Below are 93,765 nucleotides of genomic sequence, written 5' to 3'. Positions count from 1 at the left end.
ATTTAGTTGTAGTAAACCAAATTTCTCATTTTTGATGCTTACTTTTTTATTCTTTAACTAGCAACTTGAATTAATTACTTTTTTATCATTGTGAAAAATATGAAGGTAATAGGTTCCATTAGGGATATCGAGCGTATTAATCACGATTTTACTGTTGTCTTTTCTATTTTCCATATCCCTTAATACCATACCCCTATCATTGAGGAGTTGAACATGGTAACTTTTTGCCATAGCGGCTAGCTGGGTTTGTTTTAATGAGCTTTTCTGGATATTCTTCTCTGTTTCGTACGAAACAGTAAGCTCTGAACTTACCGGGTTGGGAAATATATTATAGGAATATATCCCATCTAAGCTGCCAGGCCCTACAGCTTCGAAATAAGTTTCTTGAGGCTCAGATTCGCCACATTCCGTTACTGCTTTAACACTTACCCTGTACACGCCCGGAACATACATTTCTATTGTAACACTACTTGAACTTCCGGTTATATTACCCGAGGGAACGGGCAACCCGTTTTGGATATAATAATCCTCGTCTGGATAAGGAAACATTTCCCAGTGATAACTAATCGCATGAGGATATAGGGGATTTATAGTTACAATAACCGGGTCTCCGGTCGCAATAAAATAATTAGACGGACCAGTAGAACTGGCTAAAACCACGGAATTAAAATATGGAATCCCCACCGTAATTTCTTTAGTTCTTATAACAGTGCCGCAAGGTGTATTGATAGTGGCGGTAAGGGTAACAAAACCATCATTAATTTTTGTTAAAGTAGCAATATTGTTAGTCTGGGATAAAGTAGTGGCATTACCCGTTATACTCCAGTTTACAATTACACCAGCTGGTAAATCTGCAATTTCATAATTTCCTGAAACTTCACAAATTGAGGAGACACCGGATATGGGTTGGTTAATTTTATAATATTCAGATAAACCCAAAGCTGTATAAGCAAATTTCACGTCCTGTGGAGCACATGGATACCATGCATTGATTGTTTGCCCAAGCGTATTACTTTGTATATAATAAACCCATGTAGTTAAATCAACCGACGTAGATGTTTCATTATTTTGATAAATATAATTTTCCTGATTATTTGGGTTTGCACCAGACCATCCTTTAGAAGCACCCTCTATTCTGGGCCATAAATAATTTTCTCCACTACAAAATGGTTTTTGTATGGTTGTTTTAACCTGATAATGCTTGCCCGTATAATAACCCTCAGCCAGTTCACTCCCAGAAGTTAAAAAGATACCCATAGTTCCCGAAATACTTTCGATTGCACCACCAGTTACAGTATTTTGCATCAATTGATAAGGTGCTTTTAAATAGGCCATGGCGTTAGCAGCATTTACTTTACCAAAACCCATTTCTTCATTATAACCGTTTGTATAAGTGTAAGTACCTACTTTTACTGCTGATAATTTAATCAATTGTTCTATATCATCCCGGTGTAAAGCCATATTCTGCGATTTTAACAATGCGGCAACCCCGGCAGCTACCGGTGCGGCTGCAGAAGTTCCATTAAAACTACCCTCGCTTCCGCTTGCTACACGTTTGGTGGTATAAACTAAATCAGAAGTTCCGGGTGCCACCACATCAATGTTGTTTCCGAAATTCGAAAAAGAAGCTCTTTGATCGGATCCGTTAGATGCGCCAACAGATAAAACCCAATTATCTTTAATATCCGAAGGGTAATGCAAGGCATTGGTATTTTCATTCCCTTTAGCTGCTACAAACAACAAATTATGTCTGGCCGCATAACGCATAGCATCATAAGCGGGATTGCCCGGAAGAAACATGTTAATAAATGAACCGCCTGAAGATGCAGGAGAGCCTCCACTATAATTGGCTATCTGACAGCCATAGCCTCCTTCGCTTTCCGGCTTTGCAGCATCTATCAATGCCGCCGCCATTGCTGATGACGAGCCTGTCGGTCTGCTGGTACCATCTGAACCGCTAAAAACTTTAAGCGCATATAAGGAAACACCTGCATTCCCTGTTGTCGCATCTCCGCCAGCTATCCCCGCTACTCGGTTATTGTTATTTCTGTAAGCACCGATAATACCGCCAACCGCTGTACCGTGGCTTGATGTGATGTCATTATCTAGGGGATTACTGTTTCCATCATAATAGTTATAACCGGCTCTTACTTTAGCACCGGCAACATTCCAGGTCCCGTTGCCTAAATCGTCGTTATTATAATCTATACCTGTATCTAAAATAGCTACTCTAACATTTGGACTTCCTGTATTGGTCAACCATGCATCTTCCACGTCAATGTCTATATCATTTGCCTGGTCTAGTCCTGCCTGTAAGTAATAGGCATTATCATTAGGTGGAGTGTCTAAATACAATTTGTAATCTGGGGAGACATATTCAAAAAGACCTGTTTTTAATAACTTTTTGGCCAAGGCTTCTTCATTTCCCTCTTTACAATCTATTACCACTATATTATATACGTGATCATCCTCGTTCTTTAAAGAGTCTTTCTCAATTGCCTCTTTTTGAACAATTTTCTGAGGTATTTTTGTTAGGGGTCTATAACTAACAATATCCTGAAATACTGATGTTAAACTGTTGGGCAAAGCTTTTGTATCCTCGCCAACCATTTTAATAGCTTCTTTGCGGAATTGAACGTCGTTTAAAACTGCAAAATTTAAGACGTTTGGTTTAAACTTAACCACCAGCCTTCCTTTCACATAGTCCAAGTTTTTAAAATCAATGCCATCTATGGCAATCGGCATTTTTCGTTCAGGATCCGATAGGCCCTGTTCATTGGTTTTAACGATTTTCAAGCTATCTTTCAACTGTGCAAAAGAATAAATGCTTGCAAAAAACAAGAACAATAAAAGTGAGATTTTTTTCATAATGATGAATTTTTAAGGTTTATTAATCTGTAATGCTTTTTCTATATCCAGTTTGTATAAAGTCGAATACCCTTCTCCGTAAACATTCCCAAATCCTATCGAGGATGTAGTAAATTCTATGATTTGGTAAATCAGGTGTTTGCCGTCGGGATGCCAGGAAATGTCATTGACCAGTTTATCCCCTGATTTATATGGAGTGCCGGGTTTTCGGGTTACGGAATTGTATAATACCTGCTGTAGGTTTGTCCCGTCGGTGTTGATGATATATATCCCGTTAGCTGCCTGAAATGCTATTTTTTTACCGTCTCTTGAAATAGAAGGAAGGGCAAATACGTTTTTTTTAATCAAAGTCAACCAATTAACACTAAGTAAAACTTGCCCTGTAGTTAAGTTTAATATTCTATAACCATAGTTACTTTGACTTGTTAAAATAGAGTCTGTATTGCTAATCCATCCTGCACTGCCACCTATATCGGTAGCGCTGATACTTTGGGTAATATCCGCCGTTTCAATATCAACAACATCAATAGTATAAGTTCCGGATATATTACCATCAAAAACAATTTTCTTTTTTGTTGGATGCCAGTTTGGCCTCAAACAACTTCTGTCGAAAGTTAACTGTTCTGTATCATCTCCGTTAATATCACTTATCATTAAGTTACCGTTGAATATATAGCAGAAATGTCGGCTGTCCGGACTCCACGATGGGGAAGAATAAGTGGCGTCCTTTTTCAGTAATTTTTTATCGCCTGTCTGTAAATTTATCAGCCAGAGACCTTTTCTGGCTATGCTAACAGTTGAGGGTACAATGTAAATTAGATACCTACCGTCTGGGCTTACGGCAGGGCTAGTGGTAAAATCAAAAAGTTCTTGGTCAGGAAAGAATTCTCTGCTTTCTGAAATTGGTTCTCCGTAATACTGCGCAGAGGGTTGTTTATCCTTTTTGCAGGAAGCCAAAAAGATGAAGCCTAGGTATGTTAAGAGTAAGATTTTTTTCATGACGTTGAATTTTAAGGTTTATTAATCTGTAAAGCTTTTTCTATATCGAGTTGGTATAAGGTACTGAAGCCTTCTCCGTAGATGTTTCCAAACCCGCCCTGTTTTTAAATTAACCATCCTAAAATTAGTTTAATTAAAATATGAATAACTTTCTTAATACATTAGCAGTGGTAAAAAATATTTATTAAAGATTATCGAAATAGTTGAGACACCATTTCAAATGAATAAGATACATTTGTTCAAAACATTGAAAAATGTATGATTAAACTACTCCAAAGGAAAATACTTCCTTTGGAATAGCATGAAAATTAAAAAGTACCTGTTGGGTCTTTTGTGAATTTAATATCATCGTAATAGATGTAAGTATCGGTACCTGTTTTCCATGAATCCTCCTTACCTCCTCTAAAGGTCTGAAACAGCAGTTCCCTTATCCATTTTTTACCGCTTTTCCATGCAAAATTCATGTTGTTTCGTGAAAGAAAAGTATGGCCATCAACACTCATCATTAATTCGCCATTATTATGAGAACTAATATTATCAGCATTGGTATTACTCCTTACCCGAATTTTTATGGTATAATAGGTGTTTGTATTTAAACCTTGGTCATTTGGAGAGTAGCCATAATCCAAACCTAAATCATCACCATAACTATCCGGCATATTAGTATGATAGATATATGGTTTAAATACCGCTTTCCCGTTACTTAGTTTTATCCACATTAGTCTAACACTTCCGCCGTTTCCATCCGATTTATCACCTCCGGTATTTCCATCGCCAATTCCAAAGCCAAAACCTAACTTACCTCCCTTATCATTGCCACCCCAAATAAAGCCCGAAGGAAATTTCACCCGGTAAGTTACTTCATAAGATGGACCATCTGGAATATCAAAGTTTCCTATAACGCCACCATCACCAGTTAGTTTATGAGCTAGCATTGTTACTTTTAACTCGTGATTGATGATTTGCGCCCTTCCGGTGTCAAAACCGCTATTTTTAACGATCGGACCGAAATTACCTGCTGCCAGTGCAGATGTGTATTCTTTGTTGCCAGAGGTGGTAAAGTTAATCCAGTCTCCGCTACCTAATGCTTTTAATACTTTGTCAGAACCATTGGGCTGTTGTTCAATTGAAGGTTCTTTGACTTCTTTTTTACAAGAAGAAACCACACCTAGCATTCCCAGCAAACAAATTGCTGTCATTGATTTAATGTTAAATCGGATCATAAAATTTTGATTAATAAAGGTTAAAAAATAAATAGTTGTACACAGTGGCAATTTTTGGATTATTGCTGCAGTGATAATTGGTTGTACCGTTTAAAGTCTTTTAAAGTATTGTTAAACGATGAGCTAATGTAGGGAGAGCAGGAATTATTAATAGCCTATACAAGTATCAAAAAGCAACTACATAAGTAAAAAAATAGCCTCATAATCAACCAATTAAGTTAAAAAACTTATAATCAGAATTCTAATTAACAAAAAAGACAGCTGGGAGCTGTCAATTTTTTCTTATCCGCATTTATTCTATTTTTTTAAGCTCCAGATTATCCAGATAGATATACCCTGTGTTATTGGTTTTCCAATCGTCCCCACTTCCTCCTCTAAAGGTATCATTAGAAAGCTTATTGATAAATCTTTTGGCGTTATTGGCTGTCCATCTAATGGGCTGGTCCAGTACTGAGTTTCCATCAATAAAAACCTGAATTCTACCGTCTTTTTTATCGTAATTATTACTTTTTACATAAATTCTGATTTTATACCACTTTCCCTTTTCTATACTTCCTTCTTTAGGGTAAAAAGCGTCCGAAACCATATTATCGCCACAATTTTCGGGCATATCATAATAATACATATAGGGTTTAAATTTAGTTGTTCCGCCGCTGGTGTACCACATTAGCCTTGCACTACCGCCGTTGCCATCATTTGCTTTGTCGCAACCGGTATTGCCATCTCCTACTCTTAAACCAAAACCCACTTTACCGCCTTTACCAAAATCAAAATCTTTATCAAATTTCACTTCATATTTAAGCTCGTAGGCTGTTCCTTCTTCAATCCAGCTTTTGGCAACTAAGCCTCCGTAGCCAGACAGTAAATTAGGCAAAAGTGTAACTCTAAAAGTGTTATCCACAATGTCGGCCCGTGTTGGCGCCCAGTCTATTAATGAGCCGAAATCTTTTTCTGCTTGTTGTTTGGTATATGGGCCAGACTTAGACTTATTCCAGTTTAGTTTTATGTTAGCTTTTAATAAACTATCCAAGTTTTTATCTTTTACTTTAGCAGAATTTGAATTGCTAAAAGAAAAGCAAACTAATGCAATAGGTAAGATGCTTAGTTTTAATAATGTTTTTTTTACTGTTCTCATTAAATTTATTTTAAGTCAAAAAATTTTATCCTATTTCGCTGTCATCGGTTTTTGCAAATTCGGTTGGTGTATAGCCAAACTCTTCTTTAAAACACTTTCTAAAATAAGTCACGTTTTGGAAACCTACCATATAAGACACTTCATTGATGTACATTTTATGCTGTTTGAGCAATTGGGTGGCTCTCTTTAATCTTATATATCTAATAAACTCTACTGGGCTTTTACCTGTTAAAGCTTTTAATTTTCTATAAAGATTTCCTCTACTCATACCTATATGTTGGCTTAAATCTTCCACATTTAATGTTTCCTCGGCAATATTATCTTCAATATACTTCATGATATTTTCTAAGAACTTATCATCAAAAGTGGAAATAGTGGTATTGGTAGGTTGCAGCGTGATTTCCTTTTGGTAACGTGATTTCATTTTCTGCCTGTTTTCTAACAGATTCCAAACTTTAACATCCAACAAATCGAAATTAAAAGGTTTTGTTACGTAATCATCAGCTCCATTTTCTAATCCTTCTAGCTTAAATATGAGCGGGCTTCTTGCGGTAAGCAATATCACGGGAATATGGCTTGTAACCATGTTTGATTTTAATTTACTGCATAATTCTATCCCATCCATTATAGGCATCATTACATCGCTTATAATGATATCGGGCATGGTTCGTAAAGCTTCGGCCAAACCTGCTGCTCCATCAAAACATTTTATAACATTAAAATTATCTACAAAAATTTCTGCCAAGAAGTTAATAACATCTGGATTATCCTCCACTAAAAGCATGGTAAATTTCTCGTTATCGTTTGCTTGCTGAATCAGCCCTTTTCTTTCTTGGAAGTTGGTTTGTTGCTTTAAACTGTAAGATTTGTAATTATTAATATCTTCGGAAATCAGATATTCTTTATCTACTTCTTTATCAGCAAGGTAATTTTTACCCAGAGGTATTTTTATGGAAAACTTGGTATATCCACGGTTATCTTTACTTGCCTCCTTACTATCCACTTGTATTAAGCCATGGTGCAAATCAATTAGTTCTTTGGCAAAAGCCAAGCCTACACCAGTTCCTTTTATGTTATTATTGCTAACATCCAATGGCTTAAATGGCAAGAAAATATCCGGCAATCTTTCTTTAGAAATACCTACCCCATTATCAATTACATTTATAATGGCGTATTGATGTTCTTTATCTTCATTTACAGCAATTTCAATTTTACCATAATCTGGTGTGTATTTTATAGCGTTAGAAATGATATTGTATAAAATTTTCTCCAGTTTATCTCTATCAAACCATAATTCCAGCCTTTCTTCATCAGATGAAAATGTTAAGTCTAAATTTTTTGACTTTGCTAAACTGCCAAACACCACTACAATCTCTTTTGTAAATCTAATTAGGTTACCTTTTGCGGCCTTTAACATCACATCATTATCATCAAATTTTCTTAGATCGAGCAGCTGATCAATTAAATTGAGTAATCTTTGACCGCTCTTATTCATCAATTCTAAATAATTTGATGTGGTTGTATTTCCTTCATGAATGGTTAACAGCTTTTGCAGCGGAGCCATAATCATGGTAATTGGCGTTTTAATCTCATGAGAAATATTAATAAAAAAACTCAATTTCTTTTGAGAAAGTTCTTGCTCTTTATGGTATAAATCGGTTTCGTATTGAATAGTATTTTTTAAACGCTCGGTGTATTTGGTATAATAATTAAATAGATAAAGTAAGCCCAGCACAACCAGTACATATAGTAAGTAAGCCAAATTAGTTCTCCACCATGGTGGTAGTACAACGATTTTAAGCTGGCGTGGAGTATTATTCCAAATACCACTATTGTTTGATGCTTTAACCAAAAAAGTATAAGTGCCCGGTTCCAAGCCTGTATAAGTGGCTTCTTTTTGATTGCCCACGTAATGCCAGGTATCTTTTGTTAAACCTTCTAGTTTATATGCATAATTATTTCTTTCTGGAAAAACATAGTTGAGCGCAGCATATTTTATGGTAAAATAACTTTCATCATAATCTAGAGTAATTTCTTTAAGGTAATCAACGGGTTTTGAGGATAAGCTATCCTCTTGATTTTTTTCCTTATTGAGGATCGTAAAATCGGTTAATATGATATTTGGGATTTCTTTATTATAAACAATCTTATCAGGGAAAAAACTGTTTAACCCGTATATGCCTCCAAAAAATATTTCTCCGTTTTTATTTTTGAATGATGAACCTTTAATAAATTGGTTGCTTTGAAGGCCATCTAAAACGGTATAGTTGGTAGTTTCTACTGATTTAGGACTTAGTGGAAAATCATTAGATTTTAATACAACCTTAAAAACACCTTTATTGGTACTTACCCAAAGCGCACCCTGATTGTCTTCTTCTATCGCGTGAATATTATTATTTGCTAACCCATATTGAGAATTAATCACATAAAATTTATTGTTATGCTCATCAAAATAATTTAAACCTCCGCCATTGGTTCCTATCCATAATCTTTTTTTTGAATCTATAAACAAACAGGAAATAGAATTATTACTGAGGCTGTAAATGTCATTTTTATCAAAAGCATAAGAATCGATTTTTCCGGTTTTCAGGTTTATCTTACTTAATCCCGAGAGTAGATAACCAGTCCATAAATTCTCTCCTTCTAATAAAAGGCATGAGACGTTATTAGAAATTAATTTACCATTAGGCAGGGTATAAGATTTTATTATTTTATTATCTTTTATAAGGTGTAAACCATTATAGTTGGTTCCTACCCATAACCCATACGGCGAATTTAAGAAACAATAATCATGGTTAAATTCTACATTAGCACCTTTCTGGATATCTCTAAACTCTGTGAATTTTTTAGTGGCAATGTCAAATATTAAAATACCGGCAGAACTGCCCAGCCAAAGCTGCTTTTTATTGTCGTCATTATAAGCCACATCTTTGATAAAATTGTATAAAACGTTATCCGTATCGTATTTATACACATCCACCTTGCCAGTGGTTTTATTCCAATAATTTAAACCACCACCATCTGTGGCTATCCAAAATTTATTGTCATCATTACCTAAAATGGCATTTACTTCTTTATTTGAAAGCGGGTTTTGGTCTCCCTGCCTGATTCCCTTGTAGGAGAAAATTTTTGAAAAGTTATAAACCAGATTGATACCTCCGGCATAAGTTCCCATCCAAATATTGCCGGATTTATCTTTAAAAATACATTTTACAGATGGATGGCTTAAAGAGTTTTCTGTGCTTAATTCTGGTGAGTAAATATAGTTTATTATTTTACCAGAGCTTAGATTTAGGATACTTAGCCCCATTTTTGTAGCCATCCAAAGGTGCCCATTATCGTGAAAAAACAGGTCTCTTACTGTATTACTAAGTATTCCGTTTTCTTTATTGTAATTAACAACCTTATTATTTTGTTTTTTATAAACAAAGACTCCTTCGTTTTCTGTAGCAAACCAAAAATCTTTATTTTTTGATTGTTTGATGGATTGTACCCAAGAATTACTTAAACTTTCTTCAAGTTCTTTAGGGCCTTCTGAAGATTTATTTTTGCGTGGGTCATAAATTTTGAATCCTTTTGCGAGGCCTATCCACAAAAAACCAAGATCATCTTCATATATACTTTGAACCCTTTTATTATAATTCGATATATTTAGGTCAACATCTACTAATCTGTTTTTTTTGTTATCTAAAAATTTTAAACCTTGTTGTGTGCCTACCCAAAGTTTGCCGGTTTTATCCTGCTTAATGCTATACACAAAATATCGTGAATTATTGGCATTCTTAATAACCGTAAAATGATTGTTATATGGATTATATAGGTTTAAGCCATCATCTGTACCTACCCATAAATTTCCCGCCTTATCAATAAAAATAACATTTACCCTATCATGGCTGATACTATTACTATCTCTTTCATTATGTGTAAAAACGGTAAAATCATAGCCGTTAAATTTATTTAAGCCCCCCAAAGTAGCTACCCAAATGATCCCCTTATTATCTTGAGCAATTGAATTAACGGTATTCTGAGATAATCCATTATCAATGGATATATGCTTAAATTCTAAATTTTGAGCATACGTAGTTTGGATAACAAGAGAGCCTAAAATAAAACAGAGGATGAATCTGGTCATTTAAATTGGTTTATTTAATAAGGTTCAACAAAATAACAAAAAAGCAAAGGCATAAATAATTTAAAAATTATTTATGCCTTTAAATGCTAAAATTGTTTATCTCAAACTAATTTTTTGAGATACGTTACCTTTAGCTGTAGATAACTTTACTACATAAACACCTGGTTGTAGTTGAGCAGGAATGTTAAAAGAGTTTTTACCTTTTTGTAATTTTACATTAAGCGTAGTTGTTTGTTGCCCAGTTATTGAAAATACGCTAATCTTACCCTCTATCATAGAAGATGAATTAACAGTTATTCCTAAGCCAGAATTATCTTGTAATGGGTTTAAAGACATTATCACATCATCGGCGAAGCCAAAATTTACAGCAATAGTTTCTGAAGTGCTAAATTTACCATTAAAATCTACTTGCTTTAATTGGTAATAATTAGTTCCAAAATCTGGGCTCTTATCTGTGAAAGAATAATTTGTTTTAGCATTAGAATTACCGTTACCAGCAACTTTACCTATACTTGAAAAATCATTGCCGTTCTCAGAACGTAACACATCAAAATAAGAATTATTCTTTTCACTTAAGGTAGTCCAATCTAGTTGGATGCCATTTGTAGCTTTTTTACCTTTAAAATCAACCAAACTAACAGGTAAAGTTGCTGTACCAACTGAGCTACTACCGGTTGGAACAAAAGTTACACTTTTAAAAAGTGTATTTGCTGGAGCTGTAGCTAAAAGCGTAGTTGTAGTTGCAAGCTCAACCTGGCTAACATCGGTTGGATTGGTTGTTAAATAACTATCGGTAAATGTTATGAGCTTAGAGGTTTCTGTGCCAGTTCCATCATCTCCCCAAGTGGTTGCATAAACATCAACAACCGTTTTTGTCCCCACTCTTCCCCGCACACTGGCAGAAATACTTTTTATTTTGGTTGTATTGACATCAGAAAGTGCCGCAAAAGGACCTATTGCTGCACCAGAATAATTTAAATAATATCTTCTTATTGTATTTGCATTATCATCAACAACATAAATAATGGTTCTGTTTTCTACCGTAACCACAAGAACCTGGTTAGCGGTTATAGCTGCGTTAAAGGGCGCAGAAGTAGTAAAAGTGGTTGAAGTTGTAGGTAGCGGAGTTGCATAGGGCAATTCTGTACTTGCTGCCGCCGTTGCAGAGTATAACCGGGCTGCTCCTAAAACACCGCTCGACCATGTTTTAGCAATTGACAAACTTTTAGAACCGTCTTGAGCTGTAGAAATACGAGTGCTGGCAGTACCGCCCAATGTGGTGTATTGAATTCCATTTTGAGAACCATTTGCCCAAATATTGGTACCATCAATCACAGCTGAACGAGGGCTTCCTAATCCTGTTGTAGGATCGTTAGAAAGTGTAGTAGTACTGTTATAACTGCCATCTCCCGCTATCACACCAACAACCAATCCGTTTGATGTAGTTGGAACTGCACCACCAACAGTTTGGTTATATCCAAAAATGGTTAAATATTTGCCGTCTTGTGATAAGGTTGATATTCCTTCATCTACATATTTACCTGTTGCATCTCTTCCTAATCCTGTAAGTTTAAAATTTGCGGCATTATCAGCCACAGGAATTGCCCTGCTTTTAACCAATACACCAGCAGTTGTATATTCATCTATAAAAACCGGGACAGTCACATTGTTCCCTAAAGCAGCCGTTCCATTTCCGTACCGATAAACTGCCAAGTTGCCTGGAGTAAATGATTGGGCAGATGCATATAATGCCCCTAAAATAAAACCAAATGTTGTGAGTAATTTTCTTTTCATAATAATTTAAGATTAATTGAACGGTATATTAATTTGGATTGTTTTACCCTTATTTAAGTTCTGAGGTAGTGGGGTAGATTCTGATTTACCACCAATTTGCCAATTTGCATTCTCTAATTTCTGTGTTGGATCAGATATGGAAACCAGCCATCCTGCTTTGCTTTTTTCGAGGATATATAACCCACAAGTCATAAACTTTAAGACTGGAAATGATTTTGCTTTGATACTGGTTGGTTCGTAAATAGCCAACATCAATGTTGATCCATTTCTTGTTGCAATCACTTGGGCTTTTTTATTGTTTTGGATGATTTCAAAATCTGGACTAAAGGTTTTAAATTTTTCAAAATCTTCTCCTGGAACCAATTCATAAGCATAACTGCCCGTTTGGGCTAAAAAATCATGGTAAATATCTAAAGTGAAAACAGGTTTAGTAATTGGCTTTTCTTTATCATAAACAAAAGCTATATCGCCCCAACTACCTGTTTGATTTTTTGCTGAAATTGAAATATTGGCAGGTTGAAGATTGTAATAGCCGATTTTATTATGGTAAACCCATTTTATTGATTTGGAGCTATAAACCGTATCTTTTAATTCCCTTGTTTTATTATCATAAAAATAAACCGGGCCTTTTAACTTTGTTTGATTTATAGTGGTAAAAACAGGTTTTTGTATATCGCTATGAATATTTGAGCCTAAACACACCATTTTATCGTTTAGCCAAAACGTGGCTTTATTTCCACTCAAGGAATCTCGATTTAAACTAAAAGCAGAAATACCATTTTTTCCGCTCACCACGCCTCCGGTAAAATCTCCTTTATTTCTATAACCAGAAAAGCCTAAAACTTTTAGCGGTGCTGATGTTTGAAAATTAGTAACCCCGGGAAGTTTTTTCCAATTTAGATATGGAAAAATCCCTTCATACTCGTCTCCATCCACAGTTACAAAATAATTGCCATCGCCCAAAAAGTATCCTTTTAAATTTTCTCTGTTTAAAGCTTCTGTAGCTTGCACCCTGTTTGATGACATTTTTAAAGTTGCGAACCAATTGGGCGATCTATGAACGGTCATATCCGATGTCCAAAAATGCTTAGTTCCATTAAGTTGAGGTAAATATTTTGGACTATAATTCCTGGATATAAACTCCATATATTGATTTGCATTTTCTGGATCAACAAATGTCATATCTAACATAGAATATGCTATGGCCAGTGCCTTGCTCCTATCCACTCCTTTAAAAAATTGTCTTCCAAAAGAGTTGATGTCTAAATATCCTTTCCAGGTAATCCAGCTATATCCGTTTAGCATTAAATCTTTTAATATTGCCAAATGCTCTTTATCGGCTTTTAAAGAAGTTCCAGAAAATACCCTAGACCAAAAACTAAGCGTATTTACAAAAGACAGCCCATAGTTCCCGAATTGCTGTTGCGGACCATGTTGATGAAAGCTAAAATCTTGTTGAATTCCTTCATTTCCGGAAATTCTAAGTTCAGAAAAAATGGTATCCCTAGCTGTTTTAGCCAAGGCTTCATCTTTAATCAAAATCGCTTTAAACAAAACATTACCAGCTAACCAAACTTTATTTTGACCCGTCATTTTAATTTTTGAGTGGTTTAAAACAATAACCGCTTTGTTAACTTCATCAGCAGAGAGCTCATTCCTTAGCATAATAAAAACGGGACCTAACGTTTTAGGAATTCCTATCTCATTATACCACCAATTTTTACAAATCAAATTAGCATCAAACCAAAATTTAAGTGCCTGATGTAAAACAGGTTTTATTTCTGCTTTTAAATAATATTTTGATTGAGGATTAGTATAAAGTGTGGTCAACAGAAGAATTCTTTCGGCATGGATTTTTGGATCCCAACCAGACTCTCTTTTGTCATTGTAATTAATATCATCCCACTTACCGGTAGTTAGATCAAAACCAGATAATATTTTTTTTACTTCGCTATCAACAGGTGTTTTTTTCTCGTAAACTTCTTTTGTAACCATATCTACAGCATCTGGATCTTGATGCAGATTGTTGATGATACTATCTAAAGAATTATAACCAGAATCGTTTTTATGGTAGTATTGCGCTATGTTCTTTTCTAAAGTGCCAAAAAACTCTTGAGCTTGACACTGAACTGAAAAAACAAGTAGGAATATAAAAAATGATAATTTCATTTATATAATATTTAATCTTATGAATCAATTTTAAAATAACTTTTTTGACTCCTTAAAAGAGCTTCTATATAATAATAATCTGCATATATGATGGGCACATCAACTTCACTATTATAAGGTTTATGGCCTGTGCTATGCTCTAGTATAAAACCCATATCCCCATTTTTTGGAGATTTATAATGCTCACTTAAGCTTTCTAAAATCTTTTGAGCCTTTTCTTCATAATAAGTGCTTTTAGTTTGAGATGCCAGTTCAAACAATGCAGATGAGGTTATTGCAGCAGCGGAAGCATCTCGAGGTGCGTTAGGTATTGCAGGATCATCATAATCCCAATAAGGAATCATATCTTTAGGTATTTTTGGGCTGGTTAAAATGTAATTTGCAATATGCTCAGCCTGTTTTAGATAAGTACTATCTCCGGTTTCTCTAAAACACATGGTAAAACCATATAATCCCCAAGCTTGCCCCCTAGACCAAGATGATTCATTTGAATATCCTTGATGCGTAGTTTTTTTTATTACCGTACCGTTTTTTGGATTATAATCTACTACATGATAACTGCTGTAATCTTTCCTGAAATGATTTTTTAGCGTGTTGTTTGCGTGTTGTACCGCAATATTATAAAAAGAAGAATCTCCACTCAGTTTTGTAGCTTCAAAAAGCAGTTCTAAGTTCATCATATTATCAATAATAACTGGGTAAGTCCATAAATCTTCCCTGTGATCCCAAGATTTGATTACTCCAGCCTTAGGGTTAAACCTAGTAGAAAGAGACTTCGCTGCATTTATGATTACCTGTTTATAATTATTATCGTTGGTAAGCCTGTAACCATTACCAAAACTAGTGTACAACATCAACCCTAAATCATGAGTCCCTTTATTATACTCTTGGTTCTTAAGATTTGCAGTAAATTTTTCAGCTTCAGAACTCCATTTTTTATCTCCCGTATATTCATATAAATACCATAATATCCCAGGGAAAAATCCGCTAGTCCAATCACCAGAATCGCTCAATTTTAATTTTCCGTTTTCCAGGGTACGAGGAGAAACTTCATTAGAAACAGGTGATTGATTTTTAATTTCATGCAGCATTAGTTTTACCTGATTCTCGGCAAAGCGAAATTCATGTTTGACATTTGTTTTTTGGGCATAAGTACTTAAACAGACTATCATCAATATGATGAAGCTTAGGGATTTTCGCATTTTAAAGAAAGGATATTAAGGTTTATCAATTTATCTGATGGTAATATTTCAGACAATAAATTATTATGCTAAACTAGTTACAAACACTATAGAAAATAGATTGTATATGTACCAGTATTGAGGGGTAATTGAGCAAAAAGTGAGGTTTAACGATATTAAAAAAGCTAGTTTAAAATTATTTCTTTAAGAAGAAATAAAAATAAATTTTGTTGTAAATGATTAAGAAAAAATATAATCCTAAGAATTTTTGATTATGCAAAAAACAAAAAATCGTTAAATTTTATCAAAATAAGTTCTATTTAATATTAGATGTACTTTCACTCAACTTTAAACGAATAAGTACTGTACCCAAGCCTTCCATTATCACTTAAACCTTGTAATACAATTATGTAGCTGCCTTTTAAATCTGAAGTATAAAAATCAATATTTTTAGTCCCGGTTAAGGAAGTCTTTACATCTCCAGACCAATAGAGAAGCGTTCTGAAATCTGGTAAACGTGATGCTTTTTCTTTTGGATTTGCATATACTGGAGTATAAAATTTGCGCTGTACTTGCAAGCCTTCATAATCTACCAAGACTACGTTAGGATCTAGATTAAAGTCTTTAAAATCTCCCTTAATTGAAGAAAAATTTAAAATACCTCCAAAAATTAAAGGTCCCAAATAATACTTTTTGGCTACAATATCTAATTCATTTATTTTTAATGGGTCGTAGGCCATCAATCTGTTCATATCTTTAACCAGAATGCCGTCTAACAAAACCAGCGGTGCGCTGTCTAAGTATATTTTATCTTGCACATTATAAGTTGTAAGTGAGAATTTCTTATCTCTTTTTTCTACTACTACTTCTGGGACATACTCTCTGAAAATTTCTTCTAAAGTTGGGAAACGCACATATTGATTAAGGATGTAATTTTTATCTGAAGCGTTTCCATAAAACGATACTTCTTTTGATGACTTTGTTATAAACGTTTTCAATTTATCAGCATTGTAAACATTTTGCACCTGCATGTATATGCTTCTGTCTAAAACGCTTTTGCTGAAATATTTTGATAATTGTAACTGAGGAAGTTGCTCATCAGAATTTTGTTTTAAAAATGGATCATCCAACTCTAATTTATAAAGGCTATCTTCTAAATTATAGGTTTGCAAAGCCAATTGTACTGGCCCAAAAATATTTTTTGTGTTAAAAGCTAGGTATCCATCGCGATCACTTTTAGCACCATATAGATGCTCTGTACTACCAACAACAGAAAGTGAGGTAAGAATATCTGGGGCGGGTTTATCACTATTCTTATAAAAAACTCTTCCGTTTATGATATTTTGCTGATACTCGGGTTTAAATTTTAAAAACGGCTTTTCTACTTTTAAAGCCTCTTTACCTTTAAATTTTCGCCATCCCTGGGTTAATAACAAGTTATCAAGAGCTAGGTTAGTCTCTTTATCATCATTCTCAAAGTAATAATTAACGTTTTCTATTTTACCTTTAATTTCAGATTTTAACCACAGATAACTAAAAATATTTGCCTCATTCATCTTTTGTAGCGAATCTGTTAAAAATATAGAAAGAGATAGATTTGACGCTAAATTATTTGCTTTTTCATCTCTTGATTGGATTTGAAGAGATACTTTTTCTCTGGAAAGATATTTTTGTTGATTTGTTTTTACGCTGAGTTCTAGTTTTTTTGTTGGTCGTTTAAAATACAAACGCTCACAAACTGGTTGGATATCGCTATCAAAAATTGTAAAAGAAGAAATCCCTTCGCCCAATTTTTGTTTATCAATATAAACCTGAGCCGTACCGCTTTTCATTTTAACCTCTTGTAATGCTGTAGTTTTATCTTGCTGATGCACTAATAGATAAATTGACGAATCATTATCGGCTCTATGAGTTATTGTAATCTTTACGGAATCTGAACCAATTTCATTAAGCTGCATTGCATAAGCATTGCTTTCTGCAGGCATCAAATCTTTTACTAACTTTTGGTTATTGTAATTGATTACTGCTTTGTATTGGACGTCCTTTTCTGGCTTGAAATGAAAATTGCCAATACCAAATTTTAATGGTTCAAAAACAGCAACTTCTTGATTTAAATTATTTAAAAGTTTCCCAGTAAAATTTACGCCTTTACCATATCCATCAACAGCTTTAAAAGCTACCTTACAGTCAACCCCTTCCAATAAATTACCTCCCTCTGGAAAAAACTGAATATCAAAATCTTTTGACTTAACAGTATCTTTTATTTCAGATGCCTTTAGAGAGTTGAAAATAGTAATGGTCTTTTCAAAGTTATCATCTGGAGCGAAGTTTTTCATCCAATTGGTATAAGCCCTCAATTTGAAATTCCCCGATGGTAAAGAAACAGGTAAAAAAATAGAGCCATTTCCAACACCATTTTCAATGGCTACTTTAAGCTGCAAAACAGGTTTTTGATCTACATCTAAAATTTCTACATAGGCAACACTGCTTAAATCTGTAAGTATATGTGTGCTAGCATCACTCAAGTAAACCTTAAACCAAATAATTTCTCCTGCTAAATAAAAATCCTGATCTGTATGTACAAATAGTTTTTCACGAAAGGTATCAGTTGTTTGTTTTCCAAATTTTGTATTAAAAACGCTTAAATCATTTTGCGCTATAACCTGCCCCAATGAAAAAAACAGTAAACCAAACCAGACTATTATATTTTTTAACATCATGATTTTAAATATTAATTAGGCCAAAAAGAAGGTCTTTTATTGTCGCCCCTAGTTGCACAGTCAGCGCATCCGCTATTAATTACTTGATAACCTATAAGTACTGGCCCTGCAAAGACATAATCAATTGGTTGATAACTTGCTACATATTTTGCAAGTGTGTCCTGATTTAATGAAATTTTTAAAACTTCATAATTGCAGAGAAATTTATAATTCCAATCTGGAAGGGGTTGGATGAAGATTCTTTTTTCTTCTACTGTTGCTACACCCACATAGCCAATAACCTGTTCTTGTGGGTCGGTTAGACAAACAATATTTCCAGTAGTTTCTGATGGCTGATGGTCAAAAATAGACCCATTTGTTTCTGTATTATTTTTTAAATTAAGATAGAAGTTATATCCATCTAAATCTAGCGCTGTCTGTTTTACATTGATGCTGTATAAAATTGCTAATCGTACGTTGTCATTAGGTATAAAATTAATGGGAGATGAGATGATATCCTTACTCAACTTCGCACTAGAGCCTAATAATATTTCGCTAGAAGAATTGTTTTGCCAGCAATAATAAATCTTTTTTTGTTCATCTAAGGTTCTGTTTACAACACTAATAGAGTCGGTATTAATGCTAGGATTAATCTGATTAATAAACTTATAGATTACTGGAACGTTTGCATGTATTTCCCAAACCTCATCATAAGTCCACTTATAATATTTCGTTTTATTTTGGTCATCATGGCTGTTTACTTTAATTCCCACGCCAGCTTGTTCCCTTTCCCAGCTTAAACTATCTATTGGTGGTGTTGGTTTCCCTTCTATCAATTTGCTCTCATATTCTTTTCCATCAGCAGTTTTTATTTTTAGATGATATTTTTGAGCAGGAAGGTCTAAAATATCTGATTCATATAGTCCATTGGTCTTTTCTTTCACTTCATATGTATTGGAGTTTTCTCCTATTATCTGCACATTAGCTTTTAACTCGGGTTTATATACCACTTGTTCTTCCAGCTTTTTTGTTCTGCTTAATTCAATGGCAGTAACACCTTTTACGTTAATAAAACCTTCTACCACCAAATATCCGGTTTGGGGAGAATTCAAGGTTGGCTCAAACGGTTTTCTGCAAGAAAACTGGGTTAGCATTGCGCAAACAAATAGTATAAAAATTAATAAGTTTTTATCTCGTATAATATTTATGTATCGATTAAAATTCATTGTTTTAAAACTAAAATCACTTTGCCCCCTAACATGCTTTAAAAAAAAATTGACAAATCCTAGACTGCAATATTTTTTAACATCATTTCTCAAATATTAATTAGGCCAAAAAGGTGGCCTTTTATTGTCGCCCCAAAACGTACAGTCTGCACATCTGCTATCCACTATTATATAACTTTGGAGTGAAGGCGAATCATAATCAATTGGTTGATAATTAGGTGCATATTTTGCAAGTGTATCTTGATTTGAAAAGATTTTTAGAATGTCAGTATTACAGGGAAATTTGTAATTCGAATTAAACATCGGTTCTATAAAAATTCTTTTCTCTTGTATTGTAGCAACTCCTACATAACCTATAGCCTGTTCTCCTGTATCGCTTACACAAACAATATTTCCAGTAGTTTCTGATGGTTGATGGTCAAAGATAGATCCATTTGTTTCTGTATTGTTTTTTAAGTTGAGATAGAAGTTATACCCAGCTAAATCTAGCGCTGTCTGTTTTACATTGATGCTATATAAAACAGCTAATCGTACGTTGTCATTAGGTATAAAATTAATAGGAGATGATATAATGTCTTTACTCAGCTTTGCGCTAGAACCTAATAATATTTGATTAGAAGAACCATATTGCCAACAGTTATAAACTTGTTTTATTTCTTCCGGAGTTCTTCTTGCCACACCAATATATGTGATATTGGTGCCGGGAATATTGCTTTTAACATATTTAAGATTTGCCAATACATTAGCATGTATTTCCCAAACCTCATCATAAGTCCATTTATAATATTTCGTTTTGTTTTGGTCATCATGGCTGTTTACTTTAATTTCTACGCCATTTTGTTCTCTTTTCCAACTTACACTATCTATTAATGGTGTTGGTTTCCCTTCTATCAATTTGCTCTCATATTCTTTTCCATCAGCAGTTTTTATTTTTAGATGATATTTTTGAGCAGGAAGGTCTAGAGTTTCTGATTCATATAGTCCATCGGTCTTTTCTTTTACTTCATATATAGTGGAGTTTTCTCCCACTATCTGCACCTTAGCTTTTAACTCGGGTTTATATACCACTTGTTCTTCTAGCTTTTTTGTTCTGTTTAATTTAATGGAGGTGACACCTTTTAAATTAATAAAACCTTCTACCACCAAATATCCGGTTTGGGGAGAATTCAAGGTTGGCTCAAACGGTTTTCTGCAAGAAAACTGGGTTAGCATTGCGCAAACAAGTAGTATAAAAATTGGTAAGCTCCTATCTCTTGTAAAATTTATATATCGTTTCAAATTCATCTTATTAAAACTAAAATCTAAGATTATAATTTATAAATGGAACTGCAGAGCCGAAAATAGATAACTGATAGCCATTTAACCTTCCCTGTTGTGATGTAAAAAATGTGGAATATGGGTTGTCTCTGCCGGTTAGGTTGTAAACCCCAATGGTCCAACTATTGTGCGCAAACTGATTTATCTTGTGATTTCCATCAATATTTATAGATAAATCTGTTCTAAAATAATTAGGTATCCTATAACTATTTCTGTCTCCATATAAGGCTCTTTGCGATCCAGCATAATAAAAACTTCCTATTGGGATTGTAATTGGTCTTCCTGTGCTATAAGTGATGTTTGTAGAAACACTAAACCGAAGTGAAAATTTATAATTCGCACTAAGTGTGGCTTCGTTTGGTTTATCAAAACTAGCTGGGTAATAATTCCCTTTATTAATTAACTCGCCTGCATTTATATTATCCATCTTAAATAAAGTTCTTGAATAGGTGTAACTAAACCATCCGTTTAATTTCCCTGAAGGCTTTTTAAGAAAAAATTCAATCCCGTAAGCTTTTCCATTTACATTAATTACATCTGTTTCTATATGTTCATTCAGAATTAATTCTGCACCGCTTTTATAATCAAGATAATTTTTAATACGCTTATAATAAATTTCTATTGATGTTTCTAAAGTGTTCTTTTTTAGGTTCTTGTAAATACCAAGAGAAACTTGATCTCCAAATTGTGGTTTTATATTTTTATCGCTCAGTTTCCAAATATCAGTTGGGGAGATAGCAGTTGTATTGGTTAAAAGATGAATGTATTGCCTCATCGAATTATAACCTGCTTTTATAGTTAAACTATTTGTTATCGCAAATCTTGTAGAGAATCTAATTTCTGGGCCTTTGTAAGTTTGGGTAACTTCTCCTTTTCTATAACTAGTGCTATCTACTAAGTTGTTTTTTTCTATTGGCAAGCCAGTTGCATAATTGTAAACAAGTTTGGGACCCAGATTAGTAAAATGAGAATACCGCAAACCTAAATCAAAAGATATATCTGGCGTTAAGGTAAAATCATCACTTAAAAACAATGCGTTTTCAACCGCCTGTTCATTCTCTAAAATTTTTGGTATAATTAAAGAAGATTTATCTAAAGGTATAAATGATCCTGGCTGAAGCTGATAATATATCGTATTTGTACCGAAATTTAAGGTATGTTTAGGATGGATGTAGTAAGTAAAGCCGGTTTTAAAAAAAGTCTGTTGGATATTAAACGCAAGCTTATAAGAATTAACACTATCTTTTTCTGCCTTGTTGCTATATTCATAATCATCAAATCCGCCGGCAAAAGAGCTATTTAATTTTTGACTGAATATATGAGACCACTTTAAAGAAGCATTTTTATTTGAATATTGAAATACCGTATCAGTTGCTAGATTAGAAGCATCGCTACTTAAATAACCCGTAAAATTTACTTTATTTTTATCATTTAATTTATAATCTACTAGCAGGTTTAAATCATAAAAAGAAGCTTTGGCATTTTTATAGCCCGCACTATTAGGTAATAGCCCAAAAATAAAATTTGAGTACGTAGATCTACCTCCAAGAATAAAAGAGCCCTTATCTTTTACTATTGGCCCTTCTAAATTTAAACGACTAGTAAGTAGGCCTATCCCAGCTGTACCACCAAATTTTCTTTCATTTCCTTCTCTGGTATCCACCTTGAGTACAGATGATAAACGACCACCATATTTTGCCGGTATACTACTTTTATATAGTTCTACGTCTTTAATAAGATCTGGATTAAAAGCAGAGAAGAAACCAAAGAAATGAGAGGGATTATAAATGGTGGATTCATTAAAAAGAATAAGGTTTTGATCTGTTGCACCACCTCTTACATTAAATCCACCAGCGGCTTCACCCACGGTTTTAACACCCGGCAAGGTTAAAAGCACTTTAATGATATCTGGTTCGCCAAAAACAGTAGGAACTTGTTTTATTGATTGAATAGTAATTTTTTCAATTCCTAACTGTGTTCTTTGTAAGTTTTTAGGCGATTGTACAACAACAACTTCTTTTAAGGATATTGCATCACTTTTAATATCAATATTCAGTTTTCCATTACTATAAAGTTTAATTCTTCTAAATGTTTCTTTCTGACCAACAGAGCTTATAATCAGCTTATTATCGCCAGTGGCCAGTTCTATAGAATAAAATCCCGCTTCATTTGTTGTGGTACTATTTTTATCATTTTGTGAACGTAAGTAAACACCAATTAAAGCCTGACCGGTTTCGGCATCTTTAACATAACCAGATATGGTGGCTTTTCCTAGCTTTGAACCATAGGATTTTAAACCGATTTCATAAATTTTATTTTCTAAGCTAGCATCCTGTGGGCTATTTATTTTACTGGCCTTGTAGTTAAGATCTGTTAAAACCTGATACGCGTTTTTATCACTTTCTGGGTTAGTTTTATTGTTTGGTCTAACAGTGAAATTAGTGCTTATTACTACATTTTTTGTTAAAAAAACATTACCATAGCTATCAATTGAATAGAGGTATTTAGTCCCGGTAAAAACCTTTTCTAGAATATCATTTATATTTTTGTTTTCTACTGCAACACTAACTCTTAAACTATCGAAAATTAAACTATCGAAAAAAATTTTGTAGCGCCCAGTTTTTTCTAATTCTTTTGAAAATTCTGATGCCGTAGCATTTTTTAAATTAATAGTTATTTTTTCTGGCGAAACATCTTGGCAATAGGCCCTAACAGAAAAATCACAAATAAATCTACAGCCGCAGATAGCGATTAATATTGCTTTTAATACTAAGCGATATATTCTATTATTGTAACTGATCATAATAATTAACGATAGCAATCATGGCTTCTTCAGGTTCTTTTTTAAACTTCTTCTTGTTGATTTTAATGTATGAGGAAAGCTCTTTTTTTCTTTCTTTGAGGATATTTACCAAGGATGAAATAGAATTGAATCGCTGAAACATCCCATCCTTATAAATATAATATTTGTTAATTATTTCAATGTTCCTTTTAACTCCCGCCGTAGAAACACCTTCTGTAATTACCTTATTTCTTTTAGATAATAATACTAGCTTATTGCTGTATAGCTCCTCATAGAAGCCGGCTGAGATTGTAATGGTACTACCTAATTTATCTAGATAGATAAATTTATGCCCATTTAAACTAAAGTCTTGTACTTTACTCTTGATCAAATTAATAGCAGATTCTTTATTAAAATACTGAACAATTAATTCATCTTTTAACAAATCATATTTAAGAGGTACCTGATAATATTTGTTGTTTTCGTAAGTAACATCTCCGCTTATCCAGCTATCTTCTAAAAAAAAGGGTTGACCACTCTCAAAGTAATTAGGTGTATAACCGTAAAAGTAAAATCCATTATATAGCAAAGACTGGCCGCTAGCTAATTGGCTTGTAATCGTTTCTTTTTCGATAACTAAAGATGATGGATTATTATCGATCTGACTGTATCCCTCAATAGATAAACTTAGGAAAGCTAAAGTGCTTATAATCAGCTTTAACATTTTTGATGTGATTATATCAATATATTTTAAATAGTTAGGTGATATGGTTTATTAATCCGTCTTAATAAATAGATAAGATCAAAATAAACATATTGCTAAAGTAATTACAGCTAATTAAAAATTAGATGATAAATGTATCAGCATTAGGATACGTTTGAACAAATAATAGTAATAAGACAACTAGAAAAATTATCCTTATTATTAGAATAAACACTTAATTACCAAGTTTATAACCTATTAAAAAATCAATATTTTTAAAATAATTTTGCTTACTTTCTCAGTTTATTAAAGTAAAGTTTTCTTTTAATCTTATATCATCAGATGCGCTACCGATCATCACTTCAAAATCTCCTGGTTGTGCTATCCATTTTAAATCATCGTTATAAAAAGACAATTTTTCTTTTTCGATATAAAAAGTAATTTGTTTTGTTTCACCAACATTTAGCCTAATCTTTTGAAAATCTTTCAATTCCATAATTGGCCTTACGGGTTGCGCCACTTTATCTTTGATGTATAATTGAACAACCTCTTCTCCGGCATATTTACCTGTATTGGTTACGTTTAAGATCATTTTTATGGTATCGTTTAAAGCAATATTAGTTTTATCAAGCTTCAAATCACTGTATTTAAAATTGGTGTAACTTAAACCGTGACCAAAAGCATATTGTGGAGAGTTACTCATATCCAAATAAGTTGATCTATAATTGGGGCTTTTACCTTCTTCAAACGGACGACCAGTATTGGTTTGTGCATAATAAATTGGAATTTGGCCCATGCTCCTCGGAAAGGTGATAGGCAGTTTGCCGGATGGGTTGTAATCTCCAAATAGCACATCCGCCATCGCATCTCCAGCTTGGCTGCCCAACCACCACGTAAACAATATAGATTTTACATTTTCTGCAGTATAGTTAAAAATTAGCGGTCTTCCGCCCATCACCAACACTACCAAAGGTTTCCCTGTTTTCACTATTGCTTTAACAAGTTCCTCTTGCATTCCTGGGATATGAATATCAGCCTTACTTTTTGCTTCCCCAGTCATATCGAAAGTTTCTCCAACTGCCATTACTACAACATCGGCTTTTTCGGCGGTCTCAATGGCCTCATTAAAACCTGTGGTTAGGCTATCATTAATGTTGCAACCTTTTGCGTAGAGTAGATTGGTTTTATTCCCCAACTTATTTTTTACTCCATCATATAAAGAAACTGGAATATCATCTTTGCCCCATGAGAGTGCCCAAAAACCTCTCATATCTTGATTTGCTTTAACCAACGGACCAATTAGGGCAATGGTTTTTGTAGATTTAGAAAGTGGCAAAATACTAGTCGCATTTTTTAATAATACGATGCTTTTTTTGGCAACCTCTCGAGATGCTGCTTTATTTATTGAAGAGTTAAGTTCTAATTTTTCTCTTTTCTCATCACTAAATCTATAAGGGTTTTTAAATAACCCTAGTTCAAATTTTTTGTTTAAAATTCGTTTTACCGCTTCGTTAATATCATCAATATTTACTTTCCCTTCTTTCACTAATCCTAACAAATAAGTATCATAAGCCTTACTTTCCATATCCATATCGTTTCCGGCAGTAATGGCCATTTGGGCAGCTTGCTTTAAATCTTTAGCATAACCATGTGCCACCATTTCTTTTATTGAACCCCAATCGCTCACAACAAAACCTTTAAACCCCCAGGCCCCTTTTAAAATATCTCTTTGCAAATAACTGTTACCAGTAGCGGGTATCCCATTTAAGGTGTTAAAAGAATTCATAAAAGTTGCAGCGCCAGCATCTAATGCAGCTTTAAAGGGTGGCAAATAAACTTCCCAAAGTTGTCTTTTGCTCATATCAACGCCATTGTAATCTCTACCCGCTATTGCTGCACCGTAAGCTGCAAAATGTTTAGCACAGGCCATAACCGCATCTAAACTCCCAATTTGTTTGCCTTGAAACCCTAAAACTCTGGCTTTGGCAATTGCCGAACCCAAGTACGGGTCTTCCCCAGCACCCTCCATTACTCGCCCCCAACGTGGGTCTCTTGCAATATCAACCATAGGTGCGAAAGTCCATTGGATACCTGATGATGAAGCTTCTCTGGCGGCTGTTCTTGCAGACAGTTTTATGGCATCCATATCCCAAGATGCTGCTTCTGCTAATGGGATTGGAAAAATTACCCGATAACCGTGTATGACATCCTGACCGAAAATCAAAGGTATTTTTAACCTTGATTTCATGGCTTCTTGCTGAAGCTCTTTTGTGATTTTTGCTCCTCTTACATTTAACAATGACCCGATTTTGCCATTACGTATTTCTTGAAGAATATCCACATTTTTTTCATCTGCAGGCCCCGTTAAATCTCCTGCATTTAACTGATTAAGTTGTCCAACCTTTTCCTTCAAAGTCATCAGGTTTAAAACCGAATCAACTTTTTGCTCAATTTTTGTTTCTTGGGCACTAGCCGATGCGTAAATCAATAAAAGAGATAGGGTAAGTACTTTGTGGTTTTTAACTAATTTTATAATATGCATAGAATATTTTTGTGTTTATTTTATAGTACTGTTGAATATAAATTTATCTGACGATTAATTTTTCGGTTCTTTTATTACCCTCTGTATTAACTTCTAGGATATAAATACCTGCCTTCAAGATCTGATTATTGATGTTAAAATCATTTCCTTCTTTTACATCTTTAAAGCTTTTTTCAATCAACATTTGAGCAGAAGAGCTATATAATTTAAATATTAATGATTTAGCGTCTTGATTTATTTTCAAATGAAATAAAGGGTTTTCATCAGTTATTGGGTTTGGGTAAACTTCCCAATCATGAACATTATTTAACAGTTTGACTGAAACCACATTAGAATATGTAAAATCACCATTATTATCTAACTGCTTTATGCGGTAATAATTAATCCCGCTAGATGGATTTTTATCAATAAAATTATAAAGCTGGTTTCCAGCTCCATCAACTGATGGTTTAGTTCCTATTTTAATAAAGTTGTTACCTACCAACTTTTCTATTTCAAAAGATTGTGTATTTACTAAATTATTAACCAACCAGTTTAATAAAACACTTCCATTACTTTGTTTCTGCGCAGAAAAATTTATCCAATTTAGAGGTAACGTATAATTGGTTTGTACCGGAGCTACTTGGTTTGTGGCTTGTGTTATGCCATAAACTATTTTTTTAAGCAAGTCCCCTGTTTTGTTAAAAACCAATACTATGGTAGTTTGGGCATCAATATTATCTTTATAAAGTACATTTATATCTGCCAGTAAATTAATTTTCAAAGTAGCTGGGTCTGTAACCGGTTGTTCTGATAATTGCAAAGCATAACTGTAATTGGTTACGTCGCTTTTGTTAACTAACATTACCGATACAGTATCATTTCTAATGGCACCCATAGTAGTGACCAAACTTTGGTTATTGCTGGATTGTATATAATTCCCGTTAATATTTTCAGCAATCATTTTCTCATGATAGTAACTTGATCTAGGTTTTAGAGTTGCACCTGACCCATCCATATAACCTAAATCTCCTGTTCCTCTTGCTCCGCCACCCTCTTGAACCGACCAAGGAGTTATTGTAAGGGCACCTCTTGTCATACCAACATTAAAAGCATCTGCCCAAAATTGTCCGTTTAAAAACGAATGTACACCTACCCCTGCCACAGTATTAGAAGATGGATTAATATAATCAACATTAAATTCTGTAATTGCCCATTTTAGCTGATTGCTACCTGTTCTGTTATTCAAAATATTGGCATTATTCATCAGGCCTATTAAATTATCTACATTATTGCCTAAATTTTGACCGTTAGCAACCACTTGAGCCCTAGTTTGAGTCCCACCAAATGGATAGGTATGAAACGAGACCACATCAATATAATAATTGCCGTTAGCGTCTTTGCCAGTAATATCATTGGCACCACCAATTAATGATGGGTAATAGTTACTGTTGTAATAAGCACATTCTGGCCCTACTATCAAAATATTCGGGTCTTTTGCTTTCATGGCAGAAGAAAAAGATTTGATGTATGTTGCAACTGTTGATACGTTTGCCGTTGTTGAGCCAATATCAGGTTCATTACCTATTATCCAATATTTTACATTTCTGCCGCTTGTAGTATTAACATACTCTACCAAATTTGCGGCTTGGGTTGCAGATATATTACCTCTGTTGGTTGCTACTTGTACCATTGGTTCTGCTCCTATTTTTCTAATAGAATCTATTAAATCAACTACCTTATCTCCGGGCAACATGGCTCCTTCTGCCCAAGATCCACCTATTCTAATCATTTTAACACCAGAGGCTTTGATGGTTGGCCACAATACATTTAGCTGCCCATTATAGGTTGTTCCGCCAAAAGTACCTTTTGGCAACCAAGCATTTTGTCCCATTAAATAGTTAGAAATAGCTGGGCGACTAACAAAATTTACGTTTAAATCGTCTATTCGCCAGTTGTTTGTTTGTCCTACAGCACCCGTTCCGTTATCGCCATAGATCCTGATAGTTATTGGTGTATTAGTAGCTCCAATTAATGGTAAAGAAAATTGGTTATTATAGAGTGTCCAAGCGCTATTTGAGTTTATGTTTACCAATGCAACATTAGCATTATAATTATCTAAACTGGTACGGATAATATAAGAAGTTGGCCCTCCGCTAGAACCTATAGATTTTGATCCAAAACTGATACTCGATATTTTCACTCTTTCTGTTGATGATGGCGTAATGGTAAATTCAAAATAAGATAAACCAGAAATATCTGTCGCAGAATTACCACCCTTTGCAGCAGTTGTAATATTTCCGTTTCCACTAGCTCCATTATACCCACTAGAGGCAGAAACTGTAGTGAAAAAATCTGATGTTTTTGCAGTATTATTGGCGGTTACATCACTTGCCGAAAACCCAGTTGGCACACCTGAAGTGGGACTCCCATTTGCTGCATTAAAATTATAAATCAATTGTGCTTTTGAAGAAAAGTAAAACACAGAAAGAAATGAAAGGAGTAATATTTTTTTCATTAGATTTTTGTTAAGTTTTATTAGTTGGCTTTTTTGAACGTGAAAAAAATTTATATTTATTTTTTCTAGTTCTTGTTCTTTAATTAATTGGTTACCAATAAATTTATTATTGACTTTACAAATATCTTTTAATTAAGAATTGAGAGGGTGTGCATTTATGCTTAAAATAGGTCTTAAATGTACAATATGAGAGTTAAAAGTTTGATTTGTAAATTAAATAGGAAGGATTGAATAATATTTAACTCTAATCTTTTTAAACAGTTTATTTTACATTCTCTTTAAAGCCTAAAAGCCGTTAAATAATATTAAACTTCTTCTTTATTAGCTTTTATAAACTCTGAGGGAGACATATTATATTGCTTTTTAAACTCTTTACTAAAATGCTTTCTATGATTAAAACCCGCCATGTAGGTAATTTCTGTAACGTTATAAGAAGTTGTTTTAAACAAATGAGCTGCTCTTTTTAACCGCATTTGTTTGATTAAATCTGCAACTGAGAAACCAGTGAGCGTATGTACCTTTTTGTAAAGAACAGCCCTACTCATCCCAATTTCTTTAACCAGTTCATTTACATCAAAATAAGAATCTTCTATCTTCTCATCAATAATTTTCATCAGTTTATTAATAAACTTTTCTTCTGAAGTGGTAACTGGTAAATTGGTTGGCTCTAAAACAATCCTTTGGCTAAATTTTTCTCTTAAAACTTCTTGGGCTTTTAGAAGGTTTCTTATGTTCAGCTTTAAAACTTGGAGGCTAAAAGGTTTTGAGATATAAATATCTGCCCCAATGTTTAAACCAGATATCTGATTTTTTTCCGATCCTTTTGCCGTTAGCAAAATAAAAGGGATGTGGTTACTATCTTCTTTTGATTTTACTTTTAAACAGAGTTCAAGTCCATCAACTTCAGGCATCATTACATCACTTACAATTAGATCTGGAAGTTCTTTTTCTAAACAATTAAGGGCTATCTGACCATTTTCACATTCTACAATATGGTAGTTTTCTTTCAAACTATCAGCAAGAAGGCCTCGCACCTCATCATTATCCTCTACAATCATTATTTTGAAGGTCTTTTGGGTTACCTCAGCATTGGTATTGTCAATATCTTCTTGTTTAATGGATTCTATATTTTGATCAACGTCATCAATTTTTCTTATCAACTCTTCTTCAAAAATATCCGATTCTTTAAGATGTGACTTGCCCAACCTTAATAAAATAATGAAAGAGGTTTCTTTTTTTGGATCTTCTGAGCTAAATACTTTTATTTCTCCTTTATGGAGTTCCATAATACTTTTTGCTAGTGCAAGTCCAATACCGCTTCCAATATTCTCTGTTCCTCTATCATCTATTTGAAAAAAACTGTCAAATAATTTCTCTTCAAAATCTTTAGCTATTCCTTTTCCATTATCAATCACGGTTATTTGCACCATGTCTGTGTTTGCTTCATTCAAACCAACTTTTAATGTTATTCTTCCTCCATCATTTGTAAACTTAAAAGCATTAGATAATAGGTTGAAAACAACTTTTTCTAGCTGACCGCTATCGAAATAAACATAAATAGGTTTAGAAGGTGCTTCAAATTGATAGTTGATATTTTTAAAAGCAGCTAATGCCTCAAATGATTTATAAACATCATCGCAAAAAACTATAATGTCTTTATAGCTCCAGTATAGTTTCATGTGGCCTTCCTCAACTTTTCTAAAATCTAACAATTCGGTAACTAAATTCATTAATCTGTTCGCATTAGATTTTACTAGGTTTAATGATTTTAAAGAGGCCGGATTTTCATTTTCATGAATTAATTTTTCTATGGGACCAAGTATAAGTGTTAGCGGCGTTCTTAATTCATGAGAGATATTAGTAAAGAAATTAAGCTTCATTTTATACAGCTCATTTTGTCTTTCATTTTGTAAATGCTCTATGTATAGATTACGTTTTAATGTCTCTCTGTTCCTTAGAAATTTTATTATGATGTAACATATCCCACAAAAAACAAGAAAATAGATTAGGTATGCCCACCATGTTAACCACCAAGGTGGAAGTATAGTGATTTTTAAACTTTTAATCTTTTTGCTCCAAACCCCATCATTATTTGAAGCTTTAACCATAAAAATATATGATCCTGGAGTAAGATTAGCAAAGTTAACTACTCTTTGGTTACCCACATTTTGCCAATCATCAGCAGATTTTAAGCCTTTTAATTTGTAAACGTATTTATTGTTTTCAGGATTGATATAGTTTAAGGCGGCGTATTTTATACTTAAATTAGATTGATAATATGGTAAAGTAATGTTTTTAGTCTCTAAAATTGATGATGAAAGCGGATTTGACCCTCCAATCTTTAATTCTTTATTATTAACTAATAAATTGGTAATAACCACTTTTGGCGTTTTGGTGTTTTTTAAAATATTTTGAGGGAAAAATATGGATAAACCCTTAATTCCACCGAAGGCAATTTCTCCGGTATTGAGCAATAAACCGGCTTGCGTAGAGAATTGATTACTTGATAAACCATCATTAGAAGTGTATTGAGTAATTGATAAATTTTCTTTGTTAAAAGGAAGTTCAAATTTTTTGAAAACGATTTGGTAAATCCCCAAATCTGTACTAACCCAAAGGTTGCCCTTTAAATCTTCTACAATGGCATGTATTACATTATCTTTTAAGCCTTCTTTAGTACCTACATTGTAAAATCTGTTGGTTGTTTTATCCAAATAGTTTAACCCACCTTCTTCTGTACCTACCCATAATCTATTTTTAGAGTCTTTAAATAAGGTAGTAACATTGCTATTGGTTAATTGATATGGGGTATCTCCTACCTTTTGATATAGTTTTAAAATTTTATCTGCCTTTTTATCATAATAATCAAGTCCGTTTTGTGTTCCGATCCACAAATAATTGTCTCCGTCTTTGAGTAGAGCTGTAACAAAATTGTCGGCTATTTCATTTTCAGGAAGAGCGGTTCTAAATGCAAAAAACTCTTTAGGCAGTGCCCAACTTACATAAATATTTGGTTCATAATAAAAATTGAGACCTGTTTTGGTAGGCAAATTTGATGGTCTAAATTTGAATATAGCTGTATTACCATTTTGTAAAACATATCTTAAACCACCTCCATCAAACCCAATCCAAGAACCTTCTCCGTCTGGTAAAACACATAGTATGGGGTTTTCATTTTTAGCATAGTTATTTTTAAAATAGTTATAATATTTATAGGTTTGAGTTTCTTTGTTAAAAATTGCGAGACCATCTGAAGTACCAACCCACAAATTACCTTTGCCATCATCTGCCAGTGATTTAATCCCGTTTTCTGGCTTTTCTGTTGTTTTAGACTTAATATGAAACGATTGATTTTCATTTGTTTTTCTATTGATATGGTGTAGTCCTCCACCATAGGTTCCCACCCACAATGAACCATCCTTATCTTGTATGATAGCATTTATTAATGTGTGGTTTATCCCGATAGGCTCACCCAAATAATCTGCAATATTTTCAAAATTAGAATTGCCTTTATAATAAAAATCAATATCACCAGAAAGCGTACCAACCCAAACACAAGAAGCTTTATCTTTTAAAAAGCTCCATACGGTATTATCAATTAAACTGTTGGCGTTTAGGGGGTCATGTTTATAATTAGAAAATTTTTGGGTAGTAGTATTGAGGATACTTATCCCCTTTCTAGTGGCAAACCATATATTTTGTTTATCCTCAACGAGTATATCTTTTACCCAATTATCTGCTAATGAATTTTTATTTACAGAGTAGCCATAGTTAGTTAAGCTATTTTCTGTTTTAGAGTATTTGAATACTCCGGATATTTCTGTTCCGAACCATAAATTCCCTTCCAAATCTTGTTTTGTAACCAAAATTCTATTTGAGGCGAAATTTTGTCCACTTAAAAACACTTGGGGGAGAGGGAGTACTGTTTGGGTTACTGGATCAAACTGTTTAAGGCCAGTTTCTGTACCAATCCAAATTTTATTTTCTTTATCTGAATAAAGTGAAAAAATTACACTTTTCTGTAAAGCACCATCATTTAAGCTATTGGGAATATCTTCAAAAGATAGTTGTTTTACATTAAGTTTTTTTAATCCTCCAAATGTACCTACCCAAATATTTTTTTGCTTATCTTCAACAATGGATGATACATAATTTCTTCCTCCTTTAATATCAAGAATATCAACGTGTTTAAAGGTCTCGTATTTTTGATCGTAAAGATTTAGGCCATTTGCTGTGCCTATCCAAATTCGTTTTTCACTATCTTGGAATATTACGTTTACCCTATTATGACTTAAGGTGCTTTGATTTTTGTAGTCTGCCTTAAAGGTCTTAAATTCATAACCATCATATCTGGTAAGGCCTTTGAAATTGCCAAACCAAATAAATCCCTTTTCATCTTGCAAAAAAGTAGAAATCGGGCTTTGTGCCAACCCTTCTTTAAAAGATATATGCTTAAAGTTAATATCTTGGGCATTAATATAAAACGGTATTAACGTTAATAATATTAGCTTAACAATACGTGATAACATATAAATTTCAAACGATTTAGAACAGAAATCTTATTATACAATCTACACAAATTTTACAGTAAAACAAACAGTTCATTTTCACAATTCGATGATCGAAAAGCAAAAACGAACTGTATCTTAATTATGCAATTTTATTAATAAATACTTCTTTTTTGCACAAGCACATCATCTATCCACATCATTGTTTGGCTAAATAAATTGATTTGATTGTTATTAAATATGTTTTTATTTAGGTTACTTCCAACGCAAAGGTTAAAAATAATATTATGTGGCCCAAAATTTTGTAGCTGGAGGTTACTATTGCTACTATTATAATAGGTACCTTGATCAACATCATCTAAACGTGTGGTTACTGTAATTACTCCGTTTATATTTTTCCAATATTCTTCATATTTATGCCACCCTTCTGAAACCGGATTAGGATTATAAGTTCTTTCACAAGTAGTGCCTAAAAGATTACTATTAAATTGAGTACCATAAAATAAATTACTTGCAAATTTTGTTGGTCTTCCCTGGCTGTCCCCAGGTCTAGAATAAGCTTCCATAATGTCAATTTCGCCCTTTTTAGGCCAAACGCCAGCATCTTCATTTACAGTCCAAAAAGCTGGCCAAGCACCATAAGTTTGTCCAAAGCCTTTATAGTTTGAACCGTCCATAGCAATTAACTTAATATGTGAAACTACACGATATTCTTGGTTGTTACCGGGTTTAAATGTAAGATAAGTTTTTATATGGCCTGATTTATAATAGTTGGAGTTAACTTTTGTAGCAGTTAGCACCACAACCTGTTTACCATCTTTGGAAGAAAGGGTTGGTACTGATGAATCATAGTGACAAATATCAGAATTATAATCACTACGGTTACCCGTTTTTATGAAATGACTATCAAAAGTATTTTGATTATCAAAACCATCCCAAAGAACAGTTTCCCAAGCAGTAACTCCATCTGTCTTTAGGTTACCCTCAGTATTGGGCTGTTGCGAATCATTAGAAAAAGTTTGCGATTTTTTACACGCCATAAATGGCAATATTAAACCACCAATAGCTACAATAGCTAATTTTTTGAATTGCTGTTTCATTTTATTTAATTTTAAATTGGTTGACATTAATTTATTAAACAAGTTGGGCAACTTATTTAATAACAATGCTTAAATAAATTAATTATATCTGCAGATATTCAAATTTAACAGTAAAGAGTAGTGAAAAAGGATACGATTTGTTTCTAATTGGGCATACATTTGTATAAAAAAATTAGATTTTTCATTATTCTACTCGATATCAAAATAATAAATCTTATGCGATTTATTTTGAAGAACTTAGGGAATTGAAATTATTATTTAAGTAGTTTATTTAGAGAAAAAATTCGAAAACAGATTATAAAGTTATTTTAAACCTTGGGAGTATAGATAATTTCTAACACTTAAACTTTTAACAAAGACTCAATGTTAGAAATTATTTCATTTTTAAAACTTCGCTACCTGCCAACAAAAATGCGCCGGTACCGTAATTTTGCCAACTCTCTGCTGTTGCAGGCCTAGGATCAAAGCCTATATCTTGTACAAACCCTACCATACCATCTTGTTTTTGATTTTTTAATAATGCCGGCCAAGCTTTATTTAAAACTGATTTAAAATCAGAAGGATTTAATAATCCATTATTAATTCCCCAAGCAATTCCGAAAGTAAAAAACCCGCTTCCACTAGTTTCTGTATGATCATAAGATTCTGGAGATAGTAAACTGGTAGTCCATAAACCATCAGGTTGTTGTAATTCTTTAACCTTAACAGACATTTCTTTAAATAAATTTTCAAAAAATGGTCTGTGGATATAATTCTTAGGCATATCTTCTAAAATCAAAGCAAGACCACCTAAAACCCATCCATTGCCTCGTGACCAAAATATCTTTTTGCCATTTTTTTCTTTTTTGTCTGCAATTGCACCTGTCCAGATAAACCTATCATCTCTGGCAAAAAGATGTTCTTCTTTATCATAAAGCAAATCATAAGTTTCTTTATAATTTTTATACATAGCATCTAACAACGTAGGGTCATTATTTACTTTAGCTAATTTTGTTAAAACCGGAGGTGCCATAAATAGCGCATCACACCACCACCATAAAGGTTTTTTAGGGTCTTTGATGTTTTTATAGGCTAAATGCTTTTTTATAAATTCTTCTGTAGGCTTTAAGTTTGCGTCTTTATCATGAATAGATTTGAGATAAATATAAGCGTAGCTAATTGCAATATCATCTGCACTATTTATTCTGATATAGGGTTCCCAATTATTTTTACCAGCCATCCCCTTTAACGCATTCAAAAATTCAGGATTTTTGGTTGCTTCGTAAGCTTTAGCAACTCCTGTATAGTATGCTCCATTAGTCCAGTCTTTTGGTGATTTTTCTACAATGGGATGTGCTTCTTGCCACTCTAACGCTTTAAGCATCGCCCTTTCTGTGTTAGAAGCAGCTTTCTTTTCACTTGCTTTTTTAGTTGAATTACAAGCTTGTGAAAAAAGAACTATAACAAATAAGGAGCAACATATTAGAATTTTGTTTCTCATAATAATTAATCCGTGTTTGATGTAAACAAAATTAGATAGAATACTTTTATTGACTATTTTTAAAATACTTGTTTTATTTCAATTTACCCGCTGCATTCTCTAATACCACATTAGAAAGTATTGCAGTATTCAACTTGTCTGGAACATGTGAACAAAAACCGATTCCCACATAAAAAGGCTCTTTAAGATGAAGTTGAATAGGGTTCCCTAACTGATGCATTGGTTCTCCGTTCATGCTTACAAACATTGAATAAGAGTCGCCTCGCTTTTCTATCCCTATACGCATTGCACTTTGCTCTGGAACTTTCATCTGCAAAATCATTTTATTTTTTTCTGGTCTCCAGGCCAAATGCATTAAACCACCACCATGACGGGCTACCATAGCTTCTTCAGAATCATCATCAAGACTTTGCCTAATAATAACTACTGCTTTTCTATCCATAAAACCTCCTGCATCAGGAAATTTAACATTGGCAGCTAAGGAAACATCACCAGACATTTTTTTCCATAAAAACCGAAATTCATCTCTCGTGTACCAAATATTATAACCGGCAGAATTGATGGTATATTCTTTTGATGTAGGATCGTAACTAGAGGAACCCGGAATAAGCGCCGCACCTACATCACTCTGTCCGTCAAATAAACCAATGTGTTTATTGGAGGTTTTTGTAGCCCGATGAAAATCTGCAGGCGGAGGAACTTGCTTATGAGTTGATGAACTTGGTAAAGACCAATCTGGCACTACCAGCGTTGTTGCTTTTTTAGCTTTACACGAGATTATACTACAGGTAATCATTAAAAGTAACATGGCAACTGTAATTTTTCTATCGCCATAAAAATTATAACGATTGTTTTTGTTCTCTTTAAATAATCTTAATAAATTTCTCATCATTATTTTTCTTAAGTTTTATATTTTTTAATAATCAATTACAATTCTCTTATTTTAACTTTTAAACAAATCAGGTTTCTAAAAATAAAACCCGAATAATATTTTTAAAAACTCTTAATAATTTAATTTTTTATTCTAAAAATGGATTGTTTATAATTTGGTTATATTCAAATTTACTCCGTTCAAAAGTTTAAAAAGAGACCGTATGATTCTTAATAGGTATACATTTGTTCAAAACTTAGTTTTAATTGCTTTAAAACATTCTAAATTTTAGCTCTTTCATAACTAGGCTTAATAATTCTAATTCCTTGTTTTCCTGCAATTATCGCTTTAGTTGCTAATCCGTAAAATAAGGAATGCTCTATTATGCCCGGTATCATTTTAACCTTAATATTTAATTCAGCTAAATCAGGAATGGTTTGAAATCTAATATCAATAAGTAAGTTCCCATTTTCTGTAATAACAGCACCATCTTTTTGATTAGCCATTCTCACAGTTGCAACACATTCTGGATAATTTGCTTGGATCTTTTTAAGTACAAGAAATAATGCTTCAGGTAATACCTCTACTACTAATGGATGGGTATGATCAAGTTTTTCAACAAATTTACTTTCATCTCCAACTAAAATGAATTCTTTAGCAATAGAAGCCATTATTTTTTCACTAGTGTGAATTCCTCCACCACTTTTAAAAGCATTGAGCTTTATATCAAATTGATCACAGCCATCAAAATAAATAGCTAAATTCTCTATATTTGAAGATGATTTTAATCCTTTTTCACACAAATATTGTCGTGTTTTAAAAGAGGATGAAACAAATGATAAAGATTGTGATAAGACTTCGTTTTTTGTGATGATATCTATCAGGTAAAAAATTGATGAACCCGCACCAAGACCTAGTTTTTGCCCTTCGGAAATAAAACCTAGGGAAGCTTTTGCCGCTTCTAATTTGTAATCTTCCATTTAAATGAATTAAATTATTAAGCCAATAAACTATAATTATTATCCATAATTACAGTAAAGCAATTAATAAATTGTATAGTGTGTACTTAAAGATATTTTTAAACAGTTGATCTGATCTAAAACTTAATATTAACTATTTTTTGGCTGAAGAATCATAATATTGAATCACATTATAAACCTGATCATTAAGTATTTTCATTTGGTTCAAAAGTGGGTCGTATCTATTAAAATCGGTATCTACAATGCCTTTATTTGAATCGAGATTAGAAGAATCAGTTTTTAAATTATTAGGGTCATTATCTTGGTAGGTAAACCAATGCCAACCTACGCAATTTTTGCTTTTTAAGAGGTCTAAGACAAAATTTTGGTAAAAATATCCTCTATCTTGTTGCGTTTTAACAATCCATCCTGCACCTGTATTATTCTTTAATCCAGAATCTTCTCCTTTGGTGTACCATTCTGTAATTAAAAAAGGTTTTCCACTCCATTTCTCCCAGTTACTCATTTGGGTAGCATCGGGTTCCCATTTACGGTAATGATTAATAGATATGATATCCATGTACTTTCCGGCTACTTTAAACAATGTTGGATTTGTAAGCTCGTTCCCTTCTTGTTGATTAAACCTACAGCCCAAATACATGTGATTAGGGTCGTATTTTTTTAATGCTGTAGTTACTTTCTTCATGTAGGTTTCAAAATAGAGGCCAGAAAATGCCAATCTATCTTCTTCTGTAATGTCATTTAGGCCTGCGTCTTTACCTTTTCTTTCATCGAGCCATTTTTTGGCGGCAATATAACCTGGCTCGTCTTTGGCTAAATTTTTTAATGAGATATCCAAAGCGTCTGTTTTCCATGGCAATTCATTATCTGAATAGTAACCTAAGAGGTATTTATCATCTTTATACTTAGCTACATCTTTAAAGGCTGCGTCACAATAAGCATCAAACTCTGGATCAAAAACCATTACCAAATCAAAACGATAGCCTTGCCAACCAGCAGTTTTATACTTTCCGCCAAAACGTTTGATATTTGCAGCATTATAGCTTCCCATAGCATTTACAATTACAGTATAAACCATAGGTTTTTTGCTATCCCTTACCAAATCAACATCAGACCAAGCACCTAATCCGTTAAAACCTTCGCTTCTTAAAAAATCACTTTCTTTCTGATACCAATGTTCTTCAGAACCGTATTTCTTCAACATTTCCTTTTCTTGATAATCCGAAGAAAAAGGACGAAAAACAGCTACTCCTTTATTTATATAAGGATAACCATCAGGATCAATGATCCACCATCTATCTTTAATTTTTTGAGCCCTAAAGAAACCTGTACTTTTTTCTTGATTAACTTCCCAGCTACCATAAGAATTTAGAGGAGGCTCTTTTTGCATTTTAAAATGCTTTAAAGAAGCTAATGTTTTCGCACTATAGCTTACCCATGTAGTATCATTTTTTGATTTTTTGGTATCTACTTGTTGAAGCCCTATTCCCTTTTGTGCAAAGCAAATAGAAAAAGATGCCATAAGAAAACATACTAGAAATAGAGTCTTCATTATTTTAATACCAATTATTAATTTAAACCCGCAAGAAATCCAGTGTAAGCTGGTTTTTTATTATAATTTTCATCAAATAATAATGGGTATTCTTTATTTCCATTGGTACTATTTCTTAACCAGGTGCTTTTATCAGTAACGCCCCAAGTGGTAATGGCAAACTTTTGATTGGCCGGTAAAGCATTATAAAGTTTAGCTATATTTTTAAAGAAATCAGATTGTTTTTGTTTGTCAACATCATTAAGTACATAAGCAGGAGAGTCATTAACATTTACTTTACAATCTGCTTCTGAGATATGTATCAATAAGCCAGAACTTGCCAAATCTGCAAAACCAGAGTTAATTTGAGATTGGCTTGTTGATATTCTGTAATGAAATTGCTCACCCAAGCCATCAATCTGTACACCTGCTTTTTTAAATCTTATAGCCATGTTTTTCATAGCTGTTCTTTTGCCAGATGCTAACACTACATTGTAATCATTATAGAAAAGTTTTGCGTCTGGATCAGCATCATGTGCATATTTAAAGCATCTGCCCACAAAACCAATTGGATCTTTAAATCTTCCTTGAATTTGAGATTCTACACGTAGGGTTCCATCATCATTAAAAATTTCGTTGGCAACATCCCAACTTCTAACCTTACCTTTGTACCTTCCAACATAGGTTTGTATATAGGTTTTTACTTTATTTTCAAAAGCAACGCTATCTAGTCCAGCGTTTTTTAACCAATCTGGAAACGACTGATACCATAATAAGGCATGCCCATGAACAGCCAAATTATTTTGTTGGGCGAAGTTTATTAAATAATCAACCTTTGAAAAATCATAAACGTTATCTGCCGTCCAAATGAAATTCATTTTCATTTCGTATTCTGCAGTGATCTGATTATACTCTGATTTAACTGTACTTGCAAAAGAAGCGTCGCCTTGTAATGATGCTACTTTAACAGCTGCCCCAATTTTAAAATCTGCAACCTCAATTAATTTTTTGTTAGAAATTACTGGTGGAATTTCAACCGGTGGGATTGGAATAAGCTTTGGTGTTTCTGATGATTTTTTACATGAAGCCGTAGCAATTAATGCTAATACCACACATGATAACAAGATTTTTTTCATGTTTTTTAGATTCGTTTAATTGGTCATCATTTTTTTGTTAGCTTATAGATATAGTATCATATCAAAACAAAAAATGATTAAAATAAATTGTTAATTGGTTTTATGTACCAAGTTAAGTTCTTAATACATTAACAAATGTGTAATAAAACACCCATTTAAAAGGGGTGCTAATATTCTTAATGGAGGGTCTAAATGTACATTGATGATAATAAAAACATCTAAGAGATTTACTTTTCTTCTACCGGAGATTCCATTGCTTCTGCTTGAATTTTATTATAGCTCCACTTTTTAATCAATTCTCCTTTAGTATTAAATAGTAACATTTGAGTAGTTTCTGCACCTATACTATCTATATAAGTTTGATTAATATTGGCATTTATTGAAAAAGCACTTTTAATTTTCAACGTATCATCAAAAGCTAATGTATAGACATGAGATTGGGTTTTACTAATATTAAGGATCATTATGGATAGACCCTTATCATCTCCCATAGGGATGATTTTTAAATCAGATGTATTTGCGCTGTGTTTTAAATAGTTATTTCTAAAATTTTGGGCAAGCAACATGGTATGATAGTAATTTGAGCGAGGCAAATATTTGCCGTCTTCTTCATCAAACAAACTCAAATCAGTACCCGATCTATGGGCACCACCTTCTAACATGCTCCAAGGGCAAATTGTAAAAGCACCTGCTCTCATCCCTAAATCATAAACTTGGGCATACAATTGTCCGTTATGAAAATTAAAAGGCATATAATCTTCGCCCAACTTAGGATCAACTATCCAATGAGAGTTAAATTCTGTTATTGCCCATTTTAGCTTTTGCGAATCTGGTCTTGATTTATTAAGGCCTTTTAGTGTAGATTGAAGCTGATTTACTTCTTTTTCAAATTTGCTAATGTCTGGAAAATTATAGCCGTGAAAAGTAACTACATCTAAATAATAATAATCTTTACCGGGGATTTTACCAGTAACATCTAAATCGCCACCCAATAAACGGCTTAAGTATAACGGTTTATAAGACGCTAAATCAAATCCCATTACTTTAGCCTTGGGATCATATCTTTTTATTTGTTCACTTATTTTTTTAAAATAATTTGAAACTTCTTCTGGACTTGCTAACTGATTATGATGATCTGGCTCGTTACCAATACACCATAACTTGATATTCTCCTTCATCTTGCCATTAATATACTCAATGGCTTTAAAGGCTTTATCATTGTCTTTAAGCTGCCTAGGGATTTGAAAAATTGGCTCTGCACCTACAGACCTCGCAAAATTTATCAATTTGATAGCCTCTTGATAAACAAAGCCAGAGTTTTCATATCCATTACCGCCTATCCTAATTACTTGATATTTAACTTTTTTAATCTGATCTTGAACCTTAAAAATCTCATTAGGGGCCCAAGCATTTTCTCCAAATAAATAAGGGCTTATTTTGGTTTGAGCATTAGAATAAAATGGATTAATGATAAAGAATAACAAAAATATTATAGCACTATAATTAATTTTTGTATAAAAATATTTAGATGGTTTCATTAATTATTCTTTATTTCTAGTTCTTTGGTTAGTTTAATATCCTGCGAGGAATTACCTATTTTAACTTTAAACATTCCCGGTTCAACTACAAAATTCATGTCTTTATCATAAATGGCCAAATCATTAGGTTTTAGTTTAAACTCTACCGTTTTTGTCTCGTTTGGAGAAAGGCTTACTCTTTCAAAACCTCTCAAAACGGAGTCATAAGTGGTTAGGCTACTTTGCTCATCGCTGATATAAAGTTGCACAACTTCATCGCCTTTTAATTTACCTGTATTGGTAACATCAACATATATAGAAATATCTCCTTGGTTAAAGCTTTGTGAAGGATTGATTTTTAGATTCTTAAATTCAAAACTGGTATAACTTAAACCATATCCAAAAGGATATAAAGGTCCATTCAATCTTGTTTTACCATAAACTTTTGGACCTGGTTGATCTAACTGTGAACCTTTTTTAAAGGGAAAGTTAAGCTCAATCTGACCTACGCTTTTTGGAAAAGTCATTGGCAATTTACCTCCTGGGTTGTATTCTCCAAACAAGGTTTGAGCAATAGCCTTTCCACCTTGTGCTCCTGGAAACCAAGCTTCTAAAATTGCTGTAAGATATCTGTTCTCCCAGTTGATGGTTAAAGGTTGTCCGTTTACCATTACCATTATAATTGGTTTACCGGTGGCATAAAGCGCTTGCAGCAGTTGTCGCTGCCTTCCTGGCAAATCTAATCCCGATCTTGAAAGGCCTTCACCTACCCTTTTTTCATCCTCACCAACTACAGCTATAACTACATCTACCAATTTAGCTTCGGCAACAGCATTGTCAATTTCCTTTTGTTCCTCGTTAGTTAATGGCGTTGGGATAATTTCGCTTTCTGGCCAAGTTGCATCAACCACATTACAACCTTTTGCATAAGTGATTTTCACTTTACTGCCCACTTCGTTTTTTATCCCATCTAAAACAGAGGTTACCGGATTGTTAGAAGGACCATACCTACTCAATTCATAATTGGTTTCTGTGGCTAAAGGCCCAGTTATCAAAATACTTTTCACTTTATTCTTATCCAAAGGAAGAATTGGCTGCTGCTCATTTTTGTATGGCTCATTTTTTAAAAGCACCATTGATTCTTTATTGAGTTGCAAGGCAAAATCATCGTCTGCTTGTGTATGCACTTTTTTATCTGATAATTTTGGATCGTTTACATAAGGTTGATCAAATAAACCCAACTTAAATTTAACTCTTAAAACATCAGCAACCCTAGAATTTAAGGTTTCCATAGAAACTTTACCTGATTTGATAAGATTTCTAAGCGGGAGGATGTATGTTTCTGGAGGAGAAAAATTGGTGCGAACATTCAGTCCTGCTTCTATAGCCAGTCTTACCGCATCTTCCACATCTTTAGCAACATGATGTTTGGTAAATAAATACTCAACAGCTTCGCTATCAGAGACAACATAACCTGTAAAGCCATATTGCTTTCTTAGTAATTCTGTTAAAAAATAGGCACTTCCTGTAACAGGCATTCCATTCCAATCGTTATAACTACTCATTACACCTAAAGGTTTAGCTTCTTGGATCACTCTTCTAAAGGGATATAGATAAAGTTCATGCAATTCTCTAGGCGTAATGTGAGGGTCTGTTCTTACACTACCATCTCTTCCTCCCTTTGGCATACTGTAAACAGCAAAATGTTTTATTGTTGATGCCACTCCGTTTTCTTGTATGCCCAAAGTCATTTGCTTACCCAATTCTGCAATCAAAAACGGGTCTTCACCATAAGTTTCTACTACCCTTCCCCATCTTGGGTCTCTGGATACATCTAAAATTGGCGCATAAACATTGGTGTAACCTAAAGCTTTGGCCTCTCTTCCCACAATATCGCCAGCAGTTCTTACCATTGATTTATCCCAAGTACTCCCGATATTTATTGGAGAAGGCAAAGGCGTTGCCCTATCATGGTTTAAACCGTGAATGCCTTCGTTGGTAAAATCAACCGGGATACCCAGCCTGGTTTGTTCTATGAACCACTTTTGAACTTGGTTAATAGCATCAGCATGTTTACTAAATGGGAATGAATATTCAGACTTCGCTTCCGGATTAAATGGTAAACTATTTAAATGTTCATCAATATTGGCAATACCATCCTTCCATATCTCATTTTTCCACTCAGGTGTTGGCAATTGGTCTTTTAACACACGATGATAACCGTAAAGAGTAGCCATTTGGCAGGTTTTCTCATCCACATTCATCTGCGAAAGCAAATCGCTTACTCTAGCTTCTACAGTTTGTTGCGGATCTTCAAAAACATCCTTTTTCCCATTTTTGTTAAAATCTATCCACTTATCGTGGTAAATACTAGTTGTTTTACTTTGCGCTAAACCTGTAATTACACTACTTGATAATACAAACAGAAGTAATGATTTTTTAAGTGATTTAAAATTCATTAAGATGAAAATAAAAAGGCTATACCTTTAAAATCAGGATATAGCCTCTGGATAAATATTATTGATTTGTAAATTTCTTGCTCAGGCTTTCATTAGGTGTTTGTAGCGTTGCCACAAATAATCCCACCTTAAGAACTAAAGATAAGGAAATATTATTGTATCCTTTTTCTAATTGAACTGCTTTATTAAAAATTCTTTTTCCCGATAAATCAAATACACTTAAAGTACTAAAGGTTTTACTTGCAGAAAAAATATTCAATTTTACCTCATTAGAATTGTGGTTTGCATAAATAGTCATATCGTTAGCCTTAAGGCCTGATGCAACTGCTACTATTGGAGATTTTGTAGATTGACCATTAAAATCAACCTGATTTAATTGATAATAATCTGTGCCGCTTAAAGGGTTTGTATCTAAAAAACTGTAGTTAACCAATTCATCAGAGTTTCCTTTGCCTTTTACTTTACCAATTGAAGTAAATTTTTCTCCATCAGAAGAACGCAAAACATCAAAATATGAATTATTTTTCTCTGAAACTGTAGCCCAATTCAATTGGATGGCATCATCTTTCTTAACTCCTTTAAATGATGTTAAAGAAACAGGAAGCGTACCCGTACCAATTGAAGAACTACCTTGCGGTGCAAAAGTTACGCTTCTAAAAACTGTACCCGCTGGTGCAGTAGCTAGAAGTGTTAATGGTGTTGTAGAGATAGAACTATTTACGCCCCCACTAGCTTGGGTAGCAAATGTTTCAGAGAATGTATACAATTTAGACGTTCCTGCTCCAGTACCATCATCTCCCCAAGATGTAACATATAACGTAAAAACCGTATTGGCACCCACTACATTTGAAACCCCTGTAATACTTTTCAACAAAGTTGAACCGGTTGAAGGAATGGTTACTCTATAAACCAAATCTGTACCTGCCATATTTGTATTGTACCTTCTTATTTCATTATTAGCATCGTCAATTGCGTAGTAAACCTTTCTATCACTAAATGGGAATTCTATTAATTGATTAATCGTATTACTGGTGCCGTTCGCAGCTCCATTTCTTAGGGAAAAGGTAGTGCTAGTTGTAGGCAAAGGGTTAGCATAAGCAAGTGTAGTAGTTGATGCTATTGGGGCTATTAAACTACCAGCGTATATGGCTAAAGTTGTTGGAGAGTTTTGTGCTGTACTTACCCTAGTTGAAGTGGTACCATTTAATGTTGTGTATTGAACACCATTAACGTAGCCGTTAGCCCAAATATTAGTTTCATCTATTATCGCAGATCTTGGGGTACCTAAACCTGTTGTTGCGTCACCAGATAAAGTAGTTTGGGTATTAATAGAACCATCCGCAGCAATTACACCAACAACTAAAGCATCTGCAGAAGTTGGAACTGTTGCTCCTGCTGCGGCATTATAACCAAAAATGGTAATGTATTTTCCGTCTTGCGAAAGTGTGGACATTCCTTCTTGTTGATAAAGGCCTCCTGCGCTTTTCAAAAGTCCAGTTAAACCTTTGTTTAACCCGTTAACTATTTTAGGGACAGCGTAAGTTTTCACTAAAGTACCCGCTGTTGTATATTCATCTAAAAATACTGGGACTAACTGTCCCGCCGTGTAAGCTGATCCATCGCCATAACGGTAAACCACTAAATTTCCGGCGGTAAAAGATTGAGCAAATAGAGATAAGTTACAGGTTACCAAGCATACAACAATAAAAAGTAGTTTTTTTTTCATGTTTAATTTTTTAAGGTTTAATAAAATTAGTTTACATGGCATTTGAGATAAATTCTAATCAAATACCTTTATTGGCCATCGAAATTGGTTATCGATTTTTCAAATATGATAAGTAATAATATTTTAAGAGGGTTAAATATGTACTCAATTGAGGGTCAAGATGTCTTTTAAAGTATATAGAGCAATTTTATTTTAAAAAAACCATTCGCTGGTTCATAAATAAAAAAGTCTCGGCTTTTTAACCGAGACTTTCAAAATCTATCTATTTTTCTGATTAAATGTTTCAGAGATTTTATCGTAATAATTTTTGAGTGTGTAAAAAGCTAGTTTCTTTTGCCCCGTATTTGATATTAATCCTTTACGGTTCCAAAAATTTTGATAAACAGAGTGCGCTCTTCTTGGAGATCTAAAATCAACCAAAATCCATGGTGTCATCCCCCTTAATCCGTCTATTTTACCTAATAATTTAAATTGATTTTTAAAAAGATTGTCTTGATATTCTTCTGACCAACGTGTGCTTTTATCGGCATGGAAACCTGCCAAGGCAGATCCCCCCAATTCAGAAATAACAACTGGTTTATTGTATTTAATATCCCAATTGTATTTTGATATTTCATCGGGCGTACTCCAATACCAACCAGCGTACTCATTAAAACTAACTAGATCTAACTTCTCTCCTAAAACATCATCAACATAAATGGTAGAATCTTTACGGTGCAGCTCTAGAGCGGCAGAAATTAAGCGAGTGTGGTCTAATTCATGTGCCTTATCTATTAGATCCCCCATAAATTTATTTCTAGGTTGGCTAATAGGTGTTTCATTTCCAACAGACCATATAATCACAGCAGCTCTGTTTTTATCCCTATCGATTAGATCTGTTAATTGCTTTTGGGCATTCTGATAAGTTGCTGGATTTTCCCAAGAGATTGTCCAATAAACTGGTACTTCTGCCCATACCATTAAACCCATTTCATCGGCAAGACGTAACATTTTTTCGTTATGCGGATAATGTGCTAACCTTACATAATTACAATTAAGTTCTTTTGCCCAATTTAACAACATTCTCAGATCACCCTCAGAACGCGGTCTTCCGGGTATCAACGGATTTTCATTATGAATAGCAATTCCTCTTAAAAACACAGATTTACCATTTAATAAAACATCCTTCCCCCTTGTTTCAATTGTTCTAAATCCTATTTTATCATCTAATTTATCTGTTTCTGTTTGCAAAGTTACCTGATAAAGTTTTGGACTTTCTGGTGACCAGTATTTTAAATTTTTAACAGGGAATTTAAAAGTTGCATAACCAGAAGTATCTGTTTTAAGTTGATAAGTAAGCTTGGCTTCTGGAATATTGATAGCTACAGATTGAGACTTTTGATTACCAGAGAGCTGCACAAAACCTTCAATTTCTTTTAAATTACCTTTGGCTAATTGTACTTTATAATTATCTATGTAAGTTTCGGGTAATTCTGAAAGGTAAACATCGGCTGTAAGCCCGCCATAATTCCACCAATCTGTATTTATAGTTGGTATTTCATCTTGCTTTCTAGTATTATCTACTTTAACCACAATAGAGTTTTCTCCGTTCTTTAACTTTCCAGTAACTTCAAATTGGAAAGGAGTAAAACCGCCTTTGTGCATTCCTAATTTTTTACCGTTTAAGTAAACATGGGTTTCATAATTTGCTGCTGCAAAATAAATTATGTAACGCTTGTTTTGTTTTGGCTCAAAATTAAAATGCCTTCTGTACCAAACACTGCCCTCATAAAATTTTAACTCTGGTGCTTGGGAATTCCAATCGCCAGGTACGTCTAAAGTTGCATCATGATCAAAATCATACTCTATTAAACTTCCTTTGTTTGTTTGCTTCACATCATCATAAAAACCACCTTTTCCTGTCTCGGATTGATCAAAAGCTTGTCTTCTATAGTCATAGAAACCGTTCTCATAGGGGTCGATAATATAATTCCATTTACCGTTTAAGCTTAGGTTATGCCTACTACTAATATTTTGAATAATTGATTGGGAAAAAGCCTGGGCAGTAAGCAACAAAAAGAAAAAGAGAAAGAAATATTTTTTTTGCATGATAATTAGTCTGTTGTTTTAAAAGGGGAAATCTCATTAGAAAAACTTCTAGTGAGATTAGAATAAATTTAGTTGTAACCTTTGTTCTGCAGAGAATTAAGTATTTACATAACAAAAGGAAAAACCAATAACGCACAGTTATAAATTAATTTTTAAAAATTGCGCATTAAGCCCCCCTTATTGTAAAGATTTCCATTTTAATTATTTGATCAATAAACTGGTTTATTATTGGGTATCATATTTTGTAAAGATGATAATAACAGTATGGTGGATGGGTGTATTTATGTATCTAATTAAGGGGTTAAATATACTAATCTATCTTAAAACAAGATTTTAGATATCTTAGTGAACATTAAATTAATTTTCAAATGAAAATTTTTGAATAAATTCTGATGGTGATAACTCGAAAAACTTTTTAAATTCTTTACTAAAATGCTTACGATCATTAAAGCCAACCATATAGGCCACCTCAGCAACAGAATAGCTTCTTTGCTTAAATAGTTCGGCAGCTTTCTTTAATCTAATTTGTTTAATCAAATCGGCAACGGCATACCCGGTTAAAGCCTGTACTTTCTTGTACAGTACCGTTCTGCTCATTCCTATTTCATTTACCAGTTCGTTCACATCAAAAGTAGGATCTTCAATTTTACTTTCTATAATGTTCATCAGTTTATTCAAAAATTTTTCTTCTGGAGAAACTATATTTATAGCTGATGGTTGCAATACAAATTGGTGCCCAAATTTTTGTCTCATTACTTCTTGGGCATGTAATAAATTTTTAATATTCAGTTCGAGGATTTGAGGGCTGAATGGCTTAGATAAATAAGCATCTGCGCCAATAGAAAGTCCGTCTATCTGATGGTTTAGAGAAGCTCTTGCGGTAAGCAAGATAAATGGTATATGGCTGCTATTCTCTTTGAGTTTAACATTTTTGCAGAAATCTAAGCCATCCATACCTGGCATCATAATATCACTAATGATTAAATCTGGGATTTCGTTTTCCATGGACGCTAAAGCTGCTTCTGCATTTGGAAATTGGAGAACTTTATATCTCTCTACCAGTAAATCTACCACTAACTTCCTAACCTCATCATTATCTTCTGCTATTAAAATAGTGTGCTTTTTTGAGTTTCTTGAGCTTGTGGGTAAATCATCGATCAGAGTAATCAAATCATTTGTAGAATCTGATTTATTGATATAAGGTAAATCGCTTTCAGCTACAATTTCATCTTTATCTAAATGTGCATTTCCTTTTCTTAAAGAGATTATAAAGCTAGTAAGGCTATTAGGTTCTATATCACTATTTACCTTAATTGTGCCTTTATGCAACTCAACAATGCTTTTTGATAGTGCCAAGCCTATCCCGCTACCAATATTGTGTCCTCCTCTATCATCAACCTGAAAAAAACTTTCGAAAAGTTTAGGTTGCATATCCTTGGGGATGCCTTTTCCGTTATCAACAATTTTAATATCTACCCAGCCTTCATTTAAATTACTATTTTCTATAATAAGACAAATTGCTCCTTTTTCGGGAGTGAATTTAAACGCATTAGAAAGTAAATTGAACAATACTTTTTCTAGCTGATTTTGGTCAAAATAGATAAGAATTGGTTCTGAAGAAACTATAAATTGATAATCAATTTTATTATCGTTGGCAATAGAAACGAAAGAATCAAATATTTTTTTGCAAAACAGAACAATATCTTCCTGCAAACAATGAATTTTCATATGCCCTTCCTCTGCTTTTCTAAAATCAAGTAATTCTGTTACCAATTTCATTAACCGATCTGCATTATTCTTAATTGTACTTAAAGGCTTCGCAAAATCATGGGCGGCACTATTTCTAAGTATTTTATCTAAAGGGCCTAAAATCAAGGTTAAAGGTGTACGTATTTCATGCGATATATTAGTAAAGAAATTTAGCTTCATCTGATAAAGTTCTTCTTGCCTAATATTATGTACATGTTCTAAATACAAATCTCTTTTTAGTCTAGCCCTATTTCTCAAAAACTTAATAATTATCGCTAAAACAAAACTGAGCGCAATAACATAAACCAAATAAGCCCACCAAGTAGCCCACCATGGAGGTAAAACAATGATTTTTAAAGCGCATATCTGGTAGCCCCAAACTTTATCGCTATTTGCAGCCTTAACCTTAAACAAGTAGGATCCTGGCGAAAGATTGGCAAAATTTACCACCCTTTGCTTTCCAATATTTTGCCATTCATCTGCTCTTGGCAACCCATCTAATTTATAGGCGTAAATATTATTATCTGGATCTATAAAATTTAAAGCCGCATATTTTATACTGAAAGAAGATTGATCATAAGCAAGCTCTATTTTATTTGTTTCTGTTATGGATTTTGATAGAGGTGAACCCACTTCTCCAATTTTAGGTGTTTTGTTATTAATCAATAATTGAGTAATAATTACTTTAGGGGGTGCTGTGTTTTTTATTATTTTATCAGGATAAAATATCGAAAGACCATTTAAACCGCCAAAAGCAATTTCATTTGTATGTAATCTTAAACCTGCATTTGTAGAAAACTGGTTACTGGTTAACCCATCATTAGAAGTATAGGTTTTTATTACTAAATCTTCTTTTTGAAATGGTAGTTTAAATTTTTTGAAATGAATTTTACAAATCCCTAAATCTGTGCTGAGCCACAAATTCCCATTTTTGTCTTCAACAATTGCGTGTATCACATCATCTCTTAATCCCTCATTCTTTTTAATGGAATAAAATCTATTGTCTTTTTTATCAAAATAATTAAGCCCACCCTCTTCTGTACCCACCCACAATCTATTTTTAGAGTCTTTAAATATTGTGTTTACATTACTATTTGAAAGTTGAAACTTGGTGTCTCTAACTTTTTGATAGATGCTTAAAACCTTTTTATTCTTAATATCATAGTAATTTAGCCCGTTCTGGGTGCCTATCCATAAATGGTCATTTCCATCTTTACATAATGAAGTGAGAAAATTATCAGACAAGCCCTCAATTTTATTTGAATTTAAATTCTTTAATGAACTGCCCATCATAGATGTTTTGTTTAAACCCATCATAAGGTTGTTTAGATAAGGTTTGTTTTTTATACCGGCATCCTTTACTAAAACCAAAGGATTTTTGCCATTGTATAAAACATACATTAATCCACCTCCATCAGTACCTACCCAAACACCGTCTTTATCTGGCAAAACACACATAATTAGGTTTTCAATTAAGCTGCCGTTTTTCAACTTAAAGTTATATGGTTTATAGCTTTTGGTATCTTTATTAAAAAGCCCTAATCCATTTAAACTTCCTACCCATAAATTACCTTTGCCATCATCTGCCAAAGATTTTACACCGTTGCTTGAAGATGTGTTGCCTCTATTATTGATAGAGTAATACCTACTTATACCCTTTTTACGATCAATTAAATTTAAACCACCGCCAAAAGTACCCACCCATAATAAGCCATCTGGATCTTCTGTTATGGCGTTTACTAAAACATGGTTTAACCCGATAGACTTTCCTACGCTTTCCCCAATATTCTGAAAATTAGAGTTGCCCTTGTAATAAAAATTGATTCCTCCCGCAAAAGTACCAACCCAAATACATTGGTTTTTATCTTTAAGCAAACTCCATATTGTATTATCATTTAAGCTGTTAGGATTTAAAGCCTCATGTTTATAATTATTAAAAATATCATTCTTTGTATTTAAAATACTTATGCCGTTACGTGTTGCGAACCATATTTTATCAGCACCATCAATTAATATATCTTTTACCCAATTAGAAGCAATTGAATTTTTATCAGAATCAAACAAATAGTTAGTTATTTTTTGATCAATAGATGAAGCTTTAAAAACGCCCGATATTTCTGTACCAAACCAAAGATTGCCTTTTGCGTCTTGCTTGGTAATAAAAATCTTATTATTAACAAAATCTTTGTTTTGATAAAAGTAATTAGGCAGAGGCCGGGTTAAACCCGTTGCTGGGTCAAATAATTTTAATCCATTACTGGTTCCAATCCATATTTTATTATCCTTATCAACAAACAAAGAATGGACTGCAAAATTTTTAAAATTGGGTTCATTTGTATCTAAACCAAGCTCTTCTAACTTTAAAGTTTTCTTATTCAATTTTTTTAAGCCACCAAAAGTACCTACCCAGATATTTTTTTGTTTGTCTTCAACAATAGAAGAAATATAGTTCCGTCCACCTTTAATTTCTAAAATATCTATATGAGTAAAGGTCTCAAGATTTCTATTGTAAAGATTTAATCCATTTGAAGTACCTATCCAAATTTGATGTTTACTATCTTGCAAAATTGCATTAACCCTATTGTTGCTGATTGTATGTGGATTATTGATATCGAAAGAAAACTTCTTTAGCTCATAACCATCATATCTTGTTAGGCCTTTTAAATTCCCAAACCAAATAAATCCTTCTTGATCTTGTAAAAAACAAGAGATTGGACTTTGAGCCAAGCCTTCTTTAAAAGAAATATGTTTAAAATTGAGCGTTTGTGCCTCTGAAATTAGAGACAAAAAAAACAATAAGATAATGAAGTAGTATTTTTTATTGTTCATTAAAACTTAAAATTGGTTCATTTGGCAATCCTAATGAATATAACAATATGTAAATATAATCTGACAAGAGGATCAAATTAAATATTCAATTATTAACCTGTTTTTATAATTACAGTAAAAAAAAGGGTTTTTAATGGCTTTGGGTAGATAATAACATTAAAAGATACATTTTAACCCCGTATTTAGTATATTTCAAGCCCCTCAAAAAGTAAATATCTTACCATGTTTGCTTTACCGATTTTAAAAATCAACCAATAATCTTTAAATAATTAAACCCATTCAAATTTGTTCAGATTAAATTCAATGATGGTTAAATCTGTTACAATCATATATAAATTATGATCTTGCCTTCGAGAACAATCTTTTCACTAACAAATACTTTTTATACAGCAGGTTCCAAGCTTATTGTGCTAACGTGTGCTACGTTAATTTCTTTAAACCTTACTGCTCAAATAAAACCAGTTTCCACTAAAAACCAAGAAAAAAATATTGTTTATAAAAATAAAAACTTCCCTATCGAAGAACGTATAAACGACCTCTTAAACAGAATGACATTAGAGGAAAAAATATTGCAAACCAACCAATGGACATATGGCAAAAATGCCAATGAAAACAATATTGAAGATAGTAAAAAAGCAGTAAGACCAGAAATAGGCTCGTTGATCTATCGCAGCATTAACCCTGTATATCGCAATGATATTATGCGTAAAGCTATGAACGAATCGAGATTAGGCATTCCAATTTTGATGGGTTTTGATGTAATTCATGGTTATCGTACAGTTTACCCTATTCCATTGGCTCAGGCCTGCTCTTGGAATCCAAAATTGGTAGAACAAGCAACAGCAGTTGCGGCAAAAGAATCGAAACTATCTGGTATAGATTGGACCTTTTCTCCAATGGTAGATGTAGCCCGTGACCCCAGATGGGGGCGGGTAGCCGAAGGTTATGGAGAAGACCCCTATGCTAACGCCGTTTTTGGCGTAGCTTCTATCAAAGGTTATCAAGGAAATAAGCTTTCCGATCCATATTCCATAGCTGCTTGCTTAAAACATTACATTGGTTATAGCCTGTCAGAAGGGGGGAGAGATTATCATTATGCAGATGTATCTGCACAAACCTTATGGGAAACATTTATGCCTCCCTATGAAGCTGGTGTAAAGGCCGGAGCTGCAACTTTAATGAGTGGCTTTAATGATATTAGCGGCACTCCGGCTACTGCAAACCACTACACGTTAACAGAAATTTTAAAAAATCGATGGAAACATGATGGCTTTGTAGTTTCTGATTGGGGGTCTATAGAAAATTTGATTTCGCAGGGTTTTGCAAAAGACGGAAAGGACGCAACGCTTAAAGCCTTTAACGCTGGTGTAGAAATGGATATGGTGGATAACCTTTATATAGAACATCTGCCACAATTGGTAAAAGAAGGGAAAATTTCGGAAGCGCAAATTAACGAAGCAGTAAGAAGAATTTTACGATTAAAATTTAGATTAGGTTTATTTGATAAACCTTACGTAGAGGAACTGCCAGAAAAAGACCGTTATTATCAACCACAAAGTATGGCAGTTGCATCTAAACTAGCAGAAGAATCTATGGTTTTGCTTAAAAACGAGCATCAAACTTTACCACTAGCTAAATCTATAAAACAAATTGCTTTAATTGGCCCAATGGTTAAAGATAGCGTTAACCTAATGGGTTCCTGGGAAGGACAAGGAATTCCATCATCTGTAGAAACGCTAATGGCTGGTTTTCAAAAAGAATTTAATAGAAAAACTATACTCAATTACGCCAAAGGTTGCGATTTTGATGGGAAAGACGAAAGCGGATTTGCACAGGCCGTTGCGATGGGAGAAAAGTCTGATGTAATTGTTATTTGTATTGGAGAAAAGAAAAGTTGGAGTGGAGAAAATGCTTCAAGATCTACAATAGCTTTACCCCAAATTCAAGAAAAATTAGTTGCAACATTAAGAAAAACAGGCAAACCAATTATTCTAATTTTATCTAATGGAAGACCAATAGAATTGGGAAGGCTAGATAAAATTTCTGATGCCATGTTAGAGATTTGGCAACCCGGCATTGCTGGTGGAAATGCAGTTGCGGGATTAATTTCTGGCCGTTTAAATCCATCCGGAAAACTGGCCATCACCTTTCCCCTAGCCACAGGTCAAATTCCAATATATTATAACATGAGGCAATCTGCCCGCCCAAAATTAGGTGGCTATCAAGATATTTCATCTGAACCCATGTACTGTTTCGGGCATGGTTTAAGCTATACCCAATTTAGTTATGGTAAAGTTTCTTTGTCTGATAGCGTCATTAAAAAAGGCCAAAAAATCACAGCTCAAGTAGAAATAACAAATACCGGCAAAATGGATGGCAAAGAAACAGCAATGTGGTTTATTTCAGACCCTGTTGCGTCTATCACTCGCCCCATGAAAGAGTTAAAGTTTTTTGAAAAGGAAACTTTAAAAGTTGGCGAAAAAAGAATTTTTAAGTTTGAAATAGACCCTATGAGAGATTTAAGTTTCCCCGATGCAAATGGAATGCGCCACTTAGAAAGCGGAGATTTTTATTTAACAATTAATGGCCAAAAAATAAAATTTGAACTTGTGGATTAGCCAAAACTATTCCCTAAACATAAAAACGAATAAAAAATTATGAATCCATCTTTAAAGAAAGCAAAACATTTCAGCTTATTAATAAGCTTTATCTTACTACAACATCTTAATGTTAAAGCTCAAACCACATCCAATAAAATTGAGTCTCTCATTTCAAAGATGACCTTGGAAGAAAAGATCGGGCAAATGACCAATATCACCATTGGAATGGTAGCCACTGAAGTTGGCGATTCTTTGGTGATAGATAAAGACAAATTAAGAAACGTGATGTTAAGCCATAAAGTTGGGTCTTTTCAAAACGTGATTGGGCATGCCTATTCTTTACAAAATTGGCATAATATGTTAGATGAAATCCAAGCCATCAACATGAAAGAGTCTAGGTTAAAAATCCCTTTGCTTTATGCAATTGATGCGGTACATGGTGCAGATTATACCTTGGGATCTACCATTTTTCCTCACAATTTGGGTTTGGCCGCTACACGAAATACCTATCTCGCAAAGCTTGGTGCACAAATTACGGCTAAAGAAGTTAGAGCAAGCGGCATTCGTTATAATTTTTCTCCAGTTTTAGATGCTGGCAGACAACCTCTTTGGCCCCGTTTAGCCGAAACTTTTGGTGAGGATATTAATTTGGTTAAGAAAATGGGAGTTGCTGAAATTGAAGGTTACGAAGGCAACGATCTAAAAAGTATCGACCATGTTGCAGCCTGTATGAAACATTTTATTGGCTACTCTTTACCAACATCTGGTAAAGACAGGTCATCCGCATTAATTCCCGATGTCACTTTAAGAGAATTCTTTTTACCCTCTTTTGCCGCAGCGGTAAAAGCAGGAACGCATACGGTAATGGTAAACTCTGCCGAAGTTAACGGAATACCCGTACATGCCAACAAATATTTATTAACCAATGTATTAAGAGGTGAACTGGGATTTAAGGGCGTAGTGATTTCTGATTGGGAAGATGTTAAAAAACTAGCTGAGAGACACCGCGTTGCCAGTTCTTATAAAGAAGCGGTTTATCAATCTGTTGATGCTGGTATTGATTTATGTATTGTACCAAGCGATTTAGATTTTAGTAAATATTTAATAGAGTTAGTCCGGGAAAAAAGAATTCCGATAGCTAGAATTAATGAATCTGTGAGGAGAGTTTTACAGCTAAAATATGATTTAGGATTATTTGATAATCCTTATGTAGAAAAAGAAGCGGCTAAAAATTTTGGTCGTCCAGAGTACCAAAACGTCGCTTTAGATGCAGCTAGAGAATCTATCACGCTATTAAAAAACGACAAGAATGTGCTTCCTTTGGCCAAGGATAAAAAAATCTTTATCACCGGTCCGGGCGCAAAATCTTTATCTACACTAAACGGAGCATGGACTTACTCTTGGCAAGGGACTAATGCTCAATTTTTCTCTAAAAATCAATTAACCATTACACAGGCAATTCAGCAAAAAGCTAAAAACACAAGCTATGCTTTGGGCACCAATTTTAAAGGTGGCGATGAGGAAATTGCACTAGCCGTTGAAGCTGCAAAAGATGCCGATGAAATTGTGGTTTGTTTAGGCGAAGATGCTTATGCAGAAACCCCGGGAAATATTGAAGACTTAGATCTACCGGATAACCAATTGAAACTGGTTACAGAGCTAAGTAAACTAAACAAACCAATTATTGCGGTTTTCACAGAAGGAAGACCACGTATCATCAGAAAAATTGAACCTCTTTTAAGTGGAATTATATTGGCTTATTGGCCAGGAGAACAAGGTGCAAACGCCATTGCCGATGTTTTATTTGGCGATTATAATCCATCCGGAAAGTTGCCGATCACTTATCCAAAATACCCGAACTCTTTAGTAACCTACGATCATAAATACTTGGATGAGGTTTTTGAAAGTGCCAGTCCTCAAATATATTCTGAAGAGTTTCATCCACAATTTTCTTTTGGATTTGGATTAAGCTATACCACATTTAAATACAGCCCTATCACATTTTCAGCAGATAAATTAACTTCGAAAGGATCAATAGAGGTTAAAGTAACCGTAACCAATACTGGCAAAATGGCCGGGAAAGAAGCTGTAGAAATGTACAGCTCTGACCTAATTGCATCTATTACGCCATCTGTAAGAAGGTTAAGAGACTTCACTAAAATATACTTAGCTTCTGGCGAATCAAAAGAAGTAACTTTTAAATTATCGGCCAAAGATTTAGCTTTTATAGGTAAAGATCTAAAATGGAGAACCGAGCCTGGAGATTTTGATATTACAATTGGCAATCAAAAGAAAAGATTAGTATATGTTGCCCAATAAAACAATTAATAGCCATTAAAACTTCAAATCATGAAAATAAAAAACCATTGCTTGTATGTTCTATTTCTGTTTTGCTTAATAAGTACACAATCATGGGCACAGGCAAAAAAACAGTTTAATGCCTTGCTAATTACCAAAACTGCTGGTTGGCACCATGAATCTATAAATGATGGCGTTAGTGCAATAAAAGCTTTAGGCGAGAAGAACTTCTTTAACGTAACATGGAATCAAGACGGAGTTCCTATTACAGAAAAGTATCTACAGAACTTTCAAGTGGTTATATTTTTAAATACCACAGGAGATATTTTTAATGCCGATGAACAAAAAGCAATAGAGAAATTTATACAATCGGGCAAAGGATATGTTGGTATTCACAGCGCATCAGATACAGAATACGATTGGGCTTGGTATACCAAATTAGTAGGTAGAATGTTCCACATTCACCCGGCAATACAAACTGCAAAATTAAGATTAACCAAAAACACATTTACTGGATTGAACGGCTTTACAGATGGCCAATTATGGACGGATGAATGGTATGAGTTTGGACCAGAGCAAGTAAAAGACCTTAATTACATCCTTGCGGTTGATGAAACTAGCTACAACTCAAAAGTAGAATGGCCAGATAGAAATTTAAAAGGCGTGGGCATGGGCAATTTCCATCCGATAGCTTGGTATCATGAGTTTGACGGGGGAAGGGCATTTTATACTGCCTTAGGCCATCAACCTACAGACTATACAAATACAGCTTTCTTAGATCATATATACGCTGGAATTTTTTGGGCAGCTACAGGCAAAAAGTAATCATCAAATTAAAAAAACACAAATGACATACATTCCATCAGAAGATAGGTACGATAAAATGACTTATAACCGTTGTGGCAAAAGCGGTTTGCTATTGCCAGCATTATCAATGGGGCTTTGGCATAATTTCGGAGATATAGATGATTATGAAGTAGCTCGTGACATATTACATACGGCATTTGACAATGGAATTACCCATTTTGATTTAGCCAATAATTACGGTCCTCCGGCAGGTTCTGCCGAGTCAAATTTTGGAAAAATTCTTAAGCAAGATTTTCTTGCTTACCGTGATGAATTGATTATTTCATCAAAAGCAGGTTGGGGAATGTGGCCTGGCCCTTACGGAGATTGGGGCTCTAAAAAATATTTAGTTGCCAGTTTAGATCAAAGTTTAAAAAGAATGGGTTTAGAATATGTAGATATTTTCTACCATCACCGCCCAGATCCTAAAACGCCTTTAGAAGAAACCATGGCTACTTTAGATCTAATGGTTCGCCAAGGCAAGGCACTTTATATTGGTATCTCTAGCTATGAACCTGCAGAAGCCGCACAAGCTTTTAAAATATTAAAAGAATTAGGTACGCCTTGTCTTATCCATCAACCCAAATATTCTATGTTTGATCGTTGGGTTGAAGATGGCTTATTGGATGTTTTAGAAGAAAATGGAGTGGGATGTATTGCTTTCTCTCCACTAGCGCAAGGATTGTTAACCAATAAATACCTACACGGAATCCCTAAAGATTCTAGAGCGGCAAGTCATCGTGGAAACGGAGCCATTGAAGAAGATTATTTGGATGACGATAAAATTGAAAAGGTTAGAAAATTAAATCACATCGCCAAAGAGCGAGAACAAAATTTAGCTCAAATGGCTTTATCTTGGATTTTAAAAGACCAAAGAATTACTTCCGTAATACTTGGAGCAAGCAAATCTGCCCAAGTATTAGATTCTATAAAATGCTTAGAAAATCGTCATTTTTCTGAGACAGAATTAAAAGAAATCAACCAAATTTTATCCTAAATATTATGAAATCAAAACTGCTATTATTAGGCTTATTAATGTCCATTTTTATGGAAGTGAAGGCTCAGGTTCCAAATGCTAAAATCGGTTCTTTCGACCAGTTTTTAAACATCGGAAAACCAAAAATAAAAGGCTCGGCAAGTTATAATGAACCTTCACAAACCTATCTCATAAGTGGGACAGGCTCCAATATCTGGTTCTCCCAAGATAGTTTTTCGTTTCTAAGCAAAAAAATGAGTGGTGATTTTATTATTCAAACCCAAGTTAAATTTATTGGAGAAGGGCATGAGTTACATCGCAAAGCCGGTTTAATGATCAGAACTTCAACTGCACCTAACTCGGCAACAGTTGTTTGTGCCTTACATGGCGATGGCTTAGCCTCTTTACAATACAGAACTTCAGCCGGAGCGATTTTGAAAGAAGTGAAAATGACCATCAAAGCTCCTGATGTTTTACAGTTAGAGAAAAAAGGGAATACCTACACCATGTATGCAGCCCATTTTGGCGAAATTTATCAAACAGAAATACTAAACGATATTGACTTAGGTGAAAATGTTGTTGCAGGTTTATTTGTATGCCCACATACCAATAAATTTGCTGAAGAGGCAGAATTTAGCAATACCAGAATTTTTAATCCTGCGCCAGCAAACCTAATCCAATATAAAGATTATTTGGGCAGTGCTTTAGAGATTATGGATGTGAGTACCGGCCATAGAGAAGTTATATCTAATTATAAAGGTTCTTTCCAAGCTCCAAACTGGACACCAGACGGCAAAAGTTTAATCTATAACCAAGAAGGTAAGTTATATAATTTCGATATCAATAGCAGAATTGCAACAGTTATCAATACCGATTTTGCTAACAAAAACAATAATGACCATGTGCTTTCACTTGATGGCAAACAGATTGGGATTAGCAATCAATCCGAAGACGGTGGTAAATCTAATGTTTATACAGTACCTGTTACCGGCGGTGTGCCAAAAAGAATTACCGCTAAAAGCCCATCTTATTTTCATGGTTGGTCACCAGATAATTTGTCTTTAATTTATACAGGAGAGCGCAACGGACAGTTTGATATATACAAAACAGATCCAAACGGCAGTAAAGAAATCCAATTGACCAATACTAAAGGATTGGATGATGGCTCGGAATATTCGCCAGATGGAAAAACCATTTATTTCTGTTCTACCAGAACCGGCCTAATGCAAGTTTGGAAAATGGATCCTAATGGTAAAAACCAAACTCAATTAACTTTTGATGACTATAACAACTGGTTTCCTCATGTATCGCCAGACGGAAAATGGTTAGTTTTCATCACCTTTTCTAAAGATGTACCGGCAGATAAACATCCATTTTACGAGCGAGTTTATATTAGGCTAATGCCAGTTGAAGGCGGGCAGGCTAAAGTAATATCTTACTTATATGGTGGCCAAGGAACCATGAACGTACCAAGCTGGTCTCCTGACGGCAAAAAAATAGCTTTTGTAAGTAACGGAACTTTTTAATTATAAAAACATTCAAAAATGAAACATTTAAAAAAAGAATTAAATATCCATTTAAAAACATTTGCCGTTGCAGGATTAGCACTGATCTTGTTTTCTACCGCAGCTTTAGCGCAAAAAAAAGCAAAAAAATATCCTCTAATCCCTTCGCTAAATGCTTATTCATTTAGCGATTTATTGATGGCAAGAGATACAAGAGATAAACAACAGCTTTTCACGCTTTTCAATTTATTGGATTGGTGCAAAACCAACCATATCACAGGTCTAGACCCAACCGCTTATTTTTTTCCTACTTATCCAGAAGTACCATCAGACGAATATCTTAAAAAGTTTAAAGATAGAGCAGCTGAGCTAGGAATTACTTTAACAGGTACAGGTATTAGAAACGATTTTGCTTCACCAGACCCAAAAGTGAGAGCTGCTGGTGTAGAATTAGCAAAAAAATGGATTGTTGCAGCATCTAAAATGGGAATTCCCGTGGTTCGCGTATTCTCTGGTGAAATCCCAAAAGGATATGAAGATAAATGGAAAGAAGTTGCTGATTGGATGATTGAAAGTTATAAGGAGTGCGCTGCTTATGGTGAAAAATACGGAGTGAAAATTGGTATTCAAAATCATGGGGATATGTTGCAAACTGCCGAGCAATGTAAATATGTGATAAACGGAGTTAATTCTAAATGGGCAGGTTTAATTATTGATACCGGTAATTTTAGAACTGCAGATCCTTATAAAGATATTGCTGAGGTAATCCCTTACGTAGTAAACTGGCAAATTAAAGAAAGTCCAAATGAAATAGGAAGTCCTGTTAAAACGGATTATGTAAAACTGATAAAAATTATAAAAGATAGCGGCTATAAAGGTTTTTTACCTGTAGAAACATTATTAGTGCGTGGCAAACCTTATGATCCATTTGCATTAGTACCACAAATGCTGGGTAAAATGCAAATGGCTATCGAAAAAGTTTATCAATAAATTTTCTATTTCCATGTACAATAAAATCAAGCATAGCATTTATTTAAGCTTACTGCTCCTCTTAATAAGCTGTTCTGTTTTTTCTCAAAACACAAAAGAAAAAAAATATGCTTTTAAGCAGAATACTAAAATGGGTAGAGGGCTAAATATTATTGGTTATGATCCTATTTGGAACGATTTTTCAAAGGCAAGGATGCAAGCAAAGCATTTTAAACTGATAAAAGATGCTGGCTTTAATAATGTGAGGATAAAAATTAGTCCTTTTCGCTTTTCTATAGATTCGGCTTATACCATTAACCCTAAGTTTTTTACCACTTTAGATTGGATTATCAAAGAATCGTTAAAAAACAAGTTGATGGCAATTGTAGATTTTCATGAGCATGGTGCAATGGAGAAAGACCCTTTGGGTACAAAACCGATGCTTTTAGCCATGTGGAAACAAATTGCAGAACATTGTAAAAATTACTCTAATGATGTGCTTTTTGAAATTGCAAATGAGCCTAATATGCAACCCGAATTATGGAATCAGATTCAGAAAGAAGCCTATGAAATCATCAGAAAATCAAACCCATATAGAACATTGATAATCGGTACTGTTTATGGCAATCAAATCAATTATTTAAAAGATTTGGTATTACCAGAGGAGGATAGAAACATCATTGTAGCAATTCATTATTACAGCCCAATTCAGTTTACCCATCAAGGTGCACCATGGTCTGTTAAAAGCAAAGATTTAAGTGGCATTACATGGACCGGTACTGAGGCACAGAAACAAGCTGTACAAAATGATTTTGATATTGCTCAAAACTGGTCAAAACAGCATGATAGACCAATTACTTTAGGTGAGTTTGGAGCTTATGAAAAAGGCGATATGGAATCACGAGCAATGTGGACAAATTACATTGCTAGGCAGGCAGAAGCCCGTAATTGGAGTTGGAGCTATTGGCAGTTTGATTCGGATTTTATTGCTTACGATTTAGCAAAAGATGAATGGGTAAAACCTATTAAAGAAGCGCTGATACCTAATTAATGATTTATCCATAACAATTATGAAGTATCCAATTTTTAAGGAAAAGAGCCTGCTCTTCATTACAATTTTTTTCCTAGGATGGGGCTTCGTTCAAGCGCAAGATAACACGCTCAGCAAAAAAGAAAAAAAAGCAGGCTGGCAACTTTTATTTGATGGAAAAACTACCACCGGGTGGAAAGGAGCTTTTACAGATAACTTCCCTACAAAAGGCTGGAAAATTGAAAATGGCTTACTAGAAGTTGACGCAAATGGCGGTGCAGAATCTGCCGATGGTGGTGATATTGTAACGCTTAAAGAGTATGATAATTTTGAACTCAAGGTTGATTTTAAATTAACGAAGGGAGCAAATAGTGGTGTAAAATACTTTGTAGCACCACAGCAAGCTACGCCCGCAAGTCCACGCTCTGCTTTTGGTTTAGAGTTTCAATTATTAGATGATGCCGTACATCCTGATGCAAAATTGGGTAAAAATGGAAATAGAACCATTTCTTCTTTGTACGACTTAATTCCTGCTATTGACAACAAACCCACAAAGCCTATTGGCGATTGGAATACCTTGAAAATAGTTTCTAACGGCACACATATAGAACATTGGCTTAATGGCGTAATGGTTTTAACCTATGAAAGAGGAAGCCAGAAATTTAATGACTTAATTACAAACAGTAAGTATAAAAACATCCCAGGTTTCGGGCTTGGCGAAAAAGGAAGAATTCTTCTACAAGAACATGGTTTTAAGGTTTACTTTAAAAACATCAAAATAAAAGAAACTAAATTTATGCCGGATACCAGAACCGGAAAGCTTTTAAAAGAAATACCCGGAGTGGTTTCTTTTACCTACCGTCATAGTTTCGAGAAAAACTTTTCGGCAACTTTAGATACCATCAAAAGTTTGGGCATTACCAATATCGAATTTTCTAATCTTTTTGGTCAAAAATCAGAAGATATTAAAAAGATGCTGGACGAAAGAGAAATGATTTGCACTTCATTCGGGGTAAATTATGACGATTTAGTAAAAAATGTAGAACAAGTTGGTAAAAATGCAAAAAAGCTGGGTGCAAAATTTGTAAGAGTGGCTTGGATTCCGCACAACAAAACTACCCTAACCATAGAAATAACCAAACAAGCTGTTACCGATTTCAACACAGCGGGCAAATTATTAAAAGATAAATACGGTCTAACATTTTGTTATCACAACCATGGTTTTGATATGCAAACTTACAATGGTAAAACCTTTTTTGATTACCTAATGGCAAATACCAATCCCGAATATGTAAGTTTTGAGTTAGATATTTTATGGGCCTTTCATCCCGGTAAAAATCCGGTAGAATTAATGAAAAAATATGGTTCTCGCTTTAAATTGATGCATGTTAAAGATTTGCGCAGAGGAATACTAGGAGATCTTACTGGTGCAACTCCAGTTGAAAATGACGTGGCTCTTGGCTCTGGCCAAATCAACATACCCGCAGTAATAAAAGAGGCTCAGAAAATAGGCATTAAATATTTTTATATAGAAGATGAAAGTAAAGCGGTAAACCTACAAGTTCCGGTAAGTTTAACCTTTTTAAAGAATCTTTAACCTAATTAAAAAAAGTGCATAGTTATAAGAATCCTAAAAGCCACATTTTTAAAAAATTGCCTTTTGATTCATTTTTAACCAGTTTAATAAAAAAAACAATACTATGGGACAAAAATTAAGATTAGGAATGATTGGTGGTGGAAAAGGTGCTTTTATAGGCGCTATCCACAGAATTGCTGCACAAATAGACGGAGAGTACGAATTAGTTTGCGGTGCTTTCAGCTCCAATCCTGATGTCTCGATACAAAGTGGTAAAGATTTAGGTTTAGATATTTCGAGATGCTATGCTTCGTTTTCAGAACTCTTCGAAAAAGAAAAGCAATTGCCAAAAAATGAGCGAATGCAGGTAGTAAGTATTGTAACTCCCAATCATCTACATTTTGAGCCTGCAAAATTAGCAATGCAAAACGGCTTCCATGTGGTTTTAGATAAGCCAATGACTTTTTCTTTAGCCGAAGCTAAAATGCTAAAGCAAATCGCAGAAGAAACTGGTCAACTTTTATGTTTAACACATACCTATACAGGCTACCCAATGGTTAAAGAAGCTAAACAACAGATAGCGGAAGGTAAGCTGGGAGAAGTCAGAAAAGTGTATGTGGAATATCCTCAAGGCTGGCTAAGTAAACGGGAAGAAAACGGGGATAATAAACAGGCCGCATGGCGTACCGACCCTAGTAAAAGTGGCATTGGGGGTGCTATTGGCGATATTGGAACCCACGCTTTTAACCTTGTAGAATACGTTACCGGGTTAAAAGTAACTCAAATTAATGCAGATATCAATACGGTTGTTGAGGGAAGAAAGCTTGATGATGATGTTAACGTACTTTTAAAATTCAACAATAATGCTTCGGGAGTTTTATTTGCAACCCAAGTTGCTGCAGGCGAAGAAAACAATATTAAAATCAGAGTTTACGGAGAAAAAGGTGGTTTAGAATGGCAACAAAACGACGCTAATTCTTTACTGATGAAATCAGCTGATCAACCTTTTCAAATTTTAAGGACTGGATCATCATATTTAAGGTCCTTTGCAAAACATAATACACGCACACCGGCAGGTCATCCCGAAGGATATTTGGAAGCATTTGCAAACCTATACCGAAACTTTGCACTTACCATTAAAGCAAAATTAAATCAAGAAACGCCAACTCCAGAAATGTTAGATTATACAGGAATTGAAGATGGTGTAAGAGGAATGGCGTTCATCGAACAAGTCATCGTTTCTGGTCAATCCGACCAAAAATGGACAGCCTTTATCGTTTAAAAATATAAGTATTAATGCTAAAGTTTATCAAACAAAATTTATGAAAAACATTAAAGGTCCGGCTATATTTTTAGCGCAGTTTTTAAGTCCGGATGCGCCCTTCAATAATTTAGAATCTATTAGCAATTGGGCAAAGGGATTGGGCTTTAAAGGTATTCAAATCCCTACTTGGAAAAGCAATTATTTTGATTTGCAAAAAGCAGCAGAAAGTAAAACCTATGCAGATGAAATCAAGGGAAAAGTGAACGAGGCAGGATTAGAAATCACAGAATTATCCACCCACTTACAAGGTCAGTTAGTTGCAGTAAACCCAGCCTACGATAAATTATTTGATGGCTTTGCACCAGAAATTTACCATAACAACCCAAAAGAGCGCACAAACTGGGCTATACAACAATTAAAATATGCCGCAAAAGCATCCCAAAATCTAGGGTTAAATGCACATGCAACTTTTAGTGGTTCTTTACTTTGGCATACCGTTTACCCTTGGCCACAACGTCCCAATGGATTAGTGGAAGATGGTTTTACAGAGCTCGCAAACCGTTGGCTACCCATTTTAAATGCTTTCGATGAAGCAGGAGTAGATCTTTGTTATGAAATTCATCCCGGTGAGGATTTACATGACGGTATTTCTTACGAAATGTTTTTAGACAAAGTAAACCAACATCCAAGGGCTTGTTTACTGTACGACCCTTCCCATTTTGTATTGCAGTGTTTAGATTATATCAGCTATATAGACCATTATCACGAGCGTATTAAAATGTTTCATGTAAAAGATGCAGAATTTAATCCTACTGGCAAACAAGGCGTTTACGGCGGTTACCAAAACTGGGTGGATAGAGCCGGAAGGTTTAGGTCTTTAGGCGATGGACAGGTTGATTTTAAAAAGATTTTTAGCAAGCTGGCGACCTATAATTTTGAGGGTTGGGCAGTATTAGAATGGGAATGTGCCATCAAACACCCAGAAGACGGTGCAAAAGAAGGAGCAAAATTCATCAGTGATCACATCATCAGAGTTACAGAAAAAGCATTTGATGATTTTGCTGCTTCTGGTACCGATAAAGAATTTAATCGAACTATTTTAGGTTTGTAAAATTTTGGCATTTTAACACGCTATGCACTATAGTCCCGATGAAAAACCGGGAGCTGCCGTTCCTATCGTTAATGCAATTAAAAACAAAATATTATTTCCAAAAATTCAAAATATAAACACAAGAAAATCAGTCTATTATTAAGTAGTAAATATTTTTTTGCTGCTAATCATAAAACCATTATAAACCTAAATATTTATGCAAATTATTGAAAAAAATAAACTCTTTGTTGCTAGTTGCTTAGCGCTATTGGTAACCTCGCTCTCTTTTGGCATAAGGGCAGGTATTTTAAGTCAACTTGGTACAGATTTTTACCTAAATGCTGGTGAGTTAGGTACCATTACGGCAACAGCATTTTGGGGCTTTCCATTAGCCGTAGTGATAGGTGGTTTTGTTGTAGACATTATCGGGATGAAAAAGTTATTGGTTATGGCTTTCATCTTCCATTTATTGGGGATTGTTTTAACCGTATTTGCACAAGGTTATTGGTCGCTATTTACTTCAACTCTTTTAATAGGCATTGCTAACGGAACAGTTGAAGCCGCTTGTAATCCATTAGTATCCACACTTTATCCTAATAATAAAACAACCAAATTAAATCATTTCCATTTATGGTTTCCTGGTGGAATATTTATGGGAACGCTCATAGTTATGCTGTTTAATTATTTAGGCTTAAACTGGCAAATCCAGATGGGTGTAATGTTAGTTCCAACTTTTATTTATGGATACTTGTTTTCCAAACTCGAATTTCCGGTTACAGAAAGAGTGGCCTCTGGCATATCAATGGCAACCATGTACAAATCTTTAGCTTCTCCATTATTTATTTTCATGTTTGTTTGTATGTTTGGTACAGCCATAACAGAATTGTTTACAGGGCAGTGGGTTGATGTTTTACTTAAAAACGTAACCGATAATTCTATCCTGATTTTAACATTAACTACCGGGGTAATGGTAATAGGAAGGGGCTTGGCAGGGCCTGTTGTTCATCGTTTCGCTCCGCAAGGCGTTTTATTAATGTCTTCGATTCTTGCTGCTATTGGCCTTTATTTATTGGCAACCTTAACTGGCAACTCTATTTTTATCGGTGCTTTTATTTTTGGATCAGGAGTTTGTTATTTTTGGCCAACCATGTTGGGTTTTGTAGCAGAAAATATACCAAAATCAGGTGCTTTAGGTTTAAATTTAATGGGTGGTGCTGGTATGTTTGCGGTATCTGTTTACACCATTTTTATGGGTAAGTTTTACGATAGATTGATTATGGAAAATTTACCAGTAAACATAAACTTAAAAGGAAAATCTACTATTGAACTAAATAACCTATTAGAGTTAGCAAAAAACAGTGCTGGACCTGAAGTATTAAAAGTTACCATGTTGATTCCTATCGCTTTAAGCATAGCTTTTGCTGTGCTGGTATTTTACATGAAACAGAGGAAGGTGTTAGAAATCGATAAAGGTGTTTAAATTAAAATTTACAGGCTGAAGGGTAATTGCAGGTCAGAAATTTTCTTTTAAAATATAATGGCTAACCAAAAAAAGGAATGAAAATATAATTATTATTTAACATCCGTTTAAGAAGATGTTGCTTAATTTCTTTGAAAAACTAAGCGGAAACACCATATTAAAATGGCTTTTTTAAAGAGAAGAAAAATAGCGTTAGCTGATCTAAATTTAGCATGGGTTGCTATTACGTACGTTAAACCGTTACATGGCAAAACATAAAAACATAATAGCAACCTATAACCTGCAAAGCTACGTTAGTAAAAAACAGGCCCTTAGATTTTTTTTAATTAGGTATAATATTGCTACTGTATGCCGATGGAGAAGAGATGTTATACCAAACAGATCCTAGTGGGGTTGGGGTATAACTTGGCGACCCAGAAGATACCGGTAATGATTTTGGAAAGAAATAAGCATAACGCTCTACATAAGGAACTGTATTGAGGTATGCCGTAGAACTTTTCATGAATAGTTCATGAACCGCTTCAGACCTTGCCGGGTTACAGTTATACTCTGTAAACCATAAACTTTGATTGGGGTAGGCAGCATGAAGCTTTGCTACATAGTTTTTAAACCTCGTTAATACCGCATCTGCAGTAAGCTGGTCTGTAGCTTTATCGTTTTTTTCATTCCCCCAATCGTACCAATGCAAAGCAATTACATCAACCCTTAATTTTTGTTGGTTGGCCGCATCCATAAACATAGGCAACCAATCTGTACTGGCCGTAGAATTATCTTGTTCTACCGCCGGAGACACCAACCTTAAGCCCGTTTGCAACATCAATTTATAATGGGCAATGGCCGTATCTATGATCGGGATGTTTGCCTGGGAGTTATTATCAGGTTCATTAAAAGACAGAATATGATCTACATCTGTCCTTGTTATAAATGCCAAGGCGTTTGCGGTTGTAGCAGCACCTTTACCAAACGTCATTGGGGTATAAGTGCCTGTTTCACTAGAGGTGGCACCTAAACCCCAATTGTAAAACCAAGAAGACTTTTGTGCCGCAGATTCACTTACGTTGGTATTGCACAAACCCTTTTTATTGGTATATTTTATGGGGAAAAACCTTACAAAAGAGACCTTCCCAACTAATCTGCTCGGCAAATTCGCTTTAACATCGCTAACAGCCGCAACATAACATATAGATTCGCCAGTACCGTTTTGGTTTTCGGCAAAAGTGACCATGTAGCCCTTAGGCAAGATAAAAGATTTGATATTATCGTTATACCCGTTTGGCAATGGCTTAAAGTTGGCGCTAGACTGCGTAGAGTTTGTATAGATAACCGAAACATCCAAATCTGTTTTTGGGCTTTCTTGGTTTAAGCTTTGTGAGATTGTCATCCCGGTTGTGCCACTCGGGTTTGGAGGTACCTCAACCGGCGGCACATAAACCGAAGGTTGCGCACCGTCTTTTTTAGAACAAGCCGAAACAGAGATAGCAACAGATAAAAATATCATAAAATAGAGTCTCTTATATTTCATTTTAGTATAATTTAGAATGATTAAAATCGTAATGATATTTTTAAAATCGAATTTAAAATATCGGGTACAATTTTTAATTGTTTAATAATCTGGTTAATAACTTGAGGGTTAGATAACTATTTTTTATAAATGTTAGATATGTGCGTTTTTAACACGCCTGCCTAAACAGGCGGGCTTTTCACTGTATCTTTTTTGTCTTATCTTTCAATTCCCCCTCTTCGTCTCCCTCTTCGTCTCCGCTCAGAGTGACAATGCTCAGAGTGACAATGCTCAGGATCAAAAAAACCTGCCCGAAAAACAGGGGGTTATGTCGTTCCAATCGTTAATGCCTAGCAGATACCGTAAAAAAGCGTTTTTATTATCTAACTTAGGTTAATAATTACTCAAATATAGTTAACTAGTGGGCGGAAAAGCATTGCGTATCTGTTCATGATGGGGTGCAAAACTGTTCAAAAGGCTATTTATTAGCAAGGTTTTCTTTTTGTTTCATTATATCTCGTAAAGATTTAGAAAGTTTCTCTAAGTTGTTTGGATATTGTTCTGCCAAATTGTGTGATTCTGTTGGATCATCTAATAAATTATAAAGTTGTGGGCTGGCCTGCAAACCAGTTGGTACCGCTTTGTTTTTGAGCCAACTTGGTGTTTCGCCTTTAAAAGGGGCAATGTATTTCCAATCGCCAGATCTTAAAGACATGGTAAAAGCTTCTTCCACCAATTGTTTCCTTCCGGTTTTAGATTTGCCTATCATTACTTTTAACATATCCTCACTATCTGGGGCGGTACCAGGCGCAATATCTTCCTTATTGCCTACCAATGATGCCAAGGAAGCATAAAAATCAACTTGGCTAAATAAGGCATCGCTTTCTGCGGGTTTAATTCTGTTTGGCCAAAATGTAATGGTTGGCACACGGGTTCCGCCTTCATAAGCGCTATATTTGCCCCCTTTATACATACCTGCAGGTTTATGGTTCCCTAGTAACTGCACTGCTTTGTCTGCATAGCCATCATCGAGTATTGGGCCGTTATCACTGCTAAAAATCACTAAAGTGTTATCCTCAATACCTAAATTTTTTAACGTTCCCATTAACTCTCCAACCATCCAATCCATCTCTAAAATTTCATCTCCTCTTGGGCCTAAACCAGATAGCCCCGCAAATTTTGCATTAGCTACACGCGGCACATGGATATTTGGTAGTGCATAATACAAAAAGAAAGGTTGTTTCTTGTTTTCGCTGATGAATGCTTTCGCTTTTTCATTTAAAACGGTATTAAAATCTTCATCTTTCCAGTAAGCTTTATGTCCTCCTTTCATAAAACCAATTCTGCTTATCCCATCTACAATGGTTCCGCTATGTTGGCTATCGGCCTGCATTTTAAGCATTTCTGGGTGTTCTAAACCAATATGGTCGTTTCCGATCCTTTTATCGTAGTTTATGGCTATCGGGTCCTGTTTATCGAGATTAACAACATGGTGATTTTCTACAAAAACGGTTGGCACTCTGTCTGGCGTTGCCGGAATTAAAAAGCTATAATCAAAACCTATCTCTAAAGGCCCCGGACTTATAGAATTGTTCCAATCTGGTTTTCCGTTACCCAAACCCAAATGCCATTTGCCAATTACACCGGTTGCATATCCAGCCTTTTTAAGCATACTGGCAATGGTTTCTTTTTTGGGATTGATAATAAGCGGAGCATCTCCCGGCAGAATAGCGGCATTGTTTCTAAAAGCATAGCTGCCAGTTAGCAAAGCAAACCTTGATGGCGTACAGGTGGATGCAGAACAATGCGCATCGGTAAATCTTATCCCATGGTTTGCTAAACTATCAATGTTTGGGGTACTAAAAGCTTTAGCTCCGTAACAACTTAAATCTCCGTAGCCTAAATCATCGGCATAAATGATGATGATATTGGGATTTTTGCGAACAGGTTGGGTTTGTTTGCATGAATTTAAAATAAAAGACATGGTAAATAATGCGATAGGCACTGATAGCAAACCTGATTTTAGTTTTATAAATACCGACATATTAAAATTCTATAAATTTAAAATGGTTGTATGGCACCAAGATTTGGCTTTCCAATCAATTTATTCCCTAAAATATCCTTATCCATTTTTAAGGGGTAGTTCAATTTAGTTCTATTGAAAGGGAATGCTATGATATCGATTCCCTGATGCTGTATTTCTTTAATGTTTTTTGGTGTAAAAGCGTTTATGTACTTCTTTTCTATACCTGAAAAAACCGGATTGCCATAAAAGGGATTGGTGTCTTTAATTGAGGCTTCAGTTGGCCATGATGATCTGCTGGCAAACAAATTATTGCTGAATATTACATTCTCAGTAATCAGGCTGTTTTCTGTATCAGGTTTGTACTGATCCCCTAAAACGGCTTTAAAGTTGCATTCTGTATAAAAGATATTATTTGCTATTAAAATTCCGGAACTGGTATTGTCAAAAGCGATCTTGGGAACAATGGTTGAGTCGCAATAAACAGTATTGTTGTAGATATAGGTGTTTACGGGCCCTTTACGTGTTGCTTTTGTACCTTGAAACCCGCTTAACCACAAGGTTTTGCCTTCTTGGAAAGCTCCATTTTTCCCTTTAATCCTATACCCGTCGTTAACGCTAACATTGTACCGATAAGCGCAGTTATAATTGTTTCCTAATATTTCACAAAAACCACCGGCATTGTTACGGCTAAAATTGTATTGGATTACAACATTGTCGCAATTGAAATCAATATGTGCCCCAGCAGAATCCCCAGGGCCGTTGGCATTTAAAAATTGGTTTTTTTCAATCAAAATATTTGAAGAACCCCATGTCCACAAACCACTTCCCCTGCCCCATTTACGGCTATCGCTAGTACTTCCAGAATGATCAACTAAATTATTGGCAACATAAACCTCTCTCACTCCAGACATCTGAATACCGGGACCGCCGGTATTTTTTACCCGGTTGTTTTCAATAGATACATTTCTGATGTTTTGCGCTTTCCCGGTAAGTTTAATGCCCGTATGGCTAACATCTGATATGGTGCAATTATTAATTGTCAAGTTTTTCAGTAGGCTTTTACTTTCGTTAACCACTTTAATTCCCCATCCATATTTTTGTGTACCGTTGGCGCTTTTCACTTCTTCTGCCCCTCTTTTATAGCCTCTGTTTTCAAAATAGACATCTTTAATAATTAACTGGTTTAAACAGATGCCCGTCATTAAAGATTGTTTAAGATTGTTGATTAAAACTCCACACCTCATTTTTTGTGAATTATCTAGAGCTTGGTAACCATTTGCTGTCAACTGTAAGTTAGAGACCTCCAAAAAGCTACATCCTTGGATAAGAACACCCTGCTCTAAACCCTTAAAATCTATGATCGCAGGTTGTGCGTTATCGTCATCATCCCATTTAATGGATGTGATTTTAATAGGTTTTAATTTGTTCCCTTGTTGGTTGATGATGTTAAAGCAACCCACGTAAATCTCTCCGTTTGCTAAAAGGATTTTATCGCCAGGCTTAAGTTTGAGTTTTTGAACTTGAGCCAATGTTTTAAATGCAAGTGCTTTTGATGTTCCTTTATTAGCATCATTACCCAATACAGGATGAATATAATAGGTTGTTGCCTCAAGACTTTTTACGCTATTTGAATTTGATCTTAAACCACAAATCGCACTGTTACAATTAAAAAAAGCCGATAAAAAAATAACGACATAGCAATAATTGCGCAAACAAATCATCATTTCAATAGCTTTGTTAATCCTTCGGTTATTGTAACTGCAAGCTTTAGGTAGCCTTCTTTTTTATAATGTACATTGGTATCGTTCAGCCCGTATTCATCATGAATTTGTTTTGAAACTGCGTACAAATCATTAACAACAATATTATTACGTTTCATTACTTGTTTGGCGATGGCGTTATAAGCCATCACATCTTTATTGTACCTTCCAATTTCTTGATCAGGAACGTAAGTTGTAGTTACAAAGATCAATTTTGCATCAGTTTGCTTTAGGCGATTAACCATGGTTTGCAAGTTGGCTTCGTAAGTTTTCTTATCAGTGGTAATTTTGCCTTTAATTTTGTCTCTATTGGTATATTCGGCAGGTTTGTTGGGATCACGATAGCAAATGTCCCATAGCCCCCAATTAAACTGGATAATATCCCACTTTTCTGTTCCAAGCCATTCATCTAAATGAGCTATGCCATTGTCTGTAAACTTTGCGTTTCCTTTACAATGAATTACTTCAGCTTCATCTTTTAAGTTGCTTTTAACAAATGGCGTATATCCTATGGAGATAGAATCGCCAATGATCAAGATTTTAGGTTTTGGGTTAATAAACGATACAAGTAGTAAAAACATACCCGTAAAAAAAATCAAGATTTTATTTCGCATATTTTATAGCTGTTTTCTGCCTATCGGGAGATAGGTTTGAGTATTATCAATTTATTTTAAAAACCATCAATACTATTTTAAAAAAAATGAAATTTAATTATGCCGTAATAGATGAAATTAGACGATGGAAGGTATTAATGTACCTACCATCGTCTAATAACAAAGTCTTATTGCCAAACTGGGTTTTGTTTTAGGTTTTCGTTAGCATCTAACTCTTTTAAAGGAATTGCAAAAATTTCTGATTTTCCTCCTGCCCTATAAGTTGGTGAGTAACCGGTTACGTTATCTGCCGCTGCCGTTTGAGCGGCACTTTGTACCGTGCCCCAACGTTTCAGATCAAAATACCTTAAGCCTTCAAAAGCCAATTCAACTCTACGTTCATGACGTACAATAGCTTGTAATGTACCAAGACTAAGGTTGCTTCCTTCCACGCTTTCAACACTTGGCATATTTACCCTTGCCCTTACTTGGTTTACCAAAGCAGAAACACCAGCTGTTGTTCCCGATCCAAGTAAGGCTTCAGCCCTCATCAGTAAAACATCAGCATAGCGTATAACAATAAAGTCTTGCCCACCACCGGCAAAAACGCCCGTACCATCTGGGTAATTTTTGTTTCTTATATATTTTTTTAAACCGTATGTGGTAGCGGTATTGCCAGAAAATGCCTTATTTATATCTGTTATAAAAATATCACCTTTAAAATATACAGATGCAAGCAACCTTGGGTCTCGGTTGTTTTTTTGAGGGGTATTATTAGTTGGGGTACCCGGGTTGTACAATGGCGAAGTAGTGATTGGCTTACCATCTGTACAATAATAATCTTTTACCATATTGGGCATCGGCTGTTCATCTACCCTTGGAATACCCGCATAAGTAGATGAAAAATTCTCTCTATTTTTACTTACATCTTCATTAAACCTTACCGAAAATATAATTTCGTTAGAGTTTTCGCCTTGCTCTGTAAAAAGTTGAGAATAGCTTGGGTTTAAACCATAGCCTAAAGACATCAATGCGTTTGTTGCGTCTAAAACCGCCTGATAATTTTTATTATAAAGTTGAAACCTTGCCAAAATACCTAAAGCAGCCCCTTTTGTAGCGTAGCCATACTGTGAAGATGGATACGACATAGGCAGGGCATTTGCAGCCGTTGTTAAGTCTTTGATAACCTGATCTGAAATTTCTTGATAGGTGTTTTTTGCTACGTACCCTTCTGATACAGCTTGTGTTTTTAAGATTAATGGAGCATCTTGATAATAAACGGCAAGATTCATATAAAATAAAGCTCTTAAAAATAAGGCTTGGGCAGATAATTGGGCCCTTTCCGCATCGCTTATGTTGCCTGCGGGTATGTTTGGGATATTTTCCAAAACGCTGTTTGCCCTAAAAATCCCTTTATAACATGAATTCCAAAGGCCTGAGAAAAAATAATGAGAAGGATCAATAGTGCCTTCCATAAACAAACCCGGCCCTTCAAACTTATAATTGTTATAAAGGTTATCGCCAAAGCAATCATACATTGGCAAACCCGCCGCACCATTATTTAAACTTCCTCCATATACGGCCGGATCCTGCAAAACATCATAAACCCCATTTAAGCCCAAATAAGCATCTTGGCTATTTTTCCAAAAATTAGCTGTTCCTATGGCATCCAAAGGGGATCTATCTAAAAAGTCCTTTGTGCAGCTAGATAAAACCGCAACAAAGCATATCATTAATATCTTTTTCATATTTCCTAAAATTTAAGGTTTAATCCTAAAGTATAAACTTTATATAATGGTACTTGTTGATCTGTTGGGTTGGTAGGGTCATTGCCTACCGGACGTTCTGGGTCAAAATTCTTCATTTTTGTAAATGTCAACAAGTTTTGCCCGCTGATGTAGATCCGTAATCTATTAATACCATACTTTTGGGTAAACATGGTAGGCAAAGTGTATCCTAACTCTGCATTTTTAAGTCTCAAATAAGAACCATCCTCTATATAAAAAGTAGAGATTTGAGAGTTATTTTGTCCACCTAAACGAGGTAAAGTAGTTGATGGATTTGTTGGTGTCCAACGGTTAACCCAGTAAGACAGCACATTGTTTCTATCGTCTGGAAATGGTTGTTGGCCGTTATCATTTAAAAATCTATCCACACCGCTTAATCCTTGAAAAACAGCTCCAAAATCAAACCCTTTAAAACCTAAAGTTAAGTTCATATTATACATCAGCTTTGGGTATGGGTTGCCTATAACGGTACGGTCATTAGCATCAATAATCCCATCTGGGCCACTGCCGTTTGGCCCAGCCAAATCTGCGTATTGCAAGTCTCCTGGGGCAGTTTTCGCATTTCCAAACTGTTTAGGTGCAGCATCAACTTCAGCCTGACTTTGGAATATCCCTATTACTCTATAACCATAATATGAGTTATATGGTTGCCCGGGTGTAACAATACTTTGAGCACCAATAGTAGGTATGCCCCTATAACCTAAACTTGTAACTTTATTACTGGATGTGGTTATACTACCCCCAACACCGTAATTAAGTTCATTTACTTTACCCCTGTAGTTAATAGAGGCTTCAAACCCTTTATTGGTCATATCGGCAGCGTTTACCGCTTGAATGCTTGAAATACCTATTGAACTAGGGATGGGGAAATTATTATAAAGAACGCCCGAGCTTTTTCTTTGGTAATAATCTGCCGTTAAAGACAGCCTATTTTTAAACAGGTCTGCATCAAAACCTATGTTGGTTTGCACAATTTTTTCCCAAGTAGCAATTGGGTTTGCAGCAATAGTTTGTGCTACGGCTCCTACATCGCTACTGCCTAAGTAATAATCTAACCCGCCGTTGTATGTTTGTTTTGAGATATAAGCATTTTTGCCATCATTACCAGTAGCCCCTAAACTACCTCTAATTTTCAGTTCAGAAATCCAATCGATGTTTTTCATAAATTGTTCCTCGCTTATCCTCCATCCGGCTGAAAAAGCAGGATAATAACCATATCTGTAACCAGGATTGAACTTCGAACTTCCATCGGCCCTATAATCAACTTCTAGCAAATACTTCCCTTCATAATCATAGTTTAATCTAGAAAAGTAGGAAATAGTAGTAACCTCATTAGCACCTCCGTTAACGTTTGGGTTTGCTGTACCCCCTACATTAAATACCTGAACATCAGTATTTGAGGTAAAGCCTTGTAAAGACCCGGTAAAACCAGAGGTTCTATCATACGAAGCTGAATAGCCCGCAAGCGCAGAAAAATTATGCTTTTTATTAAATGTTTTAGCATACCTTAAAATATTCTCATTTAATATCCTATAATTAAAGGTAGATCCGTTTTTTAATGTGTTAGTTGCGTTTTGCCCAACTAGGTTGCCATCATAATCATAAGTTGAAGCAATGGGATTAAAATCGTAGCTTTTTGCGTTAGTTAATGTTAAACTTCCGCTGGTTTCAAAAGTTAAATCTTTTGTAAAATTAATTTTTGCGCCTAAACGCTCTGCTAAATTAATATTATCTGCTTTATAGTCTCCTAAACTACCCGTTCTTAGCGGGTTTGTAGCGGGATAGCTAAAATTAACGTTTTGGTAAGAACCATCCACAATACCATAATTACCATTAGAATAATAAGCAGGAATAGTGGGCGAAGAGCGCTCGAACTGGTTAATGATACCTGTTTCTCCGGTAATGGCATCGGGGCCGCCCGTTGGCCCTTGGAATTTTTTCCAATAAGCGCTGGTAATATTAGAAATCTCTAACCAGTCTTTCAACTTAGAATTAAGGTTTAAGCTTAAATTAAATCTTTGCGATTTGAATTTTCCTTGTACAACTGCCTGTTGGTTTAGGTAACCCGTAGATACACGATAGGTGGTTTTATCATTACCGCCAGAAAAAGACAGATAGTGGTTTTGCACCGGGGCGGTCCTCAAAATTTCGTTTACCCAATTGGTATTTGCGTATTGATCGGGATTAGAGCCATCAATAATTGTTTGGATGTTGGCAGGGGAATACCTTATTGGGGCATTGGCACCGTTTAAATTTATATCATGCTCGTTTTTTAGTGTTGCATAATTTACGGCGTTAAGGTATTCTGGCCTTACCGTAACATCTTGAAGGCCAGTATAAACATTATAATCTACCGAAGAAACACCGCTTTTGCCTTTTTTGGTGGTTACCAAAATTACACCATTAGCACCCCTTGCCCCGTAAATTGCACTGGCAGCAGCATCTTTTAATACTGTTATTGTCTCAATATCAGAGGGTGATAAATTATTGAAAGCACTTAAATCTGCATATTGAATATTATCAATTACAACCAAAGGCGCAACACTTCCAAATGTACCCACTCCGCGAATGGTTACAGATGATCCATCATTACCGGGCAAACCGCTTCCTTGGGTAAGCTGAACACCAGAAAATTTGCCGTACATTAATTGGGCCGAATTGGTAACCGGTGTATTTACGGCATCATCAAATCTAGCCGTTTCTACAGAACCCGTTAGGTTAACTTTCTTCTGTTGGCCATAACCAACTACTACAACTTCGTCTAATTTAGCCCTATCTTCTTCTAAAGCTATATTAATTACTGCTTTTCCGTTAACCCCTACTTGTTGGGTTTTAAACCCCAAATAAGAGAATTTTAAAACAGCACTCTGAGAAGATAAATTGATCTGATAGTTGCCATTTACATCGGTTACCACCCCGTTCTTAGGGTTGCCGATTTCTTGCACAGATACCCCGGGCAAACCCATACCGTCTGATGATGATATGACCTTACCTTTGATCGCTAATTTCTGCTGAGCCATTGAACTTTCACTATTTAAGGTGAGTGCAAGGCTTAGGATTAACAAAAAAAACAGCCTTAAGGGGCAGAGAATACTTTTAAGTAGTTTTACGTTACTCATACAATAAAATTTAAGATTTTTTGAAAACTAATAATTGGTTTAAGTCAGATTAATAATCTTTCTAAAGCAATGGTAACAAAAATGTGCTTTTGGCTTAGGGGGGTAACTATTCAAATAGGCGGCAATAACTAGCCAAAGGCTTAGGAAGCTTAAAAATTAAAGTTTTAGGCCAATTGGGGGCTATTTTAAATAGGCCTTTAAGTAATCTGATGGGTTTTTCCCGAATTGGTTATGAAAGCTTTTTCTAAAGTTTTTAAGATCGTTATAACCAACCTCGTATGCGGCCATACTTACAGAATATTCACCGGTTTCTAGTAATTGCGCACTACGTTTTAATCTTATCAAACTGATAAAATCAGTACCAGACATGCCCGTTACCGCTTTAAGCTTTCTATAAAAGGTAGATCTGCTCATGTTTAACTGCTTGGCCAACTCATCAATTGAGGGTTTTTCGTTACGCATATTCTCCTCTATAAATTGGATCGATTTTTTTATAAATTCTTCATCAAAAGAATCTACCTCTACATCTGTTGGCGATAGGGTTAGGCGGTTGGCAAACAACTCCCTAAGTTTTAACCTCGATTTGATGATGTTGTTAATATAAGAGATCAAAACACTTGGGTTAAAAGGTTTGGTTAGGTAATTGTCTGCACCAAACTCTAAGCCTTGTACAAGTGAAGTATCATCAGATTTGGCAGTAAGCAAAACTATTGGGATATGTGAAGTCCTGCTATCTGATTTTAGAATTTTACAGAGGGCATAGCCATCTATTCCTGGCATCATCACATCACTAACTACCAGATCGGGCATTATTTCAAAGGCTTTTTCTATCCCATCTTTACCATTAATTGAAGAGAAAACTTCGCCAGTGCTGGCCAAGGTTTCACAGATATAGTGGTTTAGCTCTTCATTGTCTTCCACTACCAAAATAATTGGTTTCTCGGTAAGTGCTATGTTTTCGGTAGGGCTTGCATCTTGGTTTTTGGTTAAAGAGGTTTTTTGGGTTTTTTGAGCCGCTTTATCTGCAGAGCTTGTGCTTTGTTTATAGGGCAATATTACCTTAAAAATACTGCCTTTTGGCAAATTGTCTTCAATAGAGATTGAACCTTTATGCAATAAAACCAAATCTTTTACAAAAGCCAAGCCTATACCTGTACCTGCATATTGCCCCGCCTCTGCTTGCGATACTTGATAAAAGCGGTCAAATATCTTAGCCTTGTCTTTTTCGCTTACGCCCTTTCCATTATCAGAAACTACAATTTCACAATTGCTCTCTGCGTTAAAAGTTTTTATTTTAAAAGAGATTTCTCCGCCTCTTTGGGTAAATTTAAACGCGTTTGATAATAAATTGTAGCAAATACTTTCAAGCTTTTCCTTATCTACTGTAAGATAGATGGTATCCTCACTAGCCTCAAATCTATAATTGATATTTTTACGGTTTGCTTCTTCTAAAAACGAGTTGTAGATGCCAGATAGCAAACCCACCACCTCTTGATCAAAAGCGTTTAAGTTTAGGGTGTTATTCTCTGCCTTGTTAAAATCTAATAATTGGTTTACTAAGCTCAATAATCTTTTAGATTGGTTTTGTACTTTTTCTAAGATACTTTTTGCAGCGGTATCCATACTATCGTTGTATGATAAGCTCTCTAATGGGCCAATCATTAAGGTAAGGGGTGTCCTAAATTCATGAGATATGTTAGAAAAAAACTTGCCTTTTATTTCTGTTATCTCATGTTCTTTCTTAAAATTTAGATCGGCAATATGCAGTTTATTCTTAAGCCTTAACCTGCTTAAGGTTATGTACCTAGAAAAACCCAGTAAGCCCAAAATAATAAAGCAATAAACAGTATATGCCCACCAAGTTTCCCAAGGGGGTGGCAATATTTGGATATTAAGCTTTGCTTCATCCTCGCTCCAAACTTGATCACTATTTGATGCCTGTACCCTAAAAGTATAATTGCCAGCAGGCAGGTTAGTATAAGTTACCGTTCTTCTTTTTCCAGAGTTTACCCAGCTTTTTTCAAAACCTTCTAATTTATATCTGTATTGATTTTTGTTGGATGCGTGAAAATCTAATGCAGAAAAAGAAAGGGTAACGATATTCTCTTTATAGTTTAGCTCTATTCTTTTTGTTAGAAAAAGTGCTTTTTTTAATATTACGCTCTTTTCATCTGTTTTACCCACTTGAACATCAACGTTGTTGATTTTAAGGTTGGTAATAAAAATTTTTGGCTGATACCTGTTTAAGCGGATATTATCTGGATAAAAATACGTTAGGCCAGATATGCCCCCAAAAAACATTTGCCCATTAAACGACTTGAAACTTGAATTTTCTGAAAAGGTATTGGTTGCAACTCCGTCTCTTTCATCAAAATTTATAAAAATGTTTTTAGATGTGTTGTATTTACTGATGCCGCTGTTGGTAGACATCCAAATATTATTAAACTGATCCACCAAAATAGCATGGATATAATCGTTCGGCAGGCCCGCCTGCTCAAAAAAATTGGTAAATTTATAATCGGTTTTGCTCTTAAACTCTAGTTGGTTAAGGCCTTGTTGTGTGCCTATCCAAATATTGCCTTTTTGATCTTGCGCCAAAGAAAGTATGGTGTTGTTTGAAATGGTGTTTTCAGAGTCTTGTTTGCGTTTGATAACATAAAAATCATCGCTACCCGGTTCATAAATATGTAAGCCGTCATAGGTGCCTATCCATAATCTATCTTTATTATCAATAAGCATACAGCTTATGCGGGTGCTTTGCAATGCACCCTTTACCCCTACTTTTTCAGAATATTTTTTAAAATAATATAAATCGTTGTTTGATCTGGCCAGTTTGTTTAAACCATGTTCTTGCGTTCCCAGCCAAATAACCTGGTTCTTATCTTTAACTATTGAAGTAATTTTAGGCCCACTCAAACCCAAAGAATCTTGCCAATTATCAACATAAATTGGTTTTGCCGGTTTTTCTTGTTTGTAGTTCTTGTAAATTAACAAGCCCTTATCTGTACCTACCCATAAATCCTTTTTATCGTTCTCAAAAAAAGCGTTTACCACTCTTACTTTATTACCGGTTTCTTTCTTAAAAAAAGATTTTTTGTCTTTTGAGTAAAAAAGCCCATCACCTTTTGTACCAAGCCATAGGCCACCGTCGGTATCAACAAATACAGATTTTATATGGGTATTTGATAGCCCGGCCTTTTGGGCAGCCTCATAAGCAATGGTTTTAAAGGCTTTCTTATAAGGATCTATTTTACAAACCCCACCTCCATCGGTGCCTATCCAAATAATGCCGGTAACATCCTGATGTATGGATAGGATGATGTCATAATCTTTGTTAAAAACATTGTTCGAGCTAATTTCAATACGTTCAAATTTATTGGTTTTCAGATCAAACTTCTTTAGCCCTGCGCCCCATGTGCCTACCCATAAATTTTGGCTCTTATCTAGATAAACCCTATAAATATTATTATTGCCGTTTAAACTTATTTTACTTTTTTCGGCATCTAAAAACTGCTCTATTTTATTTTCTTTCACATGGTACACTAAAAGCCCGGTAAACCAGGTGCCTAGGTATAATGTTTGCCCATCTTTGCTAATAGCAATTGAATTTATTGCAGGCCTTCTTTTGCCAAATGTTACTTTTTTTAAGTGATCACTATTTTTTTCTAAAACAAAAAGCCCAAAGGTTGTACCTACCCAAACATTACCATATTTATCGATGTTTATGCAATTAACGGTAAGTTTATTATCAATTGTACCAAATTTCCCGTTTTTGAAAGTGTATAGCCCATGAAGTGATGCTATGTAAAGTTTCCCAACACGATCTACCGCCAAGTCTTTGATTTCTTGAATCTTAATTCTTTCATCTGGGAAATAATGCGAAATTGAATCTTTTGAAAGATCATAGCTGTTTAACCCACCGTTTTTTGTACCTATCCACAAGGTATGACGGTTATCTTCAGCAATAGCTTCTACGGCTTGGCTGGTTAGGTTGATGCTAAATTTATTCTTGTAACGTAAATTGTTAAAATCATAACCATCAAACCGATCTAGCCCGCCTCTTGTACCAAACCATATAAAACCATATTTATCTTGGTGTATTGCGGTTACTTCGTTGTTTACCAAACCATTATCAATGGTAAGGGATGATTCTTTACTAAACTGCGCATTACAAATACCGGTAATAAAAGTGAAAATACCCGTTATCATTACAAGCTTAAAAATTGCTGGTATTTGAAAACTTGTTTTCAAGAAATGATATTTGTTATTTACCATATACTTTAACTGCTAAATTGCTTATCAATGTTTTAATACGTAAGCAAATAGTTTACAGGTTAATTACCCACTGCTATACTTAGAATTTACGTTAAAATTGGAAACCGGTTTTGATTATTAGGCAATATAAAATTTTAAAACCTATAATTTTTATGGATGTAAAAAAATAAAAGCCAACCGATCAATTTCAATTGGCTTTAATAAGCTACCCATTTTAGAATACATTTTATTGATATGGGCAAACAATAAACTTTTTATTGATACCTGTGCGCTTACCTTGTATGTTAAATAAATAAATGTTGCCGATAGCTAAATTACTACCATTTATATTTAAACTAAGTGAATTAAATCCCTTTACAAGCCTTTTTTGGATGTTAAAGCAATTTTTTCCGTTTAAATCATACACGTTTATTTTTACTGTTTCATCTAAATCATTATTTAGATAAACCTGAAGACTACTGGGGTTGCTAAATATTTTTAAACCTGCATCTTTTGCGATTTTAAAATCTACTGCTATAGGTTTAAACGTTTCTGTTTTACCATCATGATCTGTTTGTGATAACTGATAATAATTAAGCCCATTATTAGGGTGCTGGTCTAAAAAGTGGTACTGTTTTTTATCTGCTGAATTCCCTTTACTAAAAACACTAGCTACTTTATTAAAAATCTTTCCGTTACTACTTTGGTAAATGGTAAAATAATTATTGTTGCTTTCGCTTGCGGTTTCCCAGTTTAAATCAACACCACCCAAGCCGGCACTGCCTGTGAAAGAAATTAGCTTAATAGGCAGGGAAGCAATGTCTATTAATGAAACATCATCAAGATAACCTACATCTGCCGTTTTTGTAAACTTAAGCTTTATGGTTGTTTGCCCTGTTGGTACAGTATAATTTGCCGATAAAACCGTATTAGTTGATGAGGTAGTTGTTAAAGTGGTAAAACTGGTAGCCGCCAAATCAGATCCGTTCAAAATTTCTCCTGAAAAAACACCACCCCTTGATGGCCCTGCACCCCCACTTGCACCAGCAGCAGCCTGTATCCTAGCGGTAAATTGTAGTTGGTAAGTTTTGCCGGGCACCACAGAAATTGGGTCTGATATCAAATTTCTTGAGTTGCTTACAGAAGCGAACCTTACCGTTGTAGTGTTTATGGGATAGATTGTTTCTTTTCTAAAGTCGTCAGCGCTGCTAGGGGTCCACCCATTTAGATAAGAAGTTGTATTTTCAAAATCCCCATTAAAGACCAAATTTCCTGAAGTGGTTGTTACATCTGTTGGCCTGTCATCTACAATATTTGATGTAAAACTAGCGGTTGATACGTAGTTACCGTAAATTTGCCCTAAATTGGTTAAATTACCGCTAACAGATGCTGGGCTATTGGTTTCAAAAAACCAAGCATAACGCTCAATCCTACTATCGCTCTCTAAATAAGGTAAAGCAAGCTGCATAAAAGCTTCTTGCGTTGCAGTGGTTCTGTTGGTATTTGCGTTAAATTCGGTTACCCAAATTGGTTTTTTGTACAAATTGTAAACCGAATTTATATATGCTTTAAATCTGGTAAGAACATCGCTGGCATTGGGGCTTGCATTGTGTTGAGAAAGCCAATTGTCCCAATCATACCAATGCACAGCTATATAATCAATTCTTGTGGTATCAGTAGCTGCAATCGCCATAAAATTATAAAGCCAATTGTTGTATTGCCCTTGAGTGGTTACAGGAGAACCCATTCTATAACCAGTTCTTAACAAATTTTTATAAGCATGGGCGGCAGTAGTTTCATCGGGGATATTTCCTTGAGAAGAATTATCGGGTTCATTAAATCCCGATAAACTATTAACATCGGTTTTAGCCGTATATCCTGCTACTCTGGTAAGGTCTGTAGCGGCATTTAGCCCAAAAGCCAAAGGCACATATTGTATATTATTGGTGCTAATGTCTGATGTACCCCAATCATAAAACCAAGATGGGTTTAAAGCTGCTACCACATCATTATCTTTCCCGCATACACCTCTTTTTTTAATATTACCAATGGGCAATACCCTAATAAAAGAAACATTGTTTTGTAGTACGCTAGCAAGATCTACATCTACATCGCTTGTAGCAGCCACATAGCAAAAGCTATCGCCGGTGCCATCTTCATTATTTGCCAAAGTTGCCATATAACCCTGGGATAGAACTATAGATTTTATGCTATTGTTTAACGCCCCTGGGATGTTTGAACCAACATAAACGCCATTAGCTTGGCAAATTTGGCTATTACCTGTTTTTTGTAAGCCTTTATAGATTACTAATTGTGCATTTACCAGCGTACAGTATCCACAAAAACATAATAAGATGAATGTTTTCTTTAGCATTATGATTTTTTAAATTTTTTTAATTGATATAAAACTTGGTAGAAACCGTATTTAATGAACCCCTGAGCGTTAAGATATAGATGGAGGCGGCCATTAGATCTGCATTTTTCAATTCAAAAGAATTTAGTCCGTTTTGTAGGTTAAGTTTTTGAACCAAAACCGTTCTTCCGCTTAAATCTCTTACAGAAACTGTTGCAGGTTCGTTCTTGGCCCAGTTGATCTTGGCCTGTAATCTGGTTTGTTCTGCATAAACGCTTAATCCAGAGGTACTCTTAAGATCAAAATTTACTCCAATAGTCTCAAATGAAGTGGTTTTCCCGTCAAGATCTGTTTGTGTTAATTTATAATAATTAACGCCATTAAACGGGTTTTTATCAATAAATGAATATGTTTTACGCCCTATAGAGTTACCAGACCCATTAACTTTCCCTATTTGTGTAAAATCTTTTCCGTTGCTACTATTAAATAGGCTAAAGCTTTTGTTGTTGTTTTCGCTTGCGGTTTCCCAATTTAGGGTTATGCCATTATTTGTTGCATTACCCGTGAATGAAATTAATGAAATCGGTAAAACACCAAGGTCCTCAAAGCTAACATCATCTACAAAACCCACATAACCTGTTGCATTTGCGGCCCTAGTAAAACGCAGCCTAACAGAAGAAGAGCCATCGCCTGATAAAGGTGCAGTATAATTCCCCGTTAGGGTGGTGTTTGTGTTAGAATTAACAACTAATGGCGTAAAACCAGCTAAATTCCCGTTAACTGTTCCGTCCATGATTATACCTGTTATAGATCCCGTGGGATTTCCAGTGCCTGAATCCCCTGCAACGTCCTGAACCCTGGCCGTAAAAGTTAACTTATAGGTATGACCGGAAGTAACATTTATTACATCAGATGTTAAATATCTAACATTTTTACTATTTATCCTGATTGTTTGCGATGTTATTGCATTAGAGTTCGTAACAGCAACAAAATCAGGGCCATAATCAACAAGCCAGTTGGGGATTTTTGTACCTGTTGTACCCACAAGGGCAGCCTCAAAATCTCCATTTAAAGCCAAGTTTTGTGCCGATGCGGTAAAACCCATCGCAAAAAAACTAACTACGCTTAAAGTAATAAGTAATGATTTTTTCATGTTATAAATTTTAAATTGGTTCATTTTAAAAAAGACAGAAATCTTTCCCCTAATTGTATAATCATAAAGGTAGGTGGGCTATTTATGATAGATAAGGGCATAAGTAATCATAATTAGGGGCATAAGTAATCACTCCCATAAATTAAAAACTTCAGGTAAATATTATGGCCCTTTAAAATTGATCAACGGTACTTTGCGTAAAATTGCTTTATTATTTACCCCTATTTGAATGATTAGCCCCTCATCGTTCAAATAAAAAATATCAATATTTGAGGATCAAAAAGAAATTCCAATTCTAAATCTATTTCTATGTTCAAAAAAATCGGCTTCTTATTGCTAACGTTTTTAATATATCAGCATACGGTCTTTGCCCAAGCTATTCCTCGCGAGGTTACCGTTTTAGATAGTGGATGGCTATTTATGAAGGGCGAGATTGAAGATGCAAGCGCCCTAAAAACTAACGAATCGGGTTGGGAAAAAGTAAGCATACCACATGATTGGGCCATAACAGGTGATTTCAATAAAAATAACGATGCGCAGGAGGTAAAGGTTATAGAAGATGGAGAATCTAAGCTGACCAAAAAAGTTGGGCGAACGGGTGGTTTGCCCTTTGAAGGCGTGGGATGGTATAGAAAGCACCTTGGCATTTCAGAAAAAGACAAAAATAAAACGATTAATATCGAGTTTGATGGGGCAATGAGCCATGCTCAAATTTTCTTAAACGGGAAATTTGTTGGAGAGTGGCCCTATGGCTATTCTTCTTTTGCTTTTGATATTACCAAATATATCAACTTTTCTGGCGATAATGTATTGGCCGTTAGGCTAAAAAATTTCTGGGAATCTTCCCGATGGTACCCAGGGGCAGGCATCTACCGTAATGTAAGGCTTGTAAAAACCAATCCAATTCATATTGAACATTGGGGTACTTTTGTTCAAACACCTTTAGTTACCAGAGAAAAAGCAACACTAAAAATAGAAACATCTATAAAGAACCCTAGGAACAGCATAATTCAACTCGTTACTAAAGTTTATGATAAAGATAACTTGCAGGTGGCAACCACACAATCAATAGACTCATCAGGAAAAAGGAAAATAGTTCAGCAATTGAACATCAATAAACCTAATTTATGGACTGCCGCTACACCACAGTTGTATTATGCACAAACCAGCGTTTATGCAAATAATATACTTTTAGACGAATATAAAACACCTTTCGGTATCCGTAAAATTGAATTTAAGCCAAGCCAAGGGATGTTAGTAAACGGTGTAAAAACCAAGCTAAAGGGTGTTTGTATGCACAGCGATTTAGGCCCATTAGGTATGGCAATAAACAAGGCCGCTTTACGCTACAGACTTAATTTGCTCAAAGAAATGGGTTGTAACGCAATTAGAGGCACACACAACCCACAAGCACCAGAACTATTGGAGCTTTGCGACGAAATGGGCTTCTATTTTATTGCAGAGGCTTTTGATGAATGGAAAAATCCAAAGCTTAAAAATGGGTACCACTTATTATTTGATGATTGGGCAAAAAAGGATCTGGAAGCCATGATCCTTCGGAACAGAAACCACCCTAGCGTTATCATGTATAGTATCGGTAACGAGATACGTGAACAAGGCAGTAAAGACGGTTATAAAGTAGCACAATATTTAACAGATATTTGCCACCAAACAGATTCTACCCGCCCAACTACCGCCGCTTTTAATAATTGGGATGCTGCTATAAAAAATGGCTTAGCCAATGCCGTAGATATACCCGGCTGGAATTATAAACCCCAATTCTACGCCAAAATACATAAAGATTACCCAAATTGGGTGGTTTATGGAAGCGAGACCGTTTCTACCGTTAGCTCTAGAGGAGCTTATGAATTACCCGCAGAACCTGCACAAATGAAAACAAGGGCCAACAATCAATCATCATCTTATGATTTAGAATATTGTAGCTGGTCCCAGTTGCCTGATATGGAGTGGCAATCACAAGATAAAAACGATTTTGTGGCTGGAGAATTTGTATGGACAGGTTTTGATTATTTAGGCGAACCAACGCCATATGGCTCTATTTGGCCAAGTAAAAGCTCTTATTTCGGCATTATTGATTTGGCAGGGATCCCAAAAGACAGGTATTTCTTATACCAAAGCAAATGGAGCGCAAAAAAAGTTTTACATGTGCTACCCCACTGGAATTGGGAAGGGAAAGAAGGCCAAATAGTGCCAGTTTATGTTTATACAAATTATCCTAGTGCAGAGCTTTTTATAAACGGAAAAAGTTATGGCAAAAAAACCTTCGATAAATCAAACTTATTAGATACTTATAGGTTGCGTTGGGAAAATGCAGTTTATCAGCCCGGAGAATTAAAAGTTATTGCCTATGATAAAAACGGGAACATCGCTGATAAACAGATAATCAAAACCGCAGGAAAACCCGCTAAGATAGTCTTATCCACAGATAAAACTGATTTGAAACCTGATGGTAAAGATCTTGCATTCGTAACGGTAAGTGTTACAGATAAAGATGGAAACTTATGCCCACTAGCAAATAACCTAGTAAATTTCAAGATAAATGGGGCAGGTAACCTAAAAGCTGTTGGTAACGGTAACCCGGCAAGCTTAGAACCGTTTGAAGCCTCCTTTAGAAAAGCCTTTTACGGTAAATGTATGGCAATAGTACAATCAGCAAAAAAAGACGGCCCTATAAATATCATTGCAGAAAGCGAAGGATTAAACTCAGCTTCTATAAAGATACAAACTTCTAATTGATCATGTTAAAACACTACAAATTTATTATCTTACTTGTGCTATCTTATGCTTTTTTCCAAGCTAAAGCGCAAACCAAACCCAATGTTGTTATTATTTATTGCGATGATTTAGGTTATGGAGACATAAGTTGCAACGGTGCCACTAAAATAAGTACCCCAAATATTGATAAAATTGCAGCGCAGGGAATTAGGTTTACCAATTCCCACGCAACATCATCTACCTGTACGCCTTCACGCTACGGATTATTAACGGGGCAATATCCATGGCGCAAAAAAGGAACGGGCATTGCCGAGGGAAGTGCAGGTTCTATTATTAATGAGGATCAATTTACTTTGGCAGATGTTTTTAAGCAAGCAGGTTATAAAACTGCCGTAGTTGGCAAGTGGCACCTTGGCCTGGGTGGGCAAAACGGCCCCGAATGGAATGGCAACATCAAACCAAGCCCAAATGATCTTGGTTTCGATTATTCCTTTATTATTCCCGCAACGCCAGATCGTGTACCTTGCGTATATGTAGAAAACCACCATGTTGCAAACCTAGATCCAAACGATCCTCTAAAAGTAAGTTACAAAACACCTTTACCCGGCTTACCAACCGGTAAAGAGCACCCAGAATTACTTAAAATGATGTACTCTTCTAAGCAACATGCAGAAACCATCATTAACGGGATCAGCAGGATTGGCTACATGAGCGGCGGAAAGTCTGCTTGGTGGAAAGATGAACTGATGGCAGATAAGATAACCGGACAGGCCTCAGAATTTATAAAGAACAACTATAAAAGCCCTTTCTTCTTATACTTTGCCATACAAGATATTCATGTTCCCAGAGTGCCAAACCCAAGGTTTGTAGGCAAAAGCGGCTTGGGCGCCAGGGGCGATGCTATTTTAGAGCTTGATTATAATACTGGTAAAATCTTAAACCTACTTGATAGTTTAAATATCTCAGAAAATACCCTCGTTGTTTTTAGTAGCGATAATGGTCCCGTACTAGATGATGGCTACCAAGACGATGCCGTAGAGAAGCTTAACGGGCATACCCCAGGAGGGCCATTGCGAGGAGGAAAATATAGTAAGTTTGATGCAGGTACAAGAGTGCCCACACTTATAAAATGGCCTGCCCAAATAAAATCGAAACAAACTTCGGCTGCACTTTTTAGCCAGTTAGATTTTTTTGCCTCCTTTGCCAACCTAACCCAACAAAAAATTCCTTTAAACACGGCACCAGATAGCAGGGATATGCTAAACGTACTGTTAGGAAAATCAAAAAAAGGTAGAGAGAGTTTGGTTGAACAAGGTCTTTTTAATGGTTTAAGTCTAATTTCTGGCAACTGGAAATATATTGCGCCCTCTAAAGGGCCCGCTGTAATGAAAGATAAGAACATAGAAACCGGGGTATCTGAAACTCCACAGCTCTATAATCTTAAAGAAGATATTGGCGAAACTAAAAATCTGGCTGCTCAATATCCCGATAAGGTTAAAGAAATGGCTACTGCTTTAGAAGATATAGAAGGAACCCATCCACAAAAAAAAATAAAATGAAAAGCTTAATCCTATTTGCAGCTATCACTATTTTCAGTTTTACTGAAACTATATCTTTTAAAGCCCAAGCACAAAACCCAGAAAAACAAAGCCAACCAAACATTATCCTATTTATGGTAGATGATATGGGATGGCAGGATACTTCTGTTCCTTTTTATAAAGAAACAACAGAGTTAAACAAAAAGTACCATACCCCAAATATGGAACGCTTGGCAAAAATGGGCGTAAAGTTTACTCAGGCCTATGCCACTTCTGTTTGCACCCCATCTAGGGTAAGCTTACAAACCGGCATGAATGCCGCCAGGCACAAGGTAACCAATTGGACCGCATATAATGAGAATCAACCTACTGACGAACCTTACCCAGGCATAAAATTTCCATCATGGAACTATAACGGCTTAAGCCCTGTGCCAGACACTCCCAATACCGTATATGCAACACCTATCGCAGAAATCCTTAGAGAAAATGGTTATTATACGATCCACGTCGGAAAATCGCACATGGCATCATATCCTACTTTAGGTGCTGATCCCCGTAACCTTGGTTACGATTTAAACATTGCAGGCAATGCTGTGGGTGGCCCAAAAAGTTATCTGGGAACAGAAAATTTTGGAAACCAAGTTAAAGGTGGCTATACTCCTGCAGCCATACCCGGTTTAGAATTGTATCACGGAAAAGATGTCTTCTTATCAGAAGCTTTAACATTAGAGGCAAAAAAAGCCTTAGATAATGCTCGCTTTTTACAAAAACCGTTTTATTTATACATGGCTCATTATGCCGTACACGCGCAATATAAACCCGATATGCGGTTTTATCAAAAATACCTCGATGAGGGCCTTGGCAAACAAGAAGCAGAATATGCAGCTCTTTTACAAGGGATGGATAAGAGCCTAGGAGACCTAATGGATTATTTGGAAAAATACAATCTCGCAAAAAACACCATTATCATGTTTATGAGTGATAACGGAGGTCTAACTTTAGTTCCTCCACGTGGCGGGAAAGCTTTTACGCATAACCTGCCGTTAAAATCTGGCAAAGGCTCTACTTATGAAGGCGGTATTAGAGAGCCAATGATGGTTTATTGGCCAGGTGTTACCAAAGCAAACTCAACCAATAACCAAACCATAATTATTGAAGATTTTTTCCCAACGATCTTAGAGATGGCGGACATAAAAAATTATAAAACCGTTCAAAAAATAGATGGAAAAAGTTTTGCTCCTTACCTAAGAAATAATGCTTTGAGAGACTCTAGCAGGGCTTTAATTTGGCATTTCCCTAATAATTGGCAAGAAGGTTCACAAAGATCAAAAGAATATAAAATAGTTTCGGAAACAGAAGGTATTGGGCCAAGCAGTGCCATACGATTGGGCGATTGGAAATTAATTTACTTTTACGGTTTACGCAAAACAGAGCTATATGATTTAAAAAACGATATTGGTGAACATCATAATTTGGTTACTGAATTTCCTAAAAAAGCCATGGAGCTTACCCAATTACTCAATAAAAAACTGGAGGAAGAAAAAGCGCAATTCCCAACTGATAAAACAACGGGAAAAATTTTGAAACCAATCTTTAAACCCTGAACGCTCGCTATAAAGACAAATAATAAAACCATACTTCAAATCACAAACTAAACCATTGATGTTCAATATGACCCTACAGAAATGATTCATCAGGCTCAACTTATTTGTAAAGATAAACCTGCAGAATTGGCTCGATAGGCCTTTTGAAACATCAAACGAGTGAAAAGCTAAAAAAGTGGTTCAAGGAGTTCCTTTCCGAAATATCGTAATTGCACCATATATTCATCAACAACACGCATTTTACGGTATCCCTAAACGTTTAGGACACTATTGATTCCTTAAGCACTTTCCTGAGAATCACGAATCCCCATAGGAGTTCGGCAGCGTACACATTGCATGGTCGTCAGAAGGGCGGCAGCCCGGGGCCGTCAGGAAAAGCCCGTCCCACAAAAAAAAAGCCCCCCTCCGATGTGGAGGGGGGCGTAGGGTCTGGCACCGACCTACTCTCCCACGTGTTACCGCAGTA

General features: G+C 34.9%; 50 protein-coding genes. 14 read left to right on the top strand and 36 right to left on the bottom strand.

All coding sequences use genetic code 11. The annotated features are described in order from the left end of the window. Positions 1–57: 57 nt before the first annotated feature. From I5M32_RS13335 to I5M32_RS13205, 27 genes are all read right to left on the bottom strand, one after another. On the bottom strand, positions 58–2,868 hold the full coding sequence (locus I5M32_RS13335) for a S8 family serine peptidase (RefSeq protein ID WP_200587190.1): 2,811 nt from the start codon (positions 2,866–2,868) through the stop codon (positions 58–60). Positions 2,869–2,880: 12 nt separating this feature from the next. Then, positions 2,881–3,867, bottom strand: a complete 987-nt coding sequence (locus I5M32_RS13330; RefSeq protein ID WP_200587188.1) for a DPP IV N-terminal domain-containing protein — start codon at positions 3,865–3,867, stop codon at positions 2,881–2,883. 308 nt (positions 3,868–4,175) lie between these two features. After that, positions 4,176–5,066, bottom strand: a complete 891-nt coding sequence (locus I5M32_RS13325) for a polysaccharide lyase (RefSeq protein WP_200587186.1) — start codon at positions 5,064–5,066, stop codon at positions 4,176–4,178. A gap of 316 nt (positions 5,067–5,382) precedes the next feature. Further along, positions 5,383–6,225, bottom strand: a complete 843-nt coding sequence (locus I5M32_RS13320; protein WP_200587184.1) for a polysaccharide lyase — start codon at positions 6,223–6,225, stop codon at positions 5,383–5,385. A gap of 25 nt (positions 6,226–6,250) precedes the next feature. Continuing rightward, the gene (locus tag I5M32_RS13315) at positions 6,251–10,357 is read right to left on the bottom strand and encodes a hybrid sensor histidine kinase/response regulator transcription factor (protein ID WP_200587182.1); all 4,107 of its coding nucleotides are present in this window, start codon (positions 10,355–10,357) and stop codon (positions 6,251–6,253) included. A 96-nt stretch (positions 10,358–10,453) separates the two neighbouring features. Continuing rightward, positions 10,454–12,151, bottom strand: coding sequence for a T9SS type A sorting domain-containing protein (locus I5M32_RS13310; RefSeq protein ID WP_200587180.1), 1,698 nt, complete (start codon positions 12,149–12,151; stop codon positions 10,454–10,456). A 12-nt stretch (positions 12,152–12,163) separates the two neighbouring features. Further along, entirely contained in the window at positions 12,164–14,320 is a 2,157-nt protein-coding gene (locus I5M32_RS13305; RefSeq protein WP_200587178.1) for a polysaccharide lyase family 8 super-sandwich domain-containing protein, read from the bottom strand. A gap of 17 nt (positions 14,321–14,337) precedes the next feature. After that, entirely contained in the window at positions 14,338–15,522 is a 1,185-nt protein-coding gene (locus I5M32_RS13300; RefSeq protein WP_200587176.1) for a glycoside hydrolase family 88 protein, read from the bottom strand. A 317-nt stretch (positions 15,523–15,839) separates the two neighbouring features. Continuing rightward, positions 15,840–18,221 (bottom strand): hypothetical protein, encoded by a 2,382-nt coding sequence (locus I5M32_RS13295; RefSeq protein WP_200587175.1) that lies wholly within the window; start codon positions 18,219–18,221, stop codon positions 15,840–15,842. A gap of 11 nt (positions 18,222–18,232) precedes the next feature. After that, positions 18,233–19,519: a DUF4249 domain-containing protein gene (locus I5M32_RS13290; RefSeq protein WP_200587173.1), complete on the bottom strand. Its 1,287-nt coding sequence runs from the start codon at positions 19,517–19,519 to the stop codon at positions 18,233–18,235. A gap of 3 nt (positions 19,520–19,522) precedes the next feature. Then, positions 19,523–20,638 carry a DUF4249 domain-containing protein gene (locus I5M32_RS13285; protein ID WP_200587171.1) on the bottom strand — a complete coding sequence of 372 codons (1,116 nt, stop codon included), beginning with the start codon at positions 20,636–20,638 and terminating at the stop codon, positions 19,523–19,525. An 82-nt stretch (positions 20,639–20,720) separates the two neighbouring features. Continuing rightward, positions 20,721–23,546: a TonB-dependent receptor gene (locus I5M32_RS13280; RefSeq protein WP_200587170.1), complete on the bottom strand. Its 2,826-nt coding sequence runs from the start codon at positions 23,544–23,546 to the stop codon at positions 20,721–20,723. Further along, positions 23,530–24,249: a hypothetical protein gene (locus I5M32_RS13275; protein ID WP_200587169.1), complete on the bottom strand. Its 720-nt coding sequence runs from the start codon at positions 24,247–24,249 to the stop codon at positions 23,530–23,532. Before I5M32_RS13275 ends, I5M32_RS13280 begins: the two co-directional genes overlap by 17 nt. Positions 24,250–24,526: 277 nt before the next feature. Continuing rightward, positions 24,527–26,770: a glycoside hydrolase family 3 N-terminal domain-containing protein gene (locus I5M32_RS13270; RefSeq protein WP_200587168.1), complete on the bottom strand. Its 2,244-nt coding sequence runs from the start codon at positions 26,768–26,770 to the stop codon at positions 24,527–24,529. Between the two features lie 43 nt (positions 26,771–26,813). After that, positions 26,814–29,267: a T9SS type A sorting domain-containing protein gene (locus I5M32_RS13265; protein ID WP_200587167.1), complete on the bottom strand. Its 2,454-nt coding sequence runs from the start codon at positions 29,265–29,267 to the stop codon at positions 26,814–26,816. A 305-nt stretch (positions 29,268–29,572) separates the two neighbouring features. Continuing rightward, entirely contained in the window at positions 29,573–33,796 is a 4,224-nt protein-coding gene (locus I5M32_RS13260) for a hybrid sensor histidine kinase/response regulator transcription factor (protein WP_200587166.1), read from the bottom strand. A gap of 134 nt (positions 33,797–33,930) precedes the next feature. After that, positions 33,931–34,875 (bottom strand): glycoside hydrolase family 16 protein, encoded by a 945-nt coding sequence (locus I5M32_RS13255; protein ID WP_200587165.1) that lies wholly within the window; start codon positions 34,873–34,875, stop codon positions 33,931–33,933. A 373-nt stretch (positions 34,876–35,248) separates the two neighbouring features. Further along, positions 35,249–36,355 carry a glycoside hydrolase family 88/105 protein gene (locus I5M32_RS13250; protein ID WP_200587164.1) on the bottom strand — a complete coding sequence of 369 codons (1,107 nt, stop codon included), beginning with the start codon at positions 36,353–36,355 and terminating at the stop codon, positions 35,249–35,251. A 73-nt stretch (positions 36,356–36,428) separates the two neighbouring features. Next, positions 36,429–37,247, bottom strand: coding sequence for a hypothetical protein (locus tag I5M32_RS13245; RefSeq protein ID WP_200587162.1), 819 nt, complete (start codon positions 37,245–37,247; stop codon positions 36,429–36,431). Positions 37,248–37,507: 260 nt separating this feature from the next. Then, a complete protein-coding gene (gene rpiA / locus I5M32_RS13240; RefSeq protein WP_200587160.1) occupies positions 37,508–38,206 on the bottom strand; it encodes a ribose 5-phosphate isomerase A in 699 nt (232 codons plus the stop codon). Between the two features lie 133 nt (positions 38,207–38,339). Beyond that, complete coding sequence (locus tag I5M32_RS13235; protein ID WP_200587159.1) at positions 38,340–39,758, bottom strand: hypothetical protein; 1,419 nt, start codon at positions 39,756–39,758, stop codon at positions 38,340–38,342. A gap of 17 nt (positions 39,759–39,775) precedes the next feature. Continuing rightward, positions 39,776–40,873 (bottom strand): endo-1,4-beta-xylanase, encoded by a 1,098-nt coding sequence (locus tag I5M32_RS13230; protein ID WP_200587158.1) that lies wholly within the window; start codon positions 40,871–40,873, stop codon positions 39,776–39,778. 227 nt (positions 40,874–41,100) lie between these two features. Further along, positions 41,101–42,411 carry a hypothetical protein gene (locus I5M32_RS13225; RefSeq protein ID WP_200587157.1) on the bottom strand — a complete coding sequence of 437 codons (1,311 nt, stop codon included), beginning with the start codon at positions 42,409–42,411 and terminating at the stop codon, positions 41,101–41,103. After that, positions 42,411–44,849: a glycoside hydrolase family 3 N-terminal domain-containing protein gene (locus I5M32_RS13220; RefSeq protein WP_200587156.1), complete on the bottom strand. Its 2,439-nt coding sequence runs from the start codon at positions 44,847–44,849 to the stop codon at positions 42,411–42,413. The genes I5M32_RS13225 and I5M32_RS13220 overlap by 1 nt, the downstream gene beginning before the upstream one ends. 58 nt (positions 44,850–44,907) lie before the next feature. Next, positions 44,908–46,575, bottom strand: a complete 1,668-nt coding sequence (locus tag I5M32_RS13215; protein WP_200587155.1) for a T9SS type A sorting domain-containing protein — start codon at positions 46,573–46,575, stop codon at positions 44,908–44,910. Positions 46,576–46,833: 258 nt separating this feature from the next. Next, on the bottom strand, positions 46,834–48,663 hold the full coding sequence (locus I5M32_RS13210; protein WP_200587153.1) for a glycoside hydrolase family 2 protein: 1,830 nt from the start codon (positions 48,661–48,663) through the stop codon (positions 46,834–46,836). A 357-nt stretch (positions 48,664–49,020) separates the two neighbouring features. Beyond that, positions 49,021–53,241: a hybrid sensor histidine kinase/response regulator transcription factor gene (locus I5M32_RS13205; protein WP_200587151.1), complete on the bottom strand. Its 4,221-nt coding sequence runs from the start codon at positions 53,239–53,241 to the stop codon at positions 49,021–49,023. A gap of 344 nt (positions 53,242–53,585) precedes the next feature. Here I5M32_RS13205 and I5M32_RS13200 point away from each other — a divergent pair, with 344 nt between their 5' ends. The 11 genes from I5M32_RS13200 (at position 53,586) to I5M32_RS13150 (ending at position 68,875) form a co-directional block, all read left to right on the top strand. Next, positions 53,586–55,859, top strand: coding sequence for a glycoside hydrolase family 3 N-terminal domain-containing protein (locus I5M32_RS13200; protein ID WP_234461957.1), 2,274 nt, complete (start codon positions 53,586–53,588; stop codon positions 55,857–55,859). Between the two features lie 165 nt (positions 55,860–56,024). Next, positions 56,025–58,160 (top strand): glycoside hydrolase family 3 N-terminal domain-containing protein, encoded by a 2,136-nt coding sequence (locus tag I5M32_RS13195; RefSeq protein WP_200587147.1) that lies wholly within the window; start codon positions 56,025–56,027, stop codon positions 58,158–58,160. Between the two features lie 30 nt (positions 58,161–58,190). Next, positions 58,191–58,964, top strand: a complete 774-nt coding sequence (locus I5M32_RS13190) for a ThuA domain-containing protein (protein ID WP_200587145.1) — start codon at positions 58,191–58,193, stop codon at positions 58,962–58,964. 22 nt (positions 58,965–58,986) lie between these two features. Further along, positions 58,987–59,982 carry an L-glyceraldehyde 3-phosphate reductase gene (mgrA, locus tag I5M32_RS13185; RefSeq protein ID WP_200587143.1) on the top strand — a complete coding sequence of 332 codons (996 nt, stop codon included), beginning with the start codon at positions 58,987–58,989 and terminating at the stop codon, positions 59,980–59,982. 5 nt (positions 59,983–59,987) lie between these two features. Further along, the gene (locus I5M32_RS13180) at positions 59,988–61,487 is read left to right on the top strand and encodes a TolB family protein (RefSeq protein ID WP_200587141.1); all 1,500 of its coding nucleotides are present in this window, start codon (positions 59,988–59,990) and stop codon (positions 61,485–61,487) included. 18 nt (positions 61,488–61,505) lie between these two features. Continuing rightward, positions 61,506–62,456, top strand: coding sequence for a sugar phosphate isomerase/epimerase family protein (locus tag I5M32_RS13175; RefSeq protein WP_200587140.1), 951 nt, complete (start codon positions 61,506–61,508; stop codon positions 62,454–62,456). Positions 62,457–62,469: 13 nt separating this feature from the next. After that, entirely contained in the window at positions 62,470–63,486 is a 1,017-nt protein-coding gene (locus I5M32_RS13170) for a glycoside hydrolase family 5 protein (protein ID WP_200587139.1), read from the top strand. Positions 63,487–63,505: 19 nt separating this feature from the next. Continuing rightward, positions 63,506–65,062, top strand: a complete 1,557-nt coding sequence (locus I5M32_RS13165) for a family 16 glycoside hydrolase (protein ID WP_200587138.1) — start codon at positions 63,506–63,508, stop codon at positions 65,060–65,062. A 103-nt stretch (positions 65,063–65,165) separates the two neighbouring features. Then, positions 65,166–66,323 (top strand): Gfo/Idh/MocA family protein, encoded by a 1,158-nt coding sequence (locus I5M32_RS13160; protein ID WP_200587137.1) that lies wholly within the window; start codon positions 65,166–65,168, stop codon positions 66,321–66,323. A gap of 40 nt (positions 66,324–66,363) precedes the next feature. Further along, positions 66,364–67,416 carry a sugar phosphate isomerase/epimerase family protein gene (locus I5M32_RS13155; protein WP_200587136.1) on the top strand — a complete coding sequence of 351 codons (1,053 nt, stop codon included), beginning with the start codon at positions 66,364–66,366 and terminating at the stop codon, positions 67,414–67,416. Between the two features lie 196 nt (positions 67,417–67,612). Further along, positions 67,613–68,875, top strand: a complete 1,263-nt coding sequence (locus I5M32_RS13150; protein ID WP_200587135.1) for an MFS transporter — start codon at positions 67,613–67,615, stop codon at positions 68,873–68,875. Between the two features lie 322 nt (positions 68,876–69,197). On the opposite strand, the gene I5M32_RS13145 is transcribed toward I5M32_RS13150, so the two are convergent. The 9 genes from I5M32_RS13145 to I5M32_RS13105 all read right to left on the bottom strand — a co-directional run bounded on the left by I5M32_RS13145 (position 69,198) and on the right by I5M32_RS13105 (position 87,421). Then, positions 69,198–70,397, bottom strand: a complete 1,200-nt coding sequence (locus I5M32_RS13145; protein ID WP_200587134.1) for a glycosyl hydrolase — start codon at positions 70,395–70,397, stop codon at positions 69,198–69,200. 457 nt (positions 70,398–70,854) lie between these two features. Then, a complete protein-coding gene (locus tag I5M32_RS13140) occupies positions 70,855–72,420 on the bottom strand; it encodes a sulfatase family protein (RefSeq protein ID WP_200587132.1) in 1,566 nt (521 codons plus the stop codon). A gap of 17 nt (positions 72,421–72,437) precedes the next feature. Continuing rightward, positions 72,438–73,931 (bottom strand): right-handed parallel beta-helix repeat-containing protein, encoded by a 1,494-nt coding sequence (locus I5M32_RS13135; protein ID WP_234461956.1) that lies wholly within the window; start codon positions 73,929–73,931, stop codon positions 72,438–72,440. A gap of 191 nt (positions 73,932–74,122) precedes the next feature. Further along, positions 74,123–74,743, bottom strand: coding sequence for an SGNH/GDSL hydrolase family protein (locus I5M32_RS13130; protein WP_200587130.1), 621 nt, complete (start codon positions 74,741–74,743; stop codon positions 74,123–74,125). A gap of 200 nt (positions 74,744–74,943) precedes the next feature. After that, a complete protein-coding gene (locus I5M32_RS13125) occupies positions 74,944–76,503 on the bottom strand; it encodes a RagB/SusD family nutrient uptake outer membrane protein (RefSeq protein WP_200587128.1) in 1,560 nt (519 codons plus the stop codon). Between the two features lie 5 nt (positions 76,504–76,508). Beyond that, positions 76,509–79,562 (bottom strand): SusC/RagA family TonB-linked outer membrane protein, encoded by a 3,054-nt coding sequence (locus I5M32_RS13120; protein ID WP_200587126.1) that lies wholly within the window; start codon positions 79,560–79,562, stop codon positions 76,509–76,511. Between the two features lie 279 nt (positions 79,563–79,841). Beyond that, positions 79,842–83,912 (bottom strand): hybrid sensor histidine kinase/response regulator, encoded by a 4,071-nt coding sequence (locus I5M32_RS13115; RefSeq protein WP_200587124.1) that lies wholly within the window; start codon positions 83,910–83,912, stop codon positions 79,842–79,844. Between the two features lie 250 nt (positions 83,913–84,162). Then, a complete protein-coding gene (locus tag I5M32_RS13110) occupies positions 84,163–86,289 on the bottom strand; it encodes a glycosyl hydrolase (protein ID WP_200587122.1) in 2,127 nt (708 codons plus the stop codon). 19 nt (positions 86,290–86,308) lie between these two features. After that, complete coding sequence (locus I5M32_RS13105) at positions 86,309–87,421, bottom strand: T9SS type A sorting domain-containing protein (protein ID WP_200587119.1); 1,113 nt, start codon at positions 87,419–87,421, stop codon at positions 86,309–86,311. A gap of 309 nt (positions 87,422–87,730) precedes the next feature. On the opposite strand from I5M32_RS13105, the gene galB reads away from it, so the two are divergent. From galB to I5M32_RS13090, 3 genes are read left to right on the top strand one after another with little or no spacing between them, the layout of a single operon-like run. Then, positions 87,731–90,178, top strand: coding sequence for a beta-galactosidase GalB (gene galB / locus I5M32_RS13100; RefSeq protein ID WP_200587117.1), 2,448 nt, complete (start codon positions 87,731–87,733; stop codon positions 90,176–90,178). A 2-nt stretch (positions 90,179–90,180) separates the two neighbouring features. Beyond that, positions 90,181–91,716 carry a sulfatase family protein gene (locus I5M32_RS13095; RefSeq protein WP_200587115.1) on the top strand — a complete coding sequence of 512 codons (1,536 nt, stop codon included), beginning with the start codon at positions 90,181–90,183 and terminating at the stop codon, positions 91,714–91,716. Continuing rightward, positions 91,713–93,299, top strand: coding sequence for a sulfatase (locus I5M32_RS13090; protein WP_200587113.1), 1,587 nt, complete (start codon positions 91,713–91,715; stop codon positions 93,297–93,299). Before I5M32_RS13095 ends, I5M32_RS13090 begins: the two co-directional genes overlap by 4 nt. Positions 93,300–93,765: the final 466 nt, after the last annotated feature.

Origin of the sequence: Pedobacter segetis (assembly GCF_016623585.1) — a bacterium.
GTDB classification, from domain to species: Bacteria; Bacteroidota; Bacteroidia; order Sphingobacteriales; family Sphingobacteriaceae; genus Pseudopedobacter; species Pseudopedobacter segetis.
The sequence above is the reverse complement of the archived record's forward strand: the minus strand, read 5'-3'. Positions and strand labels throughout refer to the sequence as shown.

Coding starts and splice junctions, on each gene's coding strand:
- I5M32_RS13285 (WP_200587171.1), bottom strand. CDS start 20,638: ATGCTAACCCAGTTTTCTTGCAGAAAACCGTTTGAGCCAACCTTGAAT.
- I5M32_RS13265 (WP_200587167.1), bottom strand. CDS start 29,267: ATGAAAAAAATATTACTCCTTTCATTTCTTTCTGTGTTTTACTTTTCT.
- I5M32_RS13225 (WP_200587157.1), bottom strand. CDS start 42,411: ATGAAACCATCTAAATATTTTTATACAAAAATTAATTATAGTGCTATA.
- I5M32_RS13270 (WP_200587168.1), bottom strand. CDS start 26,770: ATGCATATTATAAAATTAGTTAAAAACCACAAAGTACTTACCCTATCT.
- mgrA (WP_200587143.1), top strand. CDS start 58,987: ATGACATACATTCCATCAGAAGATAGGTACGATAAAATGACTTATAAC.
- I5M32_RS13155 (WP_200587136.1), top strand. CDS start 66,364: ATGAAAAACATTAAAGGTCCGGCTATATTTTTAGCGCAGTTTTTAAGT.
- I5M32_RS13255 (WP_200587165.1), bottom strand. CDS start 34,875: ATGAAACAGCAATTCAAAAAATTAGCTATTGTAGCTATTGGTGGTTTA.
- I5M32_RS13245 (WP_200587162.1), bottom strand. CDS start 37,247: ATGATGAGAAATTTATTAAGATTATTTAAAGAGAACAAAAACAATCGT.
- I5M32_RS13150 (WP_200587135.1), top strand. CDS start 67,613: ATGCAAATTATTGAAAAAAATAAACTCTTTGTTGCTAGTTGCTTAGCG.
- I5M32_RS13220 (WP_200587156.1), bottom strand. CDS start 44,849: ATGAATTTTAAATCACTTAAAAAATCATTACTTCTGTTTGTATTATCA.
- I5M32_RS13275 (WP_200587169.1), bottom strand. CDS start 24,249: ATGTTAAAGCTGATTATAAGCACTTTAGCTTTCCTAAGTTTATCTATT.
- I5M32_RS13295 (WP_200587175.1), bottom strand. CDS start 18,221: ATGATGTTAAAAAATATAATAGTCTGGTTTGGTTTACTGTTTTTTTCA.
- I5M32_RS13260 (WP_200587166.1), bottom strand. CDS start 33,796: ATGTTATCACGTATTGTTAAGCTAATATTATTAACGTTAATACCGTTT.
- I5M32_RS13110 (WP_200587122.1), bottom strand. CDS start 86,289: ATGCTAAAGAAAACATTCATCTTATTATGTTTTTGTGGATACTGTACG.
- I5M32_RS13215 (WP_200587155.1), bottom strand. CDS start 46,575: ATGAAAAAAAAACTACTTTTTATTGTTGTATGCTTGGTAACCTGTAAC.
- I5M32_RS13145 (WP_200587134.1), bottom strand. CDS start 70,397: ATGAAATATAAGAGACTCTATTTTATGATATTTTTATCTGTTGCTATC.
- I5M32_RS13165 (WP_200587138.1), top strand. CDS start 63,506: ATGAAGTATCCAATTTTTAAGGAAAAGAGCCTGCTCTTCATTACAATT.
- galB (WP_200587117.1), top strand. CDS start 87,731: ATGTTCAAAAAAATCGGCTTCTTATTGCTAACGTTTTTAATATATCAG.
- I5M32_RS13130 (WP_200587130.1), bottom strand. CDS start 74,743: ATGTTTTTACTACTTGTATCGTTTATTAACCCAAAACCTAAAATCTTG.
- I5M32_RS13205 (WP_200587151.1), bottom strand. CDS start 53,241: ATGAACAATAAAAAATACTACTTCATTATCTTATTGTTTTTTTTGTCT.
- I5M32_RS13315 (WP_200587182.1), bottom strand. CDS start 10,357: ATGACCAGATTCATCCTCTGTTTTATTTTAGGCTCTCTTGTTATCCAA.
- I5M32_RS13250 (WP_200587164.1), bottom strand. CDS start 36,355: ATGAGAAACAAAATTCTAATATGTTGCTCCTTATTTGTTATAGTTCTT.
- I5M32_RS13095 (WP_200587115.1), top strand. CDS start 90,181: ATGTTAAAACACTACAAATTTATTATCTTACTTGTGCTATCTTATGCT.
- I5M32_RS13325 (WP_200587186.1), bottom strand. CDS start 5,066: ATGACAGCAATTTGTTTGCTGGGAATGCTAGGTGTGGTTTCTTCTTGT.
- I5M32_RS13305 (WP_200587178.1), bottom strand. CDS start 14,320: ATGAAATTATCATTTTTTATATTCCTACTTGTTTTTTCAGTTCAGTGT.
- I5M32_RS13105 (WP_200587119.1), bottom strand. CDS start 87,421: ATGAAAAAATCATTACTTATTACTTTAAGCGTAGTTAGTTTTTTTGCG.
- I5M32_RS13335 (WP_200587190.1), bottom strand. CDS start 2,868: ATGAAAAAAATCTCACTTTTATTGTTCTTGTTTTTTGCAAGCATTTAT.
- I5M32_RS13120 (WP_200587126.1), bottom strand. CDS start 79,562: ATGGCTCAGCAGAAATTAGCGATCAAAGGTAAGGTCATATCATCATCA.
- I5M32_RS13310 (WP_200587180.1), bottom strand. CDS start 12,151: ATGAAAAGAAAATTACTCACAACATTTGGTTTTATTTTAGGGGCATTA.
- I5M32_RS13210 (WP_200587153.1), bottom strand. CDS start 48,663: ATGCAAAAAAAATATTTCTTTCTCTTTTTCTTTTTGTTGCTTACTGCC.
- I5M32_RS13175 (WP_200587140.1), top strand. CDS start 61,506: ATGAAACATTTAAAAAAAGAATTAAATATCCATTTAAAAACATTTGCC.
- rpiA (WP_200587160.1), bottom strand. CDS start 38,206: ATGGAAGATTACAAATTAGAAGCGGCAAAAGCTTCCCTAGGTTTTATT.
- I5M32_RS13330 (WP_200587188.1), bottom strand. CDS start 3,867: ATGAAAAAAATCTTACTCTTAACATACCTAGGCTTCATCTTTTTGGCT.
- I5M32_RS13235 (WP_200587159.1), bottom strand. CDS start 39,758: ATGAAGACTCTATTTCTAGTATGTTTTCTTATGGCATCTTTTTCTATT.
- I5M32_RS13160 (WP_200587137.1), top strand. CDS start 65,166: ATGGGACAAAAATTAAGATTAGGAATGATTGGTGGTGGAAAAGGTGCT.
- I5M32_RS13280 (WP_200587170.1), bottom strand. CDS start 23,546: ATGATCAGTTACAATAATAGAATATATCGCTTAGTATTAAAAGCAATA.
- I5M32_RS13140 (WP_200587132.1), bottom strand. CDS start 72,420: ATGTCGGTATTTATAAAACTAAAATCAGGTTTGCTATCAGTGCCTATC.
- I5M32_RS13320 (WP_200587184.1), bottom strand. CDS start 6,225: ATGAGAACAGTAAAAAAAACATTATTAAAACTAAGCATCTTACCTATT.
- I5M32_RS13190 (WP_200587145.1), top strand. CDS start 58,191: ATGAAAATAAAAAACCATTGCTTGTATGTTCTATTTCTGTTTTGCTTA.
- I5M32_RS13090 (WP_200587113.1), top strand. CDS start 91,713: ATGAAAAGCTTAATCCTATTTGCAGCTATCACTATTTTCAGTTTTACT.
- I5M32_RS13125 (WP_200587128.1), bottom strand. CDS start 76,503: ATGAAAAAGATATTAATGATATGCTTTGTTGCGGTTTTATCTAGCTGC.
- I5M32_RS13230 (WP_200587158.1), bottom strand. CDS start 40,873: ATGAAAAAAATCTTGTTATCATGTGTGGTATTAGCATTAATTGCTACG.
- I5M32_RS13300 (WP_200587176.1), bottom strand. CDS start 15,522: ATGCGAAAATCCCTAAGCTTCATCATATTGATGATAGTCTGTTTAAGT.
- I5M32_RS13180 (WP_200587141.1), top strand. CDS start 59,988: ATGAAATCAAAACTGCTATTATTAGGCTTATTAATGTCCATTTTTATG.
- I5M32_RS13170 (WP_200587139.1), top strand. CDS start 62,470: ATGTACAATAAAATCAAGCATAGCATTTATTTAAGCTTACTGCTCCTC.